The sequence below is a fragment of the Microbacterium lacusdiani genome (genome assembly GCF_054779895.1).
In genome coordinates this window covers 57,672-141,285 of sequence record NZ_BAAGXJ010000015.1, presented here as the reverse complement: position 1 = coordinate 141,285, position 83,614 = coordinate 57,672, and the positions used below count along the sequence as shown (strand labels likewise).

Annotated in this window: 75 protein-coding genes (1 of these 75 running past the window's edge); 36 read left to right on the top strand and 39 right to left on the bottom strand. The window is 72.8% G+C overall.

Annotated elements, in window-relative coordinates; all coding sequences use genetic code 11:
- Positions 1-167: 167 nt before the first annotated feature.
- The gene (locus tag ACYVGN_RS09840; protein WP_460790452.1) at positions 168-422 is read right to left on the bottom strand and encodes an HPr family phosphocarrier protein; all 255 of its coding nucleotides are present in this window, start codon (positions 420-422) and stop codon (positions 168-170) included.
- A gap of 101 nt (positions 423-523) precedes the next feature.
- The gene (locus ACYVGN_RS09835) at positions 524-1,453 is read right to left on the bottom strand and encodes a type IV toxin-antitoxin system AbiEi family antitoxin domain-containing protein (RefSeq protein ID WP_460790450.1); all 930 of its coding nucleotides are present in this window, start codon (positions 1,451-1,453) and stop codon (positions 524-526) included.
- A gap of 238 nt (positions 1,454-1,691) precedes the next feature.
- Here ACYVGN_RS09835 and ACYVGN_RS09830 point away from each other — a divergent pair, with 238 nt between their 5' ends.
- Entirely contained in the window at positions 1,692-1,940 is a 249-nt protein-coding gene (locus ACYVGN_RS09830) for a hypothetical protein (protein ID WP_055990379.1), read from the top strand.
- Positions 1,941-1,958: 18 nt separating this feature from the next.
- Here ACYVGN_RS09830 and ACYVGN_RS09825 read toward each other — a convergent pair whose 3' ends face one another.
- The 3 genes from ACYVGN_RS09825 to ACYVGN_RS09815 form a co-directional block, all read right to left on the bottom strand.
- Entirely contained in the window at positions 1,959-2,363 is a 405-nt protein-coding gene (locus ACYVGN_RS09825; RefSeq protein ID WP_268777925.1) for an aldehyde dehydrogenase, read from the bottom strand.
- Between the two features lie 107 nt (positions 2,364-2,470).
- Entirely contained in the window at positions 2,471-4,141 is a 1,671-nt protein-coding gene (locus tag ACYVGN_RS09820) for a phospho-sugar mutase (protein ID WP_460790448.1), read from the bottom strand.
- Positions 4,142-4,149: 8 nt separating this feature from the next.
- Positions 4,150-4,974: a purine-nucleoside phosphorylase gene (locus ACYVGN_RS09815; RefSeq protein ID WP_055990373.1), complete on the bottom strand. Its 825-nt coding sequence runs from the start codon at positions 4,972-4,974 to the stop codon at positions 4,150-4,152.
- A gap of 105 nt (positions 4,975-5,079) precedes the next feature.
- On the opposite strand from ACYVGN_RS09815, the gene ACYVGN_RS09810 reads away from it, so the two are divergent.
- The 9 genes from ACYVGN_RS09810 (at position 5,080) to ACYVGN_RS09770 (ending at position 16,309) form a co-directional block, all read left to right on the top strand.
- The gene (locus ACYVGN_RS09810) at positions 5,080-6,531 is read left to right on the top strand and encodes an NAD(P)H-quinone dehydrogenase (RefSeq protein WP_460790446.1); all 1,452 of its coding nucleotides are present in this window, start codon (positions 5,080-5,082) and stop codon (positions 6,529-6,531) included.
- A gap of 231 nt (positions 6,532-6,762) precedes the next feature.
- Positions 6,763-7,881, top strand: coding sequence for a thiamine pyrophosphate-dependent enzyme (locus ACYVGN_RS09805; protein ID WP_460790444.1), 1,119 nt, complete (start codon positions 6,763-6,765; stop codon positions 7,879-7,881).
- The gene (locus ACYVGN_RS09800) at positions 7,878-8,891 is read left to right on the top strand and encodes an alpha-ketoacid dehydrogenase subunit beta (RefSeq protein ID WP_460790442.1); all 1,014 of its coding nucleotides are present in this window, start codon (positions 7,878-7,880) and stop codon (positions 8,889-8,891) included. The genes ACYVGN_RS09805 and ACYVGN_RS09800 overlap by 4 nt, the downstream gene beginning before the upstream one ends.
- The gene (locus ACYVGN_RS09795) at positions 8,888-10,207 is read left to right on the top strand and encodes a dihydrolipoamide acetyltransferase family protein (protein WP_460790441.1); all 1,320 of its coding nucleotides are present in this window, start codon (positions 8,888-8,890) and stop codon (positions 10,205-10,207) included. Before ACYVGN_RS09800 ends, ACYVGN_RS09795 begins: the two co-directional genes overlap by 4 nt.
- Before the next feature lie 35 nt (positions 10,208-10,242).
- Positions 10,243-11,850 (top strand): carboxyl transferase domain-containing protein, encoded by a 1,608-nt coding sequence (locus tag ACYVGN_RS09790; protein WP_460790439.1) that lies wholly within the window; start codon positions 10,243-10,245, stop codon positions 11,848-11,850.
- A 6-nt stretch (positions 11,851-11,856) separates the two neighbouring features.
- A complete protein-coding gene (locus tag ACYVGN_RS09785; RefSeq protein ID WP_460790438.1) occupies positions 11,857-13,770 on the top strand; it encodes an ATP-binding protein in 1,914 nt (637 codons plus the stop codon).
- Positions 13,767-14,255 carry a MaoC family dehydratase gene (locus tag ACYVGN_RS09780; RefSeq protein ID WP_134745411.1) on the top strand — a complete coding sequence of 163 codons (489 nt, stop codon included), beginning with the start codon at positions 13,767-13,769 and terminating at the stop codon, positions 14,253-14,255. Before ACYVGN_RS09785 ends, ACYVGN_RS09780 begins: the two co-directional genes overlap by 4 nt.
- Complete coding sequence (locus ACYVGN_RS09775; RefSeq protein WP_460790437.1) at positions 14,252-15,085, top strand: HpcH/HpaI aldolase/citrate lyase family protein; 834 nt, start codon at positions 14,252-14,254, stop codon at positions 15,083-15,085. The genes ACYVGN_RS09780 and ACYVGN_RS09775 overlap by 4 nt, the downstream gene beginning before the upstream one ends.
- A gap of 12 nt (positions 15,086-15,097) precedes the next feature.
- Entirely contained in the window at positions 15,098-16,309 is a 1,212-nt protein-coding gene (locus tag ACYVGN_RS09770) for an acyl-CoA dehydrogenase family protein (protein ID WP_460790435.1), read from the top strand.
- Between the two features lie 305 nt (positions 16,310-16,614).
- On the opposite strand, the gene ACYVGN_RS09765 is transcribed toward ACYVGN_RS09770, so the two are convergent.
- Positions 16,615-18,384 (bottom strand): acetyl/propionyl/methylcrotonyl-CoA carboxylase subunit alpha, encoded by a 1,770-nt coding sequence (locus tag ACYVGN_RS09765; RefSeq protein ID WP_055990347.1) that lies wholly within the window; start codon positions 18,382-18,384, stop codon positions 16,615-16,617.
- Positions 18,385-18,476: 92 nt separating this feature from the next.
- Complete coding sequence (locus tag ACYVGN_RS09760; protein WP_055990344.1) at positions 18,477-19,127, bottom strand: Maf family protein; 651 nt, start codon at positions 19,125-19,127, stop codon at positions 18,477-18,479.
- A gap of 50 nt (positions 19,128-19,177) precedes the next feature.
- Between ACYVGN_RS09760 and ACYVGN_RS09755 the strand changes: the two genes are divergently transcribed.
- The 5 genes from ACYVGN_RS09755 to ACYVGN_RS09735 all read left to right on the top strand — a co-directional run bounded on the left by ACYVGN_RS09755 (position 19,178) and on the right by ACYVGN_RS09735 (position 24,178).
- Positions 19,178-20,467, top strand: a complete 1,290-nt coding sequence (locus ACYVGN_RS09755; protein WP_460790433.1) for a class I SAM-dependent RNA methyltransferase — start codon at positions 19,178-19,180, stop codon at positions 20,465-20,467.
- Positions 20,468-20,505: 38 nt separating this feature from the next.
- A complete protein-coding gene (locus ACYVGN_RS09750) occupies positions 20,506-21,177 on the top strand; it encodes a Pr6Pr family membrane protein (RefSeq protein ID WP_460790431.1) in 672 nt (223 codons plus the stop codon).
- Between the two features lie 70 nt (positions 21,178-21,247).
- Complete coding sequence (locus ACYVGN_RS09745) at positions 21,248-21,895, top strand: response regulator transcription factor (protein WP_134746737.1); 648 nt, start codon at positions 21,248-21,250, stop codon at positions 21,893-21,895.
- 4 nt (positions 21,896-21,899) lie between these two features.
- A complete protein-coding gene (locus ACYVGN_RS09740) occupies positions 21,900-23,138 on the top strand; it encodes a sensor histidine kinase (protein WP_460790429.1) in 1,239 nt (412 codons plus the stop codon).
- Positions 23,135-24,178 (top strand): hypothetical protein, encoded by a 1,044-nt coding sequence (locus tag ACYVGN_RS09735; RefSeq protein ID WP_460790427.1) that lies wholly within the window; start codon positions 23,135-23,137, stop codon positions 24,176-24,178. Before ACYVGN_RS09740 ends, ACYVGN_RS09735 begins: the two co-directional genes overlap by 4 nt.
- Positions 24,179-24,428: 250 nt before the next feature.
- Here the strand turns inward: ACYVGN_RS09735 and ACYVGN_RS09730 are convergent, their stop codons facing one another.
- The 3 genes from ACYVGN_RS09730 to ACYVGN_RS09720 form a co-directional block, all read right to left on the bottom strand.
- A complete protein-coding gene (locus tag ACYVGN_RS09730; RefSeq protein WP_460790426.1) occupies positions 24,429-24,668 on the bottom strand; it encodes an acyl-CoA carboxylase subunit epsilon in 240 nt (79 codons plus the stop codon).
- Entirely contained in the window at positions 24,668-26,263 is a 1,596-nt protein-coding gene (locus tag ACYVGN_RS09725) for an acyl-CoA carboxylase subunit beta (RefSeq protein ID WP_055990330.1), read from the bottom strand. Before ACYVGN_RS09725 ends, ACYVGN_RS09730 begins: the two co-directional genes overlap by 1 nt.
- Before the next feature lie 186 nt (positions 26,264-26,449).
- Positions 26,450-27,271 (bottom strand): endonuclease domain-containing protein, encoded by an 822-nt coding sequence (locus tag ACYVGN_RS09720; RefSeq protein ID WP_460790424.1) that lies wholly within the window; start codon positions 27,269-27,271, stop codon positions 26,450-26,452.
- A 201-nt stretch (positions 27,272-27,472) separates the two neighbouring features.
- On the opposite strand from ACYVGN_RS09720, the gene ACYVGN_RS09715 reads away from it, so the two are divergent.
- The 8 genes from ACYVGN_RS09715 to ACYVGN_RS09680 all read left to right on the top strand — a co-directional run bounded on the left by ACYVGN_RS09715 (position 27,473) and on the right by ACYVGN_RS09680 (position 35,044).
- Positions 27,473-28,222, top strand: coding sequence for a biotin--[acetyl-CoA-carboxylase] ligase (locus ACYVGN_RS09715; protein ID WP_460790422.1), 750 nt, complete (start codon positions 27,473-27,475; stop codon positions 28,220-28,222).
- Between the two features lie 53 nt (positions 28,223-28,275).
- Positions 28,276-28,803, top strand: a complete 528-nt coding sequence (locus ACYVGN_RS09710) for a PH domain-containing protein (protein ID WP_460790420.1) — start codon at positions 28,276-28,278, stop codon at positions 28,801-28,803.
- A gap of 110 nt (positions 28,804-28,913) precedes the next feature.
- Positions 28,914-30,032 carry a 5-(carboxyamino)imidazole ribonucleotide synthase gene (locus tag ACYVGN_RS09705; RefSeq protein ID WP_460790418.1) on the top strand — a complete coding sequence of 373 codons (1,119 nt, stop codon included), beginning with the start codon at positions 28,914-28,916 and terminating at the stop codon, positions 30,030-30,032.
- 162 nt (positions 30,033-30,194) lie between these two features.
- Positions 30,195-30,662: a 5-(carboxyamino)imidazole ribonucleotide mutase gene (purE, locus tag ACYVGN_RS09700; RefSeq protein ID WP_460790458.1), complete on the top strand. Its 468-nt coding sequence runs from the start codon at positions 30,195-30,197 to the stop codon at positions 30,660-30,662.
- An 82-nt stretch (positions 30,663-30,744) separates the two neighbouring features.
- Positions 30,745-32,175, top strand: a complete 1,431-nt coding sequence (locus ACYVGN_RS09695; protein ID WP_460790456.1) for an LCP family protein — start codon at positions 30,745-30,747, stop codon at positions 32,173-32,175.
- A 49-nt stretch (positions 32,176-32,224) separates the two neighbouring features.
- A complete protein-coding gene (locus tag ACYVGN_RS09690) occupies positions 32,225-33,322 on the top strand; it encodes a glycosyltransferase (RefSeq protein ID WP_460790417.1) in 1,098 nt (365 codons plus the stop codon).
- A gap of 53 nt (positions 33,323-33,375) precedes the next feature.
- Complete coding sequence (locus tag ACYVGN_RS09685; protein ID WP_230667732.1) at positions 33,376-34,293, top strand: ABC transporter permease; 918 nt, start codon at positions 33,376-33,378, stop codon at positions 34,291-34,293.
- A 10-nt stretch (positions 34,294-34,303) separates the two neighbouring features.
- Positions 34,304-35,044 (top strand): ABC transporter ATP-binding protein, encoded by a 741-nt coding sequence (locus ACYVGN_RS09680; RefSeq protein ID WP_055990309.1) that lies wholly within the window; start codon positions 34,304-34,306, stop codon positions 35,042-35,044.
- 66 nt (positions 35,045-35,110) lie between these two features.
- Here ACYVGN_RS09680 and ACYVGN_RS09675 read toward each other — a convergent pair whose 3' ends face one another.
- Positions 35,111-36,412 carry a UDP-glucose dehydrogenase family protein gene (locus ACYVGN_RS09675; RefSeq protein WP_460790415.1) on the bottom strand — a complete coding sequence of 434 codons (1,302 nt, stop codon included), beginning with the start codon at positions 36,410-36,412 and terminating at the stop codon, positions 35,111-35,113.
- A gap of 152 nt (positions 36,413-36,564) precedes the next feature.
- Between ACYVGN_RS09675 and ACYVGN_RS09670 the strand changes: the two genes are divergently transcribed.
- Positions 36,565-39,315, top strand: coding sequence for an SPOR domain-containing protein (locus ACYVGN_RS09670; RefSeq protein ID WP_460790414.1), 2,751 nt, complete (start codon positions 36,565-36,567; stop codon positions 39,313-39,315).
- Positions 39,316-39,377: 62 nt separating this feature from the next.
- Here ACYVGN_RS09670 and ACYVGN_RS09665 read toward each other — a convergent pair whose 3' ends face one another.
- Genes ACYVGN_RS09665 through rfbA form a run of 4 tightly spaced genes read right to left on the bottom strand, consistent with a single transcriptional unit; the run spans position 39,378 to position 44,486 of the window.
- Entirely contained in the window at positions 39,378-41,201 is a 1,824-nt protein-coding gene (locus ACYVGN_RS09665; protein WP_460790412.1) for a hypothetical protein, read from the bottom strand.
- Positions 41,198-42,613 carry a dTDP-4-dehydrorhamnose reductase gene (gene rfbD / locus ACYVGN_RS09660; RefSeq protein ID WP_460790454.1) on the bottom strand — a complete coding sequence of 472 codons (1,416 nt, stop codon included), beginning with the start codon at positions 42,611-42,613 and terminating at the stop codon, positions 41,198-41,200. Before rfbD ends, ACYVGN_RS09665 begins: the two co-directional genes overlap by 4 nt.
- 5 nt (positions 42,614-42,618) lie before the next feature.
- Complete coding sequence (rfbB, locus tag ACYVGN_RS09655; protein WP_460790410.1) at positions 42,619-43,617, bottom strand: dTDP-glucose 4,6-dehydratase; 999 nt, start codon at positions 43,615-43,617, stop codon at positions 42,619-42,621.
- The gene (gene rfbA / locus ACYVGN_RS09650) at positions 43,617-44,486 is read right to left on the bottom strand and encodes a glucose-1-phosphate thymidylyltransferase RfbA (RefSeq protein WP_055990295.1); all 870 of its coding nucleotides are present in this window, start codon (positions 44,484-44,486) and stop codon (positions 43,617-43,619) included. The genes rfbB and rfbA overlap by 1 nt, the downstream gene beginning before the upstream one ends.
- A gap of 65 nt (positions 44,487-44,551) precedes the next feature.
- Between rfbA and ACYVGN_RS09645 the strand changes: the two genes are divergently transcribed.
- The gene (locus ACYVGN_RS09645; protein WP_460790408.1) at positions 44,552-46,801 is read left to right on the top strand and encodes a hypothetical protein; all 2,250 of its coding nucleotides are present in this window, start codon (positions 44,552-44,554) and stop codon (positions 46,799-46,801) included.
- Here the strand turns inward: ACYVGN_RS09645 and ACYVGN_RS09640 are convergent.
- The 8 genes from ACYVGN_RS09640 to ACYVGN_RS09605 are packed head-to-tail and all read right to left on the bottom strand — an operon-like array spanning position 46,743 to position 54,532.
- Positions 46,743-47,684, bottom strand: a complete 942-nt coding sequence (locus tag ACYVGN_RS09640) for an NAD-dependent epimerase/dehydratase family protein (RefSeq protein WP_460790406.1) — start codon at positions 47,682-47,684, stop codon at positions 46,743-46,745. The two genes, ACYVGN_RS09645 and ACYVGN_RS09640, sit on opposite strands and share 59 nt — an antisense overlap.
- Positions 47,681-48,703 carry a glycosyltransferase gene (locus ACYVGN_RS09635; RefSeq protein WP_460790405.1) on the bottom strand — a complete coding sequence of 341 codons (1,023 nt, stop codon included), beginning with the start codon at positions 48,701-48,703 and terminating at the stop codon, positions 47,681-47,683. Before ACYVGN_RS09635 ends, ACYVGN_RS09640 begins: the two co-directional genes overlap by 4 nt.
- On the bottom strand, positions 48,700-49,533 hold the full coding sequence (locus ACYVGN_RS09630; RefSeq protein ID WP_460790403.1) for a glycosyltransferase family 2 protein: 834 nt from the start codon (positions 49,531-49,533) through the stop codon (positions 48,700-48,702). The genes ACYVGN_RS09635 and ACYVGN_RS09630 overlap by 4 nt, the downstream gene beginning before the upstream one ends.
- Positions 49,530-50,039: a GtrA family protein gene (locus tag ACYVGN_RS09625; RefSeq protein ID WP_055990283.1), complete on the bottom strand. Its 510-nt coding sequence runs from the start codon at positions 50,037-50,039 to the stop codon at positions 49,530-49,532. The genes ACYVGN_RS09630 and ACYVGN_RS09625 overlap by 4 nt, the downstream gene beginning before the upstream one ends.
- On the bottom strand, positions 50,036-51,424 hold the full coding sequence (locus ACYVGN_RS09620; RefSeq protein ID WP_460790401.1) for a hypothetical protein: 1,389 nt from the start codon (positions 51,422-51,424) through the stop codon (positions 50,036-50,038). The genes ACYVGN_RS09625 and ACYVGN_RS09620 overlap by 4 nt, the downstream gene beginning before the upstream one ends.
- On the bottom strand, positions 51,421-52,383 hold the full coding sequence (locus ACYVGN_RS09615; protein ID WP_460790399.1) for a lysylphosphatidylglycerol synthase domain-containing protein: 963 nt from the start codon (positions 52,381-52,383) through the stop codon (positions 51,421-51,423). Before ACYVGN_RS09615 ends, ACYVGN_RS09620 begins: the two co-directional genes overlap by 4 nt.
- Positions 52,383-53,489 carry a glycosyltransferase gene (locus ACYVGN_RS09610; RefSeq protein WP_460790397.1) on the bottom strand — a complete coding sequence of 369 codons (1,107 nt, stop codon included), beginning with the start codon at positions 53,487-53,489 and terminating at the stop codon, positions 52,383-52,385. Before ACYVGN_RS09610 ends, ACYVGN_RS09615 begins: the two co-directional genes overlap by 1 nt.
- On the bottom strand, positions 53,486-54,532 hold the full coding sequence (locus ACYVGN_RS09605; RefSeq protein WP_082543036.1) for a glycosyltransferase family 2 protein: 1,047 nt from the start codon (positions 54,530-54,532) through the stop codon (positions 53,486-53,488). Before ACYVGN_RS09605 ends, ACYVGN_RS09610 begins: the two co-directional genes overlap by 4 nt.
- Before the next feature lie 239 nt (positions 54,533-54,771).
- On the opposite strand from ACYVGN_RS09605, the gene glf reads away from it, so the two are divergent.
- The 4 genes from glf to ACYVGN_RS09585 all read left to right on the top strand — a co-directional run bounded on the left by glf (position 54,772) and on the right by ACYVGN_RS09585 (position 58,788).
- Complete coding sequence (glf, locus tag ACYVGN_RS09600; protein ID WP_055990270.1) at positions 54,772-55,911, top strand: UDP-galactopyranose mutase; 1,140 nt, start codon at positions 54,772-54,774, stop codon at positions 55,909-55,911.
- 20 nt (positions 55,912-55,931) lie between these two features.
- Complete coding sequence (locus ACYVGN_RS09595) at positions 55,932-56,726, top strand: ABC transporter permease (RefSeq protein WP_460790395.1); 795 nt, start codon at positions 55,932-55,934, stop codon at positions 56,724-56,726.
- Complete coding sequence (locus ACYVGN_RS09590; protein WP_460790393.1) at positions 56,726-57,484, top strand: ABC transporter ATP-binding protein; 759 nt, start codon at positions 56,726-56,728, stop codon at positions 57,482-57,484. Before ACYVGN_RS09595 ends, ACYVGN_RS09590 begins: the two co-directional genes overlap by 1 nt.
- 140 nt (positions 57,485-57,624) lie before the next feature.
- The gene (locus ACYVGN_RS09585; protein WP_460790391.1) at positions 57,625-58,788 is read left to right on the top strand and encodes a polysaccharide pyruvyl transferase family protein; all 1,164 of its coding nucleotides are present in this window, start codon (positions 57,625-57,627) and stop codon (positions 58,786-58,788) included.
- A 60-nt stretch (positions 58,789-58,848) separates the two neighbouring features.
- On the opposite strand, the gene ACYVGN_RS09580 is transcribed toward ACYVGN_RS09585, so the two are convergent.
- From ACYVGN_RS09580 to ACYVGN_RS09540, 9 genes are all read right to left on the bottom strand, one after another.
- A complete protein-coding gene (locus ACYVGN_RS09580; RefSeq protein ID WP_460790389.1) occupies positions 58,849-59,160 on the bottom strand; it encodes a hypothetical protein in 312 nt (103 codons plus the stop codon).
- Complete coding sequence (locus ACYVGN_RS09575) at positions 59,157-59,675, bottom strand: hypothetical protein (RefSeq protein ID WP_460790387.1); 519 nt, start codon at positions 59,673-59,675, stop codon at positions 59,157-59,159. The genes ACYVGN_RS09580 and ACYVGN_RS09575 overlap by 4 nt, the downstream gene beginning before the upstream one ends.
- A 127-nt stretch (positions 59,676-59,802) precedes the next feature.
- Positions 59,803-59,973, bottom strand: coding sequence for a hypothetical protein (locus ACYVGN_RS09570; protein WP_460790385.1), 171 nt, complete (start codon positions 59,971-59,973; stop codon positions 59,803-59,805).
- Positions 59,974-60,722: 749 nt separating this feature from the next.
- The gene (locus ACYVGN_RS09565; protein ID WP_460790383.1) at positions 60,723-62,288 is read right to left on the bottom strand and encodes an NlpC/P60 family protein; all 1,566 of its coding nucleotides are present in this window, start codon (positions 62,286-62,288) and stop codon (positions 60,723-60,725) included.
- A 96-nt stretch (positions 62,289-62,384) separates the two neighbouring features.
- A complete protein-coding gene (locus ACYVGN_RS09560; protein WP_460790382.1) occupies positions 62,385-63,557 on the bottom strand; it encodes an acyltransferase family protein in 1,173 nt (390 codons plus the stop codon).
- Positions 63,554-64,552: a glycosyltransferase family 2 protein gene (locus tag ACYVGN_RS09555; RefSeq protein WP_460790380.1), complete on the bottom strand. Its 999-nt coding sequence runs from the start codon at positions 64,550-64,552 to the stop codon at positions 63,554-63,556. The genes ACYVGN_RS09560 and ACYVGN_RS09555 overlap by 4 nt, the downstream gene beginning before the upstream one ends.
- Positions 64,549-66,501: a glycosyltransferase gene (locus ACYVGN_RS09550; RefSeq protein ID WP_460790378.1), complete on the bottom strand. Its 1,953-nt coding sequence runs from the start codon at positions 66,499-66,501 to the stop codon at positions 64,549-64,551. Before ACYVGN_RS09550 ends, ACYVGN_RS09555 begins: the two co-directional genes overlap by 4 nt.
- A gap of 77 nt (positions 66,502-66,578) precedes the next feature.
- Complete coding sequence (locus ACYVGN_RS09545; protein WP_460790377.1) at positions 66,579-67,913, bottom strand: O-antigen ligase family protein; 1,335 nt, start codon at positions 67,911-67,913, stop codon at positions 66,579-66,581.
- Positions 67,910-69,304 (bottom strand): O-antigen ligase family protein, encoded by a 1,395-nt coding sequence (locus tag ACYVGN_RS09540; RefSeq protein WP_460790375.1) that lies wholly within the window; start codon positions 69,302-69,304, stop codon positions 67,910-67,912. The genes ACYVGN_RS09545 and ACYVGN_RS09540 overlap by 4 nt, the downstream gene beginning before the upstream one ends.
- A gap of 43 nt (positions 69,305-69,347) precedes the next feature.
- On the opposite strand from ACYVGN_RS09540, the gene manA reads away from it, so the two are divergent.
- The 4 genes from manA to ACYVGN_RS09520 all read left to right on the top strand — a co-directional run bounded on the left by manA (position 69,348) and on the right by ACYVGN_RS09520 (position 75,571).
- Complete coding sequence (gene manA / locus ACYVGN_RS09535; RefSeq protein ID WP_460790373.1) at positions 69,348-70,505, top strand: mannose-6-phosphate isomerase, class I; 1,158 nt, start codon at positions 69,348-69,350, stop codon at positions 70,503-70,505.
- 182 nt (positions 70,506-70,687) lie between these two features.
- Positions 70,688-71,011 carry a WhiB family transcriptional regulator gene (locus ACYVGN_RS09530; protein WP_082543034.1) on the top strand — a complete coding sequence of 108 codons (324 nt, stop codon included), beginning with the start codon at positions 70,688-70,690 and terminating at the stop codon, positions 71,009-71,011.
- Between the two features lie 346 nt (positions 71,012-71,357).
- Positions 71,358-74,180 carry a glycosyltransferase gene (locus tag ACYVGN_RS09525; protein WP_460790371.1) on the top strand — a complete coding sequence of 941 codons (2,823 nt, stop codon included), beginning with the start codon at positions 71,358-71,360 and terminating at the stop codon, positions 74,178-74,180.
- The gene (locus tag ACYVGN_RS09520; RefSeq protein ID WP_460790369.1) at positions 74,177-75,571 is read left to right on the top strand and encodes a DUF5719 family protein; all 1,395 of its coding nucleotides are present in this window, start codon (positions 74,177-74,179) and stop codon (positions 75,569-75,571) included. Before ACYVGN_RS09525 ends, ACYVGN_RS09520 begins: the two co-directional genes overlap by 4 nt.
- A gap of 1 nt (position 75,572) precedes the next feature.
- On the opposite strand, the gene ACYVGN_RS09515 is transcribed toward ACYVGN_RS09520, so the two are convergent.
- Positions 75,573-76,013 (bottom strand): hypothetical protein, encoded by a 441-nt coding sequence (locus tag ACYVGN_RS09515; protein ID WP_460790367.1) that lies wholly within the window; start codon positions 76,011-76,013, stop codon positions 75,573-75,575.
- Between the two features lie 115 nt (positions 76,014-76,128).
- On the opposite strand from ACYVGN_RS09515, the gene ACYVGN_RS09510 reads away from it, so the two are divergent.
- Positions 76,129-76,338 carry a DUF3499 family protein gene (locus ACYVGN_RS09510; RefSeq protein WP_055990220.1) on the top strand — a complete coding sequence of 70 codons (210 nt, stop codon included), beginning with the start codon at positions 76,129-76,131 and terminating at the stop codon, positions 76,336-76,338.
- A gap of 310 nt (positions 76,339-76,648) precedes the next feature.
- Here ACYVGN_RS09510 and ACYVGN_RS09505 read toward each other — a convergent pair whose 3' ends face one another.
- Positions 76,649-77,497, bottom strand: a complete 849-nt coding sequence (locus ACYVGN_RS09505; protein ID WP_460790365.1) for an RDD family protein — start codon at positions 77,495-77,497, stop codon at positions 76,649-76,651.
- 16 nt (positions 77,498-77,513) lie between these two features.
- On the opposite strand from ACYVGN_RS09505, the gene ACYVGN_RS09500 reads away from it, so the two are divergent.
- Positions 77,514-78,509 (top strand): stage II sporulation protein M, encoded by a 996-nt coding sequence (locus tag ACYVGN_RS09500; RefSeq protein WP_460790364.1) that lies wholly within the window; start codon positions 77,514-77,516, stop codon positions 78,507-78,509.
- A gap of 34 nt (positions 78,510-78,543) precedes the next feature.
- Complete coding sequence (locus tag ACYVGN_RS09495) at positions 78,544-79,005, top strand: heme-degrading domain-containing protein (RefSeq protein ID WP_134745385.1); 462 nt, start codon at positions 78,544-78,546, stop codon at positions 79,003-79,005.
- 73 nt (positions 79,006-79,078) lie between these two features.
- Here ACYVGN_RS09495 and aqpZ read toward each other — a convergent pair whose 3' ends face one another.
- The 5 genes from aqpZ to ACYVGN_RS09470 all read right to left on the bottom strand — a co-directional run.
- On the bottom strand, positions 79,079-79,864 hold the full coding sequence (gene aqpZ / locus ACYVGN_RS09490) for an aquaporin Z (RefSeq protein ID WP_082543032.1): 786 nt from the start codon (positions 79,862-79,864) through the stop codon (positions 79,079-79,081).
- Positions 79,865-79,970: 106 nt separating this feature from the next.
- The gene (locus tag ACYVGN_RS09485) at positions 79,971-81,281 is read right to left on the bottom strand and encodes a DUF58 domain-containing protein (RefSeq protein WP_460790361.1); all 1,311 of its coding nucleotides are present in this window, start codon (positions 81,279-81,281) and stop codon (positions 79,971-79,973) included.
- A gap of 11 nt (positions 81,282-81,292) precedes the next feature.
- Positions 81,293-82,285 (bottom strand): AAA family ATPase, encoded by a 993-nt coding sequence (locus tag ACYVGN_RS09480; protein ID WP_460790359.1) that lies wholly within the window; start codon positions 82,283-82,285, stop codon positions 81,293-81,295.
- Between the two features lie 20 nt (positions 82,286-82,305).
- Positions 82,306-83,505, bottom strand: a complete 1,200-nt coding sequence (locus ACYVGN_RS09475) for a DUF4350 domain-containing protein (RefSeq protein WP_460790357.1) — start codon at positions 83,503-83,505, stop codon at positions 82,306-82,308.
- Positions 83,502-83,614, bottom strand: partial view of a DUF4129 domain-containing protein gene (locus tag ACYVGN_RS09470; protein ID WP_134745387.1) — the 3' portion only. 544 nt of this gene lie beyond the right edge of the window; the window shows 113 of its 657 coding nt (coding positions 545-657); the start codon falls outside the window, past its right edge; its stop codon occupies positions 83,502-83,504. Before ACYVGN_RS09470 ends, ACYVGN_RS09475 begins: the two co-directional genes overlap by 4 nt.

Genomic DNA, 83,614 nt, shown 5'->3' with positions numbered 1-83,614 from the left:
CAGGACGGCCGGCGAGGACCCGGCGCACGAGAATCAGACGGCCCGCGACAGTGAGCCGCGCATTACGGTGAACCAAGAGAAGGCCTCCACTTCGGTGACGTTAGACACCACCAATCGTGGAGGCCTTCTCCCTACCCGAGTGTCACCAACGTGCCGACCGGGTACAGCTAGCGCGGCGCGAGCAGCGCCTCGGCCTCGTCCAGCGTCGCCTCGGCACCGGATCCCTCGGCCTCGAGCACCACGCGGTCGCCGGCGCCCAGCGCGAGGTCCATCACCGCCAGGACGCTCGCCGCATCGACCGCCCGCTCGCCGGCCCGGATCAGCAGGCGCCCTTCCACGGCCTGCGCGAGCCGCGCCAGCTCGGCCGCCGGGCGCGCGTGCAGCCCCTGCGCCAGGCCGATCGTCACGCTCCGCTGCACCATGTCCTCAACCTACCCGCGCCCGTCGTCGCCGAACCCGCGCTCATCCGGCGAGCCCGCGGTCGATCAACCGCGGGCTCGGTGAAGCAGCGCGGGTTCGGCGATCACTCGTCGGGATGGATGCCGAACGAGGCGAGCCGGGCGCCGAGGGCGCGCGCGTTCGGCATGTCGCGATCCATCCAGCGGGCGAAGGGCTCCTGCGTGATCCCGCGCAGCCAGTCCTCGCGCCGCTTCTCGTCGATCAGCGCCTGCTCGGGCGTCCGCCCGCGAAGGAAGTGCGGATCCGTGTACTTGCTCGCGCCGTCGAATTCGCCGTGCCCCTTCTTGAATCCGAAGTCGACCCACAGGTCGCTGCCGTCCGGGCCGAGGAAGTGCACCTGGAGCCGGATGACGCGGAAGCCCAGCACGTGGAGGAACCATCGGCTCGCGCTCTCTCCGGGTGAGTCGGCGCGTGAATCCGCGAAATCCGCGACGATCCGCGCCCGTCGGATGCCCCGTGCCCCCGGCGCGCGAGCGATGCGTTCGCGCAGGCGATCGCGGAACTCATGCTCGACGGGGACCAGCCGCAGCGCGGCGTCGGTGAGGGCGACCCCCGCTTCCGGGCGCATCACGCGGATCAGGTCGAACACCGTGCGGTCGAGCGAGGTGACGAGCATGCCGTCGACGTCGACGACATCCTGATCGTCGAGCGGCGCCTCGTGGCGCACCACGAAGGCGTTCGCGGCAGCCGCCCGGCTCGCGCCGGCGAGCACGTGAACGCGGTCATCGCGCTCGCGGAAGAGCGGCAGCCCCTGGACGGCGGCCGCCGTGACGCCCGCGAGGACGGGACGGCCCCGCGCGGCCTGGAGTGCCGCCTGCGCGCCGGCCCGCTGCCGCTGCTCGCTGTGCGCGGCTCGCCACTCCGAGGCCTTCACGAACGCACCGGGTCGGATGCGATGCGCGCGTCCCTCGGCCACGGCCTTCCGTATCGCGCGATCGGTCATCCCGAGTTCCTCGAGGTCGGCGCGGGTGTAGACGGTGAGAGGCTCGTTCATGCGCGCGAGCCTGCTCCTCCGCGCACGGAGCCGTTCGGCCGCGCCGCACCGACCCGCACAACCCGCCCTTTCGCGGGGCTGTGGACGACATGTCGCCGAACCCGCGCTCATCCGGCGAGCCCGCGGTCGATCAACCGCGGGCTCGGCGAAGCACCGCGGGTTCGCGGGGCGCCCCAGTCTGTGACGGCGTGTGACGGGCCGCGTGACACCGGCGCGGCGTCGAACCTACCGTGGGGGCATGAGCGACAACGTGATCCGGGAAGTGCTGCCGATGCAGCGCGCCGTGGTCTCGGCATGGCCGAGCGCGTGGATCGACGCGCTCGCGATGTGCGCGGATGCGGACGGCGTCGCGCTCGTCACGCTCGCGGGGGAGCGGATCCTCCTGGACGCGCGCGTGCGCCTCGGCGCGGGGGAGCCGGTGGCCTTCCACCCGGTCGCCGAGGTGCTGGCCGTCGGCGGCGAGCTGATCCGCGCCCGCCGCCGCTGAGCGCGCGGCCTGACGAGATCAGGCCATCGACATCGAGGCCATCGCCTTGCGGCAGGTCTCGACCATCGCCTCGCACGCCATGGCGCAGATGCGGCAGTGCTCGTGCATCTCGGCGTGCATGCGGCACTCCGCCGCGCAGGCCTCGCCCATCGTCATGCAGGCGGTCATCATGGCGTGCATGACGGCCGAGTCGTAGCCCATCGGGCGCATCATCATGCGCATGGTCGCCGTGGCGACGTCGGCCATGTTGGCGCACATCGCCGAGCACGTGGCCATGTCCTCGCCCATGTCCGCGTCCGCGCACATGGTCGCGGTCATGCTCACGGCCGAACACGCCTCCATGCACTCCTGCATCATCGCCATGTCCATGCCCGAGGTCGACGCCTCCGGCATGGCCTGCATCATGTCCATCATCATGCCCATGTCCAGATCCCTTCGGTCTGCGCCGGCCCCGCGGACCGGTCCTCCTGCGGGCATGGTACGTCGCGGCGGCGGGGCCGCCAAGGGGCCGCCCCGCCGCCGGCGGCGACTCAGGACACGCGGTCGAGAAGCTCGCGCACGGACGCCTCGAGGGCCGCGAGGCGCGCGGCCGAGTCCGCCGCCGATTCGCCGCGCACGTCGAGGTAGACCTTGAGCTTCGGCTCGGTGCCGCTCGGCCGCACGATCACGCGCGAGCCGTCGTCCAGGCCGTAGCGCAGCACGTCCCCGCCCAGCCGTGCGGGGTCCTGCAGCAGGTCCGTCGCCTCGGTCACGGAGCGCTCGCCGAACGCGGCCGGCGGCTCGGCGCGCAGCGTGGCCATGATGGACGCGATCACCGAGACGTCGTCGACGCGCACCGACACCTGCCCGCTCGCGTAGAAGCCGATCTCGGCCGTCAGGTCGTCGAGCGCATCGGCGATCGTCCGCCCCTGCCCGCGCGCCTCCGCGGCGAGCTGGAGGAACGCGACGGACGCCGAGATGCCGTCCTTGTCGCGCACCGTGCCGGGGTTGACGAGGTAGCCCAGGGCCTCCTCGTAGCCGAAGACCAGGCCCGGCGCACGCGAGATCCACTTGAACCCCGTGAGCGTCTCGTGGAAGCCGAGCCCGTGCTTCTCCGCCAGGGCGCCCAGGCCGGGCGAGGAGACGAGCGAGCAGGCCAGGGACGCGCCGGGCTCGCCCGCGTGCGCCCGCGCGGCACGGCGCCCGAGGAGCAGCCCCACCTCGTTCCCGGTGAGGCGGCGCCATCCGCCCTCGCCCTCGCCGGCCGGGACGGGGATGGCCACGGCCAGGCGGTCGGCATCCGGGTCGTGGGCGATCACGAACTCCGCGTCAGCCGCGCGCGCGGTCGCGAAGGCCAGGTCCATGGCTCCCGGCTCCTCGGGGTTCGGGAACGCCACGGTCGGGAACGCGCCGTCGGGCTCGATCTGCTCGGCCACGACCGTCGGGGCCGGGTAGCCGGCGGCCTCGAGCACGCGCGCGAACGTCTCCCAGCCCACCCCGTGCATGGCCGTGTACACCCAGCGGGTGCCGGCCGCGCCCTCGGGGGCGGGACCGACCGCGGCCGTCGCGGCGACGTACGCCTCGACGACGGCGTCGTCCGCGATCTCGTAGTCGGTCGAGCGCGGCAGCTCCGTGACGGGCGTGCCGTCGGCGACCCGGCGGATGCAGGCCGCGATCGACGCGTCGGACGGCGCCACGATCTGCGCGCCCTCGTCGCGCCCGCCGAGGTACACCTTGTAGCCGTTGTCGTTCGGCGGGTTGTGGCTCGCGGTCACCATGACGCCCGCGTCTGCACCGAGGTGGCGCACCGCGAACGCCAAGACCGGCGTGGGCAGGCGACGCGGAAGCAGGATGGCCCGCAGCCCCGCGCCCGCGAAGATCTCGGCGGAGTCGCGCGCGAACACGTCGGAGTTGCGCCGACCGTCGTAGCCGATGACCACGGTGGGTGCGCCCGCGCTGTCGCGCTCGCGGAGGAACTCGGCGAATCCGGCCGCGGCCTGCGCCACGAGCACGCGGTTCATCCGGTTGCTGCCGGCGCCGAGCGCGCCGCGCAGTCCCGCCGTGCCGAACTGCAGGCGGCCGTCGAAGCGGTCCGCGAGCTCGTCCGCGGCGTCCGGGTCGCCGGCCTCCGCGCGTTCGATCAGGCCGGCCAGCTCGTCGCGCGTCTCGGCGTCGGGGTCCTGCGCGAGCCAGGCGCGCGCCTGCGCGAGCACTCCGTCCATCGCCGCGCTCACAGGCGCTCGATGACCTTCGCGAGGAGCCCGGAGATCACCGGCTCGGCCTGGCGGCCCGCGTCGATGACCTCCTCGTGGCTCAGCGGGTCGGGCGAGATGCCGGCGGCGAGGTTGGTGATGAGCGAGAAGCCCAGCACCTCCATGCCCGCCTCGCGCGCGGCGATCGCCTCGAGCGCCGTGGACATGCCGACGATGTCGCCGCCGATGGCCCGCGCCATCCGCACCTCGGCCGGCGTCTCGTAGTGCGGCCCGCGGAACTGGCAGTACACGCCCTCGTCGAGCGACGGGTCGACCGAGCGGGCGATCTCGCGCAGCCGCGCCGAGTAGAGGTCGGTGAGGTCGATGAACGTCGCGCCCTCGAGCGGCGAGTCCGCCGTGAGGTTGATGTGGTCGCTGATCAGCACCGGCTGACCCGCCCGCCACGTCTCCCGGATGCCGCCCGCGCCGTTCGTGAGGACCATCGTCGTCGCACCGGTCGCGGCCGCGGTGCGGACGCTGTGCACGACCCGGCGCACGCCGTGGCCCTCGTAGTAGTGGGTGCGAGCGCCGATCACGAGCACGTGGCGGCCGCCGGCCGTGCGCAGCGAGCGGATGGTGCCGACGTGGCCCTCGAGGGCAGGCTTGGAGAAGCCCGTGACCTCGGTCGCGGGGATCTCGGCCACGGTCTCGCCGATCAGCTCGGCGGCCCGGCCCCATCCGCTGCCCAGCGTGACGGCGATGTCGTGGCGCTCCACGCCGGTCAGGCGCGCGATGTCGGAGGCCGCGGTCCGGGCGACCTCGAAGGGGGAGGCCGCGGCCTCCAGCGGATGGGCGTTCGTCATGGCACCACGATAGTTCGGGGTTTCCGCTTTCCGGCTCGCGCGCGGTCTCCCGCGTCGTCCGCACGTCGGTCGCCCGGATGACGCCCGTGGGGAACAATGGGGGGCATGGTCTTCGACTTCGAACGCAGGCAGCGCATCGCGATCCTCGGCGGAGGGCCGGGCGGCTACGAGGCCGCCCTCGCCGGCGCCCAGCTCGGAGCCGACGTCACCGTCGTCGAGCGCGCGGGCATCGGCGGATCGGCCGTCATCAGCGACGTCGTGCCGTCGAAGACCCTGATCGCGACGGCCGACGCGGCGCTCGCGATCGCCGAGGCCGGCGACCTCGGCGTCCAGTTCTACGCGAAGGGCGACACGGGCAAGCCGCTCAAGCCCGAGATCGCCATCAACCTGCTCGCGATCAACAAGCGCCTGCTCGCGCTCGCCGGCCAGCAGTCCGAGGACATGCGCAGCCGCCTGCTGGAGGCCGGCGTCCGGATCATCGCGGGCCACGGCCGCCTGGAGGGCGAGGACGCCGTCGTCGTCTCGACCGGTCCCGACGGCACCGACTTCGACCGCATCGAGGCCGACACGATCGTCGTCTCGACCGGCGCGACGCCGCGCGAGCTGCCCGCCGCGCGGCCCGACGGCGACCGCATCTTCACGTGGAAGCAGCTGTACAACCTGACCACCCTGCCCGAGCACCTCGTGGTGGTCGGCTCGGGCGTGACCGGTGCGGAGTTCGCCTCGGCGTACATGAACCTCGGCGCCAAGGTGACGCTGGTCTCCAGCCGGGACCAGGTGCTCCCTGGCGAGGACGTGGATGCCGCCAAGGTCCTGGAGAAGGTGTTCAAGCGCGGCGGCATGAAGCTGCTCGCGAAGTCGCGCGCCGAGAAGGTCGAGAACACGGGCGACGGCGTCGTGGTGACGCTGTCGGACGGCCGCACGGTCGAGGGATCGCACTGCCTCATGGCGGTCGGCGCGATCCCCAACACCGCGGGCATCGGCCTCGAGGAGGCCGGCGTGCAGATGACCGAGTCCGGCCACATCCGCGTCAACAAGGTGAGCCGCACGTCCGTGCCGAACATCTACGCCGCGGGCGACTGCACGACCCTCATGCCGCTGGCCTCGGTCGCGTCGATGCAGGGCCGCACGGCGGTCTTCCACGCGATGGGGGACACCGCGATCCCGCTCGAGGAGCGCAAGATCGCCTCCAACATCTTCACCAACCCCGAGATCGCGACGGTCGGCTGGACCGAGCGGCAGATCGACGACGGCACCGCGGACGGCGAGGTGTGCATGCTGCCGCTCGCCGCCAACCCGCGCGCCAAGATGATGGGCGTCAAGGACGGCTTCGTGAAGCTGTTCGCGCGCACCGGGTCGGGCACCGTGATCGGCGGCGTGATCGTCGCGCCGAAGGCGTCGGAGCTGATCTTCCCCCTGTCGATCGCGGTCGAGCGCCGCCTCACGGTCGACCAGCTCGCGCGCGCGTTCGCGGCCTACCCGTCGCTGACGGGATCCATCACGGACGCCGCCCGCGCGATGCACCACGTCGACACGAGCGGCTTCACCTCGGCCTGATCGGATTCGCGCCCGCCGATCGTCGGGCAGCGTGCGGGAAGCGCCGAGATCACGCCGCCGGGCGGTGTTGTGCTGTGCGATCCGTCCGGATGCTCTCGATCTGGTGAGCAATCTGCGTCGTTCTGACTGATCCCATTGCTCGGTCTGCGGCGCGGGCGTAGCGTGTGCCGTGTCCGGACCAGGACGGCGATGGCGCCCACAAGGTGCCGCGCGAACGAGGAGGTTCCGCGGATGTCGATCTCCCTGCCCGTGCCCCGCAGCGAGCTCATCGAGGGACTCGACGCGCCGCTCGGCGTGCTGGATCCCGAGGGCTCCCGGAGGGCGTCCCCGCTCCTCGACGAGAGCCTCGGCGACGTCGACGAGTCGGTCCTCACCGACCTGTACGTCGACATGTCGGTCGTGCGCCGCGTCGACGAGGAGGCCTTCGCGCTGACCCGTCAGGGCGCGCTGGTGCTGTGGCCACCGTTGCGCGGCCAGGAGGCGGCGCAGGTCGGGGCGCTCCGCGCGCTGCGCGACGAGGACTTCGTCTTCCCCTCGTATCGCGAGCACGCTCTGGCCGTCCTGCGCGGAGCCGATCTCGCGGACGTGCTCGCGGTCTGGAAGGGCGCTGCCCTGTCGGGCTGGGATCCGTTCGCCCAGCGCCTCGCGCCGTCGCAGATCATCATCGGCGCCCAGACGCTCCACGCGACCGGCTACGCCATGGCCGCGCGCCGCGACGGCGGCGACGACATCGCGCTGGCCTGCTTCGGCGACGGCGCCACGAGCGAGGGGGACGTGAACGAGGCGATGGTGTTCGCGGCCTCGTTCCGCGCTCCGGTCGTGTTCCTGTGCCAGAACAACCAGTACGCGATCTCCGAGCCGGTCGGCGTGCAGTCGCGGACGCCGCTCGCGCTGCGGGCGACCGGGTTCGGCATCCCCGCGCTGCGTGTGGACGGCAACGACGTGCTCGCCGTCCTCGCGGCCGTGCGCATTGCCGCCGAGCGCGCGCGCACCGGCGGTGGCCCGACGTTCGTCGAGGCCGTGACCTACCGGATGGGACCCCACACGACGACCGACGATCCGGGCCGATACCGGGACGACGCCGAGGTCGCCGCGTGGCACGCCAAGGATCCGATCGACCGCCTCGAGCGGCACCTGGCGCGGATCGGCGCGCCGGTCGACCGCATCCGCGAGGAGGCGGCGATCCGCTGCGACGCGATCGCGGCGCAGGTGAGGGCCGCGGCCGACCGGATCGCGGCGCCGGCCCCGGAGTCGATGTTCGACCACGTCTACGTGGAGCCCACCCGCCGCCTCGAGCGTCAGCGTGCGCAGCACCGGGCCTTCACGGCGAGCGTGGAGGGGCTGCGATGACCGCCGAGACGCTCACGCTCGGCCGCGCGGTCGGCCGGGCGCTGAGCGACGCGCTCGACGCCGACCCGGCCGTGGTGCTGATCGGCGAGGACATCGGCCGGCTCGGCGGTGTCTTCCGGGTGACGGACGGACTGCAGGCCCGGTTCGGGGCGGATCGCGTGATCGACTCGCCGCTCGCGGAGTCCGGCATCATCGGCGCGGCCGTCGGGATGGCGTACCGCGGTGCGCGGCCCGTCGTCGAGATCCAGTTCGACGGCTTCGTGCTGCCGGCGCTCGACCAGATCATCGCGCAGGTCGCGCGGATCCGCTTCCGCACGCGCGGGCGGGTGCGGATGCCGCTCACCATCCGGCTCCCGTACGGCGGCGGCATCGGATCCGTGGAGCACCACGGCGAGTCTCCCGAGGCGTACTTCGCGCACACCCCCGGGCTGCGCGTCGTGACGGCGGCCGATCCGCAGGAGGCGTACTCCACGCTGCGGGCCGCGATCGCGAGCGACGACCCCGTGCTGTTCCTCGAGCCCAAGGCCCGGTACTGGACCAAGGGCGAGGTGGATGTCGCGATCGCGCGCGACCTGGAATCGGCGCGCCTGCTGACCCGCGGGCGCGACGTCACGCTGGCGGTGTACGGCCCGCTCGTGCAGACGGCGCTCGAGGCCGCCACCGCGGCGCTCGACGAGGGGATCGAGATCGAGGTGGTCGACCTGCGCTCGATCTCGCCGCTGGACGTCGACGCGGTCGTCGCGAGCGTCGAGCGCACGGGGCGGCTCGTGGTGGCGCACGAGGCGCCCGCCGAGGCGTCCGTCGCGAGCGAGCTCATCACGAGCGTGGTCGAGCGCGCCTTCGCGGCGCTGGAGGCGCCGCCCGAGCGGGTCACGGGATACGACACCCCGTACCCGCCCTCCGCGATCGAGTCGCACTACCTGCCGGGCCTCGACCGCGTCCTCGACGCGGTCGACCGGACGCTCGGGCGGCGTTCGTCGCACGAGCTGCTCGAAGGGAGCGCACGATGAGCGTCGTGTTCCGGCTGCCCGACCTCGGCGAGGGGCTCACAGAGAGCGAGATCGTGAGCTGGAAGGTCGCCGAGGGGGACGAGGTCGCCCTCAACCAGGTCATCGCCGAGGTCGAGACCGCCAAGGCGGTCGTGGACCTGCCGAGCCCTTACGCGGGCGTGATCCGCCGGCTCCATGCGGCCGAGGGCGACACCGTGGAGGTGGGCGCCCCGCTCGTCGAATACGACGTCGAGGGGGCGGGCGGCCCGTCCGCGCCCGGCGGCGCACCGGCGCCCGCCGCCGAGCCCGAGCCCGCCGTGCCCGAGCCCGCATCGCCCGAGCCCGCCGAGCCCGGGCCGGCGGAGTCGTCCCCGTCGCCGAAGGAGCAGGGCGAGCCGGCCGCGGAGCGCGTGGCCATGCTCGTGGGATCCGTGCAGGTCGCCGACGGGCGGCGGCCGAAGCGCGCCGCGCGCACGTTCGAGCAGACGCCGTTCGTGCGTCAGGAGCGGCGCCGTGTGCGCGCCTTCCCGCCGGTGCGGCGGCTCGCGAAGGAGCGCGGCATCGATCTCGCGGCGGTCGTCCCGACGGGAGAGGGCGGTCTGATCACCCGCGAGGACCTCGAGCGCTCGGCAGCCGGTCCGGCGGCACCCGCCTCCCGGCGGGAGCGGGTGAGCCGCCTGCGCAAGCAGACGGCGAAGGCCATGACCGCCGCGCTCGCGGTGCCGCACGCCGCGTGCTTCCTCCAGACGGACGTGACTGAGACCCTGCGGCTCGCCCGCGATCCGGCGGATGACGGCGCGCCGTCGCCGACGCTCCTCTCGCTGGCGTGCCGGGCGATCGTCCTGGCGGCGAAGCGAACGCCCGGCGTCAACGCGACGTTCCATGCCGACGAGGAGGAGATCGAGTTCCACGGCCGGATCAACCTCGGCATCGCGGTCGCGACCGACCGGGGGCTGGTCGTGGCGAGCGTGGACGACGCGGACCGCCTCGACGCGACCGAGCTCGCCGAGGCGATCGCGGCGCGCGCGGGCGAGGCGCGCGACGGATCGATCGGCGTGGCGGCGCTCACCTCGTCGACCCTGACCGTCTCGAACGTGGGCGTCTTCGGCGTCGACGGCGGCATCCCGATCCTCACGCCCGGACAGTCCGCGATCGTGGCGCTCGGCGCCGTCCGCCGGCTGCCGTGGGAGCACGACGGCGGAATCGCGCTCCGCGAGGTCATGACCCTCACGGTGTCGTTCGACCACCGCGTGATCGACGGGCGCGAGGCGAGCGTGTTCCTGCGCGACGTGGGGCGGATGCTCGAGCGGCCGGCCCTCGCGCTCGCGCGGGGCTGACGGGGACGAACGCGGATGGCGACGGGAGGGCGGCGATGGAGCGGCTGACGACGCAGGTCGACCCCGGCGGCGCGGAGGCGACCGCCCGTGCCGAGGCCATACGCGGGCTCGTCTCGGAGCTGCGCGAGCGGCTGCGCGCGACCGCGCTCGGCGGACCCGCCCGCGCGCGAGAGCGGCACGCGGCACGGGGCAAGCTGCTGCCGCGCGAGCGCGTCGACCTGCTGCTGGATCCCGGCAGCCCGTTCCTCGAGCTCTCGCCGCTCGCGGCGAACGGGCTGTACGGCGACGAGGCGCCCGCCGCCGGCATCATCACCGGCCTCGGGCTCGTGTCGGGCCGCCGCTGCATGATCATCGCGAACGACGCGACCGTGAAGGGCGGCACCTACTATCCGCTCACGGTCAAGAAGCATCTGCGCGCGCAGCAGGTCGCCCGCGAGAACCGGCTGCCGTGCATCAGCCTCGTCGACTCCGGCGGCGCGTTCCTTCCGATGCAGGACGAGGTGTTCCCCGATCGCGAGCACTTCGGCCGCATCTTCTACAACCAGGCGACCATGAGCGCCGACGGGATCCCGCAGATCGCGTGCGTGATGGGATCCTCCACGGCCGGCGGAGCGTACGTCCCGGCCATGAGCGACGAGACCGTCATCGTCGCGGAGCAGGGCACGATCTTCCTCGGCGGCCCGCCGCTCGTGAAGGCCGCAACCGGCGAGGTCGTGACGGCCGAGGAGCTCGGCGGCGGCGAGCTGCACGCGACCGTGTCCGGCGTCGCCGACCACCTGGCCGAGTCGGACGAGCATGCGCTCAGCATCGTGCGCGACATCGTCGCGACCCTGCCGCACAGCCCGGCGCCGCCGTGGGAGGTCGTGCCGGCCCAGGATCCGCTCGTGGATCCCGGCACGCTGGCCGCGGCGATCCCCGTCGACCTGCAGACCCCGTACGACGTGCACGAGATCATCGCCCGGCTGGTCGACGGCAGCGCGTTCCACGAGTTCAAGGCCGGCTTCGGAACCACGCTCGTCACCGGGTTCGCGCGCATCCACGGCCACCCGGTGGGCATCGTCGCCAACAACGGCGTGCTGTTCTCCGAGAGCGCGCAGAAGGGCGCGCACTTCATCGAGCTGTGCGATCAGCGAGGCGTGCCGCTGGTGTTCCTGCAGAACATCACGGGCTTCATGGTCGGCGCCGAGTACGAGCGCGGGGGGATCGCCAAGCACGGCGCCAAGATGGTCACGGCCGTCTCCTGCGCCCGGGTCCCCAAGCTCACGGTCGTGGTCGGAGGATCCTTCGGGGCGGGCACGTACTCGATGTGCGGGCGCGCGTACGATCCGCGCTTCCTGTGGCTGTGGCCCAACGCGCGCGTGTCGGTGATGGGAGGCGCGCAGGCCGCGCGGGTCCTGTCCACCGTCAAGCGGGAGCAGATCGAGGCCGACGGCGGGCAGTGGAGCGAGGCCGAGCAGCAGGCGTTCGAGGATCCCATCCGCGCCCGGTACGAGGAGCAGGGATCGCCGTACTACTCCACGGCGCGGCTGTGGGACGACGGCGTCATCGACCCCGCCGACACCCGCCGCGTGCTCGGGCTCGCGCTCGACGTCGTCGGACAGGCGCCGCTGCCCGACATCCGCTATGGCGTGTTCCGGATGTGACCGGCGATGTTCGACACCGTCCTCATCGCCAACCGGGGCGAGATCGCGCTCCGGATCATCCGCACGCTCGACCGGATGGGCATCGCGTCCGTCGCCGTCTACTCGGACGCTGATGCGGACGCGCCGCACGTGCGCGCCGCGACCACGGCGCTGCGGATCGGCCCCGCCGACGCCCGCCGCTCCTACCTCGACGGCGACGCCGTCATCGCCGCGGCGCTCGCCGCGGGCGCCCAGGCGGTGCATCCCGGGTACGGCTTCCTCTCCGAGAACGCCGCGTTCGCGCGCGCGTGCGCCGACGCGGGCCTGGTGTTCATCGGGCCGCCGCCGTCCGCGATCGAGACCATGGGCGACAAGATCCGCGCGCGGGCCGCGGTCGAGTCCCGCGGCGTCGCGACGGTGCCGGGCATCGCGCGCGCCGGCCTCGACGACGCCGCGCTCGTCGCGGGCGCCGCGGACGTCGGCTATCCCGTGCTGGTCAAGCCGTCGGCGGGCGGCGGCGGCAAGGGCATGCACCGCGTCGACCGGCCCGAGGAGCTGCCCGCCGCGCTCGCGCAGGCGCGCCGCGAGGCCGCCGCCGCGTTCGGGGACGACACCCTGTTCGTCGAGCGCTTCGTGGCGCAGCCGCGGCACATCGAGGTGCAGGTGCTCGCCGACGCGCACGGCACGGTCATCCACCTCGGGGAGCGCGAGTGCTCGTTGCAGCGCCGGCACCAGAAGGTGATCGAGGAGGCGCCGAGCCCGCTGCTGGATGCGTCCCAGCGCGAGGCGATCGGCCGGGCCGCGTGCGAGACGGCGCGCGCGGTCGGGTACACGGGCGCGGGCACGGTCGAGTTCATCGTGTCGGGCGCGCGCCCGGACGAGCCGTTCTTCATGGAGATGAACACCCGCCTGCAGGTGGAGCATCCGGTCACGGAGCTCGTCACGGGCGTCGATCTCGTCGAGCAGCAGCTGAGCGTGGCCACGGGCGAGCGCCTGGCGCTCGCGCAGGAGGACATCCGTCTCGACGGCCACGCGATCGAGGCGCGGATCTACGCCGAGGACCCGGCGGCGGGCTTCCTGCCGACCGGCGGGCGCCTGATCGACGTGAGGTGGCCGCGCGCCGTGCGCGTGGACGCGGGCGTCGAGGCCGGCACGGTCGTGGGCGCCCACTACGACCCGATGCTCGCCAAGGTCGTCGCGCACGCCGCCACGCGCCGGCAGGCGGTCGCCGCCCTCGCCGACGCGCTGGCCGACACGCACCTGCCGGGCGTCGTGACGAACGTGCGGTTCCTGCGCAGCCTGCTCGCGGTGCCCGCGGTCGTGGCGGGCGATCTGGACACCGGACTGGTGGACCGCGAGGCCCCGGCGCTCGCGGGCGACCCCGTGCCCGACGCGGCGTTCGCGGCGTGCGCCCTGCACGACGTCCCCGCCGTCACGGGGCCGTGGCGGGCCGACGGGTGGCGCGTGTCGGGCGCCCGCGGGGCGGTGCTGCGCTACGTCGACGGCGACGAGCGTGTGACCGTGACGCTCGCCGGCGACGGTCGCACCGCCACCGTCGAGCGCGCGGGGACGTCACGGGAGGTGCGGCTCTGCGAGCTCGAGGGCATCCGGGTCCTCGCCGAGCCTGACGGGAGCGCCCTGTGGGTGACGGGCCCGGACGGGGATCATCGCGTCGCGCGCCCGACGCCCGGGCGCCGCGCCCGGCGCGAGACCGCGCCGGGACTCGCCTCGCCCATGCCGGGCACCGTCGTGGCCGTGCACGTCGACGACGGCGCGCTGGTGGAGGAGGGAGCCGCGGTCGTGAGCGTCGAGGCGATGAAGATGGAGCACGTGCTGCGGGCCCCCATCGCGGGCGTCGTCAGCCTCGCGGCCGTGCTCGGACAGGCGGTGGCGCGCGGGCAGCAGCTCGCGACCGTCGCTGCGAGGGAGGAGGCCTCATGAGCGAGTCTGGATCCGAGGAACGCCGCATCACCCAGCGGGGGCTGTGGTTCGAGGAGTTCGAGACCGGCGTCGTCTACGAGCATCGCCCCGGTCGCACCCTCACCGAGGCCGACGACGTCCTGTTCACGACGCTCACGATGAACTCGCAGGCCCTGCATCTCGACGCGCACTGGGCCGCGCAGACGGAGTTCGGCGAGCGGCTCGTCAACTCGATGATGACCCTCGCGACGATCGTCGGGATGTCCACCGGGCAGCTCACGAACGGCACGATCGTCGCCAACCTCGGCTTCTCGCTGGTCGAGTTCCCGGCGCCCATGCGCCACGGCGACACGCTCTACGGCGAGACGCGCGTGGTCGAGACCCGCGCGTCCCGGTCGCGCCCGGGGCAGGGGATCGTCACGCTCGAGCACATCGGCCGCAATCAGGACGGCGTGATCGTGGCCCGCGCCGTGCGCGCCGTGCTGATGCAGGGGAGGCCGGTGTGAGCTTCGACATGGGCCCGGCCATCCTGTTCTGCCCGGGGGACCGCCCCGACCGGTTCGGGAAGGCGGCCGAACGGGCCGACGCGGTCGTGCTGGACCTCGAGGACGCCGTCGCGCCGGAGGCGAAGCAGGCCGCGCGCGCTGCGGTCGCCGCCTCGGCCATCGACCCCGCGCGCACGATCGTGCGGGTGAGCGACGCGCGCTCGGGCCTGCTCGCCGACGATCTCGCGGCTGTCCGGAGTTCGCCGTACCGCGTCGTGATGCTCGCCAAGACCGAGGGCGCCGACGACGTGGACGCGCTGGGCGACCTCGACGTCGTGGCGCTGTGCGAGACCGCGGCGGGCGTGGTGAACGCGGCCGCGATCGCGGCGCATCCCCGCGTCGTCGCGCTCATGTGGGGCGCCGAGGACCTCGTGGCGTCGCTCGGCGGCACCTCGAGCCGCGACCGGGCGGGCGCCTACCGCGCCGTCGCGATGCACGCGCGGTCGAGCGTGCTCCTCGCCGCGGGCGCGGCGGGGAAGACCGCGATCGACGCGGTCCACCTCGACATCGCCGACGTCGACGGCTGCCGCGCCGAGGCCGAGGACGCGGCGGCGAGCGGGTTCGGCGCGAAGGCCGCGATCCATCCGTCGCACGTCGCGCCCATCCGGGAGGCCTTCGCGCCGTCGGACGACGAGATCGCATGGGCGCGCGACCTGCTCGCCGAGGCACGCCTCGCCGAGGGCCGCGGCGTCTTCCGCTTCCGAGGGCGCATGGTCGACGAGCCGGTCCTCAGACACGCGCGCGCCATCCTCGCGCGCGAAGCCCGCGGGGCCACGAGCCCCGCCCCGTGAAAGGAGACGACGATGTCGATCGTCACGCCCACCCGGACGCCGGTCCCCGGGACCGAGATGCTCGAGCCCGAGCTGCAGGAGCTCGCGCATCGCGTGCGCGCCTTCGCGGATGACGTCGTCGCTCCCGCGGCGTACCGGTACGACACCGAGCGGCGCCTGCCGCTCGAGATCATCGCCGAGATGGGGCGGATGGGCCTGTTCGGCCTGCCGATCTCGGAGGAGTACGACGGCCAGGGCAAGACCTACCTGCACCTGTGCATCGCGGTCGAGCAGCTCGCGCGCGTGGACCAGTCGATCGCGGTGACGCTCGAGGCCGGTCTCGGCCTCGGGGCGATGCCGATCTACCGCTTCGGCACCGAGGAGCAGCGCCGGGCGTACCTGCCGCCGCTCGCGCGGGGCGAGAACCTGGCGGCGTTCGGTCTCACGGAGGCCGAGGCGGGATCGGACGCGGGCGCGACGCAGACGACGGCGACGCTCCAGGACGGCTGGTGGACGATCGACGGGACCAAGCAGTTCATCACGAACTCCGGAACGCCCATCACGAGCGTCGTCACGGTGACCGCCGTGACGGGGGAGCGCCGCGCCCAGGACGGCACGCGCCGGCCGGAGCTCTCGTCGATCATCGTGCCCGTGCCGACGCCGGGATTCACGGCGCTGCCCGCGTACGACAAGGTCGGCTGGCACACGTCCGACACGCATCCCCTTGTGTTCGACGGCGTGCGGGTGCCCGAGGAGAACCTGCTCGGCGAGCGCGGCCGCGGGTTCTCGAACTTCCTGAGCATCCTCGACGAGGGGCGCGTGGCGTTCGCGGCGTTGTGCGTCGGCGCGGCGCAGGGCTGCCTCGAGGAGGCGGTGCGGTACGCGAAGAAGCGGGTGGTGTTCGGCAAGCCGATCGGCGACAACCAGCACATCGCGTTCACGATCGCCCGGATGCAGGCCCGTGTCGCCGCGGCCCGCGCCGTCATGCACGACGCGGCCCGCCGGATCGACGCCGGCCTGCCGTTCACGACCCAGGCGTCGCTCGCGAAGCTCATCGGCTCCGAGGCGGCCATGGACAACGCCGCCGACGCCACCCAGATCTTCGGCGGCTACGGCTTCATGAACGAGAGCCCGGTCGCGCGGCACTACCGCGACGCGCGCATCCTCACGATCGGCGAGGGCTCGACCGAGGTCCAGCTCGGCGTCATCGCCCGCAGCCTCGGCTTCGAGAACGCGTTCTCTTGAGGAGCGTCTCGCACGCTCGCGCCGACGCTCCGCGCCGGACACTCGCGAGCGAGGAACGTCGCTGACGCTCCGTTCGGCAGCGCTTCGCGCTGCGATTGGTCGCTTCGCTCCACGCTCGCTTCGCTCGCACGACCGTAGATGACCCGGGCTCGGTGTCGGTCGTTGAGCGGAGCGAAGCGGAGACGAAACGGCTGAGACGCGACTCGCACTCCGCGGTGGACCACACCATGCGTTGACTGGTCCTGGGCGACGAGACTGGTCGCGGCGAGACCAGTCTCGTCGCCCGAGACCAGTCTCATCGCGCGTCAGCTGATCTGGAGGAGCTGGTGGCCCGCCGGGACCGTGGTGCCGGGGGTGGCGTCGATCTTGGCGATCACGCCGTCCTTGTGGGCCTGCAGCGGCTGCTCCATCTTCATCGCCTCGAGCACGACCACCAGGTCGCCCTTCACGACCGTCTGGCCCTCCTCGACCGCGACCTTGACGACCGTGGCCTGCATGGGCGACTTGAGCGCGTCGCCCGAGGCGCCGCTGGTCACCGCGCCGGCCGCGTGGCTGCGGCGCGACGGCGGCACGATCGCGGGGCGGCCGGCGGTGCCGGGCGCCTGCGCGATGCGGTCGGGCAGGCTGACCTCGAGGCGCTTGCCGGCGACCTCGACGACCACGGTGTGGCGCGACTCGGCGGGCTTGGGCGCCTCGAGCTCACCGTCCCAGGCGGGGATGTCGTTCTCGAACTCGGTCTCGATCCAGCGCGTGTACACGCCGAACTCGCCGCTCTCGGCCGTGAACGCGGGGTCGCGGACGACCTTGCGGTGGAACGGCAGCACGGTGGGCAGGCCGGCGACCTCGAACTCGTCGAGCGCGCGGCGCGAGCGCTCGAGTGCCTCGGCGCGGTCGCGGCCGGTGACGATGATCTTGGCGAGCAGCGAGTCGAACGCGCCGCTGACCGAGTCGCCGGCGGTCACGCCCGAGTCGAGGCGGATGCCGGGGCCGCCGAACGTCTTGAAGACGTGGATCGGGCCGGGCTGCGGCAGGAAGCCGCGGCCGGGGTCCTCGCCGTTGATGCGGAACTCGATCGAGTGGCCGACCGGGGTCGGGTCGTCGTAGTCGATCGTGCCGCCCGCGGCGATGCGGAACTGCTCGCGCACCAGGTCGATGCCCGTGACCTCCTCGGACACGGGGTGCTCGACCTGCAGACGCGTGTTGACCTCGAGGAACGAGATGGTGCCGTCGGCGCCGATCAGGAACTCGCACGTGCCGGCGCCGGTGTAGCCGACCTCGCGCAGGATGGCCTTGGACGCCTCGTACAGCGTGGCGTTCTGCTCGTCGGTCAGGAACGGCGCGGGCGCCTCCTCGACGAGCTTCTGGTGACGGCGCTGCAGCGAGCAGTCGCGCGTGGAGATCACGACGACGTTGCCCTCGGCATCCGCGAGGCACTGGGTCTCGACGTGGCGCGGCTTGTCGAGGTACTTCTCGACGAAGCACTCGCCGCGGCCGAACGCCGCGATGGCCTCGCGCGTGGCCGACTCGAACAGCTCGGGGACCTCCTCGAGCGTGCGGGCGACCTTCAGGCCGCGGCCGCCGCCGCCGTACGCCGCCTTGATGGCGATCGGCAGGCCGACCTCCTTCGCGAACGCGACGACCTCGTCGGCCGTGTCCACGGGACCCGGCGTGCCGGGGGCGAGGGGAGCGCCCACCTTCTCGGCGACGTGCCGCGCGGTGACCTTGTCGCCGAGCGCCTCGATCGCCTCGGGCGACGGGCCGATCCAGATCAGGCCGGCGGCCTGCACCGCGCGGGCGAAGTCGGCGTTCTCGGCGAGGAATCCGTAGCCGGGGTGCACCGCGTCGGCGCCCGAGCGTCGGGCGACCGACAGGATCTTGTCGATCTGCAGGTACGTGTCGGCGCTGGTCTGTCCGTCGAGCGCGTACGCCTCGTCGGCCAGGCGCACGTGCAGCGCGTCCCGGTCCTGATCTGCGTAGACGGCAACGGACGAGATCCCCGAGTCGCGGGCCGCGCGGACGATGCGAACGGCGATCTCGCCGCGGTTCGCGATGAGCACCTTGGCGATGGCAGGCATGGGTTTCAGCCTACCTACGCCGGGGCATCCGCCTTTGAGCACCCTCGACAAGAAAAGGGCGAGAACGTGTCGGGTCGTCTACGAGGAGGGCCCTACGCGGTCCGGTTCCACAGGTCCGTCCAGGCCACGCCGAGCTCGCGCACCAGGCGGCGGACGGTCGACAGCGACATCCCGACGACGGTGGACGGATCGCCCTCGACGCGCTCGATGAACGCGCCGCCCAGGCTGTCGACCGTGAACGCGCCCGCCACGTGGAGCGGCTCGCCGCTGGCGACGTAGGCCGCGATCTCGGCGTCGTCCACGTCCGCCGCGAATGTCACGGCGGCCTCGGCGACCGCGTGCGCCTCGACCGGCTCGGCGCCCGGGGCGACCCGGAACACGCTGTGGCCGGAGTGCAGCACCCCGGTGCGTCCGCGCATGTCCCGCCAGCGCGCCGTCGCCGCCTCGGGCGTGTACGGCTTGCCGTGCACGATCCCGTCCAGCTCGAACATCGAGTCGCCGCCGATCACGATCCCGTCGAACCCGGGGCGCTCCGCGGGGACCCGCGCGGCCACGTCGGCCGCCTTGCGACGCGCCAGCAGCAGGACGTGCTCATCCGGCGGCAGGATCCTGCCCTCCCGCGCCTCCGTCTCGGCGATCACCGCCTCCTCGTCGACCGCGGGTGACATCGTCAGAGGCTCGATGCCGGCCTGCCGCAGCAGCATCAGGCGGGCGGGGGACGTCGACGCGAGCAGCACCTGCATGGGGACCAGGGTATGGCGTCCGCGCAGGTGCGCTCTGGGAGGATGGACGGATGCAGAACGGCGACACGATCGACCTCGAGGTGACCGGAGTCGCGCACGGGGGAGTCTTCGTCGCGCGCCATGAGGGCCTGGTGGTGTTCGTCCCCGACGCGCTCCCCGGCGAGCGGGTGCGCGCGCGGGTGACCGACGTGAAGAAGTCGTTCGCGCGCGCGGAGACGCTCGAGGTGCTCGACGCGTCGCCCGACCGCCGCCCGCACATCTGGCCGCAGGCGGACGTCTCGGTCGCCCCCGAGGCGCGGCCCGGCGGCGCCGACTTCGGCCACATCGCCCTGCCCCGGCAGCGGGCTCTCAAGGCGCAGGTGCTGCGCGAGGCGTTCGAGCGCCTCGCGGGCGGCGCGGTCGACGTGGACGTCGTCGGCCCGGAGGCCGTGCTGGGCTCCGACCATCCGGACGCGACGGGCACCGTGGACGGCACGGGCTATCGCACGCGCGTGAGCCTGCACGTCGACGCGGACGGCCGCATCGGTCCGTACGCGGCGCGCAGCCACACCGTCATCCCCGTCGAGTCGCACCCCCTCGCGACGCCCGAGATCGAGGCCGTGGCGCTCGCACTGCGCAAGGCGCCCGAGGGCAGGATCGACCTCGTCCAGCCGGCCGACGGCGGGGTGCGCACCATCCGGCGCCCCGCGAAGGACCGCGCGGCGCGCGGCCGTGGGCGACGCCCGGCCGCACCGCGGGAGACGCGGGCGCCCGAGATCCTCACGGAGCGCGTCGGCGATCGGGAGTTCCAGCTCGACGCCGGCGGGTTCTGGCAGGTCCACCGCGCGGCGGCGGCGACGCTCGACCGGGCGGTGCGCGATGCGCTGGGCGAGGTCACGAGCGACGCCTGGCACCTCGACCTCTACGGCGGGGTGGGCCTGTTCGCCGCCGCGCTGGGCGAGCTGGCCGGGGGAGCGCGGCTCACGACGGTCGAGTCCGAGCCGCGGGCCACGATGCACGCCGAGCAGAACCTGGCCGATCTCGGTGCGGAGGCGGTCACGGCGCGTGTGGACCGCTTCCTCGCCCGCCTGGTCGGGCAGGCGAGCCTGTTCGACCGCGAGATGCTCACGCGCGGCGTGACCCTCCTCGACCCGCCGCGTGCGGGCGCCGGACGCGAGGTCGTCGAGGCGATCTCGGACCTCGGCCCGTCGCGCGTGGCGTACGTCGCGTGCGACCCGGTGGCGCTCGCGCGCGACGTGGGCTACTTCCGCGGCTCCGGCTACGAGCTGCAGTCGCTGCGGGCGTTCGACCTGTTCCCGCACTCGCACCACGTCGAGGCCGTGGCGATCCTCGCCCGCTGATCCGGGCGGATCCCCGTGATCCGGAATATCATCGGGCCGTGACCCGCGTTCTCGCGACCCCGCAGCTCTGGTACCGGTGCCTGCTCATCGGGCTGTCGGTCTTCGGGTTCATGACCGGGTCGCACGGGTCCGCGTTCCTCACGACCGTGACCAACGCGATCCTGCTCGGCTACCTGGTCGTGGGCGTGTGGACGATGCTGGACCGCGGCACGACCGACCTCCCCGCGCCGCGCCTGCGGGGCGCGATCACGACCTGGATGGTGTTCGTCGGCATCATCGCGCACGCCATGCTGTCGCACTGGGCGAACCCGTTCGACCAGGTGCTGGATCCGGATCCGGCCGTGGCGCTCGAGGGCGTGGCGATCCTGCTCTCGCATTACGTCATGCCGATCGGCTTCCTGCTCGACTGGCTCGCGTTCGGGCCGAGGGGGCGCACCCGATGGACCGACGTGGCGTGGTGGCCGCTGTACCCCCTCGCGTACGGGCTGCTCACGATCCTGCGGGCGGTCGTCTTCCCGCACGTGGACGACCGCATCCCGTATCCGTTCATGGAGCCCGGGATCGGCGGCTGGCTCGGGGTCGCAGTCTCGCTGCTGCCGATGATCGTCGCGGTCGCGCTGCTGGCCGCGCTGGTCATCGGCTACGACCGGGCCGTCGCGAGGCTCGCGGCCGCGCCCCGCGAGACCGCGCCGGCGCTCACCGGTCAGTGAGCCCCGTCCGCGCCGCGCGGCCGCCGCGCCCCGCCGCGGACAGCGCCGTCCGCGCCGATAGGCTCTCCCCATGACGCGCGTGGCCCTCATCGACGATCACGAGTCCGTGCGCCTCGGGCTCGTCGCGGCCCTCGAGCGGGACGGCATGGAGGTCGTCTTCGCGGGCGCCGGCGTGAACGAGTACTGCACGTGGCGCGCCGCCACCGGCGCGGGGCCGGCGGACGTCGTGCTGCTGGACCTCACGCTCGGCGACGGGACCACGGTCACCGAGAACGTGACGCGGCTGGCCGGCGAGTCCGCCGTGATCATCCACTCCGTCGCCGATCGCCCCGCCGCCGTGCGCGAGGCGCTCGCCGCGGGCGCCGTGGGCGTCGTGAGCAAGGCGTCGCCCCTGGACGACGTGCTCGGGGCCGTGCGCACCGCCGCGCGCGGCGAACCCCTCAACAACGTCGAGTGGGCCAGCGCGGTCGAGGGCGACCGGGAGTTCGCCGACGCGCAGCTGTCCACGCGCGAGCGCGAGGTGCTGCGCCTGTACGCCGCGGGCCTGCCGCTCAAGATCGTCGCCAGCCGGCTCGGGATCGCGTACTCGACCGCCAAGGAGAACGTGAACCGCGTGCGGATGAAGTACATCGAGGTCGGCCGCCCGGCGCCCACCAAGGTCGACCTGCTGCGCCGCGCCATGGAGGACGGCATCGTCGACGCGTCCGCGGAGGACTGACCGCGTGACCGCCCAGGGGCTGCTCCGCGAGGCCTGGGGCCGGCTACCCGCAGCGGGCCTCGGCGTCGCCTCCGCCGGAAGCTACACGGCGACCCGCATGGAGCGGATCATCCAGATCCTGGTCGCGGTCGGCTGCCTCGGCGTCGGCGGCCAGGCGTTCGTGGTGTCGCTCGACCTGCACGGGATCGGCCCGGCGCACGACGTGCTCCACATGGTGGTCTTCGTCGCGCTCGCCGCCATGATCGTGTGCTGCCTGGCCGGGTATCGCGCGCGCACCGCGTCGGCCGTGTTCGCGATCGTCTACCCGATCGCCCTCGTGTTCTGGCCCATCGCCACGACGGGAACCCCGCCCGACCCCGGCGCGCAGCCCTGGACGTTCTTCCTCATCAACCTCGCGACCGTCGGGGCGGTCGTCGCCTTCCCGCTCGCGTGGCAGTACGCCTGGGCGGTCGGGATGTCGCTCCTGTACGCCTTGATCCGGCTGATCCGCGGCGGCTCCGAGCCCGAGTTCTGGGTCAGCACGGGGTACGACGTGTCGGTCGCGCTCATCCAGGGCGGGGTCTTCGTCACCGTCGCGTGGGTGCTGCGCAGCCTCGCGGGCGGAGTCGACGCCGCCCGCGCCCAGGCCGTGCTGGCGTACGCGCGCGCGGCCTCCGCCGACGCGGCCGAGCAGGAGCGGGTCGCCGTCGCGGCCCTGATGCACGACAGCGTGCTCGCCGCGCTGATCGCGGCCGAGCGCGCCCGCACCGACCGCGAGCGGCAGCTCGCCGTGTCCATGGCGCGGGAAGCCCTGACGCGCCTCGCGAACGCCGAGAGCGACGACCCCGAGGGCAGCGACGAGCCGGTCTCACGCTCGGCGATCGCCTCCGACATCGAGCGCTCCGCCGCCGACATGGGGGTGCAGCTCGCGGTCGAGCGCGAGGACGACGACCAGGACGCCGTGGTGCCCGGCCGGGTGGCGCGCGCCGTCGTGCTGGCCGCGACCCAGGCGGTCGCCAACGCCGTCCAGCACGCCGACGGCGTCGGCCTCGCCGTGCGCGTCGAGCCCGCCGGCCGGGGAGTGCGGGTCGAGGTGTCCGACACCGGCCCCGGCGTGGATGTCGCCTCGATCCCGGCAGACCGCCTCGGCATCCGCGCGTCGATCTTCGCCCGCATGGCCGCGGCCGGCGGTGACGCCACGATCGTCTCGGGCGCCCGCGGCACCACCGTGGCGCTGACCTGGACCGGGGAGAAGGCGCTGTGAGAAGCGTCCGACGCGTGCTCGAGGTCATCGCGCTCGCCTTCACGGCGTACTTCGCCGTGCGCGGCCTCGTCCGCCCCGAGGGCGGCGATCTCGGGGTGGCGCTCGCGGCGGTCGGCCTCTACGTGGCGATCACGCTGCTGGTGCTCCTGGCCGTCGACCGCGACCACCAGCCGCCCGTCGACCCCGACGACGACGCCCCGCGGGCCGGACGGCCGCTGCCGTGGTGGGCGGCGCTGATCGCGCTCGCGGGCGCCGCCATCATCCCGCTCCTGGTGACGGCCGCCACCGACGAGGCGCAGCGCACCGCGTCGCACGCGACCTGGTATCTGGGCGCCGTCGGGGCCGTCATGACGATCGTGTGCGTCCGCCATCGTCCGATCTCCGCCTGGATCGGCATCGCGATCCTGACGATCGAGTCCTCGGCGGCGATCGGGCTCCCGGCCGCGATGTCGCTGGGACTCGTGGGGTCCGTCGTCTGGGTCACGCTCGCGCAGCTGCTGATGATCTTCACGGATCGCGCGTACCGCGACACAGCGCGCCTCGCGGCGCTGCAGCAGGCCACGTCGGCCTGGCAGGCGACGCAGGCCGTCCGGCGCCTGGAGCGCAGACGCCGGGTGCAGTACGCCCTGGCGGTGGCAGGGCCCATCCTGTCGCGCGTGATCGAGACGGGTGGGGATCTCACCGACGACGAGCGCACGGATGCCCGCCTGGCCGAGGGGCGGCTGCGCGACGAGCTGCGCGGCGCGCGGCTGCTCGACGACGACGTGCGCGAGGCGATCGCCGCCGCGCGGCTGCGGGGCGCGACGGTGACCGTCTTCGACGAGGGCGGCCTCGACGACCTGACCGACGCGGAGCTCGAGGAGGTGCGCGGCGAGCTGGCCCGCACGCTCGAGGGCACCGACGCCGCCCGCATCATCATCCGGTCGGCGCCGGACCCGCAGGTGGCGCTGACGATCGTCGGCCGCTCGGCCGGCGGCGACGGCCTCAGCGACGAGGACGACGTGCTGCTCTGGCGCGAGGTCCCGCGCCCCACGCGCTGACGCCCCCAGGCTCGAGCTCCGCGAGTCAGTACAAAGAAAGGTGGGGGAGGCGATGCCTCCCCCACCGGGTCGCGGATCGGTTACCCGAAAACCGTCCGCATCAGGGGCCGATTCCCGTGCGCCTACCCTGGAGCGGACGGTCGGCCTAACGCTAACGCTCAAGCGTTTCCACACTCAGTATCCGTGGGACGCGAGAGCCCTGTATGTAGGTACTTTGGGGGACATCCGTCCCCCTTGTCCCCGATGGGGATCAGCGGGCGAAGCGACCCCACGGGATGTCCCGGCGCAGGGGCTCGCGGAAGCGGCGCTGCGTGCGCTCCCAGGCCGAGACGCGCGGCTCCTCGGCGACGGCCTCCTCAGTCTCGCGCGTGTACTCCTCGCCGACCACGGCGAGCAGCGCCGCCAGCTCCTCCTCGGTCGGCGCGCCGCGCACGACCTCGACGCGGGGCGCGGGGTGCTGCGCGCCCGGCTCTGCGCTCGTCGCGTCCATCAGAGGGGGATGTTCCCGTGCTTCTTGGGCGGCAGCTCCGCGCGCTTGCCGCGCAGGGCGCGCAGCGCCTTCGCGATCGCCACTCGGGTCGCCGACGGCTCGATGATGCCGTCCAGCTCGCCGCGCTCGGCCGCCAGGAACGGCGAGGCCACGTTGTAGGTGTACTCGTTCGCCAGGCGCGTGCGCACGGCGGCGACGTCCTCGCCCGCCTCCTCAGCCCGCTTCAGCTCGCCGCGGTACAGGATGTTGACCGCGCCCTGGCCGCCCATGACGGCGATCTCCGCGGTCGGCCACGCGAGGTTGACGTCGGCGCCGAGCTGCTTGGAGCCCATCACGATGTACGCGCCGCCGTAGGCCTTGCGCAGGATCACGGTCACGAGCGGCACGGTGGCCTCGGCGTACGCGTAGAGCAGCTTCGCGCCGCGGCGGATCACGCCGGTCCACTCCTGATCGGTTCCCGGCAGGTAGCCCGGCACGTCGACCAGCGTGACGATCGGCACCGAGAAGGCGTCGCAGAAGCGCACGAACCGCGAGGCCTTCTCGCCGGCCTCGATGTTGAGCGTGCCGGCCATCTGCTTCGGCTGGTTCGCGATGATGCCGACCGTCCGGCCCTCCACGCGTCCGAATCCGATCACGATGTTGGGCGCGAACAGCGGCTGCACCTCGAGGAAGTCGCCGTTGTCGACCAGGTGGCCGATCACGTCGTGGATGTCGTAGGGCTGGTTCGGGGAGTCGGGGATGACCGTGTCCAGCGTGCGGTCCGGATCCGTGGTCTCCCACTCGAACGGCGTCTCGTAGACGGGCAGCTCGGCCATGTTGTTGTCGGGAAGGAATCCGAGCAGCGTGCGCGCGTAGTCGAGCGCGTCGTCCTCGTCCTCGGCCAGGTAGTGGGCCACACCTGAGCGCGTGTTGTGCGTGTACGCGCCGCCGAGCTCCTCCATCCCGACGTCCTCGCCCGTGACGGTCTTGATCACGTCGGGGCCGGTGACGAACATCTGGCTGGTCTTGTCGACCATGATCACGAAGTCGGTCAGCGCGGGGGAGTACACGGCGCCGCCCGCGGCCGGGCCCATGATGATCGAGATCTGGGGGATGACGCCCGAGGCGGCGGTGTTCAGGCGGAAGATCTCGCCGTACTTGCCGAGCGCGACGACGCCCTCCTGGATGCGCGCGCCGCCCGAGTCGAGGATGCCGATGATGGGCATCCCACCGCGGAGCGCGAACTCCATGATCTTGATGATCTTCTCGCCGGCCACCTCGCCGAGCGAGCCGCCGAAGGTCGTGAAGTCCTGCGCGTACACGGCGACGGTGCGGCCGTGGATCGTGCCCACGCCCGTGATCACCGAGTCGCCGTACGGGCGCGACCTGTCCATGCCGAACGCCGTCGTGCGGTGGCGCACGTACTCGTCGAGCTCGACGAAGCTGCCGGGGTCGACGAGGAGCTCGATGCGCTCGCGCGCCGTCATCTTGCCCTTGGCGTGCTGCTTCTCGCGGGCCTTCTCCTCGGCCGCCACGACGGCCTCGTGGTAGCGGGCGCGCAGGTCGGCGATCTTGCCGGCGGTGGTCGACAGGTCGGGTTCGGTCACGCGTTCCACCCTATCCGCGGACCCCGGCCCAGCCTTGGCGGCCGCGCACAACGACCCGGAGGAACCTGTGTGGTGTGTCGCCATCCGGGGCGACGGCGCCGCCTCCGGCGCGGCACAAGGAGGACTGCGCGAGGCCAGGATGATCTGCCGCCATCCGTCCTCGTCTCGTGGACTTCTCCTTGTGCGGTGACGGGGTCAGAGGTGCAGACCCTGGGCCATCGCGGACCGGATCTGGGCCTCGACGTCCGGCCAGTGGTGCATCACGTCGGCGTAGGTGAACCGCAGGACCGTGTAGCCCCGCAGCCGGAGCAGACGGTCGTGGGCGAGGTCGGCCGTGCGCGTCGCGGCGTCGGAGTGGAAGGCGAAGCCGTCGACCTGGATCACGAGATGGTCGCCGATCAGCGCGTCCACATCGCGGCCGTACAGGTGCACCTGCTGGCGACAGGGGATGCCGGCCGCTCGGCACTGCCGGACCAGGTACGACTCGGTGCCCGCATCCGAGTGGGCCCCGACGTCGGCGGCGACACGGCGAGCCGCGGTGGTCGTCCAGCGGATGCGTCGAATCGCGTCGACGGTGATCAGCCCCTTGCGGATGGCGGACTCCCAGATCGCGAAGGTCTCGAGCTCGGTGAGGCAGGACGCGGTGTGATGCAGTACGTTCTCGATCGGGTCCACCAGCAGGCCCGCCGCCGGAGCGGGGCCGGTCGACCAGTGGGCGATGCCGCGCGGGGTGAGATCCGCGTTCCGCGGGACCGCGATGTGGGGTCGCGGATCCCGCCGGGGGATCCAGAGGCCGATGCGCTCCGCCTCGGCGACGCACGTCAGGCGGCCGCCGACACGTGCCGCCTCGCGCACTCCAGGTGGTGCGGAAGGCAGGAGCAGCCACTGCCGGCGCACGAGGGGAAGCCCTGCCTCGAGCGCCGCCTGGCGCAGCTTCCGGGGATGCCATCCCGCGGCGATGAGCGCCCGCCGGCTCGCCCAGCCGCCGCGCGCCGCGAGCTCCCGCACCAGGTCCATGGGCCGAGCCTGGCGTGGGCGAGGCGCCGTCGGGGCGGCCACCGCGTCGATCGGGAGAAGGCGGCCCGTGAGGGCGGACGGTGGACGAGCGGTCGGCCGTCGCACGGGACAAGGAGGAATGCGTGAGACCAGGAAGCCGGCCGCCCGATCATCCTTGTGCGGCGGAGGAGTCCTTGTCCGGCGTGACCTTAGGCTTCCGGCATGGAGTTCGAGCGGGCGCGGGACGTCGCCGGGGCATGGCGGCAGGTGGAGTCGACCGGGTCGACCAACGCGGATCTGGTGGCCGCGGCCGCCGATGCGTCGCTGCCGCACCTGTCGGTGCTGCTCACGCGCGACCAGCGCGCCGGGCGCGGCCGCCTGGACCGCGTGTGGCAGGCGCCGGCGGGCTCCGCGCTCGCCGTGTCCGTGTTGGTGCGCGTGCCCGAGGTGCCGCCCGCCGCGCGCGGATGGATTCCGCTCGCCGCGGGCGCCGCGATGGCCCACGCGGTCGCGGCGCAGCTGCCGGGCCGCGGAGTCGGGGTGAAGTGGCCCAACGACGTGCTGGTCGACGGACGCAAGATCTGCGGCATCCTCGCGGAGGGCACCGGCGATCCGGATGCGGTCGTGATCGGGTCCGGCGTGAACACGGCGATGGCCGCGGAGGACCTGCCGGTGCCGACCGCGACGTCCTTCGCCGCGCTCGGGGAGTCCTGCGACGAGGACGCGCTCGTGACCGACTACCTCGCGGAGCTCGACCGGCTGCTCGGCGCGCTCGCCGCGTCGGGCGCCCCCGGCGTGCACGGCGTGGTCGCGGAGCGCTGCGTGACGATCGGACGCGAGGTCGCGGTGTCCCTGCCGGACGGCTCGACGCTGCGGGGCCGAGCCCGCGCGCTCGACGCGGAGGGCCGCCTCCTGGTCGGCGACCGTGCCGTGTCGGCGGGCGACGTCGTGCACGCCCGCGCCGTCGGCTGAGCCCCCCGGCGCGCCCGGCGGGCCGTGTCGGTCCCCGTGGGCACAATGGAGGGGTGAGCCAGCCGACCCCGGGTTCGCGTCCCGTGACGCCGCCCCCCGGCGCGCCCGCGCCCGAGCTGGTCATCGCGACGCTTCGCGGTCACGCCGGCAGCCTGGCGTGGTCGGCCGCGCTCCTCATCGCGGTCGCGGGAGCCGTCGGCTTCCTGTACGGCAACCTCCCGGCGCCCTTCGAGGACTGGATGCTTCTGGCGGCGGCGGGCGCGCTCGTGCTGCTCGGCGTTGTCCTGCCGTTCGCGGTCTGGCTGTCGCGCACCTACACGATCACCACTCGGCGGGTGATCAGCCGGAACGGCATGCTCTCCCGCTCGCGCGTCGAGATGTCGCACGCGCGGGGCTACACCGTCGCCACGCACCGCAGCGTCCTGCAGCGCATGCGCGGAACCGGCACCCTCACGCTGTCGGACGGCGTCGAGGGGCAGCTGGTCATGAAGGACGTGCCTGGCGCCGTTCTCATCGGAGAGGTCCTCGCCGACCAGGTCGAGATGAACCAGATCCTCGCGCACCGGGACAGCCTTCTTTAGAACGGGCGCTTTCTTTTCAGAAGTGAATGCTGTGGACGCGGGGCCGACGGGGCGACGAACGGGGTTGTGCGGGATGCGCGAAGATGGAGCCTGACCAACTTGGAGGATCTATGGGTATGCGAGTCGGCGTGATCGGCGGGGGACAGCTGGCGCGGATGATGATCGCGCCCGCGGTCGAGCTGGGCGTCGAGCTGCGGGTCCTCGCGGAGGGCGACGGGATGGCCGCATCGCTCGCGGCGACCTCCGTCGGCGACTACCGCGACGTCGACACCGTGCTGGAGTTCGCGAAGGACGTCGACGTCATCACGTTCGACCACGAGCACGTGCCGCAGCCCGTGCTGCGCGCGCTCGTCGACGCGGGCGTCGCGGTGCACCCCGGTCCGGATGCGCTGCAGTTCGCGCAGGACAAGCTCGTGATGCGCCGTCGGCTGGCCGAGCTCGGCGCGCCCCAGCCCGACTGGGCGGCGGTCGAGGGCGAGGACGAGCTGCAGGCCTTCCTCGACGACCACGGCGGTCGCGCGGTCGTGAAGACTCCGCGCGGCGGCTACGACGGCAAGGGCGTGCGCGTGGTGTCCGACGCCGCGGCCGCCGCGGACTGGTTCGAGGCCGTCGAGGGGCCGCTGCTGGTCGAGGAGCTGGTGCCGTTCACACGCGAGCTCGCGCAGCAAGTCGCCCGGCGTCCCGGCGGCGAGGTCGTCGCGTACGCCGTGGTCGAGACCGTGCAGCGCGACGGCGTGTGCGCCGAGGTCATCGCGCCCGCGCCCCGCGCGAGCGAGAAGCTGATGGAGGTGGCCGCCCGCATCGGCGTGACCATCGCCGAGGGCCTCGGCGTGACCGGCATGCTCGCGGTCGAGCTGTTCGAGACCCCGGACGAGCGCATCCTCGTCAACGAGCTCGCGATGCGGCCGCACAACAGCGGCCACTGGACGCAGGACGGCTCCGTGACGAGCCAGTTCGAGCAGCACCTGCGCGCCGTCCTCGACCTGCCGCTCGGCGCGACGGATCCGCTCGCCGACTGGGCCGTGATGGTGAACATCCTCGGCGGCCCGAAGGACGCCGGGCTCACCGACCGGTTCGCGGCCGCGATGTCCCAGCACCCGACGGCGAAGATCCACACGTACGGCAAGGACCCGCGTCCCGGCCGGAAGGTCGGCCACGTCAACACGCTGGGCGACGACCTGGACGACGTCGCGTACGAGGCCCGCGCGGCCGCGGACTTCTTCGCCTGATCGGGCGCGCCCGCCCGGCGACTCGAGCGAAACGATCGCGGATGCCGCCATTCCGGGGCGAAACCCGGTGGTTTCCCGGGTCGCATCCGGGAACGTCCAGGCTCTCGTCCTAGCCTGGGGCGCGTGCTGAATTCGTCTGACGCCCCGCTGATCGGCGTCGTCATGGGATCCGACTCCGACTGGCGCGTGATGGTCGACGCCTCCGCCGCCCTCACCGAGTTCGGCATCCCGCACGAGGTCGAGGTCGTCTCGGCCCACCGCACGCCCGACAAGCTGATGCGCTACGCCCGCGAGGCGCGCGGACGCGGCTTGCGCGCCATCATCGCCGGCGCCGGCGGCGCCGCCCACCTTCCGGGCATGCTCGCGTCCATGACGCCGCTGCCCGTGATCGGCGTGCCCGTCCAGCTCAAGACCCTCGACGGACTGGACTCGCTGCTGTCGATCGTGCAGATGCCCGCCGGGATCCCCGTCGCGACGGTGTCGATCAACGGTGCGCGCAACGCCGGTCTGCTCGCGGCGCGCATCCTGGGGGCCGCAGACCCCGGCATCGCGGATCGCATCGAGGAGTTCGCCCGCGACCTCGAGCGCCAGGTCGAGGAGAAGAACGCCCGGCTGAAGGACTCGCTGTGATCTTGCGGGCCACGAGCGGACCGGTGCGGTGACGGCAGCCGCCACGCGATCCCGCGGGGTCGCGCATCACGCGCGCCCCGCGATGGGCGGTGCGCTCATCGAGAAGCGTCCGCTGCGGCGCCCCGACCTCGCGGACGAGGGGATGATGACCCGCCGCGGCTGGTGGCTCGTCGTGCTGGGCTGGCTCATCCCCGGATCCGCGCAGGCGCTCGCGGGCAGTCGCCGGCTCGGACGCTTCGGCCTGGGCGCCACGCTCTGGGCGTGGGCGATCGCGCTCCTGTTCCTGCTCGGGATGCTGCTGTGGCGGGACGCCGTCGTGTGGCTGCTGACCTCGGTGCGCGTCGGGCCCGTGAACGTGAGCGGCGTGATCCTCACGGTCGCGCAGGTGCTGATCGCCGCCTACGGCGTGCTCTGGATCGTGCTCGGCATCGACACCCTGCGCCTCGTGCGCCTCGTGCGGACACGCACGCCCGCGCGCTACGGGATCGCGCTGCTGTCGGTCGTCCTGATGGTGCTCTCCGGCGGGACGGCGGCCTACGGGGCGGGGACGGTCGGCGCGGCGCGCGACGCGATCGGCTCGGTGTTCGGCCTGGGCGGGCCCACCGTGCCGCCCAGCGAGGGGTACTACAACATCCTGCTGCTCGGAGCCGACAGCGGCGAGGGCCGCGACTCGATGCGGTTCGACAGCATCTCGGTCGTCTCCATCCACGCCGAGACCGGCGCCACGACCATCACGGGCATCCCGCGCGACCTCCCGCACTTCCCGTTCAGCCCCGGTCCCATGCAGGACCTGTATCCGTACGGGCACGAGGGGCATGCGGACCCGGAGTGCGGCTGGGGCTCGGGCATCAACCAGCTGCGCACCGAGGTCGAGCTCTGCCGCGACGGCGCGGCCCTCTATCCGGAGGCGGCCGCACACGGCTCGTCGCCGGGCGTCGAGGCGACCAAGGACGCCGCCGAGGGCATCCTCGGCATCGAGATCCCGTACTACGTCTTCATCGACATGCACGGCTTCGCGGATCTGGTCGACGCCCTCGGAGGCGTCGAGATCGAGGTCACGCAGCGCCTGCCCAAGGGCGGCGGGCCCGCCTACGAGGGCCAGCCGGCCGAGGAGTGGGCGATCGGCTGGATCGAGCCGGGCGTGCAGCGCATGGACGGCGACACCGCGCAGTGGTACGCCCGCTCGCGCTACACGACCAGCGACTGGGACCGCATGAAGCGCCAGCGCCAGCTGCAGGAGGCGATCCTCGCGCAGTTCACCCCCGAGGTCGTGCTGACGCGCTTCCAGGCGGTCGCGCAGGCGGGCCAGAACCTGGTCGAGACGGACCTGCCGCAGTCGATGCTGTCGTACTTCGTGGACCTCGGGCTGAAGGCGAAGGAGCAGCCGGTCACCACGGTGGAGCTGGCGCCGCCGACCGTGCCCGACCCCGAGAATCCCGACTACCCGGCGATCCGCGAGCTGATCGCGGCGACGCTGCACCCCGTGGAGGAGACCGAGACCCCCGCGCCGTAGGTCGGTCTGCCCAGGCTTCCTCCCGGGCGGGCTGACTAAGGTTCGAGGCATGACGGTCACCCTTCGCGTCGTGCTCGACCAGCTCGTCTCCGCCACCCACCCCGACCTCGCGATGGCGTCGCGCGGCCTGGCGGCGGCGCTCGCCGAGACGGCGCCGTCGGGCTGCGCGGTCGAGGCGATCGCTCCCGCGGGCACGCTGCCCGCCATCGCGGGCGTCGCCCCCGGCCGGCGCCTCCCGCTCGGCCGCCGCGAGACCGCCGCCGCATGGCAGCTCGGCGTGGTGGCCGGTGTCGGCGGGGGGATGATCCACTCGCCGACCCTGCTGGCCCCGCTCGTGCGGCACGACCGCGTGCACGACCACGACCAGACCGTCGTGACCCTGTGGGACCTGCGCGCCTGGGAGGCGCCCGACGAGCTGCCGCGCGCCGTCGCGATGGCCGAGCGGGGCCTGCTGCGCCGCGCCGCGCGCCACGCGGACGCGGTGATCGTGCCGACTCACGCGATGGCCGAGAGGCTGGAGGTCTACGCGCGGTTCGGCGAGCGGATCCGCGTGATCGCTGGCGCCCAGCCCGACGGCTTCGCCGTGCCCACGGACGCGGACGCCCGCCGCCGCGAGCTGAAGCTGCCCGCCGGGTACCTGGTGATGGCGGGCGGCACCGCCGCCTCCGACGGGCTCGCGGCGGGCTTCCGCGCGGCGGCTCCCACCGGACTCGACGTCGTCGTGATCGACGTGCCCGAGAGGCAGGAGGAGGGCGTCTCCGCGCTCGCCACCTCGTCGGGGGTGGCGGCGGACCGCGTGCACGCGCGGTCCGGGCTCGATCAGGGCGACCGGGCGGCCGTCCTGGGCGCCGCGGCCGTGCTCCTTGCGACGGGACTGCGCGCCGCGTGGCCCTGGCGCGTGGTCGAGGCCATGGCGCTCGGCACGCCGGTCGTCGCGGTCGACACCGACGTGCATCGCGAGGTCGTGCTCGACGGCGGCCTGGTGGTCCCCGAGGCCGGCCTCGAGGATGCGCTCGTCGACGCGCTCGCGGACGGCTCGCTCACGGGCGGCGCCGGCCGGCTGCGCGTGCTGGGGCGGGACAGGTCGCGCGCGTTCTCCTGGGCGGGGGCCGCCGAGCGCGTGTGGCAGGTCCACGCGGACCTCTGAAGCGACGACGCATCCAGCTTTCCCCGTGTCGCCCTGTCCTAGGATGAGTGCTCGTGCCGAGTGAACCCGAAGTCTCCGCGCCCGACCTGTTCGCGCACGTGCCGCGCTCGGAGTTCCAGACCCCCGGCACCAGCCGCGGGCTGCTCGACGTGTTCCGGTGGCACTACCTGCTGAAGCTCCTCGTGCGCACCGGCGTCACGACGCGCTATCGCAACTCGGTGCTCGGCTGGACCTGGTCGTACGTCCGGCCCGCCACGCAGTTCCTGGTGTTCTGGCTCATCATGGGCGTCTTCATGAAGCTCGGCGACACCGTCCCGAACTACCCGGTGTACCTGTTCAGCGGAATCATCGGCATCAACTTCTTCAACGAGGCGTTCGGCAACGCGACGCGGTCGATCGTCGGCAACGCGCCGCTCGTGCGGAAGGTCTACCTGCCGCGCCAGCTGTTCTCGGTCTCCGCGGTCTTCGTCGCGTTCGTGCACTTCCTCCCGCAGGTGGGCCTCCTCCTGATCGTCTGCCTGTTCATGGGATGGATCGTCAACATCACGGTCATGAGCGTGCTGGCGTTCCTCGCGGGCATCCTGATCCTGGCGATGGTCGCGTTCGGCGCCGGGCTGTTCTTCGGCGCCGTGAACGTGCGCTTCCGCGACGCCGAGCCGATCGTCGAGCTGCTGCTGATGCTCGTCACGTGGGCGTCGCCGGTCCTGTACTTCTGGACGATGGTGCGCGACGCGTTCCCCGGCTGGCTGCTGCAGCTGTACATGCTGAACCCCATCACCGTGGCGGTGGAGCTGTTCCACTACGCGTTCTGGGAGCCGGTGTCGCGCGGGCGGATCTCCGAGCTCGGCATCCCGCTGCACCCCGACCTGGGCTGGCTCACGCTGTGGGCCTCCCTCATCTCCTTGGCCACCATCCTGATCGGCCAGGCCGTGTTCCGCCGTCTCGAGGGGAGGTTCGCTCAGGACCTCTGAGCGACGCATCATGAGAGCCACCGCCCCCGTGCACACGCCGAGCATCATCGTCGACGGCGTCCGCAAGACGTTCATGCTCAATCACGCGCACTCGCTGAAGGACACGGTCGTCAGCTGGATCCGCGGCCGCAAGCTGTCGACGCAGTTCCACGCGCTCAACGGTCTCGACCTCGTCGTGAACGAGGGCGACTCGATCGCGATCCTCGGCTACAACGGCTCGGGCAAGTCGACCCTGCTCAAGCTTCTCTCCGGCGTCATGCAGCCGGACGGCGGGCACGTCCTGACGCGCGGCCGCGTCGCCGGGCTGATCGAGGTCGGCGCCGGCTTCCACCCCGAGCTGTCGGGTCGCGAGAACGTGTTCCTGAACGCCGCGATCCTCGGCATGCAGCAGAAGGAGATCGAGGCGCGGTACGACGAGATCGTCGCGTTCGCCGAGATCGGCCAGTTCATCGACCAGGAGGTCAAGCACTACTCGTCGGGCATGTTCATGCGCCTGGCGTTCTCGGTCGCGATCCACGTGGACGTGGATGTCCTGCTGGTGGACGAGATCCTGTCGGTCGGCGACGCGCCGTTCCGCGAGAAGTGCCGCGCCAAGTTCGAGGAACTCATCGCCGCGGGCAAGACGCTGGTGATCGTCAGCCACGACATGGAGATGGTGCGTGAGCTCTGCAATCGCGCGGTCGTGATCCGCAAGGGCGAGCTCGTCTTCGACGGCGACGTCGACGACGCCATCCGCGCGATGGGGGAGTGACCGGCCCGCATCAACGAGAACGCGCCCTCGGCTGAGCCGGGGGCGCGTTCTCGGTTTCGGTGCGGCTCAGCGGCCCATGCCGGTGTAGGTCCAGCCGGCGGTGCGCCAGGCGGTGGGGTCGAGGATGTTGCGGCCGTCGAAGACGACGGGGCGGGCGACCTGGGCGGCGGTGGTGACCGGGTCGAGGGCGCGGTACTGCTTCCACTCGGTGACGATCACGACGGCCTCGGCGCCGGTGAGGGCCTGGTCGACGGTGTCGGCGTAGTCGAGCTGGGGGTGCAGGCGGCGGGCGTTGGGCATGGCCTCGGGGTCGTGGGAGATGACCTCCGCGCCGAGGCCCTTGAGGCGGACGGCGACGTCGAGGGCGGGGGAGTCGCGGATGTCGTCGCTGTCGGGCTTGAAGGCCAGGCCGAGCACGGCGACGCGGTGGCCGTAGACCTGTCCGTCGAAGGAGTCCACGACCAGGTCGACCAGGCGCTGGCGGCGGCGGAGGTTGATCTCGTCGACCTGCTTGAGGAACGCGACGGACTCGCCCTTGCCGAGCTCCTCGGCGCGGGCCGCGAACGCGCGGATGTCCTTGGGCAGGCAGCCGCCGCCGAATCCGACGCCGGCGTTGAGGAAGCGGCGGCCGATGCGGTTGTCGTGGCCGATCGCGTCGGCGAGCTGGGTGACGTCCGCGCCGGTGACCTCGGCGATCTCGGCCATCGCGTTGATGAAGCTGATCTTCGTGGCCAGGAACGAGTTCGCGGCGACCTTGACCAGCTCCGCGGTGGCGTAGTCGGTCACGATCCGCGGCGTCCCGGTCGACAGGGCCGTCGCGTACACCTCGTCCAGGATCTGCGTGTCCTGCTCCCGGGACGCGTCGGCCACGCCGTACACGAGCCGGTCCGGCTCGATCGTGTCCTTCACGGCGAAGCCCTCCCGCAGGAACTCCGGGTTCCACGCCAGCCGCGCCCCGGCAGGCTCCACCAGCCCGGCCAGGCGGGCGGCGGTGCCGACCGGCACGGTCGACTTGCCCACCACCAGGGAGCCGGGCTTCAGGTGCGGGATCAGGCCCTCGACGGCGGAGTCCACGAACCGCAGGTCCGCGCCGGCGCCGTCGCGCCGCTGCGGGGTGCCGACCGCGATGAAGTGCACGTCCGCGTCCGCGGCGGCGCCCATGTCGGTCGTGAACGACAGCCGGCCCGACCCGATCCCCGCGGTCAGGATCTCCGCCAGCCCGGGCTCGAAGAACGGCGTCTCACCCGCGGCGAGCTTTCCGATCTTCGCCTCGTCGACATCGATGCCGACCACGTCGTGACCCAGCGACGCCATCGCCGCGGCATGCACCGCGCCGAGATACCCGCAGCCGATGACGCTCAGCTTCATCCCGAAAGGCTCCTCTCGTCGGGCCCGCGGCCGACCCGCGCGCACGCACGCCCTCCATCCTTCCATGGATGGGGAGCGCGGGCCGGTCCCGGCAGGTGGGAGGGCATCGGGCCCGTCTACCAGGCCTTCTTCACTTCTGTCACACTGTTCACATGCGTGCCCCCGACCACGTCCGCCCCGCCATGCCCCGCGGCGGATCCCCGGTGCGCGTGGCGCGCCTCCTCGCGACCTCGCTCGCCGCGCTCGCCCTCGTGGCCGGGCTGTTCCCGCTGGAGTCGGCATCGGCGGCGACGCCCGCCCCGACTCCGGCCGCCACGTCCGAGCCCGCCCCGACGTCCGAGCCCGCGGCTCCGGCCGCCACGGACGAGCCGGCCCCCGACGCGCCCGGCGCGTCCGAGGTGAAGGCGCCCCAGGCGGCCTCGCCCGATCCCGAGACCCCGACGCCCGAGCAGAAGGCGACCCCCACGCCGCCGGTCGCGAAGGTCCCGATGGATCGCGACGACCACCGGGCGGGGGCGGACCAGCTGGCCGAGCGCGACAAGGCCGGCGACGAGACCCTCGACGCCGCGAACCCCGGGAACGTGCCGTACCCCGCGTCGGGTTCCGGATCGGGCGGCGACGCGTCCTCGAGCCGCTTCGAGCTGGTCGCGCCCAAGGAGGCGTTCGTGCCGGCCGCCGCCGTGGTCGGCTTCGTGCCGGGCGACATCATCAGCAACGCGGTGTTCACCAATCGGTCGACCATGACCGCGGCGCAGATCGCGAGCTTCATCGACGGCAAGGTCGCGACCTGCCAGTCCGGCTACACGTGCCTCGAGGAGTACGTCGAGACGACGCCGACGCGCGCCGCCGACGCGTACTGCGCGCAGTACACCGGGGGAGCGAACGAGAGCGCGGCCCGGATCATCTCCAAGGTCTCGCAGGCGTGCGGGATCAACCCGCAGGTGCTGCTGGTCATGCTCCAGAAGGAGCAGGGTCTGATCACCCACACCTGGCCCAGCGACTGGCGCTTCACGATCGCGATGGGCATGGGATGCCCCGACACCGCCGACTGCGACAAGACCTACTACGGGTTCTTCAACCAGGTGTACGGCGCGGCCCGCCAGATGAAGATCTACGGTTCCAGCACCTACTTCACCTGGTACGCGCCGGGCGGGACGCGCAGCATCCGATACCACCCCAACTCCGCGTGCGGCTCGTCCGGCGTCTACGTCAAGAACCAGGCGACCGCGAACCTGTACTACTACACGCCGTACCAGCCCAACGCAGCCGCGCTCGCGGCAGGCTTCGGCACCGGCGACTCCTGCTCGTCGTACGGCAACCGCAACTTCTACAGCTACTTCCGGCTGTGGTTCGGCTCGACCGGGACCGGCGTCACGAGCGTCGCGGACGGCACCATGATCAAGGCCGAGCCGCACGTCTACCTCGTCACCGGTCGCAAGAAGGTGCACATCACGCGCGAGACCCTCGCGGAGTACCAGCGCGTGTTCGGCGCGCCGCGCACCGTGACGGCGGAGACGGCGGAGTCCATCCCGAACGGCGGTCAGGCCTCGTTCTTCCTCCGCAACGCGACCACGGGCGACGTGTCGCTCCTGCAGGGCGGGCAGCGGCATCACTTCTCGTCGTGCGCGCAGGTGTCGGCCTGGGGAGGCTCGTGCGGGACCGAGACCGTGCTGGCCTCGGCCGAGTACACGCGGGTGCCGACCGGAGCCGCGATCACCGGCTGGGCCCGCCGCACGTCCGGGGGCGCCATCCACCGGATCTCCGGCTCGACGCTCATCCCGATCTACAACGAGGCGAACGTCGCCGCCATCACGGGCGGGGCCGTGCCGTACGCGGCCGTCATGCCCGCCGCCAAGGCCGCGCAGTACCAGGTCACCGCGACGAGGTGGGCGCCCGGGCGCTTCATTGAGCCCGCGGCCTCCACGCGGACCTACCTGCCCACGTGGGACTCGCGCCTGCTGTACCTGCCGACGTGGCTGTATCCGGCAGAGATGGGGCTCACACGCGCGCGCGACACCGGCGTCCCGTCGACCGCGTACCAGGGCTACACGAGCGGGGGGACCCTCGCGCAGTTCGTCAAGTGCGGCAGCACGATCTACCTGCCCTCGCGCGGCACGCTGCAGCCGGTGACGGCCGCGGCGGTCGCCGGCTTCCCCGTGACGACGCTCGACGCGCGCACGTGCGGAGTGCTCGAGCTGTCCTCCGCCGCGCCGCAGACGCGCGTGTTCGTGCAGGGAGTCGGCCGCAGCGACGTGTACGTCGCCGAGGCCGGACGCTGGCGCCACATCGCCTCCCGGGGCGTCATGGAGGCCCTGACGGGCGGGCGCTGGCCGACCGTGCTCCGCCTGGCGGATGCGCTGATCGACCACCTGCCCAAGGGCACGCGCATCACGTCGGCCGTGCCGCCGTCCGGATCCGTCATGCAGGTGCGCGGCACCGACCCCGTGTACTTCACGGACGGCGCGAAGGCGTGGTGGATCTCGTCGTGGGACATCGGCGAGGAGTTCGGCATCCGCTCGCGGCACGCCGTCGTGTCGTCGCGCGAGGCGATCGCCGCCCTGACCGTGCAGACCCGCAACCGCCTCCGCCCGATCGTGAGCTGCCACGACGGGTACTACGTGGCCGCGCAGGGGCGCCTGCACCGGATCGCGCTCGCCGGGCTCGGAGGCCTGCCGGGCCAGGGCCTCGCCGCCGCCACGTGCGGCTCGCTGCCCAAGGCCGCCGCCGCCATCAGCGGGCGCCTGTTCGTGAAGGTGGGCACCACGACCTACGTGGCCGAGGCGGGTCGGATGCGCGCGCTGCGCGCCGGCGAGACGCCCACGTCGCTCAACGGCGGGAAGACGCCCACCGTCCTGACGTGGAACGCGGGCACGCTGGCGTTCGTGCAGGCCGGCAGCCGCTGACCCGGATCCCCGCTCCGGCGGCCGAGGGGTGATCCGCCGGCCGCCGGACGCAGGGGAGGGCGTCACTCGATGAGCAGGCCCTCGGCGCGCAGCTTGTCCTGGAGCTCGCCCGGCATGATCCACACCCAGCTCGCGTAGAACTCGATGCCCTCGACCGGCAGGGCGCCCGAGGCGCGCAGGTTCGAGTCGCCCACGCACGACACCACGATGTCGTACGGCGGGTTCGGCTCCCCGTTCGAGTCGACGCGGTCCACCACCGCGTCGGGCAGGATGCTCCATCCCAGCTTGTTGAAGTACACGCCGGGGAAGCCGCCGGGACGGCCGCAGGAGAAGTCGTACGCGATCTCGGTCTCGCCGGTCTCGGCCACGAACTCCTCGAACGCGGCGGTGTCGGCGGGCTGGATCTCCTCGCCCGCGCGGAACCGGTCGGACCAGGCATCGGCGCCCGCCGTGCCGGCGATGCCGAGGGCGAGGACCGCGGCGGGGGCGACGAGCGCCCAGCGCCGCACGACGAGGTAGCCCACGAGGCACGCGAGCACCGTGAGCGAGGCCCACAGCCAGAACCGGTTCTCGTTCGTGAACGACGGGATGACGCCCGGATCGAACGGCTCCGTCGGCAGCAGGAAGCCCCACGGGAGCACGCCGGCGATGTGCACGGGCGTCACGTGCGCCCACGTGGGCGCCTGCGGGGCGAGCCACACCAGCACGGGCGCGAACAGGGCGGCGGTGCCCGCGGTCGCCCAGGCCCAGATACCCGTGCGCACGCCGCGGATGACCACCGCGAGGCCGAGCGCCACCACGAGCGCGGACACGGGGTCGAGGTAGCGGCCATAGACCCACGAGTCCAGGCGGCGCCACGGGTTCTCCCAGAGGTTCCAGTCGTTGGCCCACGCGAGCACCGACAGCAGCCAGGACGCCGCGAGGACGCCGAACAGCCAGGTGGCGCGCCCCATCCGGAACCGGCGCACCTCCCGCCACGCGAGCACGACCAGCGCCACGAACCCGATCGCCACGAGCCCGTACGATCCGACCACCTGGTTCCAGGTCTGGCCGAGCGCGACGCGGACGAAGAACCCGGGAACGAAGTTCTCGATGTTCTTCATGACCGACTCGCTCTGATTCGGCTCCGACTCGAGCAGGACGTCGTTGAGCGTGTTGCCGATCCGCTCGACCGCGTACCAGGCGACGGCCAGCGTGAGCCCGCCGGCCAGCGCGGCCTGCCAGCGCTTCACGAGCAGGCCGACGAGCCAGACGCCGCTCGCGAGCACGACGGGCAGCATGCGCATGTGCGTCAGGTAGACCGCGGCGACGGCGACGGCGAACACCACCGCGCGCCAGATCGTGGTGTGCTCGAACAGGCGGAACGCCGCGAGGGCCGCCAGCACGACCAGCAGGAACAGGAGCCGCTCGCTCAGGACGTAGTCGGCCTGGATGGCGCGCGAGGGCAGCGTGGAGACGACGGCTGCCACCGTGAGCGCCTGCGGCAGGTCGAGGCGCATGCGGCGCACGAGAAGCGCGAGCGGCCAGATGGTCGCGGCGGCCAGCACCCAGCCGATGATGCCCGCGGCGCGGTACACGGTGTCGGGATCGTCGAGGAACCACCACAGCGGGGTGAGCAGGATGCCCCAGCCGGGGAAGTAGCCGGCGGAGCCGTACTCCGGCATCGGGTCGCCCGCGAGCAGGCGCGCCAGCTGCAGCAGGTGGAGCTCGTCGAACGGGAATGCCGGCTGGTCCGCGGACAGCCCGACGATCGCGGTCGTGACGAGGTTGGCGAGGATGGCGCCTGCCGCGACGATCCACCAGATGCGCGTCACCGCGCGGGGGTCCCGCGGACGGGCGAGCGCGACGGCGCCGACCGGGAAGGCCGGCGGGCGGGTGCGGCTCACGGGGTCGCCTCGAGGTAGCGCACGAGGCTCGCGTCGGCGTCCGGCGGGGTGAAGCCGGTGCTCTCGATCTTGGTGAGGTCGAGCACGCTGTTGCGCGGGCGGGGAGCGGTGGGCCGGTCGTTGCCGGCGTAGTACTCGGCAGTGGTGACGGGCGTGACGCGGGCGGGGTCGTGTCCGGTCAGCTCGTACACCCGGGCGGCGTACTGCGCCCAGGTGCGGGGCTCGCCGGCGCCCGTGAGGTTGTACGTGCCGTAGGGCGCGCGCGTCTCGAGCAGGTGCTGGATGCCGCGGGCGAGGTCCGCGGTGAACGTGAGCCGGCCGGTCTGGTCGTCGACGACCGTGGGGTCGACGCCGCGCTCGGCCAGGGACGCCATGGTCCGCACGAAGTTGCCGCCGTCGCCGATGACCCACGAGGTGCGCACGATGTAGTGGCGCGGCACGGTCGCGACGATCGCGTCGCCCGCGGCCTTGGTCTGCCCGTAGACGCCCAGCGGGGCGATCGGGTCGTCCTCCCGGTACGGCTCGGCGGCAGTGCCGTCGAACACGTAGTCGCTCGAGACGTGCACGAGCGTGATGTCGTGCTGCGCCGCGACGCGCGCGAGCGCCGCGACGCCCGTGACGTTCGCGGCCCACGCCTCGGCGCGGCCCTCGGGGGTCTCTGCGGCGTCGACAGCGGTGTGCGCGGCGGCGTTGACGATGACGCCGTAGTCGCGCCAGCGGCGCGCGGCGGCCAGGTCGGGGGAGGTGAGGTCCAGGTCCTCGCGGCCGGCGTACTCGATGTGCGCGGCGTCCCCCAACTGGGCGCGCAGGGCCCGGCCGAGCTGGCCGTTCGCGCCGATCACGAGCGTGCGGCGGGGCGGGACGGGCGTGGCGTCCGCAAGGCGCGGGTGCGCGCGGTCCTTGTCGGAGATCTCCGCCTGCTCGAGCGGGATGGGCCACGGGATGGCGACGGTCTCGTCGGCCAGGTTCAGGAACGAGTACGAAGCGTCGGGCGACCAGTGGTCGTTGACCAGGTACGTGTAGGCCGTGCCGGGCTCCAGCGTCTGGAACGCGTTGGCCACGCCGCGCGGCACGAAGATCGCCGTGGACGGGTCGATCTCGGCCGTGAAGACGTTGCCGAAGCCGGGGCCCTCGCGCAGGTCCACCCAGGCGCCGAACACGCGGCCGGTCGCGACCGACACCCACTTGTCCCACGGCTCCGCGTGGATGCCGCGCGTGACGCCGGGCCGGTCGTTGTAGGAGATGTTGTTCTGCACCGGGCCGAAGTCGGGCAGGCCCAGCGCGGTCATCTTCTCGCGCTGCCAGTTCTCCTTGAACCACCCGCGCGCGTCGCCGTGCACGGGCAGGTCGAACAGCAGCAGCCCCTCGATGGCGGTCGGCGTCGCGGCCAGCTGCTTGCCCAGCTCCGTCACGGCCGTCACTGCCCCTTGCTGGCGTAGAACGCCTCGACGCCGTCCTTGACCGGAGCCCACCACGCCTCGTTGGCGCGGTACCACTCGATGGTGTCCGCGAGACCGGCGCGGAAGTCCTGGAAGCGCGGCTGCCAGCCGAGCTCCGTGCGCAGCTTGGTGGAATCGATCGCGTAGCGCAGGTCGTGTCCCGGACGGTCGGCGACCAGGTCGTACGCGTCGCGCGGCTGGCCCATCAGCTCGAGGATCAGCTCGACGACGTCCTTGTTGTTCTCCTCGCCGTCGGCGCCGATCAGGTAGGTCTGCCCGATCTCGCCCTTGTCGAGGATGGTCAGCACCGCGGAGGAGTGGTCGTCCGCGTGGATCCAGTCGCGCACGTTTTCGCCGGTGCCGTAGAGCCTGGGGCGGATGCCGCGGATCACGTTGGTGATCTGGCGCGGGATGAACTTCTCGACGTGCTGGTAGGGGCCGTAGTTGTTGGAGCAGTTCGAGATCGTGGCCCGCACACCGAACGAGCGCACCCAGGCCCGGACCAGCAGGTCGCTGCCGGCCTTGGTCGACGAGTAGGGCGACGAGGGGTTGTACGGGGTGCTCTCGGTGAACCGCTCGGGGTCGTCCAGCTCGAGGTCGCCGTACACCTCGTCGGTCGAGATGTGGTGGAGGCGCACGTCGTGGCGGCGCGCGGCCTCGAGCAGCGTGTACGTGCCGATGATGTTGGTGTCGAGGAACGGGCGCGGGTCGTTCAGCGAGTTGTCGTTGTGCGACTCGGCCGCGTAATGCACGACCGCGTCGACCTCGCGGAACAGGCCGTCGACCAGCTCGGCGTCGGCGATGTCGCCCTGCACGAAGCGCACGCGGTCCTCGGGGAGGCCCTCGAGCGAGGCGAGGTTGCCCGCGTAGGTGAGCTTGTCGAGCACCGTCACGTGGTGGTCGGTGTGCTCGACGACGTGGTGCACGAAGTTGGACCCGATGAACCCGGCACCGCCGGTGACAAGAAGCTTCGACATCAGCGACCACGCTCCAGAACCTCGAGGAGGTACGAGCCGTACCCCGACTTCACCAGCTTCTGCGCCCGCTCGCGCAGCTCGTCGTCCGAGAGGAACCCCTGCCGCCAGGCGACCTCCTCGGGCGCGCCGATCTTCAGGCCCGTGCGGCGCTCCATCGTGCGCACGTAGTCGGCCGCGTCTGTCATCTGGTCGAACGTGCCCGTGTCGAGCCAGGCGGTGCCGCGGGGCAGCACCTCGACGCTGAGCTTGCCGCGCTCCAGGTAGGCGGCGTTCACGTCGGTGATCTCGTACTCGCCCCGCGCGGACGGCTTGAGGTTGCGGGCGATCTCGACCACGTCGTTGTCGTAGAAGTACAGGCCGGGGACCGCGTAGTTGCTCTTGGGGGCGGCGGGCTTCTCCTCCAGGGAGACGGCCTTGCCGTCGGCGTCGAACTCGACCACGCCGTACGCCTGCGGCTCGGCGACCCAGTACGCGAACACGGCTCCGCCGTCGACGTCGGCGAAGCGCTTGAGCTGGCTGCCCAGGCCGGGGCCGTACAGCAGGTTGTCGCCGAGGACCAGCGCGACCTTGTCGTCGCCGATGAAGTCGGCGCCGATCGTGAAGGCCTGGGCCAGGCCGTCGGGCGAGGGCTGCTGCGCGAACGTGATGTTCACGCCGAACTGCGAGCCGTCGCCGAGCAGCCGTTCGAACGCGGCCGCGTCGTGCGGCGTCGTGATCACCAGGATGTCCCGGATCCCCGCCAGCATCAGCGTCGACAGCGGGTAGTACACCATCGGCTTGTCGTACACGGGAACGAGCTGCTTGGAGACGCCGAGCGTGATCGGATGCAGACGCGTACCCGAACCACCGGCGAGGATGATGCCCTTCACCCGACCATCGTGTCATATGCGCTTGTCCGCATCCCTGGGAGGCGCGGTTGTTAGCATCGGGTTCCGTGAGCAGACGTGTCCGCAGGATCGGCTGGCCGATCGCTGCGGCGGCCGCCACGCTGGTGTTCGCGCTCGCGCGCCTCGCCGGGAATCCGCGCTTCTACTTCGCCGACGACACGCAGCTCGGATCCTTCGGCCAGTGGTGGCAGCTCGGCGACCTGCTGCGGCAGGGGCGCCTCCCGCTCCTCGAGCCGTCGGCGTGGCAGGCGGGCAACTACCTGGCGGAGGGGCAGTGGGCGCTGCTGAACCCGCTCAACTGGCTGATCGCGCTGGGCGCGCGGGCCTGCGAGGACCCGGTTGTGTTCGCGACCGTCGTCAAGATCGCGTTCCTGGTGCTGATGACCGTGGGCGTCTACCTGCTCGCGCGCTCCTTCACCGCCGCGCGGCCGTGGGCGGCGCTCGCCGCCGTGCTCGTGCCGCTGTGCGGCTTCACGGTCTACATGGACGCCGCCTCCTGGTCGACCGGCCTGTTCAACTCCGCGCTGCTGCCGTGGGTGTGGTGGGCCCTGCGGCGCGCGGTGGAGGCGTCGCGGTCGCCCATCCCGTACCTGGTCGCGAGCTACGTCCTCATCACATTCGGGTACATCTTCGGCGTGATCGTGCTCGTGGGCGTGCTGGTCGAGTCGCTCGTGCGCGCCGCGTGGATGCGCGACCGCGGGCGGATCGTCCGGAGCCTGCTGGCGTCGGTGTGGGGCGCCGCCTGGACCGTCGTGGTGTACCTGCCGGGGATCCTCACCGCCCCCGTGACCGACCGCGGCTCGTTCGTCGTGCGCAACTGGTTCTTCCTGAACGCCGATCTGACGGATCTCGCCGGTGCCGCCGGCCCCACCTTCACCGGCACGATCCGGACCTGGGACGGCGAGGTGCGCGCACCCGAGGGCGTGCTGGAGAAGGGCGTCATGCTGTGGACGGGCGAGGTCACGGACGCGCCCCTCGTGTACATCGCCTGGCTGCTGCCGTTCGCCCTGCTGGTGCTGCCGATGTCGCGTGCCGCCCTGCGTCGCTGCGTCCCGCTGCTCGCGATCGGCTCAGCGGCGCTCGTGGCCGTGCTGGCGCCGAGCCACATGGGGCCCATCCGCTGGCCGCTGCGGTTCATCCCCTACCTGGCGCTCGCCCTGCTGGTGCTGCTCGCCGTCGCCGCCACCCGCACGAAGTGGGGCGAGCTCTCTGCGCGCCGGATGCGCTGGACCGTCGCGCTGATCGCGGTGCTCGCGCTCGTGAACCTCGGGAACGTGCCGCTGGACTGGCGCGGCATCGTCGCCACGGCGGTCGCGCAGCTCGCGCTGCTGTGGGCGATCCGCCGCGTGGCGACCCGGCCCTGGCGCGAGGACGCGCGGCGCTTCGCGCTCGTCGCCGGTGCGCTCGGCGTGACGGCGGTCACCGTCGCGCTGCAGATCGTCGCGATGCCGGCGACCCCGCTTCCCGGCGGCGCCGTGCCGACGGTGGGCGAGATGCGGCAGGTGCTGAGCGAGGCCGACGGCGAGTCGTACGGCGACGCCATGGTCGTGGGCCGCGCGAGCGCGGGGGCGGGCGATCCGGCCTCCTGGCGCGAGCGCCTTCTCGCCAACCTCTGGTACCTGAGCGACACCGACGTCTCGAACCTCTACACGGTGCTGCCGTACTCGGAGTTCGTGCAGGACTTCTGCATGGACCTGCGCGGCGAGACGTGCGGCGACGGCCTGACGACGCTGTGGAGCGTCGACGAGTCGACGGGCGAGCGCGTCAGCGACCTGATGGGCGTCAGCACCGTCATCGCGATGCGCGCGACCTACCGGGATCAGCCCGAGCCCCCGGCCGGCTGGCACCTCGCCGAGGCGGGGGAGCACACGTGGCTCTTCCGGCGGGACGAGGTGCTCCCGGCAGCCGGAGGCGTCGTGTGGTCGGGCGAGGGCACCGAGGTCTCCGAGCTCGAGGCGACCGACACGTCCGTGAGCTTCCGGGTCGACTCGGTGGGATCGGACGGCCGGGTGGTGCTCAGCCGACTCGACTACCCCGGCTACGCCGTCGACGGCGCGGCGAAGGCCGAGCCGGTGCGCGACTGGCTGCTCACGGTCGACGTCTCGGGCGCCGCGCCCGGCGACGTGGTCACGGTCCGCTTCCTGCCGCCGGGACTGCCGCTGCTGGCGGGAGCCGCGCTGCTCGGCGTGCTGACCGCCGCCGGATGGCTCGTGGCGCGTCGCCTGCGCCCGCAGGGCCTCAGCCGGCCACGGGGCGCCGCGCCCACGTCGCCAGCTGCGACGCGTACACGCGGCTGAGCCCCTCGGGGAGGGGAGTGCGGGCCAGACCGTCCAGGTCGGGCCACACCCGCGAGCGCACGCGCAGGTCGAGGGCCTGACCCCGCGGATCGCCGCCGCCCAGCACGATGAAGCCGCGGCGGCGGTTCAGCCGCTGGAGCTCCCCGATCAGGGCGCCGATCGACACGGCGCGGCCGCTGCCGACGATCTTCACGGTGGTGGTGCCCGGCGCCGTCGCCGCGGCGCGCAGCGCGGCGCTCGAGAGGATCTGCGCCGCGTCGTCCTCGTAGACGTAGTCGCGGAGCGTGTCGAGCGGCACGTAGATCGATGCCGGAACCCCGGCGACGTGCGCCCGGGTGAGGATCGAGATCAGGCCCTGCGCCTTGGCGAGATCCTGGCCCGGGCCGTACAGGTTCGTGACGCGGGCGACGAGCGCCGTCCATCCGCCCGACGCGGTCGCCGCCGTGAGCGCCGCCTCCATGGCGAGCTTGCCCTCGCCGTAGGGTGAGGCGGGCGCGACCGGGGTGGTCTCGGTGAAGGGCGCGCCCGACGAGCCCGCGTAGGCGCCGCCGACGGACGAGGCGAGCACGACCGTCAGCCGGGCCCGCGCCGCGGGCGGGAGAGCGGCGAGTTCGGCGACGAACCGGCGGAACACGTCCACCTCGGCCTGGACGTGCTCGGGCGGCGTCGACGTGACCGCGCGGCCGGCCGTCCACGAGATCTCGAGCCGCTCGTGCGTCCCAGCCGCCTCGACGAAGCGCCGCAGCGCGTCCGCGAGCACCGCGCTCGTGTCGGCGCCGTCGTCCCAGTCGGGTACGTCGACGGCGAAGGGCGCGTCGGACCTCGCGCGCGCGACCGCCCTGCCGAGCAGCCCCCGGCCGATGATCCAGCGGCGGATCGTCACGACGTCCGGGCCGTCGATCCCTCGTGCGCGGCCCGCTCGGTGTGCGCGAGCGGGCCGAGGGCCGGGTCGCGCACGATCAGGTACGACGGCTTGCCGAGCGCCGTGCTCACGGCGACCCCGAGGTACTCGGCGATGATGCCGAGCGCCACGAGGATCACCCCGATGCCGAGCAGCAGCACGACCATGAGCGAGGTCCAGCCGGGCTCGTTCACCACGCCGGCGAGCCGGGCGATCACGAGGTACAGCGCGAACAGGAGGCCCGCGACGAACACCGAGGTGCCCGTCAGCGTGACGATGCGCAGCCCGCGCGTGCCCGAGGTGAGGACCATGCGCAGGAAGTGCCCGAACAGGCGCCGGTACGAGTAGCCCGAGCGGCGGTCGCCCTCCTCGCGCAGCGTCACGGGGGCCGTGGCGGTGCGGGCGGCGATCCAGCCGAGGGCGACATCCAGGTACACGCCGGTGCCCGCGTACGCGGCCACGCTGCGGCCGATCTCGCCGAGCACCAGCCGGAAGCTGTTGAACTCGGCCGCGTTGCCGCCGCCGAACACGGTCTGCAGGACGCGCTTCGACGCGCGCGAGGCGGTGTTGCGCATCAGCCCGTGCGGGGGCCGGTTGACCGGCGCTCCGTAGACGAGGTCCGCCTGCTCGTCGAGCGCCGCGTCGAGCAGCACGCCGATGTCGGCGGGGTCGTGCTGCCCGTCCTCGTCCATCGTGATGATCCACTCGCCGCCCGAGGCCGCCATCCCGGCGAGCGTCGCGGCGTGCTGGCCGAAGTTGCGGCTCAGCCACACGGGGGTGATCCACTCGTCGCCGCTCGCGAGCTCGCGGATCACGGCGTCGGAGCGGTCGGGGCCCCGGTCGTGCGCCAGGAGCACCTCCTCGACGCGCGCGAGGCGGCCGCCCGGCGTGCGGAACCCCTGGGTGAGGGGACGCAGCTCCCCGACGACGCCGGGCAGGGTGCGCTCGCCCTGGTAGACGGGGATCACGACGCTGATGCGGTGCACGTACGGCTCGGTCATCGCATCCTCCTCTTCAGCACACGATACGAGAGCCTCCGGGCGCGGGCCATGAGCGCGGCCCGGGCGTCCCCGATGCGGCGGTCGAGGCCCGAGAGGACATCCGGATGCGCCTCGCGCACCCACGCGTGGAACTCGCGCGCCTCGGCCGACTGGCGGGAGGCGAGGGCGACGCTCCACTGGGAGTCGCTCATCCGGAACGTGGCCCCCACCTCGGGGTCGGGGACGAAGTCGCCCTCCAGCAGGACGCGCGTGTACGTCGCCTGGTCGATCAGGTACGAGAACCGGTCGAACCAGCCGCCCGTGCGGGCCAGCACGTCGCGGCGCATCATGACCGAGGCGGGCTCTCCGAAGAGGTTGGAGCCCGCGCGCACGGCCCGGCGCACCGCCTCGGCGCCGGGCATGCGCCGGTCCAGGCCCCGCAGTCCCCAGCCGGCCAGCAGCACGTCGCCGTTCATGTCGATGAGATCGCGGCGGCACGCGGTCATCACCGCGCCGGTGGTCTCGAGCAGCGCCGCCTGGCGCGCCAGCACGCCGGGGCGCAGCACGTCGTCGCCGCAGACGAGCTTGATGAGCTCGCCGCGCGCCGCCTCGGTCACGCGGTTCCAGTTGCGACCCGCGCCGCCGCCCGCCTCGGTCTCGAGCAGCGCGACGCGCGGATCGTCCGCGAACCGCCGCATGACGTCGAGGGTGTCGTCGGAGGACGCGTGGTCGGCCACGATCAGCTCGAGGCCCTCGACCTCCTGGTCGAGGATCGAGCGGAGCGTCTCGTCCAGCGTGCGGCCGTTGTCGTAGGCGGGCACGACGACGCTGAGGCGGATGCCGGCGCTCATCGCTCCTCCTTCCTGCGGTGGAATGAGAACCGGCTGTGGCCGACGTAGCTGATCACCGCGATCACGAACGTGAACAGGAACTGCGCGACGATCTCGTTCATGCCCAGCAGGATCGTCAGGGGCGGGACGACGAGCTGGTTGAGCAGGAACGAGGTCAGGTACACCAGCTGGAATCGCCAGAAGTCCAGCCACAGGTGCCCCGTGACGCGGAACACGAGCCTCCGGTAGAGCACGAAGGCGGAGATGGTGCTGGCCAGGTGTGCGCACGTGATGATCACGAAGATGCGCCAGGGCGCGTCCGGCCACACGGCGGCCGCGAGCAGCGAGAACAGGATGAACCAGACGAAGCCGACGCCGGTGTTGATCGCGCCGACGAGCAGGAACGCCACGCGACGGTCCTTGATGAGCCGCAGCAGCGGGCCGTCGGGTGCCGAGCCGCCGCCGATCGCCTGCTCGGCGCCGCCGGGCAGCTCCGGCGCGTCGCCCGCCTGATCGGGGGCGGTCACGGCGTCGTCCGCCGCGGTGCGCCGACGAGGACGCCGAGCGCGATCGACGCGCCGGCCAGGGCGACGCCGAAGCCGATCCAGGTGGGCGTCGGGTAGAAGGCGGCCTGCGGACCGGACAGCTCGCGCGCCAGCGTGGCCGCGATCTCGAGGCCCAGCAGCGTCGTGCGGACCGCCGTCCACGCGGCCAGGGGCAGGGCGCGCGCCCACAGCAGGGGGAGCGCCAGGAACGGCGCCAGGAACGGCAGCATCGCGAAGAAGTACCGCGCGAACGCGCTGCCGCCGCCGGCGTGATGCATGATCTGCATGATCGCGATGCCGCCGCACGCGCACAGGGCGGTCGCGAGGATCACCAGGCGCACGGCGCGTTCGCGGCGCTCGCGGAGGACGTCGGCCACGTGCGCTACGAGCCCGATCAGGAGCGGCAGCGCGAACAGCAGCAGCGTCCACGGCAGCGGGGTCTCGAGCGCGCGGGGGAGCGGCGGGTACGTCCCGGTCGAGAACTGCTCGGTCATGCGCGTCCAGAACGCGGGGTCGCGCGTGACCTCGAGCACGGGCCGGGCGACGCGTCGCGTGTGCTCGGCCGCCCAGTCCGGGTGGCCGCCGCTCGCGTTGCCGGTGAGCGCGATGTTGCGCAGATAGAACCACAGGGACGATGCCACGACCGTGACCCCGGCCGCGACCGCGGCGGTCCACGCGTGCCGGGCGCGGAGGGGGCCGGGGAGGTGACCGATCACGATGACCGCGACCGCGAACAGCACCGCCACGGGCAGAAGCGAGAAGCGGGTCAGCGCGCATCCCGCGCAGGCGACGGCGAACAGCACGATGTCCCGGACCGGGGTGCGGCCCCTGGCCAGGCGCAGCAGGGCATAGAACGCGAGCGCGCTGACGAGGGCGGCGAGCGTGTCGGTGTAGACAGAGCCGCCCAGGCGCACGAACCAGACCGAGAGTCCGACGATCAGCGCCGACGCGAGGCCGATGCCTGCGACGGTGGGGAGCAGCAGGCGGGCGATGCCGCGGATCGCGTAGAGGAGGGCGATCGAGAGAGCGACCATCACCATCCGGCCCGCCATGCCCGCGCCCTCGATGTTCCCGGCGTCGGCCAGCGGACCGACGAACGGGGCGAGCAGGAGGTACAGCAGGGGCGGGTGGTGGGCGGTCCACTGAACCGGCGGGTGCACTCCGACCGTGTTGCCGAGCTCGAGCCCCTCCTCGAACACGGGCAGCTCGCCGTGCCACAGCTGGAAGGCGTAGTCGACATGCGCGGCCTCATCGCCGCTGGAGTAGATGGGCGAGGCCATGGCGTAGGCGAACGGCCCGCCGATCCCGAGGAGGACCAGCGCGACGTGCTCCAGGACCGCCCGGATGCGGGTCACGCGGGCGCTCATGCCGGCTCCGCCGATCCGGTGCGGCCGAGGCGTCGCCGGGCGAGCCGGGTCTCGACGCCGCCGACGGCCGCGAAGCCGAGGTCGACGGCCGTGAGCAGGACCCGGCTCAGCAGCACGAGCGTGACGATCTCGGCCGAGGCGAGCGTGCCGGCGAGGGCGGCGGCGAGCACGAGCTCCCGCACGCCCGCGCCCGCGGGCGCGATCACGAACAGGAATCCGATCACCCACGCGAGCGCGTAGCCGCCGATGCACTGGACGACCGTGTGCCACGTGGCCGGGGCGCCGAGGCCGATCGCGAGCGCCGCGACCGCGACGCCGGCCACGATCCACGCGAGCAGCGACCAGGCCGTGGCGACCGCGACGCCGCGCGTGGACAGCGAACCGCCCGCGGTGTCGAGCGGCTCCAGGCGCAGGATGCGCCACGCGAGCGCGATGAGCCGATTGAGGACGGGTGGGATCAGCAGGACGAGCAGCGGCACGCCGAACCACATCAGCCACGCCCAGTCGGCGAGCGCGGGCGTGGGTGCGACCGCGAACCCGAGCGCGCCGACGCCGACGCCCGAGACCAGGGAGATCAGCAGCGCGATCGTCATCGCGGCGACCGAGTGCCGGGCGGGGATGCCGTGGGCGCGCCCCAGATCCGCGGCGGCGGCGATGTTCCACACGCCGCCGGGGATGTACTTGCCGAGCTGGCTGACGCCGAACAGGGCCACGGCGGGGCGCACGGCCAGCGGGTGCCCGAGGTCGCGCACGATGCCGCGCCAGGCCTCTAGGGTCAGCCCCACGTACACGGCGCTCGCGAGCAGGGCGACGATGAGCGCCCACCAGGGCAGACGGGCCAGCGCGGCGGCGATCTCCTCCCAGCGGCTCGCGACGAACCACGCCGCGAAGCCGAGCGCGACCGCGAGGAACGCCCACTTGACGGCGGGGGAGCGCAGGACGCCGAGGACGCGCTTCATCAGGCGGATCCGCCGCGCGTCGCGAGCCGGTCCACGAGCGGCGCGACGACGTCGACCGCGCGGAACGACTCGGCGGCCGCGGCCGCGGCGGCGCGCGCGGCGGTCACGCGGTCGCGCGAGCCCGCGAGCTCCGCGATCACGTCGGCCAGAGCGGCGGCGTCGCCCGGCGCGGCGTAGAGCGCGGCGTCGCCGAAGGCGGCGCGCTGGGGCGCGGTGTCGCCCGTGATGATCGCGCAGCCGGCCGCGGCGCCCTCGTAGACCTTGTTCGGGACCACGCGGCGGGCCTTGCCGGAGGTCCCGAAGACGCCGAGGCAGACGTCGTGCCGCGCGACCAGCGCGGGCAGCTCGTGCGCGTCGACCCAGTCCAGCCACGTGACGCCAGGCAGGTCGCCCGCCGCCGCGCGTGCGGCGTCGTAGTCCTGGCCCGTGCCCACGATCGTGGCGGTGAACTCGGCTCCGGCCTGGTGTGCGCGGCGCAGAGCCTCGGCGATCGTCGGCGCGCCCTGGAGCGGGGTGAACAGGCCGAAGAAGACGAGCGACAGCGGGCCGTCGGCGGGGGCATCCGTCGCCGGGCGGGCGTCGAACCACTCGGCGCGCGCGCCGACGGGCACGTGCACGCCCTTGGAGCGATCGGGCAGCATCTCGAGGTGCTCGACCGTGTCGACGAGCACGATGTCCGCGGCCGCCAGCGCGCGGTGGTCGAGCTCCCGCAGCAGGCGGACGCGCAGGCCCTCGGCACCGCGGTCCTGCGCGGTGTCGCCCGCGAAGATCAGGTGGTCCAGGACGATGGTGGACCGGCGGAACAGGCGGCGGGCGAGGAGCACGTCGAAGTGCCCCATGTAGCCCACGAGCACGGCCTCGGGAACGATGCCGGCGCGGCGCATCGCGCGGGCGTCCCGGGCGAGCGCGATCCAGCACGTCAGCAGGCGCCACGCGAACGCGGGAAGCCGCCACGGCTGCTTCAGCATGCGCACGCGCTCGGCCGTGCTGAAGCCCAGCGGGCGGTTCAGCTCCCGCACCTCGAGTCCGCGCTCCCGCAGGCCGTCGACGATGATGCCGACGCGCGGGTGCTTGACCGCGTCGTACGTGCCGAACGAGACGATCACGACGTCGTCCGGGCCGATCCCGCGTCCTCCGTGGGCGCATCCACCACCGAGCCGGCCGGCCCCGGCAGCGTCACGTGCCGCACGTCGGCCGGGCGCGCATCCTCGCCGTACTGGATCTCCTTCAGGCGCTGCAGGGTGTCCTCGAGCAGCACGCGGTTCGTCCGCAGCAGGTCGGAGATGATCAGCAGCGCGAACGACAGCAGCGAGCCGACCAGCAGCGACGAGCCGAGGATGAGCGACTGGATGTGGTCGCCCGCGGTTCCCATCCAGTTCAGGATCAGGAAGCGCAGGAACGGGATCAGGCCGACGACCAGGAGCAGCACGCCGAGGGTCGTGAAGATCGTGTGCGGCTTGAACATGATGTAGCTGCGCATGATCGCCTGTCCCGACTTCGCCATGTGCTGGAAGATGTTCTTGAACAGGCGCGACTCGCGGGTCTTCGGGTTGGTCGTGATCGGCACGCTCGCGATCTTCAGGCGCTTGTTGCCGGCCTGGATGATCGTCTCCATGCAGTACGAGAACTGCGTGACGATGTTCAGGCGGATGAGCGCCTTGCGCGAGTAGGCCCGGAACCCGCTCGCCGCGTCGGGCAGCTCGGTGCCGGCGGCGAAGTTGACGACCTCGCTGCCGACGCGCTGCATGACCTTCTTGAAGGGCGAGAAGTGCGCGATGGTCGCGGTCTGGCGGTCGCCGATCGCGATGTCGGCCTCGCCGCGCAGCAGCGGCTGCACGAGGTCGCCGATCATCTGCTGCGGGTACTGGTTGTCGCCGTCGGTGTTCACGACGATGTCGGCGCCCATGACGCCCAGCGCGTACTCGACGCCGTCGCGGAACGAGCGGGCGAGGCCCATGTTGCGCGTGTGGTGCACGAAGTGGCGCACGCCGTACGACTTCGCCACCTCGACCGTGCGGTCGGTGGAGCCGTCGTCGATCACGAGCAGCTCGATCTCGTCGATGCCGGGGATCTCCTTCGGCATCGTCTCCAGGACGAGCGGGAGGGTCTCCTCCTCATTCAGGCACGGGATCTGGATGACGAGTTTCATGCTGCTCCTGAGAAAGTCTGTCGGGGACGGCGCATCTGTTCTCCTGCGTGCGCAGCTGCGGCACGATCGCGCACGAAGGCGGGCCGTGACCCGGCGAGCGAGTCTACCAAGCGCGATCCAGCCAGTCTGAGAGTCACGCCCGCGCGCTCGGCGGGCTGGGAGGCTCGCCCCGTTAGGATGGGGCGTCGCCGACCCCGGGGTCGCGGCTGACCTGTTCCCTACAGAAGGCACTCACTCGTATGGATCTGCTTGTCGTCGGCTCCGGCTTCTTCGGACTCACCATCGCGGAGCGCGCGGCCAACGCGGGCCGCAAGGTGACCGTGATCGACCGCCGTCACCACATCGGCGGCAACGCGTACAGCGAGAACGAGCCCACGACCGGCATCGAGGTGCACCGTTACGGCGCCCACCTGTTCCACACGTCGAACCCGGCCGTGTGGGAGTACGTCAACCGCTTCACGACATTCACGAACTACGTGCACCGCGTGTACTCGACCCACAAGGGCCAGGTCTACGCGCTGCCGGTGAACCTGCACACCATCAACCAGTTCTTCCAGGCCGCGTACACGCCCGACGAGGCGCGCGCCCTGGTCAAGGAGCAGGCCGGCGAGTTCGACGTCAAGACCGCGGCGAACTTCGAGGAGAAGGGCATCGCCCTCGTGGGCCGCCCGCTGTTCGAGGCGTTCTTCGCCCACTACACGGCCAAGCAGTGGCAGACCTCGCCCGAGAAGCTGTCGGGCGACATCATCAGCCGCCTGCCCGTGCGCTACAACTACGACAACCGCTACTTCAACGACACGTGGGAGGGCCTGCCGACCGACGGCTACACCGCGTGGCTCGAGCGGATGGCGGACCACCCCAACATCGAGGTGAAGCTGAACGTCGACTTCTTCGACGAGTCGCAGCCCCTCAACAAGAAGGCGCTCGTCGGCCAGGTGCCGATCGTCTACACCGGCCCGGTCGACCGCTACTTCGACTACGCCGAGGGCGAGCTCGCGTGGCGCACGCTCGACTTCGAGGAGGAGGTCCTGAACGTCGGCGACTTCCAGGGCACCTCGGTCATGAATTACCCGGACGCGGACGTGCCGTACACGCGCATCCATGAGTTCAAGCACTTCCACCCGGAGCGCAAGGACGTCTACCCGGACGACAAGACCGTCATCATGCGCGAGTTCTCGCGCTTCGCGACGCGCGAGGACGAGCCGTACTATCCGGTCAACACCGCCGACGACCGCGCGGGCCTGCTGGCCTACCGCGAGCTCGCGAAGGGCGAGAAGGACGTGCACTTCGGCGGCCGCCTCGGCACGTACCAGTACCTCGACATGCACATGGCCATCGGGTCGGCGCTGTCGATGTGGAACAACACACTGAACGCCTGACCCGAGCGCGGACCATCCCCGTGTCCAGCAGCCACGCCGTCGGCGCCCCCGGGACACCCCGGCGGTACCTGCACGCCCTCTGGCTGCTGTCGGCGCGCGACCTGAAGGTCCGTTACGCCACGAGCTGGCTGGGCTACCTTTGGTCGGTGCTGGATCCGCTCGTGATGAGCGCGATCTACTGGTTCGTGTTCACGATGGTGTTCCAGCGCACCGTCGGAGTCGAGCCGTACATCGTGTTCCTGATCACGGCGCTGCTGTCGTGGGTGTGGTTCAACGCCGCCGTCACCGACTTCACGCGGGCGTTCAACAAGGACGCCAAGCTCGTCCGGTCGACCGCGATACCGCGCTCGATCTGGGTGAACCGGATCGTGCTCAGCAAGGGCTTCGAGTTCCTGTTCGCGCTGCCCGTGCTCGCGCTGTTCGCCGTGTTCTCGGGCGCCGAGGTCGGCTGGGGCATCCTGCTGTTCCCCCTGGGCGTCGTTCTGCAGGCGGTCCTGCTGGTGGGCCTCGGCCTGCTCGTCGCTCCGCTGTGCGTGCTGTTCACCGACCTGGAGCGCACGACCCGGCTCATCCTGCGCGTGCTGTTCTACGCGTCGCCGATCATCTACGCGATCCATGACCTGCCGGGGTCGCTGCCCGCCGTGATGGCGTTCAACCCGCTCGCGGGCATCTTCACCCTCTACCGGGTGGGCTTCTTCCCGGAACTGTGGGACCCCTTCGCGGTCGCGATGTCCGCCGTGATGTGCCTGCTGTTCCTCGGCGTCGGCATCCTCGCGTTCCGCCGCCTCGAGCGCCCGCTGCTGAAGGAGCTGTGATGACGTCGCAGGCATCCGCACCCGAGCACGCGATCGAGGTCGCCGGCCTGGGCGTGCGCTTCCGCCGCAACCGTCGCGGGCGCCGCAGCATCAAGGACATGTTCGCCGACGCGTCCCGCCGCAGTCGGCCGGGGGAGTTCTGGGCCCTGCGGAACGTCTCGTTCACGGTGCGCCCGGGGGAGTCCATCGGCGTGGTGGGACGCAACGGCCAGGGCAAGTCGACGCTGCTGAAGCTCGTCGCGGGCGTGCTGCTGCCGGACGAGGGCACGGTTACCGTGAACGGCGGCGTCGCGCCGCTGATCGAGATCACGGGCGGGTTCGTGGGCGACCTCACGGTGCGCGAGAACGTGCGCCTGACGGCGGGGTTGCACGGCATGGCGAAGGCCGAGATCGCCCGGCGCTACGACGACATCATCGCGTTCGCCGAGCTCGAGGACGCGCAGGAGACCCCGTACAAGCACCTCTCCAACGGCATGAAGGTGCGGCTCGCGTTCTCGGTCGTGTCGCAGCTGGACGAGCCGATCCTGCTGGTCGACGAGGTGCTCGCGGTGGGGGACAAGGCCTTCCGCGCGAAGTGCTATCGCCGGATCGACGAGCTGCTCGACGAGGGTCGAACGCTGTTCTTCGTGAGCCACAACGAGAAGGACCTGCGCCGCTTCTGCACGCGCGGCCTCTACATCCGCGATCACTCGCTCGTCCTCGACGCCCCGATCGGCGAGGTCATCGACCAGTACAACGCGGACAACCCCGAGGCCTGATCGGCCAGGCCGTCGCGAGGCGAGCCGGTCTGTCGCGGTGCGCGTCGGACCTGTATGTTGTCTGGGAGCGTGTCTGGGCGTGCATTCCCGATGTGCGCCCCGTCCCGAACACGTCATCTCATCCTGGAGTCCACCGGACAATGAAGCTCTTCGGTGCGCCGCGGGCGAAGGCGCCCGCGAACCCGACCACCGGCCCCGTCGCCGTCAGCACGCCGTTCTACCTCGTCTCCACCGCCGGTCATCCCAACTACGGCGACGAGCTGATCACGCGCGCATGGCTGGAGCACCTCGCCGAGCGCCACCCCGGCCGGCCCGTGTGGCTCGACTGCCCGCACCCGGGCCGGGCGTCGCACCTGTTCGGCAACGTGCACCCCGCGCTGCGCACCACCAGCACCGTGTGGGAGCTGGCGATGGGCAGCGAATCGCATGATCCGGTCGCGGACGCGGACCGCATCGCCCGCATCGTGCGCGACCTCGGCTCGCCCCGCTTCGACGCGGGGGTCAAGGCGCTGCGCGGCGTCGCGTCGATCCATCTCGTCGGCGGCGGATATGTCAACTCGATGTGGCGCGACAACCTCGGGCTGGTGACCGCGATCGCGGCGGTCAAGGAGGCGTTCGGGATCCCGGCCTTCGCCACCGGCCTGGACGCGATGCCGCTCGAGGGCGACCTGCCCGCGTGGCTGCGCGACCGCCTCGCGGTCTTCGACTCGGTCGAGGCACGCGACGAGGCGACGGCCGACGCCCTCGGCGCCGAACTCGGGCTCGACGACGCCTTCCTGGCCCTGACGCTGAAGCGCGCGCTGTACGACCGGCGGCCCACCCCCGACCGGATGGTGCTGGTGCAGGGCGACCTGCGGCAGTGGGAGGACGAGGCGGTCGTCACGACCATCGACGGCTTCCTCGCGGGCATCTCCGAGGCGAGCGTGGGCTTCGCCGAATCGAACCCGCCGGACGACCAGCACTTCCGCGGCCTGTCCCGGCCCGACGCGCGCATCTACACGTTCGGCGGGATGTGGGCCGACGGGCTCCCGGCCCGCGCCGGGCAGCGCTGGCTGACCTCCCGCTTCCACATCCACCTGCTCGCGGCCGCTGCGGGCGCGGCGGGTCTCGTCGTGGCGGGGAAGCGCGGCTACTACGACGTCAAGCACCAGTCCCTGCTGGACCTCGGCACCGGATGGACCGTGGTCGAGGCGGGCGAGCCCGTCCGCGCCCAGGACGCCACGATCGACCCCGCGTTCCCGGAGAAGGCCAAGCAGCTCGCGGCCCGCAAGCGCGCGCAGGCGGATCGGCTGTACCCGGTCTGAGTCATATGACGGCGGCGCCCGGCCCGAAGGGGGCCGGACGCCGCAGGCTCGGAAGCGAGGTCAGCGCGGAGTGAGCGCCCAGAGGTCGGTGGCGGTCACCCGGATCACCGAAGGGCCGGCGGAGAAGTTCAGGTCTCCTTCGAAGGCGCCCGTCGTGTCCACGAGGGTCGCCGTGCGCTCGGATCCCTCGCCGTTCCACTGCAGCACCCGGAACTCGGCGTCGCCCTCGGGCGACAGCACCGGCGTGTCGTCGCGTCGCACGCCGAGCGTGTCGGTGCCGTCGCCGTTCCAATCGCCGACGAGCGTCTTGTCGGTGGTGCGGCCGTAGACGAGCACGCGATCGGCGTCACCGGGCGCGAACCGGTCGGTCACGAGTAGGTCGCGCCGCGCCGGACCGCCGGTGTGTCGATGCCGTCGGCGTTCCAGTCGCCGACGAGCACCTGGTCGTCGGGGCGGCCGTACCGGATCACGACCTCGGCGGTGCCGCCGAAGCCATTGGTGAAGAAGTAGTCTCGGCCGCGCCGCACCGCGGGCGTGTCGATGCCATCCCCGTCCCAGTCGCCGAAGAGCGTCACATCCGTCGCGCGACCGTACGAGAACCCGCCGTCCGGCGGCTCGCCTCCTGCGATCGTCACGAGGTAGTAGTTGCCGTCGCGGACGGCCAGGTCGTCGTACCCGTCGTCGTTCCAGTCGCCCACATAGGCCTTGTTCGTCCGCTCGCCGAAGGTGACGACGCGGTTGGCCTGTCCGGTCCAGGAATCGTTGAGGTAGTACGTGCTGCCGACGCCGCCCACTTCACCGCCTTTGGCATGGGCGGGAGGGGCGGACAGGCAGAGGAGCACGGTGGCGAGCGCCGCGAGACCGGCGGCAGGGGCAAGGCGGGACATGACGACTCCGTCACGGGGAAGGGGCCGGAACTCCCCGAAACCGCATGAGGAGTGCTGATGCGAGTCACGCTCGCGCGTGGACATATCGCTATCCGATCAGCTACCGCACGGCGTGTCGCGCCTCAGGTCACGGGATCGACAGCGCCCAGGGATCGCGCGTGACCACCGTGACCACCGACGGTCCCGCGAACAGGGTGGACGCGCTCGTCGCGGGATGCAGCACGTTCGCGACCGAGGCATGCCGATCGCCCGCGTGCTGGTCGATCGTGAACCACGTGTCCTCTCCGTGCACGACCATGACCGTGGAAGCCGGGCCGTCGTAAGGAAGACCCCGGGCGCTCCTCCGCTCGGCTGCAGCGGGGCTGCGGCACTGACCGGCTGGATCCGGATCGTCCACGATCCGCGCGCGTTGATCTCGATGCGCGGGCCGGCCGGCTGCTGCGGGTCGAGCCCGAATGCCGCGGTGCCTGTGAAGTTGTCGTCCCCGAGGAACAGGGCCTGGTGCGTGACGGCCATCCTGGCGCTGAAGTACCCCGAGCCGGAGTGGGTCGCGTCCACGATGCCCGCGCGCTCCGGCGGGCAGCGGGATGACGGCGTCGCCGGAGCCCGTGTGGGTCGTGACGGTGAACGTCCCGTACTCCGCAGCCGCCCACCTCGCGGCCCGCGCGGTGCCCAGCGGATTGGGGTCCCTCCGCACGCCGAGGGTGTCGCGGCCGTCGCCGTTCCAGTCGCCGGCATAGGCGCGATCCAGCTGGCGGCCGAAGACGAACTCGTGGTTGGCCTTCCCGGTCCACGCGTCGTTGAGGAAGTACTGCGCCACCCGTGCCCCCCACCTCGCCGCCATGTGCGCTCGCCGCAGAGGGAGCCAGAGCGGACGCGGCGATCATGGCGGAGACTGCCGTGGTGCCGAGGCGCCATGCGCGACGGGGAGAGGTACGGGACATGATCGCTCCGGTGGGGTCATGGGGCCCTGGACCGGGCGCCGTCGCTCCGAACGATATCGCCTGGTCGCGCGTGTGAGGCGTCAGCGCCGCGCCGCGTCCCGCGTCAGGGGAGGGGGCGGATGACCGTCGGCATGTTCGCGCTCGCCGGGTAGGTGGTGTTCTCCGCGCGGACGATGCCGCCCACGTGCACCGACTCCATGACCATGCCGTTGCCGAGATACAGCTGCACGTGGCGGACGCTGTTGCGGTCGCGCGGGTCGTGGGCCTGGAAGATCAGGTCGCCCCGCTGGCGCTGGCTGTAGGGGACGTGCATGAACTTGCCGCTGTTATAGAGCTCTCGGGGAGTCGTGTTGCCGGGCAGCGTGTGCGTGACGGTGTTGCTCGGGTGGATGTTGATGCCCACCGAGTACAGCGCCTGCATCACGACCCCGATGCAGTCCGCGCCGACGTTCGGATGATTCGCGCCGCCCCACACGTACCGCGACCCCTGGTAGGTCAGCGCGGTCGCGATCATCGCCTCGATCAGCTGCCCGCGCGACATGTCGGTGCGGGCGCGCAGCGGCGCCCGGTACCCGTCCAGGTCCCACCAGGACGAGGAGCTGTAGCCCATCGACACCCACGTCGCGTGGTCGACGACGCCCGTCTGGCGCAGGCCGTGGCCGGCCTGCCACTCGCGGACCTTCGACATCATCGTGGCGTCGACCCACTGCGTTGGGCGGGCCAGGCCGAAGCGGTCGGCGATGACCTTCACCTTCGCGCCCTCGCGACCCGAGTCGAGGTTGAAGCCCATCCCGGCCGGGGCGGGCACACCGGCGAACGAGATCTTCGCGTACGTTCCCGGCGTCTGGTACACGGGGATGTCGCGCCGCACGCCGAGCGTGTCGCGGCGATCCCCGTTCCAGTCGCCCACGACCGTGCTGTCGGTGGCGCGGCCGTAGGTGAGCACGCGCTCGGCCTCGCCCGGCTCGAAGCGGTTCGTGATGTAGTACGTCGCGCCGCGGCGCACGGCCGGCGTGTCCGTGCCGGTGCCGTCCCAGTCCCCGACGTACACGAGGTCGTCCGCCCGGCCATAGGCGACGACCCGCGAGGCCTCGCCGCCCTGCAGGGCGTCGGCGAAGTAGAACCGGTGCTCGCGGCGCACCGCCAGCGTGTCCTTCCCGTCGGCGTTCCAGTCGCCCACCAGGACCTCGTCGCCCGCGCGGCCGTAGGCCAGCACCGCCTCGGCCTCGCCGCCCTGCAGCCGGTTCGTGAAGTAGTACATGTGCCCGCGGCGGACCGCGAGCGTGTCGACTCCGTCGCCGTCCCAGTCGCCGACCAGGGTCTCGTCGTCCGCGCGACCGTAGCGGAAGCGCGTGCTCGCCGTGCGGTTGTCGTTCGACAGGATGTACTCGTTGCCGCGCCGCACCGCGAGGCTGTCGGAGCCGTCCCGGTTCCAGTCGCCGACGTAGGCGCGGTCGTACCGCAGGCCGAACTGATGCACCCGGTTCGCCTCGCCGCTCCAGGCGTCGTTCAGGTAGAAGTGGGTGCCGCTGCCGCCGATCTCGCCGCCCTGGGCGTACGCGGGCGTCGGCGCGTTCACCGAGATCAGCGACGCGGCCAGGAGCACCAGCGCCGACAGGGCGGAAGCGCATCGGAGACGTCGTCGGATCCTCGCTGCGTCATCGGCCACGACGTCCAGTGTGCCCCGGGATCCGCGATCCCGCGAGGGCATGCCATGGGTGCTCCTGCCCCCGGCCGGGGTGATGGGGCGACGGCGCGGGGGCGGTCAGTGCTTGACGACGCGCTTGTAGATGTGACGCGACAGGCGGTGGCTGGGGCGCTCCACGCCCAGGAAGAACAGCTGCGCGGCGACCAGCGAGGCCGCGATCGCGACGGGGAGCACGATGGACGACTCGCTCGGCCCCACCAGGTCGGCCGTCGCGACCACGACGGTCTCGTGCACCAGATAGAGGCTGAACGAGACCGTGGCGAGCCACTGCACGGGGCGCGAGCACAGCACCCGCGCGTGCGGGAACCCGAACGCGCATGCCGCGACCACGATCAGCGCGCCGGTCGCCTGGAGCGCGATGGAGCCGTCGTGCACCCGCTCGGGCACCCAGGGCGGCATCATCCAGACGGACGACGCCAGCAGCACGGCTGCCGTCAGGCCGATGGCCCACGTCCGGGCGGGCAGGTGGCCCAGGCGCGCGTGCAGCGCGCCGCGGTGCACCGCGAGCACGACCCCGATCAGGAACATGGGGAGGTACATGAGCGCGTCGACCTGCCACGCGCCGCCGGTCGCGATCAGGACGAGGCAGCCGACCACGACCGCCTGGCCGTTGGCGTGCAGGCCCACCCAGACGAACAGGCCGAGCAGCAGCGAGAAGAGGATCTCCCAGCGGATGGTCCACAGCGGGCTGAGGATCTCGTTGCCGGCGGAGATCTGCATGATGCTGTTGAGCACGTCCTGGAACGACACCGGATCGGCCCGGCGGCGCAGCCACTCGGTCTGGTCGTTCCGCCCGCGCGGCGTGAGGAAGATGGCCGCGATCGCGACCGCGAGCGCGCCCCACACCGGCAGGTACAGCCGCGCGAGGCGCTGCGGGAAGTACGCATCCCAGCGGAACGCGATCCCCGCCTTCAGCACCGGCAGCGTCAGCACGAATCCGCTCAGGATGAAGAAGATCATGACCGCGAACTTGCCGTCCCACAGCACGTGGACGGGCGTGTGCGCGATCCACCATGCGGGGTTGCCGACGTTCCACGTCTCCTCGGACGTGGAGTCGAAGTACGCCGCCGCGAACAGCGGGACCGTGAGGAGGGTGTGGTGCACCATCACCAGCAGCGCCGCGAGCCCGCGCAGCCCGTCCAGCGCCGGCAGGCGCGTGGGCACCGGGATAACCGGGCGCTCGGGGGGAGTGGGCGAGGCGGAGGTCATGCGGTCGCGGGGGAGCGTCATCCCTCGATCAGCGCGGGCATCGGGCGCCACGACTCGTCGCGCGCGATCGCGCGCGCGTCGCGCACGCCGCGCCACAGGTTGGTCCAGCCCTGCCTGGTGATCTTCCGCTCGACGAACACGAGCCGCAGGATCTCCTTGGCGAAGGTCGCGGCCGTCCCGATCGCGAACAGCGCGGGGCGGTACGCGCCGTGGGCCGCGTAGTAGTGCTTCATGATGCCGCGGTTGCGCAGGATGTAGTAGCGGTACATGTCGCTCGAGGCATTGAAGTGCCGGATGCCCATGTCCCACTGCTTGATCTCGCGCGTGCGGCGGAGCACGAACTCGTTGACGATCGCCGAGCGCGTCACGCGCGAGGCGAGCCAGCCGTAGATCGTGTCGTCCCAGTAGATGAAGAAGCGGGGGTCGGGCAGGCCGATCCGCGCGACGACGTCGCGGTGGATGAACATGCCCTCGAAGCAGCCCGAGTTCATCTCCCGGTAGCCCGAGGCGTCGAAGCCCGCGGGCGCGAACGGGATCGGGATGCCGAGCGCGACCGAGACCCGGTACTGCCAGTAGAACTCGCTGCCGTCGTAGTCGTACCGGCGGCCCTGGATGCTGCGGAACCGCGGCGTCCAGACGCCCATGCGGGCGAGGCCGTCCGGGAGGACCTCGACGTCGTCGTCCATGAGCCAGATCCACTCGGATCCCAGCTCGTACGCCACGCGCATGCCCTCGCTGAAGCCGCCCGAGCCGCCCGTGTTCTCGTCGAGGCGGCGGTACACGACCTCGGCGCCCACGGCCTCGCGCATCGACTCGACGACCGCGCCCGTGTCGTCGGACGACGCGTTGTCGACGACCACGACGTGGCCCGGCTTCGGATCCATCCGCCCGATCGACTCGAGCAGGGCCTTCAGGAGCGTCGACCGGTTGTAGGTCACGACGACGATCGTCGCCGACGCCGGATCGAACGACGCCGGCAGCGCGGCATCCGGAGCCGGGGCGAGCGGCTCGCTCACTTGCCCGCCCCGACCTCGTTCGCGGGGGCGCCGGCGAAGATCCCGTCCCAGGTCTGGGGCGAGGTGAGGGACTTCAGCTGGCGGCGGTACTGCCGCGTCAGCCTGGGCCAGTGCCACCACAGCTGAGCGTGCAGGCGGATCGACTCGAGCAGCATCGAGCGGAACCTCTCGCGGTCGCGCGTGTAGATCTGCTTGCCGCCGCCGTCGGCCGAGCTCACGAGCGCGCTGTCGTAGTAGGGGATGCGCCACCAGTTCGCGTCGCCCTTCGCGAACTCGACCTCGGGCATCCGCACGTTCTTGGTCTGCGGCTTGTGGAACCAGTGCGCGGCGAGGTGCACGAGGGTGAAGACGCGCAGCGCGGCGCCGGTCGGCGCCGAGTGCAGCGCGAAGCGGCGCACGCGGCGGTAGATCGGGCGGCCCTTGCGCGAGCGGAGCACGCGGTCGGTCTCCTTGTGCACGACGGTCTCGGGGAAGTCCTGCGCGGTCTTCCGGGCCGCCGGCATCGCCGTCGCGATGTTGCCGATCATGTGCTGCGGGCCCGACAGCACGTCGCGCAGCGCCTGCAGACGCAGCGCCGTCGGGTAGTACTGCATCATCAGCAGGTGCTTCAGGTCGGTGTTGCGGCTGTGCGCCAGGAACGAGCCGCCGCGCGGCTTCTTGGAGTGCAGCAGCGCCGCCACCGTGCGGTTGCGGGCGTGGAAGTACGCCTGCCAGTCGATGGCGTCGTCCTTTCCGACCCACGACACGTGCCACAGCGCGATGCCCGGCATCGAGACGGTCGGGAACCCGGAGCGGCCGGCGCGGAGGCAGAACTCCGCGTCGTCCCACTTGATGAATGCGGGCAGCGACAGCCCGACCTTGCGGATGGCGGCGGTCGGGATGAGGCACATCCACCAGCCGTTGTAGTCCGCGTCCATGCGCATGTGCAGCTGCTTCGTCTGCCGCAGGTTGGTCACGCCGAAGTCGTGCGGCATGAGCTCACCCGCGAACAGGTTGCGCCACAGGAACTGGTCCTCGTCGACGACCTCGGCCCACGCGTGCAGCTTGGGGCGGTCGAGCAGGTCGAACATGTGGCCGCCGACGAGCGTCGGCTTGGTGGTGTAGCGGCCGAACACGATCGAGCGGCGCAGCGACTCGGGCTCGATGCGGACGTCGTCGTCGAGCAGCTGAACGAAGTCGCTGTCGGGGCGCTTCAGCGTCTCGGACATGGCGCGCGCGAAGCCGCCGGAGCCGCCCAGGTTGGGCTGCGTGATGACCTCGAGCTGCTCGCCCAGCGCGTCGGCCACCTCGGGGAAGTCGGGCTGCGCGTCCACCCGCTGGGTGCCCTGGTCGACCAGGAAGACGCGGTCGACGAGCTCGAGCACCTCGGGGCTCTCCGTGAGCGCGCGCAGGGTCTCGACGCAGTAGTCGGGCTTGTTGAACGTCGTGATGCCGAGCGAGGCCTTGCCGGTGCGCACCGGGTCCTGCTCGGTGGTCCACTCGGCGCCCTCGAAGATCGCGTCCTCGGAGTCCGTGGCGATGTCGAACCAGATCCAGCCGCCGTCGCTGAACTGCGTCAGCGAGATGTCGAAGCTGGTCTCGGACGATCCGGTGACGTCGCGCGTCTCGAGGCGCTGGCGGATGCCGGCGCCGTTCGAGCGGAACACCAGGATGGTCGCGTCGCCCGTCGTGCGCACGGTCAGGCGGACGTCGCGGATCGGCGTCCAGTGCTGCCAGTAGGCGGCGGGGAAGGCGTTGAAGTACGCGCCGAACGAGACGCGCCGGCCGGCGACGACGCGCGCGCGGTTGCGGCCGAGGACGTTGCTCAGTCGCGCGTTGTCCGACACCCGCAGCGGCGTGGTCTCGTCCTCGATCTTGACCACCGACCAGGAGTCGGGGTCGGCGTAGAGCGGCAGCAGATCGGGGTCGCGGTCGAGAGGGAAGACCACGTTCTGGAGGACGTGTACCAAGGGCGGGCTCCGAACGGTTTCAGCGGGGCCGCCCGCGCGGAAGGGTGGGCGCGGGCGGCTGTGGACCGCAGACGAGCCTACCGTGACGACCCCAGGGGATCCTGTGACCCCGCCCCGCCGGCCACGTCGCGGATGCGCTCGCGCCACGACCGTGACTGCCCCGCGCGCACGGCGCACACCACGAGCATCATCCATCCGAGCCCCGAGAGGGTGAAGCTCTCGAACATCGAGTCGACAAGCAGGGCGATGAGCATCAGCGGCGTCCAGGCGTGCACGACCGAGCGGCGCTCGCTCGCGACGAGCCACGAGCGCACCGTCGCGACGAGGCCGAACGCGACGAACAGCAGCAGCCCCGCCCATCCGGCCTGGACGAGGACGTCGAAGTACGCGTTGAGCGCCGAGGCGTGGTGGTCGTCGAGCGTGAAGTTGATGACGTTGAGCGGATACGGCTCGCCGGCGCCGCTGCCGTCGTGCCACCGGCCGTGCCAGCCCCATCCCTGAACGGGGCGGTGACGGACCCAGTCGAGGATCTCGTTCCAGAGGTCGGCGCGCGTCGAGAAGTCGGAGGCCGCATCCAGCAGCCGGATGATGCGGTGCCGGAGCAGGTAGCACGCGCCCAGGCCGACCGCCACGACGGCCGCGATCGTCCACTGGGTCGCGCGGCGGCGGTGCGGCTCCTCGCGGCGGACGATGCCGAGCGCCACTGTCGCGACGCCCACCGCGACCGCGAGGACGAGCACCGTCGGCGAGGCCGACAGCACGGCGAGCATGCCGGCGAGGGTGAGGGAGAAGATCGCCAGCCCCCGCGAGATCGACTGGGTGAGCCATTCGATCGCGAACGTGATCAGCGCCATGACCGCGACGAAGCCCAGCATGTTGCGGGTGCCGAACACGCCCTGCACCGGCCCGCCGAGCGCGATGTCCCCCTGGACGCCCAGGAACGGGAACGGGATGTCGAGCAGGATCCCCGACAGGATCTCGACCGCCAGCGACAGCGCCAGCATCGCGCGCAGGACGTCGCCCAGCGCGCGGACAGTCTGAAGGGTGTCGCGCACGTGCGCGATCACGATCGCGAGCACGCCCCATCCGAGCAGGCCCAGCCACCCCGTCAGTGTGCCCGCCTCGTCGAACGACCACACGACGCTCGCGAGCGTCCAGCCGAGGAACGCCAGCAGGGTCGTCGGGGCGAGGTGGATCGGGGCGATCTCGTCGCGCCGCGCGATCAGGATGGCCACGCCCAGCGCGCCGAGCGCGGCCACGATCGTCACGAGCGTCACCTCGCCCGCCGTCCGCTCGATCAGGAGCGAGGCGAACCCGGTCGCCAGGGCCGCGAGCGTGTAGGCGCGCGCCAGCTCGGCCGATTGCAGCAGACGCAGCGTCGTGCCCGGGGCCGGGTCGCCGGCCGGGCTCATCGCGCCGGCGTCCCCACCGGCGCCTCGTCGGCGCCGACGCCCACGATCGGCGCGAGCTTGAGCTTGAACGACAGCAGAACGGCCAGGGTCCAGCCCCACAGCATGATCGGGCCGGACTCGGTCAGGCCCTGCACCAGCAGCATCGCGACGAGGAGCGGCGCGAGCATCGAGACGGGGGAGTAGGGGCGCTCCGCGTCCAGGTCCCACCGCGGGCGGTCGACGGCGAAGAACCACGCGCGCCACGTGAGCGCCGCGTACACGCCGAACATCAGGATCACGCCGACCGCTCCCAGCTGGAAGAAGACGTCGAGCCACATGTTGTGCGCGTGGAAGACCGACAGCCCGTGGTCCACGATCCATCCGTCGAACGCGGGGTCCCACGGCACCCACGGGCTCGAGAAGCCGTTGCCGACGACGGGGTGCTCGACCGCGCGGCGCCAGACCGTCGTCCAGATCTCGTCGCGGCCCGTGAGGGATCCGTCGCGCCCGAGCATGCCGAGCATCCGGTCCCACAGCTGGAAGACCAGCACCGCTCCGACGGCCCCGACGGCCGTGAACAGCAGGTAGCGGCGGCTGCGCTCGCCCGCCGTCCGCGCGCGGCGCATCACCAGCACGGCCAGCAGCACGACGAACGCGCCGCTGAACGCGCCCAGCGCCGTCGCCGAGCCGGAGCGGACGAACAGCACCGCCGCGATCGCGATCCACACGGTCTGCATCGCCGCGTGCGGCGGGTGCGTCGCCATCCGGATCGCGAACACCGCGAACGCGACGACGCACAGGATGCCGAGGTAGTTGGCGTTCCCGACGATGCCCTGGATGCGATCGCCGATCAGCGCGTCGAACAGGTTGCCGCGCACCCAGTACCAGTGCGGGTCGAAGCCCTCGGGCGGGGACACGAAGTTCGGCAGGAGCGGCTCGCGGCGGATGAGGGCCACCCACAGCTCGATCGCGATCGACAGGCCCATGACCCACTTGAGCGCGACGTCGAGCGCGCGCAGGATCTCGTGCCACGTCAGCTGATGCGCGATGAACAGGCCCTGCAGCGTGCCGGCGGCCAGCAGCGTCCACGTGAGCAGGGTTGCGCCCGGCCATCCGGACCACAGGACCGACACGAGCGCCCACGCCACGTAGGCGAGGCTGAGCCACGGCAGGCGGCGCCAGCGGATCCCGTGCCGCCGCAGCAGCGGCACCCAGATGGCCAGGGTCACGACCGTGGTCAGCGCCAGGACGACCGCCGCGCCGCCCTGCCCCAGCAGGTTCCACCACGCGGTGTGCGCGAAGCCGGAGAAGATCACGAACGCGGCATACGCGCGCAGGAAGAGATGCGCCGTGCCCTCACGCTCCGGAGCGGCCGGAGGGGTGTCTACCGTGTACCGCGAGATCTGGGCCATTGTGCCTCCAGGCTACAGCGCCGCCGAGGCATACCCTGGGTGCGTGCTCGTTCCCCTGACCAACGTCCCGCGCGACTACGCGTGGGGCTCCCGTTCGCTCATCGCCGCACTCCAGGGCCGTCCGCCCGCGGAGCACCCCGAGGCCGAGATCTGGTACGGGGACCACCCCTCCGACCCCTCCGACGTGCAGGACGGCTCCGGCCGCACGCTGGACCAGTGGATCGCCCAGGAGGGCGCCGGCGTGGGTCTAGCCGGGCGCCTGCCGTACCTGCTGAAGCTGCTGGCCGCCAACTCGGTGCTGTCGATCCAGGTGCATCCGTCGAAGGCCCAAGCTGAGGAGGCGTTCGCGCGCGAGGCCGCCCTGCCCGCCGACGCCGTGCGCAACTACGCCGACGACAACCACAAGCCCGAGATGATCGTCGCCCTGTCCGAGCGGTTCGAGGCGCTGTGCGGGCTGCGGGAGCTGGAGGCGTCGCGCCGCCTGCTCGACGCCCTCGGCGCTGCGGCCGCGCCGCTGCGCGAGCGCCTCACCGACCCCGAGGGCCTGGCCGACGCGATCGGCTGGCTGCTGTCGGGCGACGCGCACGAGACGGTCGACGCGATCATCGCAGGCCTCGCCGACGCCCAGTCCACGGAGTTCGCCGCCGAGCTGGCGAACGCCCGCAAGCTCGCCGTCTGGTACCCCGGCGACCCCGGCGTCGTCGTGGCGCTGCTGATGAACTTCGTGGTGCTGCACCGCGGCGAGAGCGTCTTCCTGCGCGCCGGGATGCTGCACGCCTACGTGTCGGGGCTCGGCGTGGAGCTGATGGCGGCGAGCGACAACGTGCTCCGGGGCGGGCTCACACCGAAGCGCATCGACGTCGACGAGCTCCTGCGCATCCTCGACCCCACGCCCGGTCCGGTACCCGTCGTGCTCCCGGTGGCAGCGGACAACGGCAACCGCGGCGTCGAGGCGTTCCCGGCCGACGTCCCCGATTTCCAGCTGCTGCGCGCGCGCGTCGCGGAGGGCTCCGACGCGGTCATCCGCCCCATCGGGCCGCTGATCGTGCTGGCGACCACCGGCGCCGTCTCGGTCGCGGGCGCCCGGGGCGCGCTCGACCTGGAGCCCGGCCGCGCCGCGTTCGTGACGCCCGACGAGACCGAGATCCGGATCTCGGGCGAGGGCGAGGCCTTCCTCGCCCAGCCGGGCCGCGCCGACTGAGCGGAGCGAGCGCCCGGGCGCGCCGCGCGATACGCCCGAGCACGACACGCCGGAGCTGGTCAATGAAGGTTCATGCCGCGGTTGAGGCTTTACGATCTGCGACTTGATCTTTGGGAATCACACGGGTGTAATTACTTCCACGACATCCGCCCATGGGGGGCCAGAGGGAGTGGGAGAGCGAAATGACCGGATCGCAGTACCGTTCCGGCGTACCGGACAACTGGTTCGTCGACCCCGTCAACCTGGGTGTCCCGGGCGTCCGCCCGCCTCAGGGCGACGAGGACACCGCACTCGCCTGGCAGAGCGACGCGCTGTGCGCCCAGACCGATCCCGAGGCGTTCTTCCCTGAGAAGGGCGGATCCACGCGCGACGCCAAGCGCATCTGCACCTCGTGCGACGTGCGCAGCCAGTGCCTCGAGTACGCGCTGCAGAACGACGAGCGCTTCGGCATCTGGGGTGGCCTCAGCGAGCGCGAGCGTCGCAAGCTCAAGCGCGCCGCAGGCTAGTTCTTCTTCTTCAGAAGCGTCTCGCACGCTGCGGGGCCGCAAGCGGCACCCTTGCGAGCGAGGAACGTCGCTGACGCTCCGTTCGGCAGCGCTTCGCGCTGCGGGGTCGCTTCGCTCCACGCTCGCTGGGCCCCCGGCGCCGAGGCTCCGTCCGTCGCGAATGCGACGGATGGAGAAGCGCACGGGGACGCTCGCACGCCCGCAGACGACGGGGGTTTCTGCCGGTCGTTGAGCGGAGCGAAACGGAGTCGAAACGGCGCCGATCCTTCCCGGCCGGCCGGGAATGTGCGTGTCTCCGGCGCGTGCCGACGGATCGGGGAGCGGGCCCGCCTAGGCTGTCCGCGACATGCCCCCCGCCGTCCACGCCATCCTCGTCGCCCGCTCCACGCCGCACGCCGCGGCCCAGCTCGAGCGCACCCTGGAGGCGCTCCGCGCCCAGGAGCGCCCCGTCGACGCACTCACCGTCGTGGTCTGCGGACCCGCGGGGCCGCTGCGCGCCCTGATCGACGCGTCCGGCGCCGAGGGCGCGATCGAGGCCCCCGCGGGCATCTCCTTCGCCGCCGCCGTCCGTCTCGCGGCGGCCCGCGTCCCCGCCGAGCGGGCCGTCTGGCTCCTCGCACACGACACGAGCCCCGAGCCCGGAGCGCTCGCGGCGCTCGCGGCCGCCCTCGAGCGGGCTCCCTCGGTCGCGATCGCCGCTCCGAAGGTCGTGGACGCCGCTGATCCGGCGGTCATCCTGTCCCTCGGCGTGAGCATGACGCGCTTCGGGCGCACGGTGCCGCTCGCGAACGGCGAGTTCGACCAGGGCCAGCACGACGGCGACGACGACGTGCTGGGGGCCGATGTGCGCGGTCTCCTGCTGCGCAGCGACGCGCGGGCGCACCTCCTGCCTGACCCCGCGCTCGCTGGCGCCGACGAGGGCCTCGACATGGGCGTGCGCGCGCGGCTCGCCGGCCGGCGCGTCGCCCTGGCGCCCGGCGCCCGGCTCCTCGCGCCGCAGGCCGGTGCCGCCGGCCCTCCGAGCCGGCCGATGGCGCGCGCCTACGCCGTGCGAACGGCGCAGCTGCACCGCCGCCTCGCCTACGCCCCGGCGTGGGCCGTCCCGCTGCACTGGCTCTCCCTGCTGCCCCTCGCGCTGTGGCGCACCCTCGTGCACCTCGTGGCCAAGACGCCCGCGCGCGTGCCCGCCGAGTGGGCCGCCGCCCTCACGGTCATGGCCCGGATCCCCGCGGTCGCGCGCTCGCGCGGCGAGATCCGCGCGATCAAGTCCGTGCCGTGGTCGCAGATCGCCGCGCTGCGCGCCACCCACGCGCAGCTGCGCGAGCGCTACGACCCGGGCGGCGGCGATCCCGTGGTGCGCCGCGAGCTGCGGTTCTTCTCCGGCGGCGGTGCGTGGGCCGTGCTCGCGGCGCTGGTGGTCGCGGTCGCCGCGTTCCTGCCGCTGCTGGCCTGGCCCGTCCTCGGCGGAGGCGCCCTGCTGCCGCTGCGCGACACGGTCGCGGGGCTGTGGGAGGACGCGGCCTTCGGGCTGCGCTCGCTGGGGATCGACGCTCCGTCCGCCGCCGACCCCTTCGCCACGCTGATCGCCGTCCTCGGATCGCTGTCGCCCGCGCGGCCGTCGTTCGCCATCGTGCTCGTGTGGGTGCTGGCGCTCCCGCTCGCGGTGCTGGGTGGCTGGTTCGCCGCGACCCGGGTGACCGAGAGATCCGGCGTGCGGGTCGCGGTCGGCGTGCTGTGGGCGCTGGCCCCCACGTTCCTCACCGCGCTCGTCGAGGGGCGCCCGGCCGCCGTGCTGGTGCACATCCTGCTGCCGTGGCTGTTCTTCGCCGGGTCGGTGGCCCATCGCTCGTGGGGCGCGTCCGGCGCCGGATCCATCCTGCTCGTCGCCGTCCTCGCGTGCGCGCCGTCGCTCGCGCCCGCGCTCGCGGTGCTCTGGGCGCTGGCGCTGCTCCTGGCGATCGGGTTCCGCGCGCGACGCGGCGTCGCGCGCGTGCTCTGGCTCGTGATCCCGAGCATCCTGTTCTTCGCACCGCTCGTGCAGGCGCAGCTGTCCCGCGGCACCCCGTGGGCGCTGCTCGCCGATCCCGGCCGACCGTGGGCCGGCGGCGAGGCGGCGTCGCCGCTGCGGCTCGCGACGGGCTTCCCCACAGCGGATCCGGGCAGCTGGGGCGCGATGCTCGCCTGGCTCGGCGCGGGCGAAGCGACGCCCGGCGCCTGGGTGCCGCTGCTGCTCCTGCCGCTCGCGGCGCTCGCGCTCGCCGCGCCGCTCACCCCGCGCTGGCGCGCGGGCGTCGGCGCCGTCGTGATCGCCACGGCGGGCCTCGTCGCCGCGCAGCTCGTGGCAGGCGTCCAGGTGGCCACCTCCGCCTCCGCACCCGTGCCGGTGTGGCCGGGCAGCGCGCTCAGCCTCGCGTGGCTCGGAGCGATCGCGGCCGCCGCGGTGACCCTGGACGCGGGCATCCTCCGCCGGGGCGCGGCCTCCGCCGCCGCCGTGCTGACCGTGGTGTGCGTCGCGGTCGTCGCCATGCCCGCGCTCACGGCGGTGGCCCGCGGCGACGCCCGCCTGACGAACGGTCCCGCCTCGACGCTGCCCGCCTACGTCACGGCCCGAGCCGCCGACGAGGAGGACCTCGGCACGTTCGTGCTGTCCGCGCAGGCGGACGGCGGCGTCGCGGCGCGCGTCGTCTGGGGCGCGAGCGAGACACTGGGCGGACAGTCCACGCTGCAGAACACGGACCCGGATGTCGACGAGACGGACGAGCGCCTGGCCGAGGTCGCGACCGACCTCGTGTCCGCGAGCGCCGGCGACGTGCCCGAGCGGCTGAGCGAGGCGGGCGTCCGGTTCGTGCTGCTGGAGGCCGGCGCCGGACCCGAGACCGACGCGTCGCGCACGCGGCGTCTCGAGGCCATCACGGCGATCGATCAGCGCGCGGGATTCGTGCGCGTGGGCGAGACCGCGAAGGGCGTGCTGTGGCGTCTCGAGGCCGACCCGCAGCCGCGTCCCGCGCTGGATGACCGGGAGCGCGCGACCGCGCGCCTCGCGGCCACGACGCAGCTCGCCGCGATGCTCGTGGCGCTGCTGCTCGCCGTGCCGACGTTCGCGTCCCGCCGGGAGGCCCGGCGTACGCCGCGGGTCGTCGGCCGCGGCTACGAGGAGGCGAAGCAGTGAAGAGGATCACCGTCGCCCAGCGCATCGCCGCGGCGCGCGTCGTGGTCGGGGCGGCCGTCGCCGTCGGGTCCGTGATCGCGGTGACCGCGGCCGCGGCCCTGCCCTGGCCGGAGGTGGCCACCGAGCCGCGCGCGCTGGAGGTCGCCCCCCGGCCCGCCGAGACGGTTCTGGCCTGCGACGGACCCGTGCTCGCGCTCGGACGCGTGCCGGAGGACGCAGCCGCGCTCTCGGTCGCCGCGCCCGCCGACGTCACGGCAGGCGATGACGCAGGCGGGCAGCCGCGGTCCGACGCGCTCGGCCAGCCCGGCGTCGCGGGCGAGGCGGGAGCCCTTCGGCTGGTGCAGGCGCCGACCGGACGCGAGCCCGTGTCCGTCGCCGCCGCCACCTCCGCCACGCTGGGCGACGAGGACCTGGCCGGCTTCACGGCCTCCGCGTGCCGCCCCGCCCAGATGGAGTCGTGGATCGTGGGAGGCGACACCGAGACGGGAACGACCGGCATCCTGCTGATCGCGAACCCCGGCGACGTCAACGCCACCGTGCAGGTCACGTCGTACGGCGTCATGGGGCCGGTCACGCCTCCCGGCGCCGACGCGATCCCCGTGCCCGCCCGCACCCAGCTCGCCCTGCCCGTGGCCGGGTTCGCGGGGGACGAGCAGAGCCCGGTCCTGCGGATCACCGCGACCGGCGCGCCCGTGCGGGCCAGCCTGCAGTCGAGCCTGGTGCGCACGCTCGATCCGGGCGGCGTCGACAGCCAGCCGTCGGTCCGGCCCGCTCTCGTCCAGGTGATCCCCGGGCTCACCGTGACGGGCGACGTGGCCGAGACCGAGGGTGCGTCGACCATCGTCCGGCTGCTGTCGGAGGGCGACACCCCGGCGACGATCACGGTCCGCGACCAAGACGGCGAGCAGGCCATCGAACCGCAGCACGTGGACCTGGCGGCCGGAGCTCCCGTGGAGGTCGAGCTGGACGGGCTCGACGAGGGCGACTACACCGTGACGGTGGCCGCCGACGCCCCCGCCGTGGCCGCCGTGTGGCAGACCACGGGATTCGGCGCCGGCGCGGACTTCGCCTGGCACACGCCGTCGCCCGCGATCACGGAGAGCACGCTCGTCGCCGTCCCGCGGGGCGACGACGCGGCGCTGCACCTGGCCAACCCGTCGGACGAGGACGTCACGGTGTCGGTCGCCGGCGTGGGGGACGAGCCGAAGGAGTTCGACGTCCCCGCCGGGGGAGCGGCGAAGATCGGCGTCCGCGGCGACAGGCTGTACACGGTCGACCCCGCGGGAGCGTCCCTCCACGCGGCGGTGGGGTTCGCCGGGGAGTCGGCGCTGGCGTCGGTGGGCGTGTGGCCCGACGCGGCGCATCCGCGGCCGGTGACCGTCTACCCGTAGGTCAGAAGAAGCGGAAGCGGTCGGGGCCGAGGTCCCACGGGTCCCGGTCGAGGTACTCGGCCGCGGCGCGGAACACCTCGCCCTCGATCATCATGCGACGGTGCGTGTCGTCCACCCGGTGCAGGCGGTTCAGGCGCTCGATCGGCACGCGGTACATCACGATGCGCTGGGCCGCGCGGTCGATGCTCCAGCGCGGGATGCCGTCGGCGTCCGCATCGCGCGGCAGGCGGCCGATCTCGAAACTCACGTCTCGCAGCTCCGGCCACGCCCCGCGGAGGTACTCGGCGGCGCCGCCGACGGCGACGTCGAAGCGCTCCACGCGCGTGTCGATCGGGGGGAGCGGCGGCCGGACGACCGGGCTGCGACCCACACGGCCGTGGCGGCCGTGTCGTGCAGCGCGCCCGCGAGGGCTCGGGCGTCGCGGGCGTCCGAAGATGGCCATGCCCTCAGCCTAGGACCGATCAGGCAGGCCGGGATCCCGACGCGGGCGGGTGGATCCGGAAGCCGTGCGGCGAGGCATCTCGGTCCGCGCCCCGGCCGCGCCTAGAGTGGGCCCGATGCGTGAGAGAGTCTGCTCGAAGGTGGGTTGCGCCCGTGAGGCCGTGACCACGCTGACCTACGACTACACCGACCAGATGGCCGCCCTCGGCCCGCTCGGTGCGGCGAACAACCCCCACGCGCACGACCTGTGCGCGATCCACACCGACCGGCTGTCGGTGCCGCAGGGCTGGGTGGTCGTACGTCACGAGACGCTCCGCGCTTCCTGATCAGAAGCGTCTCGCACGCTGCGGGGCCGCAAGCGGCACCCTTGCGAGCGAGGAACGTCGCTGACGCTCCGTTCGGCAGCGCTTCGCGCTGCGGGAGTCGCTTCGCTCCACGCTCGCTTCGCTCGCACGACGGTAAGTGAGGCTGCTCGCTGTCGGCCGTGTCTGCCGGTCGTTGAGCGGAGCGAAGCGGAGTCGAAACGGGCTGAGCCGCGCGTAGCGAGTCGAAGCCGGAGTCCCAACCCGTGGTCGTTGAGCGACGAGCGGCAGCGAGGAGTCGAAACGGTTGAAGCCTCCACCGGCGCCGGCGGGGTCAGCGGGAGAGGTGGGCGACGCGGTCGGCGCGGGCGCGCAGCGCGTGGAGCTCGCGTTCGCGGCGCACGGCCACGACCGCGCGAAGCAGCGTCTCGGGATCGACCGGGGGCAGAGGCGCGACGTGGGGCGCGACCTGGTCCGCCAGCTCGCGCGCCAGGCGCTCGCGGGCCGCTGGGTGCATCGCCGCCGCACCGGCCGTGAACTGCGCGACGCGCCGCGCCAGCCGGTCCGGCAGGCGCCCGACGTCGGCGATCCGCGCCCAGCCCTCGAGTCCGGGCGGGAGCGGCATCTCGCGCGGGACCAGCTTCGGCGTGCGGGTGCGCTCCGCGTAGGTCCCCGCGACCAGGTCGCCGAGCCGCTGCGAGCGCGGGGTGAAGATCGCGACGAGCAGCGCCAGGCCCCCGAGGGTCATGTACACCTCGAGCACGCCGACCATCGCCCGGATGAACGCGTGCCGGAACGAGATCGCGCCGCCGTCGGCCCGCACGATCCGCCCGCCCACGGCCAGCTTGCCCAGGCTGCGTCCGCGCGTGACCGTCTCGACCGCGGTCGGGACCACCACGGCGAGCAGCACGAGCAGCACGATCGACAGGATCTGCATGACGTTCTCGGGCAGCACGCCGGCCATCAGCAGACCCGCCATCGCGAGCACCAGCAGCACGTAGACGACCACGGTCACGGCGACATCGATGGCCGCGCCGGCGACCCGCAGCACGAGCCCGATCGGCTGGACGTCGAGCGCGACCGCCTCGCCGGTCAGCACCTCGTCGTGCGCGACCACGACGGCGCGCGAGGAGCGATACGGATGCCGCGCGGCGGCCGGTTCCGTGACGCCGCCAGTCGACATGCGTACAGTAAACCAGGTGGATCTCGACGCCCTCGCCGCCGCCCGACGCGCGGAGTGGGAGCGGCTCGACGAGCTGTCCCAGCGGCGCCGGCTGACAGGCGAGGAGGTCGACGAGCTCGTCGCCCGCTACCAGGCGGCCTCGGCTGATCTCGCCGACATCAAGACGTCGGCCGGCCGCACCCCGCAGGGCGATCACGTCTCGACGATGCTGGCGCGTGCGCGGCTGGCGCTCACCGGCGCATCCGACAACGTCCTGCGGCAGCTGCCGCGGTTCTTCCTGCATCAGCTCCCGGCGGCGCTCCACCGCGTGCGGTGGACCACGCTCGCGATCGCGCTGGCGTTCCTCGCGACCGCCGCGCTGTCCGCGGCGTGGATCGCGGGCGACCCCGCCGTGGTCGCGACGCTGGGCAGCGAGGCGCAGCTCGAGCAGTACGCCGAGGAGGAGTTCACGGACTACTACACCGAGAACCCCGCGGCCGTGTTCGCGGGGATGGTGTGGACCAACAACGCCTGGATCGCGGCGCAGTGCGTCCTGTTCGGCGCGACCGGGCTGTTCCCGCTGTACGTGCTGGTGCAGAACGCGGTCGGCGTCGGGACGGCCGCGGCCGTGATGACCGCCTACGACCGGCTCGACGTGATGATCCTGTACATCCTGCCCCACGGCCTGCTGGAGCTGACGTGCATCTTCGTCGCGGCGGCCGCGGGCCTGCACGTGTTCTGGGCGTGGGTCGCGCCCGGGCCGCGGACGCGCGGCGCCGCGCTGGCCGCCGAGGGCCGCGCGCTCGCCACGGTGGCGATCGGCCTGGTGTTCGCGCTCGCGATCGCAGGCGCCGTGGAGGGGTTCGTGACCGGACAGCCGTGGCCGTGGTGGCTGAAGATCGGCATCGGGGCGCTCGCGCTCGGCGTGCTGCTGTTCTGGATGCTCGTGCTCGGCCGCCGCGCGGCCCGGGCCGGCGAGACCGGCGACCTCACCGAGTACGAGGCGGGCACCCCGACTCTCGTCGCGGGCTGAACGGTGCGGGCGCGGGTCATGGCACGCTGGTGCCATGACCGACATCGACGTCGCCCTGGTCGCCCGGCTCGAGGCCGAGGAGCGCGAGCTCGTGCTCGAGTCCTTCACGCACGACGAGGCGTGGGAGCTCGGGTGCCTGCTGGTCGAGCTGGCCGCCGAGCGCGAGCTGCCGGTGACCATCGACATCCGCAAGGGGACGCAGCAGGTCTTCCACGCCGCGCGCGAGGGCGCCGTCGCCGACAACGACTCGTGGATCGAGCGCAAGGTCCGCACGGTCTATCGCTTCGGCGCGTCCTCGTACCTGGTCGGGCGTCGTCACGGCGACGCGTTCAACGAGATCCACGACCTGCCGCTGTCGGAGTACGCGGCGCACGGCGGCGCGTTCCCGATCCGGGTCCGCGGCGTCGGGATCGTCGGCGTAGTCACGGTGTCCGGCCTGCCGCAGGCCGACGACCACGCGCTCGTCGTCGAGGCCCTCCGTCGTTTCGCCTCGTGACCGCGCCCCCGCGAAGCGGTGCCGTCCGGCCCATATCGCGGGTGAGAAGGGCCGGACGGCATCGGAACGGCCGCTAGGCGCGGACGGAGTCGAACAGCGCCTTGTAGGCGAAGCCGGCGAGCAGCGCGCCCACGATCGGGAACACCAGGAACACCCACAGCTGGGCGAGCGCCTCGCCGCCGCCGTAGATCGCCGAGGCGATCGAGCGGGCGGGGTTCACCGAGGTGTTGTCGACCGGGATGCTGATGAAGTGGATGAGCGCGAGCGACAGGCCGATCGCCAGGCCCGCGAGAGGCGTGCCGCGGGTGGGGTGGGTCACCCCGAGGATGATGAGCAGGAACAGGCCGGTGAGCACGACCTCCGCGATGATCGCGGCGGGAAGGCCGAAGCCGGCGGGTGACAGGTTGTCCCAGCCGTTGCTCGCGAAGCCCGCGTCCTGCGCCGTGATGAGCCAGTCGGCGGGTCCGAACAGGCCGATCAGCACCAGGAGGGTCGTGGCGATCGCGCCGCCGACCACCTGCGCGACGATGTAGCCGCCGGTCTCGCGCCACGGGAAGCGGCCCGCCGCGGCCAGGCCGAGCGTGACCGCCGGGTTGAAGTGACCGCCCGAGATCGGACCGAACGCGTACGCGCCCACCACGACCGTCAGGCCGAACGCGAGCGCGACCGCGGTGTACACGGCCGCCGGGGTGTCGGCGAAGTGATTCGAGGCGAAGACCGCCGTGCCGACGCCGCCGAACACGAGCAGCAGCGTGCCGAAGGCCTCGGCCACCAGCTTGGAGGTGGGCGTCGGGTCGGCGGGCGGGGTGTGGGCGAGCTCTGTGGGCTCGACGGGGATCTCGGGGTTCGGATCGGTCATGCTCGTCCTCTCGTGTGGCGGTCTTCTCGCATGCTGTCAGCGCGTCATCCGGGGCGGCAAGCGACGCGACGAAGGTTTCACGAACGCGTCATTCCGGGCCCGCGGGTCAGAGCCGGCCCGCGGCCTTGAGCGCCAGGTAGCGGTCGGCGATGCGCGGCGGCAGGTCGTCCGGGGGCGCGGCGAGGGCCTCGGCGCCGGCCCGCGTGATGGCGCGCGCGACGCGCCCCGCGGTGCGCAGCGCCGCCTCGGCGGCCGCCGCCCGGTAGAGGTCCTCGACGGATCCCCGGGCGCGGGCGGTGCTCTCGAGGTCTGCATCCGTCGCGGTGCCGACCAGCACCACGGTCCCGGCCCGCACCGTCTGCGGCAGGGTGCCCAGGAACCCGCGTGCGGCCTCGGGCGCCTCCTGCGCGGTCAGCACGACCAGCAGGGACGGATGCACGGCGAGTGCGCGCGCTTGGGCGAATGCGCCGTCCCAGTCCGTGTCGATCAGCTGCGCCTCGACGGGCGCGAGCGCGTCCACGAGCGCCGGCAGCAGCGCCTGGCCGTCCACCCCGGTGACGCGGGCGCGCACGACGCGGTCGAACGCCACGAGATGCACGTGATCGCCCGCCCGCGCCGCCAGGGCCGCCAGCAGCAGCGCCGACTCGAACGCCGCGTCGAGCCGCGTGCCGTCGCCGACGCGCGTGGCCGCGGTGCGGCCCGTGTCGATCACGATCACGACGTGCCGGTCGCGTTCGGGGCGCCAGGTGCGCAGCATCGTGGTGCTCGCACGGGCCGTGGCTCGCCAGTCGATCGAGCGCACGTCGTCGCCGCGCACATACTCCCGCAGCGAGTCGAATTCCGTGCCCCGGCCCCGCACCTGAACGCTCGTGTTGCCGTCGAGCTCCCGCAGCCGCACGAGGCGCGACGGCAGGTGCCGCCGCGCGTGGAACGGCGGCAGCACCCGGATCGCGCCCGGCGCGTCCATCCGCCTCTGCACTCCCGCGAGCCCGAGCGGGCCCACCGACCGGATGATCGCGAACTCGGTCCGCAGCTCGCCGCGGCGCCGGGGGAGCAGCGGGAGGCGGGCCGTGCGCGCCTCGTGCGGCGGCACGTCGAACCGCAGCCGCGCGGCCGGCGCGCCGGCCGTCGGCTGCCACGCGTCGCGAACGGCGGCCCGGATGCGGCGGGCACCGCGGTTGGCGAGCCGCAGCCGCACCTCCACGGGCTCGCCGAGCCGCACGCGCGCGGGCATCGATCGATCGAGCGAGAGCGCGCGCGGATCGGGCGCGGCCGCGACATCCGCCGCCACCAGCGCCACGCAGAGCACGAGCCAGGCGCCGACCACGAGCCACGCGTTCACGCCCATCGCCGTCAGCGGCACGAGCGGCAGGACGCCCGCGGCGACGATCCAGGGGACCAGAGCGGTGAGGTACACGGCGGCGCGGCTCAGAGCGGCACGGGCGTCTGCTGCAGCACCGAACCGAGCACGGCGTCGACCGTGACGCCCTCGATCTCGGCGTCGGGGCGCAGCCGGATGCGGTGGCGCCACACCGGCACGAGCATGGCCTGCACGTGATCCGGCGTGATCGCGGGGTAGCCGCCCAGCCAGGCCCATGCCTTGGCGGCCGCGAGCAGCGCGGTCGCGGCGCGCGGGCTCGCGCCGAGCTGGACGGACGGGCTCTGCCGCGTCGCGCGCGCCAGGTCGACGACGTAGCCCAGCACGTCGTCCGTGACCGTCACGGCCGCGGCGGACCGCTGGGCGGCGCGGATCTCGTCGGGCGACACCACGGCCGCGACGCCCTCGAGCTCGCGCGGCGAGAACCCGTCGGCGTGGCGGCGCAGCACCGCCACCTCCGACTCCCGGGGCGGCACGTCGATCAGCAGCTTGATCAGGAACCGGTCGAGCTGCGCCTCGGGCAGCGTGTACGTGCCCTCGTGCTCGACCGGGTTCTGCGTGGCGCACACCAGGAACGGGTCGGGCAGCGGACGCGTCACGCCGTCCGCCGAGACCTGGCGCTCCTCCATCGCCTCCAGCAGCGCGGCCTGCGTCTTCGGCGGCGTGCGGTTGATCTCGTCGGCCAGCACGATGTTCGTGAACACCGGGCCCTCGCGGAACTCGAACTCGCCCGCCTTGGCGTCGTAGATCAGCGAACCCGACACGTCGCCCGGCATCAGGTCGGGCGTGAACTGGATGCGCTTGGTGTCGAGCCCCAGGGCGCGGCTGAAGGTGCGCACGAGCAGGGTCTTCGCGACGCCCGGGACGCCCTCGAGCAGCACGTGGCCCCGCGCCAGCAGCGCGATCAGCAGGCCGCTCACGGCGCCGTCCTGGCCGACGACGGCCTTGCCGACCTCCAGTCGCACGCGGTGCATCGCCTGGCGGAGCGCGTCGGCGGATCCGGCGTCGACGGCGGTCGTGCCGGCGGCTGAGGTGTTCTCCATGCTCGTCCTCTCGGATGGGGTCAGCGGGCGGAACGCCCGGAAGTGCTTCGCACGGCCGCCTCGACCGCGTCCTCCAGGTCGCGCAGGCGCGTGCCGAACTCGGCGAGGTCGGCGTCGGTGGCGGGGGAGGCCTCGAGGATCGCGCGGATGACGTCCGCGCGCCCGCCGACGCGCGCGGCGGCGGCGTCCGCGACCTCGCCGCGCGACGCCGAGGCGCTCAGGCCGAGGCGGCGGGCCATCCGGCCGGTCGCCCCGTCGCGCAGCAGCGCCGCGGCGTGCGCGGGATCCGCGGCACGCGCGTACAGCCGTGCCCGCCCCTCGAGCGTCTCGCTGCCCCGCACGGTCACGGGCAGGCGCTCGGCGACCAGCGGACCGAACCGCCGCCCGCGCCAGACCGCCGCGGCGAGGCCCGCGACCAGCAGAAGCACGATGGCGGGCGTGAGCCAGGGCGGGACCAGGTCGCCCAGCTGAGGTGCGGCCTCGCCGTCGTCGGCGTCGGCGAGCGACGGGACGAACCAGACGACCCGGTCGTGCGTGCCGATCAGGCCCAGCCCGAGCGCGGCGTTGCCCTCCGCGGCGAGGTGCGCGTTGTCGAAGAGCTCGGTGCCGTCGATCAGCGTGACCGGCGACGGCCGCTCGCTGCGCAGGAGCGCGTGCCCGTCGCCGACCGGGTAGCAGCCCGTCACACCGCTCGGGGCGGTGAAGCCGCGACCCGGCAGGATGGCGCCCGCGCGCTCGGCGGCGGGCAGCGCGCAGGCCGGCTCGACCGGCCCGTCGCCGAAGCCGGAGTGCTCCGCGCCGGGAGCGAGCAGAGCCGCGGTCTCGGCGCTCGGGTCCAGGACGACGGTGTCGTCCGCGGCGTCCGCGAGCGCGAGGATCGTGTCGTCGGACAGGTACCAGGGGTCGGTGATCACCAGCGTGGTCCCCGGCGTCTCGAGCGCGGCGAGCGCCTGGCCGCGCCGGTCGGCCTCGACGACCTCGACGCCCTGCTCGCGCAGGATGGAGACGATGGCGCGCGCGCCGTCGGGACCGGCCCCTTCGGGATCGAGCGGCTCGCGCTCCCTCCAGCCGTCCGAGCTCAGGAGCGTGACGACGGCGCCGATCAGCACCACCGCGACCCCGATCAGGACCCAGCCGAGCGCGGACCGCGCCCGCGTGCGTCGCTCGCCGATCTCGGCCGCGAAGGGGTCGGCGCCTGCGGTCCGGTCGACCGCGGTCACGCGCCGACCGCCTCGCGGGTCGGCACGGTGCGGGCCAGCCGCTCGTCGAGCGCGGCCACGGCGGCGTACAGCTCCGCGGTGCCGGGCCGCCGCAGGTAGCGCACGTCGT

Excerpts from the sequence above, each read along its gene's own strand:
- ACYVGN_RS09770 (WP_460790435.1), top strand. The coding sequence starts at position 15,098 with ATGTCGATCGTCACGCCCACCCGGACGCCGGTCCCCGGGACCGAGATG.
- ACYVGN_RS09790 (WP_460790439.1), top strand. The coding sequence starts at position 10,243 with ATGGAGCGGCTGACGACGCAGGTCGACCCCGGCGGCGCGGAGGCGACC.
- ACYVGN_RS09755 (WP_460790433.1), top strand. The coding sequence starts at position 19,178 with ATGCAGAACGGCGACACGATCGACCTCGAGGTGACCGGAGTCGCGCAC.
- ACYVGN_RS09810 (WP_460790446.1), top strand. The coding sequence starts at position 5,080 with ATGGTCTTCGACTTCGAACGCAGGCAGCGCATCGCGATCCTCGGCGGA.
- ACYVGN_RS09825 (WP_268777925.1), bottom strand. The coding sequence starts at position 2,363 with ATGGGCATGATGATGGACATGATGCAGGCCATGCCGGAGGCGTCGACC.
- ACYVGN_RS09545 (WP_460790377.1), bottom strand. The coding sequence starts at position 67,913 with ATGAGCCCGGCCGGCGACCCGGCCCCGGGCACGACGCTGCGTCTGCTG.
- ACYVGN_RS09505 (WP_460790365.1), bottom strand. The coding sequence starts at position 77,497 with ATGTCGACTGGCGGCGTCACGGAACCGGCCGCCGCGCGGCATCCGTAT.
- ACYVGN_RS09830 (WP_055990379.1), top strand. The coding sequence starts at position 1,692 with ATGAGCGACAACGTGATCCGGGAAGTGCTGCCGATGCAGCGCGCCGTG.
- ACYVGN_RS09675 (WP_460790415.1), bottom strand. The coding sequence starts at position 36,412 with ATGAAGCTGAGCGTCATCGGCTGCGGGTATCTCGGCGCGGTGCATGCC.
- ACYVGN_RS09530 (WP_082543034.1), top strand. The coding sequence starts at position 70,688 with ATGACCGGATCGCAGTACCGTTCCGGCGTACCGGACAACTGGTTCGTC.
- ACYVGN_RS09690 (WP_460790417.1), top strand. The coding sequence starts at position 32,225 with ATGACGGTCACCCTTCGCGTCGTGCTCGACCAGCTCGTCTCCGCCACC.
- ACYVGN_RS09780 (WP_134745411.1), top strand. The coding sequence starts at position 13,767 with ATGAGCGAGTCTGGATCCGAGGAACGCCGCATCACCCAGCGGGGGCTG.
- ACYVGN_RS09840 (WP_460790452.1), bottom strand. The coding sequence starts at position 422 with ATGGTGCAGCGGAGCGTGACGATCGGCCTGGCGCAGGGGCTGCACGCG.
- ACYVGN_RS09605 (WP_082543036.1), bottom strand. The coding sequence starts at position 54,532 with ATGAAACTCGTCATCCAGATCCCGTGCCTGAATGAGGAGGAGACCCTC.
- ACYVGN_RS09540 (WP_460790375.1), bottom strand. The coding sequence starts at position 69,304 with ATGGCCCAGATCTCGCGGTACACGGTAGACACCCCTCCGGCCGCTCCG.
- rfbB (WP_460790410.1), bottom strand. The coding sequence starts at position 43,617 with ATGTCGAAGCTTCTTGTCACCGGCGGTGCCGGGTTCATCGGGTCCAAC.
- ACYVGN_RS09525 (WP_460790371.1), top strand. The coding sequence starts at position 71,358 with ATGCCCCCCGCCGTCCACGCCATCCTCGTCGCCCGCTCCACGCCGCAC.
- ACYVGN_RS09670 (WP_460790414.1), top strand. The coding sequence starts at position 36,565 with ATGCGTGCCCCCGACCACGTCCGCCCCGCCATGCCCCGCGGCGGATCC.
- ACYVGN_RS09760 (WP_055990344.1), bottom strand. The coding sequence starts at position 19,127 with ATGCAGGTGCTGCTCGCGTCGACGTCCCCCGCCCGCCTGATGCTGCTG.
- ACYVGN_RS09695 (WP_460790456.1), top strand. The coding sequence starts at position 30,745 with ATGGGCGGTGCGCTCATCGAGAAGCGTCCGCTGCGGCGCCCCGACCTC.
- ACYVGN_RS09805 (WP_460790444.1), top strand. The coding sequence starts at position 6,763 with ATGTCGATCTCCCTGCCCGTGCCCCGCAGCGAGCTCATCGAGGGACTC.
- ACYVGN_RS09590 (WP_460790393.1), top strand. The coding sequence starts at position 56,726 with ATGACGTCGCAGGCATCCGCACCCGAGCACGCGATCGAGGTCGCCGGC.
- ACYVGN_RS09615 (WP_460790399.1), bottom strand. The coding sequence starts at position 52,383 with ATGAAGCGCGTCCTCGGCGTCCTGCGCTCCCCCGCCGTCAAGTGGGCG.
- ACYVGN_RS09715 (WP_460790422.1), top strand. The coding sequence starts at position 27,473 with ATGGAGTTCGAGCGGGCGCGGGACGTCGCCGGGGCATGGCGGCAGGTG.
- ACYVGN_RS09785 (WP_460790438.1), top strand. The coding sequence starts at position 11,857 with ATGTTCGACACCGTCCTCATCGCCAACCGGGGCGAGATCGCGCTCCGG.
- ACYVGN_RS09800 (WP_460790442.1), top strand. The coding sequence starts at position 7,878 with ATGACCGCCGAGACGCTCACGCTCGGCCGCGCGGTCGGCCGGGCGCTG.
- ACYVGN_RS09705 (WP_460790418.1), top strand. The coding sequence starts at position 28,914 with ATGGGTATGCGAGTCGGCGTGATCGGCGGGGGACAGCTGGCGCGGATG.
- purE (WP_460790458.1), top strand. The coding sequence starts at position 30,195 with ATGGGATCCGACTCCGACTGGCGCGTGATGGTCGACGCCTCCGCCGCC.
- ACYVGN_RS09495 (WP_134745385.1), top strand. The coding sequence starts at position 78,544 with ATGACCGACATCGACGTCGCCCTGGTCGCCCGGCTCGAGGCCGAGGAG.
- ACYVGN_RS09635 (WP_460790405.1), bottom strand. The coding sequence starts at position 48,703 with ATGACCGAGCCGTACGTGCACCGCATCAGCGTCGTGATCCCCGTCTAC.
- ACYVGN_RS09795 (WP_460790441.1), top strand. The coding sequence starts at position 8,888 with ATGAGCGTCGTGTTCCGGCTGCCCGACCTCGGCGAGGGGCTCACAGAG.
- ACYVGN_RS09510 (WP_055990220.1), top strand. The coding sequence starts at position 76,129 with ATGCGTGAGAGAGTCTGCTCGAAGGTGGGTTGCGCCCGTGAGGCCGTG.
- glf (WP_055990270.1), top strand. The coding sequence starts at position 54,772 with ATGGATCTGCTTGTCGTCGGCTCCGGCTTCTTCGGACTCACCATCGCG.
- ACYVGN_RS09630 (WP_460790403.1), bottom strand. The coding sequence starts at position 49,533 with ATGAGCGCCGGCATCCGCCTCAGCGTCGTCGTGCCCGCCTACGACAAC.
- ACYVGN_RS09835 (WP_460790450.1), bottom strand. The coding sequence starts at position 1,453 with ATGAACGAGCCTCTCACCGTCTACACCCGCGCCGACCTCGAGGAACTC.
- aqpZ (WP_082543032.1), bottom strand. The coding sequence starts at position 79,864 with ATGACCGATCCGAACCCCGAGATCCCCGTCGAGCCCACAGAGCTCGCC.
- ACYVGN_RS09730 (WP_460790426.1), bottom strand. The coding sequence starts at position 24,668 with ATGGACGCGACGAGCGCAGAGCCGGGCGCGCAGCACCCCGCGCCCCGC.
- ACYVGN_RS09575 (WP_460790387.1), bottom strand. The coding sequence starts at position 59,675 with ATGTCCCGCCTTGCCCCTGCCGCCGGTCTCGCGGCGCTCGCCACCGTG.
- ACYVGN_RS09745 (WP_134746737.1), top strand. The coding sequence starts at position 21,248 with ATGACGCGCGTGGCCCTCATCGACGATCACGAGTCCGTGCGCCTCGGG.
- ACYVGN_RS09570 (WP_460790385.1), bottom strand. The coding sequence starts at position 59,973 with ATGGTCGTGCACGGAGAGGACACGTGGTTCACGATCGACCAGCACGCG.
- ACYVGN_RS09480 (WP_460790359.1), bottom strand. The coding sequence starts at position 82,285 with ATGGAGAACACCTCAGCCGCCGGCACGACCGCCGTCGACGCCGGATCC.
- ACYVGN_RS09560 (WP_460790382.1), bottom strand. The coding sequence starts at position 63,557 with ATGACGCTCCCCCGCGACCGCATGACCTCCGCCTCGCCCACTCCCCCC.
- ACYVGN_RS09680 (WP_055990309.1), top strand. The coding sequence starts at position 34,304 with ATGAGAGCCACCGCCCCCGTGCACACGCCGAGCATCATCGTCGACGGC.
- ACYVGN_RS09585 (WP_460790391.1), top strand. The coding sequence starts at position 57,625 with ATGAAGCTCTTCGGTGCGCCGCGGGCGAAGGCGCCCGCGAACCCGACC.
- ACYVGN_RS09720 (WP_460790424.1), bottom strand. The coding sequence starts at position 27,271 with ATGGACCTGGTGCGGGAGCTCGCGGCGCGCGGCGGCTGGGCGAGCCGG.
- ACYVGN_RS09620 (WP_460790401.1), bottom strand. The coding sequence starts at position 51,424 with ATGAGCGCCCGCGTGACCCGCATCCGGGCGGTCCTGGAGCACGTCGCG.
- ACYVGN_RS09515 (WP_460790367.1), bottom strand. The coding sequence starts at position 76,013 with ATGGCCATCTTCGGACGCCCGCGACGCCCGAGCCCTCGCGGGCGCGCT.
- ACYVGN_RS09765 (WP_055990347.1), bottom strand. The coding sequence starts at position 18,384 with ATGCCTGCCATCGCCAAGGTGCTCATCGCGAACCGCGGCGAGATCGCC.
- ACYVGN_RS09815 (WP_055990373.1), bottom strand. The coding sequence starts at position 4,974 with ATGACGAACGCCCATCCGCTGGAGGCCGCGGCCTCCCCCTTCGAGGTC.
- ACYVGN_RS09820 (WP_460790448.1), bottom strand. The coding sequence starts at position 4,141 with ATGGACGGAGTGCTCGCGCAGGCGCGCGCCTGGCTCGCGCAGGACCCC.